This window comes from Mesorhizobium sp. M1D.F.Ca.ET.043.01.1.1, from assembly GCF_003952385.1.
Lineage (GTDB): Bacteria > Pseudomonadota > Alphaproteobacteria > Rhizobiales > Rhizobiaceae > Mesorhizobium.
In genome coordinates, this window is the sequence record NZ_CP034444.1 from 4,239,648 (window position 1) to 4,351,238 (window position 111,591).

Here is a 111,591-nt window from a genome sequence, read left to right on the forward strand (position 1 = left end):
ACACCGGCAACAAAAAACCCGCCTCGAGGGCGGGTTTTTGATCTGCGACAAAGCGCGGGAAACTTAAAGGCCGAAACCTTCGAAGCGCTTCTTGAACTTGGAGAGGCGGCCGCCGCGGTCGAGCAGGGTCTGCTGGCCGCCGGTCCAGGCAGGGTGCGTGGTCGGGTCGATGTCGAGGTTCATCGTGTCGCCTTCCTTGCCCCAGGTGGAGCGGGTCAGGTACTCGGTGCCGTCGGTCATGACGACCTTGATGGTGTGGTAGTCGGGATGGATATCGGCCTTCATTGTCTTATTTCCTGGCTTGCCGGCGCTGGTGACGGGCCGATGGCCTGCGTCGATGCGCCCCTTTTTAAAACTCGAAGCCGCAGCTAATGAAAAGCCACGGCTTCTAAAACGGTCGGCGAGCCTATACATCAGCCGGAATTGAATCACAAGGCCGCGGCAAGCGCATATTGAAGCGCATGACCGGCAAAGCGGCCAGAGGAAACGCTCATGGCGGATATCGGTGTCAGTGGAGACGCGCGCACGCGCTCGATCCGGCCGCTCAGAAGCCTTTTTCCGTACATCACCCGCTACCGGAAACTGGCGATCGGCGCCATCATCTCGCTGATCGTGGCGGCGGCGACGACGCTCGCCCTGCCGATGGCCGTGCGGCGCATGATCGATCACGGCTTCCAGGCGTCGAGCTCCACCTTCATAGCGGAATATTTCGCCGCGCTCGTGGCGATGGCGGCGCTGCTCGCGGCGGCATCGGCCAGCCGCTACTATTTCGTCATCACGCTCGGCGAGCGGGTCGTCGCCGACATCCGCCGCGATGTGTTCGCCCATGTCACGACCCTGTCGCCGGCCTTTTTCGACAAGGCGCATTCGGGAGAGATCGTGTCGCGGCTCGCAGCCGACACGACGCAGGTGAAGTCCGCCGTCGGGGCCACGGCCTCGGTCGCGCTGCGCAATCTCATCCTCGGCCTCGGCGCCGTGGCGATGATGGTCTTCACCAGCCCGAAACTCTCCGGCCTGGTCATTGCCGCCATTCCGCTGATCGTGCTGCCGCTGGTCGCCTTCGGCCGATCGGTGCGGCGCAAGTCGCGGCTGGCGCAGGATACGCTCGCCGAAGCCACCGCCTATGCCAGCGAGCAGATCGGCGCGGTGCGCACGCTGCAGGCCTTCACCAACGAGAAGCTGGTGACGGGGCGCTTCTCGGCCGCCGTGGAGGCTGCCTTCGAGGCGGCGCGCATGTCGGTCTTTGCCCGCTCCTTCCTCACCTTCTTCGCCATCTTCATGATCTTCTCGTCGGTGGTGGCGGTGCTCTGGTTCGGCTCGCGCGACGTGCTTGCCGGCACGATGTCGGCCGGGACGCTCGGCCAGTTCCTGCTCTATTCGGTGTTCGCCGCCGGCGCGCTCGGCGCCCTGTCGGAAGTGTGGAGCGAGCTGTCGCAAGCCGCGGGCGCCGCCGAGCGGCTGACCGAGATCCTGGCGGAAAAGCCTGCCATCCAGCCGCCCGCCGATCCGCAGCCGCTGCCGGCCAAGGCGAAGGGCGCGATCAGCTTCGACGATGTTTCCTTCTCCTATCCGGCGCGGCCGGACCGGGCCGCCGTGCATGGCCTGAGCTTCCAGGTCAAGCCGGGCGAGACGGTGGCGATCGTCGGGCCGTCGGGCGCGGGAAAAAGCACGGTCTTCTCGCTGATCCTGCGCTTCTACGATCCGGAAAGCGGGCGCATCGTCATTGACGGCGTCGACGTGCGCGAGGCCGATCCGGCCGCGATCCGCGAGCGCATCGCCATCGTGCCGCAGGACGTCACCGTCTTCGCGGCAAGCATCCGCGACAATATCGGCTTCGGCCGGCCTGGCGCCGGCGACGCGGAGATCGAGGCGGCGGCAAAGGCGGCCCTTGCCGACGAATTCATCGGCAAGCTGGAACGGGGTTATGACAGCCAGGTCGGCGAGCGCGGCGTGACGCTGTCGGGTGGCCAGCGCCAGCGCATCGCGATCGCCCGCGCCATCCTGCGCGACGCGCCGATCCTGTTGCTCGACGAGGCGACCTCGGCGCTCGACGCGGAAAGCGAGACGCTGGTGCAGACGGCGCTGGAGCGGCTGATGCGCGGCCGCACCACCATCGTCATCGCCCACCGGCTGGCGACGGTGCTGAAGGCCGACCGGATCCTTGTCATGGAAGGCGGCCGCATCGTCGAGGAAGGCACGCATCAGAGCCTTGTCGCCAAGGGCGGCACCTATGCCCGGCTCGCCAAGCTGCAGTTCGAGATCGGCGCCAGCGCCTTCAAGGGCGCGGCGGAATAGCCACACTACAAAGCGGCTGGTTTTAGCTGCACGTCAGTCCGCGTAGCGCTTGCGCAAGTGCTCGGTGAAATAAGCGGCGTCGAGCCTCTCGCCGGTGGCGCGCTGGAGCAGCTCCGGCGTCGACCAGCGCGAGCCCTGCGACCAGATCCTTATGCGGCGCCAGTCGTTGATGGCGCTGAAGTCACCCTTGGCGAGGTCCTTGTCCGCCGCCGGGTGCTCCCTGGTCAAGGCGGCCCATTGCTGCGCCGCCATCATCGCGCCCAGCGTGTAGGACGGGAAGTAGCCGAAGGCAGCGCCCGGCCAGTGCACGTCCTGCATCGGCCCGTCGGCCGGGTTGTCGATGGTCGACAGGCCGAGATAGTCGCGCATCTTGGCGTCCCATGCCTCCGGCAGGTCGACGGCTTCCAGCCGGCCCGAGACGAGCTCCTGCTCGAGCTCGTAGCGCAGGATGACGTGCAGCGGATAGGTCACCTCGTCGGCGTCGACGCGGATGAAGCCGCGTTTCACATGGTGGACATGCGGCAGGATGTCGTCGAGCGACCAGGCCTCGCCAAGATGTTTTTCGACCACCGGCAGCGCCCAGCGCCAGAAGGCGGGATTGCGGCCGATCTGCTTTTCGACGAACAGGCTCTGGCTCTCGTGCACGGCCATGCCGCGCGCCTTGCCGAGCGCCCAGTGCGACCAGGTCTTCGGCAGGTTCTGCTCGTAGAGCGCATGGCCGGTCTCGTGCAGCACGCCCATCAGTGCCGATAGGAAGTCGGAGGTCTTGTAGCGGGTGGTGATGCGCACGTCGCTCGGCACGCCGCCGCAGAAGGGATGGTGCGACACCGACAGCGAGCCGTGGGTGAGGTCGAAGCCGACCGCGGCCATCATGGCAAGGCCGAGCTCGCGTTGACGGTCGATGGCGTAGCTGCCGGAGAGCGGCTTCAGCGGATGCTTGGCCAGCCGCGCATCCTGCACGGCCAGCGCGTGCGGCAGGAAATCCTTCAGGAAAGCCTTCAGCTCGGCAAACACCGGCGTGATGTCGGCGGCGCGGTTGCCGGGATCGTACTGCTCCATCAGCGCGTCGTAGGGGGCGAGGCCGAGCGCGTCGGCGCGCAGTGCCGCCTCTTCGCGAACCAGCGCCACGACGCTTTCCAGTGCCGGCAGGAAGCCCGCCCAGTCGTTCTTGGCGCGCAGGTCGCGCCACAGCTGCTCGGAGCGCATGCGCGCGACCGTCTGGCGCTCGACGAATTCGACCGGCAGGCAGGTGAGGTTGGTGTATTGCCGGCGCAGCTCCCGCACCGCCGCCTGCTGTTCGTCGTTCAGCGGCTCTTGCTCGGCGGCGGCGATCCAGTCGCCGATCTCCGGCGCAGTCGCCTGGGCGTGCAGCATGCCGGCAAGCGTCGACACCGCCTCGGCGCGCTTCTCGCCGCCGCCGACCGCCATGTGCGTCGCCTCGTCGGCGCCGAGAATGGCCAGCGCATGCTCCAGCGCTTCGAGCTTGTGGCCGAGTTGGTCGAGTTTTTGGAAGGACATGGATGGTTTCCGGCTGCAAATGGGCTGGCGCGAAAAGATACCAAGGCATCGAGCTTGGCAACCCTGTTCGATCAGCGGAAAGCAACCGCATCTTGCCTTGCAGCGGCGCCCCGTGATCAATGCCGGGAACAACAGCTGGAGGGGACAATGATCGGCAACATCGTGACCGCGCTGGTAGCGCTGATCCACTGCTACATCGTCTATCTGGAGATGGTGCTCTGGGACACGCCGCGCGGGCACAAGGCGTTCAAGCTGACGCCAGAATTCGCGAGCGCCTCAAAAGTGCTCGCTGCCAACCAGGGGCTCTATAACGGCTTTCTCGCCGCAGGCCTGATCTGGGGCCTCTATCTCGGCGCCGGCGGGTTTGCGATCAAGATGTTCTTCCTGCTTTGCGTGGCCATTGCCGGCCTTTACGGCGCGGTCACCGTCGGCCGGAAGATCCTGTTCATCCAGACCGTGCCGGCGGTGCTCGCCATCGTCGCGGTTTGGCTGGGCTGGTGATCAAAAAGGGCGCGATCGAAAAAAGGACGCCCTTGGGGCCAGGTCCCTCGGGCGCCAGGCGGTCCCTTCCTCCGAAGACCTCAACCGTTCGGGTAATGACCGCCGTCCGAGCCGTCGCCCATCAGGAAGCCGCTGCCGGTGTCGACCATGAGTTTCTGGTCGACATGGTCGAGACGGCGCAGCAGGTCGTGATACTGCGCGGCGGGAATCCTGCCATGATCCGAAGCGGCGACCTTCTCTGCGGCCTGGCTGATATGAGCGGCACGCATATGCAACTGCTCGGCCTCGGTGGCCGAGATGGTGTTGGCTTCCCGCGCATCCCTGATGCCCTGGTCCACACCCTGGACCTGCTCCATCAGGCTGGTCGCGCGCGGGCCGGTCATGTCGGTTGGAGCGGTTGCGTCGAGAGCGCCCTTATGATGCCCGGCGGCGTGGGCGCCGGCCAGCGGAGCGGCGATCAGAACCGCGGCGAGGGTTGCAGTCTTGAGAGATGTCGAAGCGCGCATGACGGCGCATCCTCCTGCTGGGAAGGGAGCGGCCATTCCGCTCCGCCTTCCGACCTTGTGGGGCCGTCCGGTTCCGTCGCGTCGCGATGGCGCCATCGCCGGCGGTTCCCGGCCCTGCGCGGCAAGCTAGGAGCGCCAATTTGCGATGTGTAATTAAAAAAAGATAATATTTTCAGGCCTTGCCGCCGGAACCCCTGCGCCCTAGAGTTGAGCCGGCGAACAAATTCGCGTGAACTTGAATCAACGTTCGGTGAGCTTCAGTTCAATGCGGCGGTTCTTGCTGCGCGCGTCGTCCGTGTCGGCGGGATCGAGTGGCTGGAATTCGCCGAAGCCGGCCGCGACCAGCCGGTTGGCGGGCACGCCGTTCTCGATCAGGAACTTCACCACCGAGGTCGCGCGCGCCGTCGACAGTTCCCAGTTGTCGCGATAGCGGCCGGCGCCGGACAGCGGCTTGTTGTCGGTGTGGCCATCGACGCGCAGCACCCAACTGATCTCGGGCGGGATTTCCTTCTGCAGCTCGATGACGGCATCGGCGAGCTTCTTCATCTCGACCTTGCCGGCATCGTTGATCTCGTCGGAGCCGGTCGGGAACAGCACCTCCGACTGGAAGACGAAGCGGTCGCCAACGATGCGGATGTTCTCGCGGTCGGCGAGGATCTCGCGCAGCCGGCCGAAGAAATCGGAGCGGTATCGGTTGAGCTCCTGGACACGCTGCGCCAGCGCCACGTTCAGGCGGCGGCCGAGATCGGCGATCTTGGTGTTGGACTCGCGGTCGCGCTGCTCCGATACGTTGAGCGCGTCCTCGAGCGCCGCGATCTGCTTGCGAAGTGCGGCGATCTGCTGGTTGAGGATCTCGACCTGGCTCAGCGCCTGCTGGCTGATCTGGCGCTGGTTGCTGAGCTCGCCGGAGAGCGCTTCCGCGCGCTTGTTGGCCGCGTCGCCGGCGCCTGCGCCCTGGTCCAGCAATTGCTGAAGCCGGCTCCTTTCGGCTTCCGCCGCCGACAGCGAGGCCTGCAGGTTGGCGAGCGTATCTTCCTTGTCCTGACTGTTCGAGCGCTCCAGCGCGAGCAACTGCGTCAGTTCGTTGATCTGCGAGTTGAGGCGGTTGAGCACGGTATCCTTGCCGGAGATCTCGCGGCTGAGCAGGAACTGCGCCAGCACGAACACCGTCAGCAGGAACATGATGGCGAGCAGCAGCGTCGACAGCGCGTCGACGAAGCCCGGCCAGTAGTCGATGCGGCGGTCGGCGCGCCGTCTTGCCAGCGCCACGTCAGTGGACCCCTTGCTTCTTCAGCGCGTCGGCGATCTTTTCCAGCGTGTTGCGCATCGCCTTCTGCTCGTCGGACTGCGCTTCGACCCAGTCGCGCATGATCTGCTGCTCGGAGCGCATGTTCTTGACCAGCCCGGAGATGCCGTCCGCCAGGTTGGCCATGGCGGTGGCGACGCGCGGGTTGGAGCCGCCGCCATTTTCCTGCAGGCTGCGCAGCCGTTCCGACAGCAGGCGGATCTCCTCCGACGGCTCGGCGCGGGCCTGGTCGGAGACCACGATGTCGGACGAGAGATCTGTGACCGAGGACAGCCAGTTTTCGAGCTCGGTGTAGAACCGGGTCTGGGCGCGGCCGGCCTGCAGGTCGAGGAAGCCGAGCACCAGCGAGCCGGAGAGACCGAACAGCGAGGACGAGAAGGCCGTGCCCATGCCGGCGAGCGGCGCCGACAGGCCCTGCTTCAGCGCGTCAAGCACGGCGGCCGCGTCGCCCGTGCCGGGGTCTAGCGCCTCGATGGTCTCGCGGATCGAGGCGATGGTGCCGAGCAGGCCCCAGAAGGTGCCGAGCAGGCCGAGGAACACCAGCAGCCCGACGAGATAGCGCGAGGTGTCGCGGCTTTCGTCGAGGCGGGTGGCGATGGAATCGAGCATGGTGCGCATCGAAGAGGTCGAGAAGGCGATCGTCGACGAACGGCCGATCATCGCCTTCATCGGCGCCAAAAGCACCGGCTCGGTGGTTTCGGAGCCGGCACGGAACGAATTGACCCAGCGCACTTCCCGGAACAGCCGCCCGACCTGGACAAAGGCGAGCAGGATGCCGACGGCGAGCACGCCGATGATCAGCCCGTTGAGGCCGGGATTGGCGGAGAAGGCTCTCGATATCTGGCGGGTGAGGATGGCGGCGATGAAGGCGACGATGACCAGGAAGATCACCATGGTGAGCAGGAAGACCTGCGGGCTCGACAGCTTGTGCGGATCGTAGACCAGGACATCCGAGCGCCTGCCGAAGGATCTGAGAAAAGCCATTCGTGCCCCGTTTCCGATGCCACCCGCCGCAGAATTGCCGCGACTCTAAACGGAATTGTGACCAAATTGAATGGCGCTTGGCAATATCGCCGTCGCCGTATTGTTTTGACGCAATCCCGGACGGAAAGGCTATGGCGAAGTCGCCGACCCCGAACGCTTCACACTTTTCCTGGAATTGCTCCAAAGCGCGTCGCGCCGAAGATTTTCAGGCGAAGCGCTTCGATCTTTTGTTTGATGCATGTCGTTGTCCCAAAACCGTTGCGCACTTTTGGGCGACATGCATTGGCATCAGAACCGGTTGATGACCAGGCAGTCGACCATCGCGGCCAGGTGCAGCCCGGCGCCGGTGACGACGAAGCCGTGCCAGACGGCATTGTGGAAGCGCAGGCCTTTCCAGGCAAAGAAGATGACGCCACAGGAATAGACGATGCCGCCGGCAATGAGCAGCACGACGGAGGTCGTCGGCAGCGTCTCCGCCAGCGGCCCGGCCAGCGCCACGCCGCTCCAGCCGATGGCGAGGTAGAAGACGATCGCCAGCCTGTCGTAGCGCCCGGGCAGGAACATCTTGATGGCGATGCCCATCGCCGCCGCGCTCCACACGATGACGATCATGGGCAAGGCAAGTGGCGACGTGTCGATCTGGGCCAGGAAAGGCGTGTAGGTGGCGGCGATCAGGAGATAGATCGCGGCATGGTCGAAGCGACGCAGGATCCACTTCGCCGGCCACGATATCGGCCACAGATTATAGGCCAGCGACACCGACAGCACGGTAAGCAGCGACACCACATAGAAGACGGCGGCCACATATTCGCCCGGACCGGAATGGAAGGCGGCCAAAGCCAGGAAGGCCGAGCCGGCGGCGATCGCCAGCACGATGCCGACGGCATGGACGATGCCGTCGGCGATCATCTCCGCGCGCGAATAATGCCAGCGACCCACAAAGGGGATCTCGATCTGGGAGATTGGGCGCGCGTCGTTCATGAGTGATCCTGCAACTCTAATCTGGGCAGTCGCGGACCAGTATTTCAAGCTACGATTGCGGATTTGCGACGACAGCCGCGCGTCCTTTCGACGCGCAAAGGACGATGCAGTACCTCGATTTGGTTCAGTGCGTCGCGCGCTTCAGCCGGGCCGACCTGTCAGCCGGACGGACCAGTCAGCGGGGCCGACTTGTCAACGGGGCGCAAACGGCTTCTTCACTGTCTTCAAGAGCGCGCGCTGGATGATCTCGTTGCCGGCGACGACGGAGCCGGCCTCCAGCATGTCCTGCCCGCCATCCATGTCCGAAACGAAGCCGCCCGCCTCGCGGATGAGCAGCGTGCCGGCGGCGATGTCCCAGGCCGAAAGGCCGGTTTCCCAGAACCCGTCCATACGGCCGGCCGCGACATAGGCGAGGTCGAGCGCGGCGGAGCCGAGGCGGCGGACGCCGGAGACTTCGGCCATGACGTTGCGCAATTCGATCAGGAAATTGCCGTGCTGGCCGCGTCCGAGATGCGGCACGCCGCAGCCGATCACGGCATCGGTGAGCTTGGCGCGCCCGGCGACCCGCAGCCGGCGGTCGTTCATGAAAGCGCCGCCGCCGCGCTCGGTGGTATAGAGCTCGTCCATGGCCGGATTATAGATGACGCCGGCGACGATCTGGCCCTGGCGCTCGAGCGCGATCGAGACCGCGAAGAGCGGTATGCCGTGCAGGAAATTGGTGGTTCCGTCGAGCGGGTCGACGATCCAGCGATGCTGGCCGTCCTCGCCTTCGACGGCGCCGCGTTCCTCCATCAGGAAGGCGTAGCCCGGCCTTGCCTTGGACAGTTCGGCAAAGACGATCTCTTCGGCCTTGCGGTCGGCCTGGCTGACATAGTCGCCAGGTCCCTTCATCGAGACCTGCAGGTTCTGCACCTCGCCGAAATCGCGCGACAGGGACCGGCCGGCCTTCATCGCGGCCTGGACCATGACATTGAGGAGTGCGGAGCGCGCCATTTTTCTTCCTGCTTCCGGCCGTTCAGTCTGCGCGGCGTACGTAAGTGATTTCGTTGGTGTCGACGATGATGCGCTCGCCGGCCGAGATGAATGGCGGCACGAGAACGCGGACGCCGTTTTCCAGAACCGCCGGCTTGTAGGAGGAGGCCGCCGTCTGGCCCTTCACCACCGGGTCGGCCTCTGTGATGGTCAGCGTCACCTGATCCGGCAGCGAGATGCCGATCGGCCGCTCCTCATAGAGCTGGACCGTCACCATCATGCCGTCCTGCAGGAAGGCGGCGCGCTCGCCGACAAAATCCTTCGCCAGCTCCAGCTGCTCGTAGCTTTCGGTGTCCATGAACACCAGCGCGTCGCCCTGCTCGTAGAGGAAGGAGAAGTCCTTCAGATCGAGCCGGATCTGCTCGACGGTCTCGGCCGAGCGGAAGCGCTCATTGAGCTTGGTGCCGTTGATCAGGTTCTTCAGCTCGACCTGGTTGTAGGCGCCGCCCTTGCCGGGCTTCACGGTGTTGGTCTTGACCGCCACCCACAGGCCGCCATCGTGCTCGATGACATAGCCGGGACGGATTTCGCTGCCACTGATCTTGGCCATGTTGAACTGGTCCGGAATGAGATTTTCTCGCGCGGAACGCGCTTTGGCGCCTCCAAGACCACAAATCGCCCGGAGAGGCAAGGGAGAGGGTGCCAAGGAGGGCGTCGCGGACGCTCGCGAATCCGGCCGCTGCCGGGGAACGTCTTTTCAGGGCAGCTCAGGGCAGCCGGTTCGCCTTCTGCAGCGCCTGTTTGGTCTGGTCGTCGTCGAGGCCTTGCAGGAAATCGTCCATCTGCGGGTCGATCAGCCCGGCGCGGCGGGCGACGATATACCAGGCCCCGGCCAGGATCAGGTCGGGGTCGGTGCCGATGCCGCCCATATAGAGCTTGGCGAGGCGGTTCTGGGCGGCGACATTGCCGCCCTCGGCCGCACGCCTCATCCAGGCGAAGCCCGATTTCAGGTCGCGCCCGCCGCCCCGCCCCTCGATCATCCAGGCGGCGAGATCAAGTTGCGCGGTATCGTAGTTCTGCCGCGCGGCCTGCGCCAAAAGGGTGCGAGCCTTGGCGTCGTCGCGCGGCTTGCCGCCGGCGCCGTTGGCGTAGATTTGCGCCATCGCATATTCGGCGTCGGCAAGGCCGGTGCCGGCGGCGCGCTCATAATACGCGGCAGCCTTGGCGATACCGGCATCGCCCGGATCCTGCTGGATGAGCAATTGCGCGAAGTTGAACTGGGCCAGGCGATTGCCGGCCTCGGCGGCGGCCTGCATCAGCGCATAGGCTTCCTTGTCGTCCTTCTTCACATAGCGGCCGTCGAGCAGCATCAGCGCATACTGGAACTGCGCCTCCGGCACGCCCTGCTCGGCGGCGAGCCCATACCATTTCGCGGCTTCGGCCGCGTTGATCGGCACGCCCAGCCCGCGCGACAGGATCTCGGCGACGAGCGTCTGGGCCGCGGGGTCGCCGTTCTTGGCCCGGACCAAGGCAAGGTTGTAGGCCGTCTTGTAGAGCCCGCGCTGGAAGGCGCCGTAGGCGGCGTCCGGCGGCTTGGCGCCGAAGCGATCGGGATTGACGGTATCGGCCGATGGCGGCTGAAGCGTCGCCGGCTGGGGCAGCGGAGTTACGATCGGCTTGTCCGTATGGACGGCACCGGCATTCGGGGCGCCAGCGTTCTGGGCGCCGGTATTCGGTGTGCTTGTAACAGGGGCGGCTGTATTGGCAGGGCTTGTGGTCGGCGCGCCCGTGGTCGGCGCGCTAGTGTCCGGCGCGCTCGTGTCTGGCCTCGGCTGCGGCACCGGCACGCTTTCCGTGCCCGCTGCCGCGGCCGCCTGGATGGTCAAGGCAGCCGCCAGGGCCGTGAAGGAAAGCCGGGACCAGCGCACGTCAGTCCTCGAAGCGCGGCGCGCTGTCGTCGAGCAGCGCATTGGCGGCGGCGACCGCCGCGCGCGGATCGAGTCCCTCGGCGAAGACCGCGCTGGAGAGCGCCACGAACTCGGCTCCGGTGGCCGCGACGGTCTCCACCGAGGCGAGCTCGGACCCGGCCATGACGATGCAGGGGATCTGGATCATCTGCGCCCACCATTCGCCGAGCGAGAGGTTGCGCGGATGCGGCTCCGGCTTGTTGTCGTAACCGAAGCGGCCGAAGAACATATAATCGGGCCGCTCCTCGCCGAGGTCCAGCGCCTCGTCACGGGTCTTGGCGCCGCCGGTGCCGACCATCATCTTGTCCGCCAGGCGCTCGATCGTCTCGGCGAGTTCCCTGCGATTTGCCTCGACATGGATGCCGTCGGCGTGGACGCGACCGGCGATGCGGCTGTCGCCGGCGATGATGACGGCGATGCCGGCGGCTTGCGCGAGGGGCACGATCTTCTCGGCGAAGGCCTGGAAGGCGGCATCGTCCATGCCGTTGCCAGGCAGGATCAGCGAGGCGATGTCGCCGCCGTCGAACGCCGCGCAGATGTGCTCGGCCGTCGCAAGCGGCGGCGCGATCAGCACGATGCGGCTGCGGTTGGGCGGCGTTGCTTCATTCATTGGTCTTCGATCCCGGTTTTCGCCTATGCCGGGCGAAGATGGTTGCATTGCGGCATAGAACAAAGCGCCCGGTTTGAACAGGGCGACGCAGGATCGTCAGAAGGCCGCGCCCAGCGCCGTCGCGAGCGGCGGTCTAGAGCGGTTCAGCTTTTCACAGAATGGCCGACCCGCTCTAAGCGTTTGTTCTTGCGCAATTCCGGACGGAAAACCGCTACGCACTTTTCCTGGAATTGCTCAAGGGGTCAACCGTCCGGTAGGCCGAAGACGGCGCACGATCTGGCGATTCCGCGCAATTGATGTTCGCCCAGCGGGACCAAGGGCGTTGATATTTCGGCTGCGACAGCCCCCGAGATCAGCACACCCCGTCCAAGCGGCCGGCACAGGCCTTCGAGCCGGCTGACGAGATTCACGGCCGGGCCGATAGCGGTGAAATCCAGCCGGTCGGCTGTGCCGATATTGCCCCACACCATGTCGCCCAGATGCAGCGCCATGCCGAACTGCAGCTCGGGCATGCCCTGCCTGGCACGGACCTGATTGAGCTGCGCCATCCCCGCCCGCGCCGCTCCGATCGCGCGCAACGCTGCCTCGCAAGCCTCTGAAGCCGAGCGTTCGCCGACAGGAAAGATAGCCAGCACCCCGTCGCCGATGAATTTCAGCACCTCGCCGCCAAATGCGTGAACGGCCCCGGCGATGCGGTCGAAGCTGGCGTTGAGCGCCGCCACGACCTGTTCGGCGGCCGTCTCCTCCGACAGGGCGGTAAAGTCGCGCAAATCGCTGTAGAACAGGACGGCGCGGATCGTCTCGCCAACCTCGCGCCGCGAGCGGCCGGCCAAAACCTGCGCCGCGCTTCGCTGCCCGAGATAGGCCTGAAGCAGGGCCGACAGGGCCGACCTGGCAGCGAGCGCGGCAAGCGGCGCGGCGGCGAAGCGCGCCACCTGGTCCAGTGTGTTCGATTCGTGCACCGCGAGAGGACGCGCCGCGACCCAATTCAGCTTTGGTTTCTCGGATTGGGCATCCTCACGCTCAGGCCCAACCGTGTAATCGTGCACAACACCGGTTCCCAGTCCCGCCAGCCACTCGCGTCCGAGATCGCCCTCGCCGGCTCCAGGCATCGTGCCGGCGCCAAAACCCAGAGCCTCCATAACGACGCCCGTCTCGGCCCGCCACAGCCAGGCGCGGCGCGTTATGATCGGATGCGGCGCGGCGAGCGTCAGGGTTCCACCGGCGAGCGGCAGCCCATCGCCAACCAGCCGCGCGCCCAGCGTGGCCAGAAAATCATCCGGTTGGACGGCGCTGCCGGCGCTGTCGACCAGCCAGGCGAGAGTTGAAGAAAGCCGCATCGACACGATCTTGCTTCGGCGTGCCATCCCTGTCACCAGCGTGAATCAACTCAACGAGATTTTTGTTGAACGGAAGGGCGATTTGGCTTCGAATCGAAAGCGCTGGTCCGGCGCCGCCTGCCGGGCAAGCCATGTTGGTGCACGTAAACTCGGGAGGTTTCGGTGGCTGAACCCTTGATCGTTCGTCGCGAGGTGCAGATCGCGGCACCGCCGGCGACAGTCTTCGCCTTCCTGACAGATCCCGACAAGATCGTGCGCTGGATGGGAACGGCGGCGACGACTGAGCCCAACCCCGGCGGTCTTTACCTGCTCAATTTGGCGGAAAGAGCCACGGCACGCGGCCAATTCACTGAGGTCGTACCCGTCCACCGCCTTGCCTACAGCTTCGGCTGGGAAGGCAACGACAAGACACCGCCCGGTTCGAGCCTTGTTGAAATCGATCTGGTCGAAGAGTCCGGCGGAACCAGGGTCAAGCTCACCCATAGCGGCCTTGCCGACCGAGAGATTTGCGACAGCCACGAGAAGGGCTGGACGCACTATCTGGGCCGGCTCGCGATCACCGCCGCCGGTGGCGACCCGGGACCGGACAAGATGTAGGGCTGCGGCCGCGATCGCGAACAGCCAACCGCTAGAGCCCGAGCTTGTAGCCGATGTGGCTCGCCTTGAAGCCGAGCCGTTCGTAGAAGCGATGCGCGTCGAGCCGGCTCTTGTTGGTGGTCAGCTGGACGATCCTGCAGCCGCGCTCGCGGCATTTCTCGATCGCCCATTCCAGCAGGCGCTGCCCGAGCCGTTCGCCGCGCCGGTTCGCCGCGACGCGCACCGCCTCGATCTGGCCGCGCCAGGCCCCCTGCAACGACAGCCCTGGGAGAAAGCTGATCTGGAGAGTGCCGATGACCTCGGCGCCGTGCGTCATCACCGCCAGGAACTGGTCCGGGTTGCCGTCGATCGCCGCGAAGGCATCCTGATAGGCTCGCGCCAAAGGCAGGCTTGCGTTCTCGCGGGCGCGGCCAAGCGCGTCGTCGGCAAGCATCGCGACGATCGCCTCGAGGTCGGCGTTCTCCGCGCGGCGGATCAGGATTTCGCTCATCGTCAAAACCTCGGCTGGACCCGCGACCTTATGCATGGTCCTGCGCCTGCCGCAAACCGGGAACGTCGGGTTACGGACAGTTGATCGCGGCGGCCGGCTGGCGGAACGCATCGGCTATCGCGGTCTTCCGCTTTGTGGTCTATAGCGGGTCTTCCGCCATCTGCCATCCGCTTCTGATCCCCGTTCCCCCATGTCAGGCCTGCTCAGCGATCCCTGGTTCTATGCCGCCGCCATTCCGGCGGTCATCCTCGTCGGCCTGTCGAAGGGCGGTTTCGGCGGCGCCGTCGGCTTCGTCGGCGTGCCGCTGATGGCGCTGGCCATCCCGCCGGTGCAGGCGGCGGCCATCCTGCTGCCGATCCTTTGCCTGATGGACATCGTCTCGGTGTGGACATGGTGGGGCGTCTATGACCGCAGGATGCTGGTCGACATGATGCCCGGTGCCGTCATCGGCATCGGCCTCGGCTGGCTGACGGCGGCCCTGGTGACCGAGGAAATGGTGCGGCTGATCGTCGGCGCGGTCGCGCTGGCCTTCGTCCTGCGCTGGATCTATCTGCAGTTCCGCCATGGCGCACACCACGCGGCGGAGCCGAACCGCATCGCCGCGGCCTTCTGGGGCACGGTCGCTGGCTTCACCAGCTTCGTTGCCCATGTCGGCGGCCCGCCCTTCCAGGTCTATGCGCTGCCGATCCGGCTCGATCCGAAAGTGCTGTCGGGGACGGCGGCGATCTTCTTCGCCGCCACGAATGCGCTGAAGCTCGTTCCTTATTTCGCGCTCGGCCAGTTCGACAGCACCAACCTCATCGCCTCTTTTGCGCTGATGCCGCTGGCGCCGCTCTCCACCATCGCCGGCGCCTGGCTGGTGCGCCGCATGCGGCCGGAAGTGTTTTATCCGTTCACCTACGCGACGGTGGCGGTGGTGGCGGTCAAGCTGCTCTGGGACGGCATCGCAGGGCTCATGTAGCGGGGGGCATGACGCCATCAGGCCGCGCTCGGCACCATCTGGCGGCCGGCGCCGAGGGCCAGCGCAGCGCCGGCCGCCATCACCAGCACCATGCCGGCGAGGATGCCGATGTCGTTCATGGTGGGCTTGAGCACCATGTCGGCAATGATCACCAGCATCACCGCATAGTCGAAACGCGCCCAGCTCATCATGCGCTGGCCGACGGCGAGAACCGCCGGCGTCACGCCTTCCTTGGCGACCATGGCGCCCATCCGCTCGCCGGTCGGCTTGAAGACCAGCATGCCGATCGAAAAGGTCGTGGCGTAGCCGGCGAGGCCGATGACGATCCACAGCTCGGAAAAGCCGACCCAGAAGCCGCACATGATGAGGCCGAAGATCAGCGTGAGCATCGACATCGGCGCGAAGAAGCGGCCACCGAGCTCACCGCTGGCGCGCAGCGCCTGCAGCTTGTCCTCGATTTTGCGGGAGCGCTCGGCAAGCACGCCGAGCAGGAACAGCACGAAGCCGCCACCCACCCACAGGATGGCCGAGACGACGTGAAGGAATTTGACGATCGAGTACCAATCCATGCTGTGCTCCTGCATATCTTCCTGATTGGCGACGGCGCGGATTTGCGCCAGCCGCTGAGAGGAGCGGCGTTTTGCGCGGGACGTGTTTCGGAACGATGTCGCAGCGGCGGCCGGCATGTTTCGGCGCCGCGATCAGCACGGGAGAATCCGGTCTTCGTACGAGCCGGCGGAGACAAACCGACCCGTCCCGTTCCGGCACAGGAAGGCCGGTTCGGTTAAAAATTCCGTCCGGCGTTAAGGCTTCATTAAGCTTTACAGGCGTTTACTACGATCATCCAGTTTTGCTGGATTCTTACCGAGTGGTTGGAGCCACTTTGTTTGACGCCTCCCTGTTAAACTCCTGAGAGCCGCCTTATCCGCGGCTCTTTTTTTGTCCGCCGGCGGAAGGCCGGCAGCGCGGGCCGGCGTTAACCGTTTGTTAAACATGCGCTTGCCTTCGTGGGCATCGAAGCGCATTTTCAAGCCTCAGTCGTTAAAGGGTGCAGGGCGTATCGGCAAGGATGCCGAATCGGCTTGCGGCAGTGCAGGGGCGTATCGATGACCGAGCCTTCGAAAGGCAGCGCGAAAACCATAAAACTCGCGGAACGCCGGGTGTTCTCCCAATCCTTCAAGCCGCTCTATCAGGAGGGCATGGGCCTGGTCGAGCAGGCGGCCGAGTATCTCGACGGCAAGGGCAGGCTCGAGGCCAAGAAGCTGTCGCGCACGGCGGCGACGCTCTATGCGGCCGAATCGATGCGGCTGACCACCAGGCTGATGCAGGTCGCCTCGTGGCTGCTTCTGCAGCGGGCGGCCAATTCCGGCGAGATGACCCGCGACCAGGTCGCCTCGGAGAAATCCAAGGTGCGGCTCGACACCGCCTCCGCGCATGACGAGGCGCTGGGCTGGAATGAGCTGCCGAAGGAATTCCTGGACCTGGTGAGCCGGTCGCTGCGGCTGCAGGCGCTGGTAAAGCGCATGGACGAGGAAATCTATGGCGGTGCCCTGAACGACGCGCCTTCCGCCGTCCGCCGCGCCAATCCGGTGTCCGACCAGATCAGCCTGTTGAACACGGCTTTCGCACGCGGCTGACGGCAGGTTCCTTATTGCGGCGGGTTGTCCGCAAAGCTGTTTCTGGTTTGTTCACATTTCGCTGGCATCGCCATGCGCCGAGGTTAGACTTGGCGCATGGGGGAAGCGATTCGCATCATCGGCATCGATCCGGGCCTTAGGCGCACCGGCTGGGGCATTATCGAGAGCCTCGGCAATTCTTTGCGCTTCGTCGCCTCGGGCACCGTGCGCTCCGACGACAAGGCGCCGCTGGCAACAAGGCTCTGCCAGTTGCATGACGGGCTGGCCGAAGTGCTGCATCAGGCCATGCCGCATGAGGCCGCGGTCGAGCAGACCTTCGTCAACAAGGATGCGACGGCGACGCTGAAGCTCGGCCAAGCCCGCGGCATCGCCATGCTGGTGCCGGCGCGCGCCGGGCTGGTGGTCGCCGAATATGCCCCCAATGCGGTCAAGAAGGCGGTGATCGGCGTCGGCCACGGCGAGAAGAAGCAGATCCATATGATGGTGAAAGTGCTGATGCCGAAGGCGGTCTTCGAGACCGACGATGCCGCCGACGCTTTAGCCATCGCCATCTGCCATGCGCATCACCGCCCGAGCGTCGCCTACCGGATGGCGGCGCTGGCGTGAGGGGACAGTCATGATCGGCAAGCTGAAGGGAACGCTGGACGAGATCGAGGAGGACTTTTGCGTCGTCGACGTGCATGGCGTCGGCTATGTCGCCCATTGCTCGGCGCGCACGCTGGCCTCCCTGCCGGCGCCTGGCGAGGCGGTGGTGCTGTTCATCGAGACCTATGTGCGCGAGGACATGATCCGGCTCTACGGCTTCCAGTCGGCCCTTGAGCGCGAATGGTTCCGCCTGTTGCTGAACAATGTGCAGGGCGTCGGCGCCAAGGTGGCGCTGGCGGTGCTGTCGACCATGGCGCCGGCCGATCTCGCCAACGCGATCGCGCTGCGCGACATCGCCATGGTGTCGCGCGCGCCAGGCGTCGGCAAGAAGGTGGCGGAGCGCATCGTCACCGAATTGCGGACCAAGGCGCCGGCCTATGCAGGCGCCGCCAGCGGCACGATCGGCCTCAAGCAGGAGCTCGGCGAAGGTGTGGCGCCGGCCCCCATCACCGACGCCGTCTCGGCGCTGGTCAATCTCGGCTATTCGCGCGACATCGCCGCCAACGCGGTTTCGGCGGCGCTGAAGTCGGCCGGCGAAGGCGCCGACGCTTCGAAGCTGATCCGTTTTGGCCTGAAGGAGCTGGCACGGTGAGGCGACGCTTGTTCGGTCCTTTGGCGTATGCGAGGAAGGCGGCATGAGCCTTTCGCCCCGCCTCATTGCCTCCGACAAGCGCGGCGAGGATGCCGACCAGACCCTGCGGCCGCAGTCGCTCGACGAGTTCGTCGGCCAGGCGGCGGTTCGCGCCAACCTCAAGGTCTTCGTCGACGCCGCCAAGAGCCGCGGCGAGGCGCTCGACCATGTGCTGTTCGTCGGCCCGCCGGGGCTCGGCAAGACGACGCTGGCGCAGATCATGGCGCGCGAGCTCGGCGTCAACTTCCGCTCGACCTCGGGGCCGGTCATCGCCAAGGCGGGCGATCTGGCCGCGCTGCTCACCAATCTCGAAGAGCGCGACGTGCTCTTCATCGACGAGATCCATCGGCTCAATCCCGCGGTGGAGGAGATCCTCTATCCGGCGATGGAGGATTTCCAGCTCGATCTCATCATCGGCGAGGGGCCTGCGGCGCGCTCGGTCAAGATCGATCTCGCCCGCTTCACGCTGGTCGCCGCGACGACCCGGCTCGGGCTTCTGACCAATCCGCTGCGCGACCGGTTCGGCATTCCGGTCAGGCTCAATTTCTACACGGTCGAGGAGCTGGAGCAGATCGTGCGCCGCGGCGCGCGCATCCTCTCGATGCCGCTCGGCGACGACGGCGCGCTGGAGATCGCCAGGCGGGCGCGCGGCACGCCGCGCATCGCCGGCCGGCTGTTGCGCCGCGTGCGCGACTTCGCCTCCGTCGCCGGGAACGGCCATGTCGACAGACGCATCGCCGATGAGGCGCTGACCAGGCTGGAGGTCGACGGGCTCGGCCTCGACGCGCTCGACCGCCGCTATCTCTCGATGATCGCCCGCAACTTCGGCGGCGGCCCGGTCGGCATCGAGACGATCGCGGCAGGCTTGTCGGAACCGCGCGACGCCATCGAGGACATCATCGAGCCCTATCTCATCCAGCAGGGCTTCATCCAGCGTACCCCGCGCGGGCGCGTGCTGACCGCCAATGCCTGGCGGCATCTCGGCCTCGAGCCGCCGAAGGACTTCGCGCAGCAGCAGATCAGCCTGTTCCAGGAAGAGTAACGGAGATTTGTTCGCCGTTGGGCAGGGACGCGGCCTTCCTGCGCAGAATCTGCTCGCCTCGGCCTAGGTAAGGGCGCAATTGCCGGCTTTAAGGCAAGCTTAATTGACGCGACCCCAGGGGCTTGGGCCGATAGATGATCAGCAGACGCGGCTTTTTGCGCCTCATTGGCGGCTCGTTCCTGTCGATGGTGTCGCTCAGTGCCTATGCGGTCGGCGTCGAGCCGATGCTGCTGACCCATGTGAAGCGCTATTCCTTTACGCCATCGCACTGGCCTGCAGGCTTCAAGCTGCGTGTTGTTGCATTGGCCGATATTCATGCCTGCCATCCCTGGATGACGCCGGAGCGGATCGCTTCGCTCGTCGAAAAGACAAATGCCTTGCAGCCGGACCTGATCGTGCTCCTTGGCGACTATGTCGACGGAATGCGCCTGGTGACTGCCGACGTGCCCGCGCCGGATTGGGCCTCCGTTCTTTCAGGGCTGAAGGCGCCGCTCGGTGTGCTCTCGATCCTCGGCAATCACGACTGGTGGCACGACTATGCCGCCCAGGTGGCCGGAGCCGGACCAACGGTCGCGCGCGAGGCGCTGGAGGGCGTCGGCATTCCGGTGCTGGAGAACGACGTCGTGCGGCTGGAGAAGGACGGCCATGGTTTCTGGATCGCGGGGCTTGCGGACCAGCTGGCGATCCGGCCAAGCAAAGCCTTGGGCCGCCACGGCTTCAAGGGCCTGGACGATCTTGACGGCACGCTCGCCAAGGTGAACGACGACGCGCCCGTCATACTGCTTGCGCATGAGCCGGACATCTTCCCGAAAGTTCCGTGGCGGGTTTCGCTGACGCTGTCCGGCCACACCCATGGCGGGCAGGTGCGGCTGTTCGGCTATTCGCCGGTCGTGCCTTCCGATTTCGGCAACCGCTATGCCTATGGCCATGTCGTCGAGAACGACCGCAACCTGATCGTCTCGGGTGGTCTCGGCTTCAGCATCGCGCCAGTCCGTTTCGGAGTGCGGCCGGAGATACTCCAAATCGATCTGGGATAGCTCCACAGCACCGGGATTTTGACCGGTCGGCTCAGTTTGCGTTGGCAGGCAGCATGCCTTGGAGATTGGCCGAAACGCCGCCCCGTCGTCATTCTAGGGCGGAGCAGGAGGCGAAGCTCCGTCGCGATGACCCTAGAATGCATGCCGTTACCTTCGCCAAGGAGTGCAACGGAGCAGAATTCTGCACCGCAGCAACGCTTCCAGGTCACGGCATGGATTCTATGGTCTGCGCCGCGTCGCTTCGCTCCTTGCTCCGCCATAGAATGACGACCTTGGGGCGGTTTCAACCAATCCCCGGCGTTGAATGGAAAATCTTGCACCAAGACAAACGGCAACCTTCAAAATCCCTGTGTCGAGGAACTGGTTCGCCCCCCAAGCGCCTCAGCGCAGCGACCTGATCGCGTCCATCACATCGGGTTCCGCTCTCTCGCCGTCGAAGGCGTCGACGATGCCGAAGGCGCCGCCATAGCCCCACACCGACCAGGAAAAGCCATGCGCCTCGGCGCGCGCGATCATGTCCCTGACATAGGCGGCGCGGTATTTTGCCGGCATCACATAGGGATTGCCATATTCCTGGCGGATCATGCCGAACTCGCCAAGCGTGATGTCTTGCGGCTTGATGCCGTTGGCCCTGGCCCAGTCGTCGACGGTCTTGAAAGGCGCATCCATCACGCCGACGAGCTTGTCGGGGCTGTCCATGCTCGCGACCTGCTCATCGAGATAGGCAAGCATGCCGCTGCGGCGCGTCCACGGCGCCTCAGCCTTGATGTGGGCGCGGATCGTGTCCAGCGCCACGTCGAGCTGCGCCTGCGGTACGGCTGTCAGCGGAAAGGGCAGGCCGGTGACATAGCGGATGAAGTCGCCGGCCCAGGTCGCGCCCTGGTGCGTCAGCAGGAACGGATCGTAGGAGTGGAAGGCCCAGATGATGTTGTCGTCGGGGATAGCCTTCGGGTCGATCTTCGCCAGCGAGGCCGCGTTCGAATAGCAGCCCCCGGTGAGGATGAGCGTCAGCCTGGTGGCGGAAGACCGCGCCGCCGCGAACAATGTCTTCTGGCGGTCCGGCCAGAGGTTGGTGCCCTTCTCGTCGCAATCGACGATCGGCTCGTTCATCAGCTCGAGGGCGACCTGGCCCGGGTCTTCCTGCGACAGCGTACGCGCCATCTTGCGCACGAGCTCGGCATAGGCGTCGAAGGTCTCCGGATCGTCCAACACCTCGCTCATGCCGATCTTGCGGCTGCCGCCGGCCGGAATGAGATGCAGGTCGACGATCACTTTCAGCCCGGCGCGGTTGATCATGCGCGCCGAGTCCCGCACGCTGGCGTAGAGGTCGTCGCGCAGCGCAAGCGTCTCGTCGGACAGGAAGGGCGCGGGGTCGACCGGCATGCGCAGGAAGTCGAAGCCGGCATCCTTCAGCGCCTTGAGGTCATCCTCCTTGAGGAACTTTCGCCATTCCGGATAGGGCAGGATGGCGTTCGGGTCGTTCCATTTCTCCTCGCCGGTCCAGGTCGTCCACTGGTCGAGATTGAGGCCGCGCTTCATCGCGAACGTCGCCGCCTCGGCCGGCAACGCCACAGCGACAAGCGTCAGCAGTGCCGCCATCGAGGTCTTGATCATCGAGCCCAACAGTGCCATCCGGTTCCAGCGCGAAAACACCTGCCTGTTTGGACCTGAAAAGGAAAGCGCGATGGACGATCATGGTGAATCGGCGGCGCTCAGCGCCGGACTTTCCGGAGCGCTGACGGCATTCGGCCATCGCCTGTTGGCCCGGGTCTACTATGCCGACACCGACTTCTCCGGCGTCGTCTATCACGCGCGCTATCTCGAATTCCTCGAGCGCGGGCGCTCGGATTACCTGCGGCTCGCCGGCGTCCATCACACCGAGCTGTTGGATGGCAAGCATGGCGAGCGCATCGTCTGGGTGGTGCGGCGCATGGAGATCGACTTCCGCTCGCCGGCGCGCATGGACGACATCGTCACCATCGACACGCGCACCGAAGACATTTCCGGCGCCCGCATCTTCATGGCGCAGCAACTGAAGCGCGGCGGCGAGGTGCTGGTCGAGGCGAAGGTCGAGGCGGCGATCGTCGGCGAGGGCGGCCGGCCGAGGCGCTTCCCCAAAGAGTGGATCGCTGCATTCATGCCGAAGGCAAGCGATTGATTTCGGGGCGTTAACGGGACGATCGCAGGCATAAAGCTTGTTGCCCAGGCGCGGCAATGCGCCGCGCTTCATATCCTAACCCATCCTTAACCATAACGGTTCATGAAGGAATTGGTGAAGATTGCCGCAATTCGTGCGCCTTCCTTTCACCAATATTTGCCCCGAAAAGGCCGCGAAACGGTGCATTTCGGGGCAAGTCCCGCAAAGCTCCAAGCTTCGCGCGATGTGACCAAAGGGATGCCCATGGGCCAGCCGCTAGCGATGCCCGGAAAATCTTAAGGACTTAAGTCATGGAAAACATCGCACTCGCCGATCCGGCTGCGCATTTGTCGATCTGGGCCTTGTTCATGCAGGCCGGCTGGGTGGTCAAACTGGTCATGATCGGCCTGCTTTGCGCCTCGATCTGGACCTGGGCGATCATCATCGACAAGCTCGTCGCCTACAGCCGTATGCGGATGGCGCTCAACCGCTTCGAGCAGGTGTTCTGGTCGGGACAGTCGCTCGAGGAGCTCTATCGCACGCTGTCCGACCGCAAGACCACCGGCATGGGCGCGATCTTCGTCGCCGCCATGCGCGAATGGAAGAAGAGCTTCGAGAAGGGCGCCAAATCGGCGCTGGCGCTGCAGACGCGCATCGACAAGGCGATGGACCTGGCGCTGACCCGCGAGATGGAAAGGCTGGAGGGCCGGCTCGGCTTCCTCGCCACCACGGGTTCGGCCGCGCCGTTCATCGGCCTGTTCGGCACCGTCATCGGCATCATGACGTCCTTCCAGGCGATCGCCGCCTCGAAGAACACCAGCCTGTCGGTCGTGGCGCCCGGCATCGCGGAAGCGCTGCTCGCGACGGCCATCGGCCTGCTCGCGGCCATTCCCGCCGTCATCGCCTACAACAAGCTGTCATCGGATGCGAACAAGCTTGCCGTGCGCATGGAAGGGTTTGCGGACGAGTTCTCCGCCATACTCTCGCGCCAAATCGATGAAAAAGTCGCGCAGAAGGCCTGAGGTACGATCATGGGGATGTCTGCTGCTAGCGCGGGTGGCATAGGGCGAGGCGGACGCGGCCACAGGCGCCGTGGCCGCCATCATGGCCTGATGTCGGAAATCAACGTCACGCCGATGGTCGACGTGATGCTGGTGCTTTTGATCATCTTCATGGTCGCGGCGCCGCTGCTGACCGTCGGCGTGCCAGTCGACCTGCCGGAAACGAAAGCCAAGGCGATGAATGCCGACACGCAGCCGATCCAAGTCTCGATCGACGCCGCCGGCAAGATTCACCTGCAGGAGACCGAAATCCCGCAGGAAGAGCTGGTCGCCAAGCTGCAGGCGATTTCCAAGACCGGCTATGACGAGCGCATCTTCATCCGCGGCGACAAAGCGACCAATTACGGCACCGCGCTGAAGGTGATGGGCCTCATCCAGGCCGCCGGCTACAAGAATATCGGCCTGATCTCGCTGCAGGAACAGGATCAATAGAAGCGAATGCGGACCGGCCTCACCTCATCGGTGATCTTGCATGCGGTGGCGCTGGCCTTCGGGCTGTTCACGCTGTCCTCGCCGCCGGCGATGCCCGCTTCAGACGTGGAGTCGGTGGCGGTCGACATCGTGCCGATGGAGGCGATCGCGCAGACGCTGCAGGGCGACAAGAAAGCCGTCATGCATGACAAGCCGGCGCCGCTGCCGACCAAGCGCCCGGATATCGTTCCCGATGCCCAGAAGGTCGGCGAGAACAGCGTCGACACCGAGAAGCCGGTGACGGACGAGGCCAAGCCGAAGCCGGTCGAAAAGACTTCGGCGCCGCCGCCGGCGCCGACGCCGACCGAAAAACCGGCCGTCGAGGACGTGCCGAAGCCGCAGGAAAAGCCGAAGCCGGTGCCCGCGACCGAAGTGGCGCCGACGCCTGCGCCCAAGGAAGAGGTCAAGCCCGAGCCGGTCAAGCAGACGGACCCCAAGCCGACGCCGGCCAAGGAGTCCACGCCGGCGCCGCCGAAGGACACGACCGCCGCCATCCAGAAGGAGGAGGTGAAGCCGGACGCCGTCGCCGAGGCGATCGCCAAGGAACAGCCGACCGAAGAGGCCAAGCTTCCGGACTCCGCTCCGGCGCCCGAGGCGCGGCCGAAGCCGCAGCCGGCCCAGGCCGAGAGCGCCAAGGCGCCGGAACGCAAGGACGCGGAAAAGCCGGTCAAGGAGGCCTCCTCGAAGCCGAAGTCGGATGAGAAGCAGTTCAACGCCGACGAGATAACGGCCCTGCTCGACAAGCAAAAGCCGTCCGGCGGCGGCGCCAAGCGCTCGACCCAGCAGGCTTCGCTCGGCGGCGAAAAGAACCAGGGCCAGAAGCTCTCCAAGTCGGAGCAGGGGGCCCTGGAGGATCAGCTCAAGGGCTGTTGGTCAATTCCAGCCGGTCTTGAGGGTGCCGAGAACTTTGTGGCAGTCATCCAGTTCAATCTGAATGCCTCCGGCAAGCTCGATGGCCGACCGAATGTCGAAAAGTCGAGCGGCAACCCCCAATTCGACGCCAGCGCGGTGCGGGCCATCCAGAAATGCGACATGGCTGGCCTACAGGTTCCTGCCGGCAAGCAGGACATCTGGAACGATGTCGAAGTCACGTTCGATCCACGAGCGATGTTTGGCCTCTAGGCCGAGTCTGAACAATCGAAGAAGAAAAGCGAGAAGACATGAGATCTTTCCTCAATCCGCTCCTGGTGATCGCAGCGATGGCACTGGGCACGACTTTGGGCTCTGCCTTGCCGGCATTGGCTAAGGTTGAACTGAAGGTCACCCAGGGCAATGTTGAGCCGCTGCCGATCGCCATCCCCGATTTTCAAGGGGGGCTTGGGCCACAGATATCGGAAATCGTAACCGCCGATCTGAAACGGTCGGGACTGTTCGCGCCGATCGACAAGGCTGCCTTTGTCGAAAAGATCACGAATCCGGACGCCGCGCCCCGCTATGAGGATTGGAAAGTCATCAACGCCCAAGCGCTGGTGACCGGCGCCGTGAGCAAGGAAGCCGATGGCCGCATCCGCGCGCAGTACCGGCTGTGGGACATTTTCGGCAACCAGCAGATGGCCGGCGAGCAGTTTTTCGCCAACGACGCCAATCAACGCCGTGTCGCGCACATCATCGCCGATGCGATCTATGAGAAGATCACCGGCGAGAAGGGTTATTTCGATACGCGCGTCGTCTTCGTCGACGAGTCCGGCGCCAAGAACGCGCGCAAGAAGCGGCTTGCCATCATGGACCAGGACGGCGCCAATGTGCGCTATCTCTCCGACGGTCGCTCGATCGTGCTGACGCCGCGCTTCTCGCCGAACCGGCAGGAAATCACCTACATGTCCTATGAGAGCGGGCAGCCGAAGGTCTATCTCTTGCAGATCGAGACCGGCCAGCGCGAGCTGGTCGGCAACTTCCCCGGCATGACGTTCGCGCCGCGCTTCTCGCCTGACGGCCAGAAGGTGATCATGAGCCTGCTGCGCGACGACGGCAACTCCAACATCTTCGCCATGGATCTGAGAAGCCGCTCGACGACGCGGTTGACCGATTCGGTCGCCATCGACACCTCGCCGTCCTATTCGCCGGACGGCTCGCAGATCGTGTTCACCTCCGACCGCGGCGGCGGCAGCGGCCGTTCGCAGATCTATGTCATGGGCGCCGACGGCTCCAACCCGCGCCGCATCTCGTTCGGCGACGGCGTCTACTCCACGCCGGTATGGTCGCCGCGCGGCGACCTCATCGCCTTCACCAAGCAGTCCGGTGGCGAGTTCCAGATCGGCGTCATGAAGACCGACGGTTCGGGCGAGCGCATCCTGTCCTCCGGCTTCCAGCAGGAAGGCCCGACCTGGGCGCCGAACGGTCGCGTTCTAATGTTCTTCCGCGACTCCGCCGGCGGACCGAAGCTCGTCTCCGTCGACCTCACCGGCCGCAACGAGCAGCAGATTCCAACCGCGAATTTTGCTTCGGACCCGGCCTGGTCGCCGCTGCTGGAATGAGCGGGCGGGGAAGAAGAGGAATTGAAGAACTGGAGAATTGAAGAACTGAAGAATGGAGAAAGAAAGCAGCTACATCAAGCGCGCGAAGGACTTGGAAGTCTATAGGCGCGCTTATGCAGTTTCCCTCGACGTTCATCGGGCCACGCTTGTCTTTCCGAAAATCGAGCAATACGCGTTGGCCGACCAAATGCGTCGATCCAGCAAGGCCATCTGCGCCAATCTGGCCGAGGGCTTCGCCAAGCAGACCCATTCCAAACCCGAATTCGCGCGGTTCATTTCGATGGCTATGGGATCCTGCAGCGAAGTTGAAACGTGGATTTCTTACGCGTTCGATCTTGGCTACATCACACAAGCGCAGCGCGACGAATGGCAGCAGTCCTATGTTCACATTTATGGAATGCTGGTGAATCTGAGGGAGAAGCTGAAGTAAGCCTTTTCTTCAATTCCTCAATTCTCCAATTCTTCAATTCCCCTTTTTCACAGCTCGTCGCGTTTTGGCCGCATTTCCGCCTACGGTCCCCGCGCATTGTGAGCCTAGCGAAATCGGCCGAGGACGGCGGCTCGAAACGAAAAATTAACTGTGTTTCTTGAATGCCGGTTAACCCAAACGTGGTTACTGGGTGATCAACGAAATCACTCGAATGCGAAGGAGAGGCGGCATGGGCCGTATCGCAGCACTTACCAGAAACCCGGCGATGATCGCGCTGGTGGCGGCGCTCGCCATCACCGGTTGCGCCTCGAAGAAGACGCCGAACAGCGCGGCCGATCTTGGCCTGAACGGCGCCGGCGCCGCCACGCCCGGCTCGGCGCAGGACTTCACCGTCAACATCGGCGACCGCATCTTCTTCGACACCGACTCCTCGTCAATCCGCGCCGACGCGCAGACGACGCTTGGCCGCCAGGCACAGTGGCTCAACCAGTACAGGCAATATGCCATCGTCATCGAGGGCCATGCCGACGAGCGCGGCACGCGTGAGTACAATCTGGCGCTGGGCGCCCGCCGCGCCGCCGCCACCCGCGACTTCCTGGTTTCCAAGGGCGTCGCGGCCAACCGCCTGAAGACCATCTCCTACGGCAAGGAACGCCCGGTCGCCGTCTGCGACGACATCTCGTGCTGGTCGCAGAACCGCCGCGCCGTCACCACGCTCTCGGGCGCCGGATCCTGACGCCTCGTCTGGCTGCAAAAATACAACATCGCGGAACGAAAGGCGGCCTCAGGGCCGCCTTTTTCATATGCGAGCGCTTGAAACAAAATTTGGCCGAAGTCTCGCGTCCTGCTAAGAGCGCGAGGGCGCTTCCTCCCATTCCGATTTGGAAAGGCGCATCAGGCCAACAGATTTCACGGCGAGAGACAGAATGCATTTCAGAACGGTCCTGAGCGGCACGCTTGCGCTGCTGCTCGTATCAAGCATCGCAGGCGTCGCCGCCCCGGCGGACAGCGGGCAATCCTCGGACAGCGGGTTCACTTTCCATCTGCCGACGCTCGGCATCTTCGGCGACAAGAAGAAGGCCGAGCCGGCGCAGATGGCGCAGCAGGACAATGCCGGCATGACCGGCCTGGAAGATCAGCTGCGCCAGATGAACGGCAAGATCGAGGAGCTCAATTTCCAGATCCTGCAAATGCAGGAGCAGATGCGCAAGCAGCAGGAAGACAACGAGTTCCGCTTCCAGCAGCTCGAAGGCGGCTCGCAGGGCGCCAAGCCCACCGGGCAGAAGAAGTCCGAGGCCGCGCCGCAGGACGGCAACACCAGCGTTGGCGACGCAAATACAGGGGACTCGAGCACCGGCGGCGGCGGTGCCGACACCGGCGTCGCCCAAGCCCCGGCGACGCAAGCCCCGTCCGACGCTGGCGCGCAGGACGGCGGCGGCAAGAGCGTCGGCGACGTCATCGTCGAATCGCAGAGCGGCGATCCGGGCAAGCTGATCACCGGCGCGCCGCCGAAGAACTTCGGCACCATCACGGTCGACAAGAACGGCAATGTCGTCAATGCCGAGTCCGACCCGCAGGCGGGCTCGCAAGCGGAAGCTCCCGCGGCCACGGCAAACGCGCCTTCCGCCGAGACCGGCGCAAAGAGCGGCAAGGGCAAGGCCGGCGGCACGGTGATGGCTTCGCTGCCGTCGACGAACAATCCGGACGAGCTCTACCGCAACTCCTACCAGTTCATCCTGTCGGGCGATTATCCCACCGCCGAGCAGGGTTTCCGCGACCATATCTCCCGCTTCCCCAAGGACGCCAAGGCGGCGGATGCGCATTACTGGCTGGGTGAATCCCTGCTCGGCCAGCAGAAATACCGCGACGCGGCGGAGGTCTTCCTGGCGGCCAGCAAGGATTATCCGAAGGCCAAGAAGGCGCCCGACATGCTGCTCAAGCTCGGCGTGTCGCTGGTCGGCCTCAAGCAGAACGACGTGGCCTGCGCCACCTTCAACGAGATCGGCAAGCGCTATCCGGATGTCTCCGGCACGCTGAAAGAACGCATCAAGCAGGAAAAGGCGCTGGCGTCGTGCTAGTGCGTTTCACCGTTTCACGGAAACGGCGAAATGCCCTATCTTCTTGTCTTTACGCAATTCCGGACGGAAAACCGCTCACACTTTTCCTGGAATTGCTCTAGCCTTGCATGTCGGTATCCTGAAACCGGGACCGCTTTTGGACGACATGCACTGATGCTCGACACCGAGCCTGATCTTTCGGACCGCCTTTTTTCAGACTTCGACTTTTCCAACGGCGCCATTGCAGCCGTGTCCGGCGGCAGCGACTCGACCGCCCTTCTCTTTCTCCTCAAGCAGCACCTCGATCGAACCCTGCCCGCGGCAAGGCTGCTTGCGGTGACGATCGATCACGACCTGCGCCCAGGTTCGGCGGCCGAAGCGCAAGCGGTGGCCCGGCTCTGCGCCGGGCACGGCATCGCGCATCGCACGCTCGTCTGGTCCGGCCGCAAGCCGTCGACCGGCCTGCCCGCCGCCGCGCGCGAGGCGCGTTACCGGCTGCTCGCCGAGGCAGCGGAAGCGGAAGGCATCCGGCTCATCCTGACCGGCCACACCGCCGACGACCAGGCGGAGACCGTGCTGATGCGGCAAGCCCGTGACGAGGGGGCAAGCGAGGACGATACGCACGACGGCCGGGGCCTGGCCGGCATGGCGCCCGCCACGCTCTACGATTGGCGTACATGGATCGCCCGGCCGCTGCTCGGCACGCGCCGCGCGGCATTGCGCGAGATGCTGAAGCGCCGCGGCATCGGCTGGGCCGAGGATCCGACCAATGTCGACCAGCGTTTCGAGCGGCCGCGCCTGCGCATGTCGCTTGCAGGCGGCGACGGCGAGGCGCGCGCTGAGCAGGCAATCGCCAAGGCCGGGCAGGCGGCCGCCGAGCGCGAGGAACTCGGCCGGCGCGCGGCCGCGCTGATCGGCGCCGTTGCCAGCAGCCCGGCCCCAGGGCTCATCCGCCTCGATCGCGCTTTCGCCGATGGCGAGGACAGCGAAGCGGCCGTCTATGCGCTGCGCATCCTGCTTGCCACGGTCGGCGGCGTCTCGTTTCTCGTCGATGAGGCGCGTTGCCGGACGCTGTTCGAGCGCCTGCGGTCCGGGGCGCTTTGCGCCACATTGTCGCGGACGGTGGTCGATGCGCGCCGGATCGGCATCTTTCTTCACCGCGAGGCCCGCGACCTGCCCGCCGTTCAGGCAGCGGACCAGGCCGTTTGGGACGGCCGGCGCAGGATCACATTGAGCGACAGATCGGACGGGTTGGTGATCGCTCCGGCGGGGTCCGCGGCGGCCAGCCGATATGCCCCGGAAGGCGATGTTCCAGCAAGCGTGCTGCGCAGGGCGCTGGCCGCGGAACCCGCGCTGTGGCGCGGCGGTGAACGCCTTGATTTTGCTGGCGGCGGCGTGACGCCGCCGGCAGCGGCGATCATCCCGGTGGTGTCACCTTTCGCGCGCTTCCTGCCGTCCTTCGATCTCAAGCCCGCGGCGGCAGTCGCCGCGCTGATCGGCGCACCGCCGCTGCTGCCCTTGCCTTGTCGCGGCCATGATCGCGACGGAGCATGGGCGAAAGCTTAACCGAGGCGTGCTGTTATGCTTGGCAAGGGGAGGCGCTCTCCCTATGTTAGGCCCAAGCCTCCATCACCATCGTGGGTCCGCGTGCGGACGCCAACAGGACAATAGATGAATCCGAATTATCGCAACCTCGCGCTCTGGGCGATCATAGCGGTCCTGCTCATCGCCCTGTTCAATCTTTTCCAGACGCCGCAGACGCGCGGCGCTTCCAGCGAGATTGCCTATTCGCAGTTCCTGCAGGATGTCGCGTCCGGCCGGGTCAAGAGCGTGACGATCGCCGGCGCCCGCATCTCGGGCAACTACACCGACAACGCCAACGGCTTCCAGACCTACTCGCCCGGGGATCCGTCGCTGGTCTCGAGGCTGCAGGACAAGAACGTCACCATCAACGCCAGGCCTGAAACCGACGGCTCCAACTCGCTGTTCGGCTACCTGATCTCGTGGCTGCCGATGATCCTGATCCTCGGTGTGTGGATTTTCTTCATGCGCCAGATGCAGTCCGGCTCCGGGCGCGCCATGGGTTTCGGCAAGTCGAAGGCAAAGCTGCTCACCGAAGCGCATGGCCGCGTCACCTTCCAGGACGTTGCCGGCGTCGACGAGGCCAAGGAAGACCTTGAGGAAATCGTCGAGTTCCTGCGCGATCCGCAGAAGTTCCAGCGCCTCGGCGGCAAGATCCCGCGCGGCGTGCTTCTGGTCGGCCCTCCCGGAACCGGCAAGACGCTGCTCGCCCGCTCGGTCGCCGGCGAAGCCAATGTGCCGTTCTTCACCATTTCCGGCTCGGACTTCGTCGAGATGTTCGTCGGCGTTGGCGCTAGTCGCGTGCGCGACATGTTCGACCAGGCCAAGAAGAACGCGCCCTGCATCATCTTCATCGACGAAATCGACGCGGTCGGACGCCATCGCGGCGCCGGCCTCGGCGGCGGCAACGATGAGCGCGAGCAGACGCTGAACCAGCTGCTGGTCGAGATGGACGGCTTCGAGTCCAACGAAAGCATCATCCTGATCGCCGCCACCAACCGGCCCGACGTGCTCGACCCGGCGCTGCTCAGGCCCGGCCGCTTCGACCGCCAGGTCGTTGTGCCGAACCCCGACATCGTCGGCCGCGAGAAGATCCTCAAGGTGCATGTGCGCAACGTGCCGCTGGCGCCCAATGTCGATCTCAAGGTGATCGCGCGGGGCACGCCGGGCTTCTCCGGCGCCGACCTGATGAACCTCGTCAATGAATCCGCGCTGATGGCGGCGCGCCGCAACAAGCGGCTCGTCACCATGGCCGAGTTCGAGGACGCCAAGGACAAGATCATGATGGGCGCCGAGCGCCGCTCGTCGGCGATGACGCAGGCCGAGAAGGAGCTGACCGCCTATCACGAGGCCGGCCACGCCATCCTGGCGCTCAACGTGCCGACGGCCGACCCGCTGCACAAGGCGACCATCATCCCGCGCGGCCGCGCGCTCGGCATGGTCATGCAGCTGCCGGAAGGCGATCGCTATTCGATGAGCTACAAGTACATGATCTCGCGCCTGGCGATCATGATGGGCGGCCGTGTCGCCGAGGAGTTCAAGTTCGGCAAGGAGAACATCACCTCCGGTGCCTCCTCCGACATCGAGCAGGCGACCAAGCTGGCGCGCGCCATGGTCACGCGCTGGGGCTTCTCCGACAAGCTCGGCCATGTCGCCTATGGCGACAACCAGGAAGAGGTCTTCCTCGGCCATTCGGTGGCGCGCACGCAGAACATCTCGGAAGAAACGGCGCAGATCATCGACGCCGAGGTGCGCCGGCTGATCGACGACGCCTATTCGACGGCCAAGGCCATCCTGACCAAGAAGAAGAAGGACTGGATCGCGCTCGCCGAAGGGCTGCTCGAATACGAGACGCTGACCGGCGACGAGATCAAGCAGCTGATCGCCGGCCACAAGCCCGCCCGCGACCTCGGCGACGACACGCCGCCCAGCCGCGGCTCGGCTGTGCCGAAGGCCGGCACCGGCGGCCGCCGCAAGAAGGGCCCCGAGCCCGAAGGCGGCATGGAACCGCAGCCGTCAAGCTGAGGTTGGTGCGCGAAAGACTGACCGAGAAACGCCGCGGCTTGGTCCGCGGCGTTTTTGTTTGGAAATTGGAGACAAGGCAAGACTTCCCTCGTCCTGGCGCCCAGATATCGCCCGACAGCAGATCCTCGGACACGCCCGAGGATGATGGCTCAACGTCTGCGGGAAAAACGGTGAACCGCCTTATCCGCCGTATTCGATTTTTATGATTCAGCTTTCAGCCGCGCATTGCAGAGGCTGTAGTAACCGCCGCCCTTCTGGATCCAGCGAAGGCCGTTCAATGTACCCGCCTCCTTGTTGTCGTGGTAACCCTGCAGGCAGGTCTTCATCCGGGCCTTCGCGGGCTTTTCGGTCTTGAACTCGGCGGCGAGGGTGGTCGGGAATGTCACGCCCGCCGGCGCTACAGTGGGGGCGACCGCCGCGCTGGTTTCCTTTTTCTGCTGCTCTGCGGTTTTGACCGTATCCGCGCTGACGCTCTCCGCGGCGGACGTCGCGCATTTCTCCTTGCGAAAAGCGGCCCAGTCCATGCCGTTCAGAGTGCCGCCTTCCTTGGCTGCACGATAGGTCTCGCCGCATTCCTTCATCGTCAGTGCGCTTGCAGGTGCGGTGCTCCAAGCGACTACTGCCGTCACAGCCAACGCCGCCAATTTCAAACTGAACATAAGACCCTCCCGATTGATAATAGGTTGATGTCTTTTTGTATACTGTTTGTTCCCGATATGTTCAACTAGAATCTTTGCGACTACCGATAAGCCTGGCGGTGGGCAGTGTGGGAGAGAATCGATGATGCCGACAGTCCCGCGATATGCAGATGCGAGCAAGGCCGCGGGCGTCTTCGCGCGCAACAAAAAGCCCGCGCATCTTGCGATGCGCGGGCCTTTTCTCTTCGAATAATTAGGCGATCAGCTCTTCAGCTTGGCGTTGCAGAGGCTGTAGAAGCCGCCGCCCTTCTGGATCCACTTCAGGCCGTTCAGCGTGTTGGCGTCCTTGTTGGCATAGTACTGCTCGAGGCAGGTATGCATGCGGCCCTTGGCCGGGGTCTCGGTGGCGAACTTGGGCGAGATGGCGGTCGGGAAGGTCACGCCCTTCGGCGCAGCTGCGGTCGGCTTCGCCGGCTCCTTGGTGAAAGTCGCCTCGGTCGGGGCCGGCACGGTGTCGTCGTCGGCGGCGTCGGCACCGCATTCGGCCTTGCGGAAGTCGTTCCACTTCATGCCGTTCAGCTTGTTGGCGGTCTTGGCTGCCTGATACTTGGTGCTGCACTCGGCCATGCTCAGGCCCTTGCCGCCTTCAGCCGCCGTCGTGGCGGTCTTGGTCGCCTTGGCAGGCTTGGTGTCGGTCGCCGCCGCGGTGGCGCCGGCCGCGCATTCGGTCTTGCGGAAGTCGTTCCATTTCATGCCGTTCAGCGTGCCCGCGGCCTTCGCGGCCTGGTACTTGGCGCTGCATTCCTTGGCGGTCAGCCCCTTGGCGGAGCTGTCGGCGGTTGCCGCGGCGGTCGACTCCTTGGCCTTCTTGGCCGGCTTGGTTTCAGCCGCCTTGGTGTCGGTCGCGGCCTTGGTGTCGGTCGCTGCGGAGGCGTCGCTGCCGCACTCGGCCTTGCGGAACTGGTTCCAGGTCTGGCCATTCAGCGTTCCGGCGTCCTTGGCCGCGTTGTACTTGGTGCTGCACTCGGCCATGGTCAGCGCGTTGGCCGGCGCCGCCACGAAAAAGGCTGCGACGGCGAGGCCCGTCAATGTTGCAAGTCTATGAATAAGCATGGCGTTTCTCCCTTGCTGCCGCCAGGTGGTGTCCCTATACCAAATCAATAGCTCTCAACTTCCGACTGCGCCAGATGCTTCCGGCACGGATGGCGTCACAAAGTGTGTTCCTCCCGACAAGGTGATGAATTGCTTGGCGTCGGCTGCGAAAACAAGGTTTTGCCCGGCGACCTTGGGCAGAAAAGCTCGCTCCGGCTGGTATATTGCCGCTACAGTCAGAGGTCGTGGTAGGCTGTCGAATCACTTGAACCGCCCGCGACAATGATTTTCTAAGGAATGGTAATATATAATCACGAAATGTGATGATCGGATGCGGCCCAATTGTGGCAATACGGACGGCTGAAAAACCGACGGGGACATTGGCAGGCATGGCAGGGCAATATTTCGGCACCGACGGCATCCGCGGACGCGCCAACAAGTTTCCGATGACGGCCGAGGTCGCCATGCGGGTGGGCATGGCAGCCGGCCTTTCATTCCAGCGCGGCAACCATCGGCACCGCGTCGTGCTCGGTAAGGACACGCGGCTTTCCGGCTACATGATCGAGAACGCGATGGTCTCGGGCCTGTGCGCTGCCGGCATGGACGTGTTCCTGCTCGGGCCTATACCGACACCGGCGGTCGCCATGCTGGTGCGTTCGCTGCGCGCCGACATCGGCGTGATGATCTCGGCCTCGCACAATCCCTATTTCGACAACGGCATCAAGCTGTTCGGCCCCGACGGCTACAAGCTCTCCGACGAGATCGAGGAGCGCATCGAAAGCATGCTCGACAAGGATATCGAGCTCGCGCTGGCCGATTCCGACGGGCTGGGCCGCGCCAAGCGCGTCGACGGCGTCCACGACCGCTATATCGAGTTCGCCAAGCGCACGCTGCCGCGCTCGATGTCGCTTTCCGGGCTTCGGATCGTTGTCGATTGCGCGAACGGCGCCTCCTACAAGGTGGCCCCCGAGGCGCTGTGGGAGCTCGGCGCCGAGGTGGTGGCCATCAATGTCGAGCCGAACGGCTTCAACATCAACAAGGAATGCGGCTCGACCCATCCGGCAGGTCTGCAGAAGAAGGTGCACGAGGTGCGCGCCGACATCGGCATCGCGCTCGACGGCGACGCCGACCGCGTGGTCATCGTCGACGAGAACGGCGCCATCGTCGACGGCGACCAGATCATGGCGCTGATCGCCGAGTCCTGGCACCAGGGCGGGCGGCTGGCCGGCGGCGGCGTCGTCTCCACCGTGATGTCCAATCTCGGCCTCGAGCGTTTCCTCGGCGATATGAAGCTGCAACTGCACCGCACCAAGGTCGGCGACCGCTATGTCGTCGAGCACATGCGGGCGCATGGCCTCAATGTCGGCGGCGAGCAGTCCGGCCATATCGTGCTCTCCGATTTCTCGACCACCGGCGACGGACTGGTTTCGGCGCTGCAGGTGCTGGCCTGCATCAAGCGGCAGAACCGGCCGGTCAGCGAGCTGTCGAAGAAGTTCGAGCCGGTGCCGCAGCTCTTGAAGAATGTTCGCATCTCCGGCGGCAAGCCGCTGGAGGAGGCGCCGGTCAAGGCGGCGATCGAGGAGGCGCGCAACCGGCTCGGCAAGTCCGGCCGCCTCGTCATCCGGCCCTCCGGCACCGAGCCGCTGATCCGGGTCATGGCCGAAGGCGACGATCCGCAATTGGTCGAGACCGTCGTCAACGACATCGTCGGCATCATCTCGGAAACCCGCAGCGCCGCCTGACGAAGGCCGAAGCAAAGCTGGTCGCCTGGAAGCCCGCCGCCCGGCGGGCTTTTTCGTGCGCGCACGCCGGCCGGACAACGGAATGCTCTCTAAAATTGTATAGATTCGTGGTTAATCGGTACGGTTAAACGGCTTTTAACCTTTGCAATTCATTATCCACGCCGAGGTTCATCTTCGGGCGGTGTCGTCCCGAGGCTTCTTAGGGGTGACAGCATGTTGAATACAGCAAGAATGGCATTGTTTGCCGCGCTGTTTGCGGGGGTGGCCGGACCGGCGCTCGCCGCCGACCTCGCGGAACCGCCTCCGGTCGAGGAGGCGCCGCCGCCCGTCGTCGAGGCTCAGCCGGTCGATGTCGGCGGCTGGTACATCCGCGGCGACATCGACTATCACTGGTCGAATTTGGGCAGCATCGACTACATCACCTACGGCCCGCCGCCCGGCACCAACGATTTCGATTTCGGCGACCTGAAGAGCGGGTTCTCGGTCGGCGCCGGCGTCGGCTACAAGATCAATGATTATCTCCGTACTGATCTGACTGCCGACTACTGGTTCAAGTCGGATTTCAACGGCCAGACCTCGGATCTCGTCACGACATCGACCGAGGTGTCGAGGATGAGCGCCTTGCTGCTGCTGGCCAATGCCTATGTGGATATCGGCACGTGGCACGGCATCACGCCTTATGTCGGCGCCGGCATCGGCGGCGCAAGGATCAAGTGGGATACGGTGCGCGATCCCAATACCACCGAAACCAACCCCGGGTCGTCCAACTGGCGCTTCGCCTACGCGCTCATGGCAGGCGCTTCCTACTGCCTCACAGACAAGATCATCCTCGATGCGGGCTATCGCTTCACTCACATCCAGGGTGGGCGCATGTTCGAATTCGATACGACCAGCTCCGGACCGGGTTTCGACCACGGCCTCAACACGCATGAAGTGCGCGGCGGTCTGCGCTATCAGTTTGGCGGCAATAATGGCTGCGCCGCGCCGGTGGTTGCCTATCAGCCTGAGCCGGAGCCGATCTACACCAAGTAGTCTCTTCCGCGTCCTGAAATTTGCGAGCCGCCCGGCGCCAGCCGGGCGGCTTCCGTTTGTGAGCCGCCGGTAAAATCTCATCGAAATCAATTCGGTAACCGCTTGTTATCCTTAACCGGCACTTAACCACTATGGTTAACAATGCTCCCTGAAACGGCAGCTGTGCTCGCGTTCGCGACTGGCGCCAACTTCAGGAGCCGGGGACCATGACATCAAAATCGCGTATCGCACTGGCGCTCGCCGCAATCGTGCTGATGCCGGCGACACAGGCGGTGTCGGCCGACTACGACCCGCCGATCTATGTCGACCAGGCGCCGGACTACCAGCCGGTCGAGGTGGGCTCGGGCTGGTACCTGCGCGGCGACGTCGGCTACGCCTTCAGCAATCCGTTCAAGCACGAGGAAGTATCGTCAGGTCCGCTCAACACATTTTCCGACGAGTCCAGCCTGTTCAGCGGCAGCATCGGCATGGGCTATCACTTCAACGACTATCTTCGGGTCGAGTTGAACGGCGGAATCCTGCCGACCGACAAATTCGCGGCGAGTGAAAAGCTCGGAGCAACCTGCGACGGGCACACGCTTGTCGACGACGGTTTCGGAACGATCAATTCCGTGCCGGCCAGCCAGGCCTGCGATCTCTCCGACAACGCCTCCAACAAGGGCTACAGCATCATGGCCAACGGCTATGTTGACCTGGGCACCTATGTCGGGCTCACGCCCTATATCGGCGGCGGCATCGGTGTCGCCTACAACAAATACTACAGAAGCATCGGCGCACGCGACTGCGTGGAAGTCCCGACCAACAACGCCGGCACGGGGGGATTCTTCTGCGACGATCCTGCCGGCTATGAAGGACAGACCGACACTGCGGCCAAGTTCAATCTCGCCTATTCGATCGGCGCGGGCCTGTCCTACCAAGTCACCAAGAATGTCTCCGTCGATCTCGGCTACGAGTATTTTTCGGTGCCGGGCGCCAAATACGTCGCCTATGACGGCGGCGCTTTCAACATCCGCAAGGGCATCGATTATCAGACGGTCAAGCTCGGGCTGCGCTACGATCTCTGGTGAGAAACGAAAGTCCGGAAATGTCGACGGCGGATCCAGCGATCCGCCGTTGTCGTTTCACCGTGTAGTGAAAAACCTGACGAATATCCTGCCAGCGACAAAAACTTTGCTCTTGACGCCGAAAGGCTGAAAGAATATCGCCGTCCGTGGGCCACCCCTCCCCAACGAGGGGCCACTATCTGGAAGGATAGACCACGATGACGACGCTTACCAAGCCCGGACTCCGTCCGGCAAATCCCAATTTCTCCTCAGGTCCCTGCGCAAAACGTCCCGGCTGGTCGGCCGAGGCGCTGAAAGACGCTGCGCTCGGACGCTCCCACCGTGCCAAGATCGGCAAGGGCAAGCTCGAGCAGGCAATCGAGCTGACGCGCGAAATCCTCAAGGTTCCCGCCGGCTACCGGATCGGCATCGTGCCAGCGTCCGATACCGGCGCGGTCGAGATGGCGCTGTGGTCGCTGCTCGGCGAGCGCGGCGTCGACATGGTCGCCTGGGAAAGTTTCGGTTCCGGCTGGGTGACCGACGTGGTCAAGCAGCTCAAGCTCGCCGACGTGCGCAGGTTCGAGGCCGGCTACGGCGTCTTGCCTGACCTGACGCAGATCGACTTCGACCGCGACGTGGTCTTCACCTGGAACGGCACGACCTCGGGCGTGCGCGTGCCGAACGGCGACTTCATCCCGGCCGATCGCCGCGGCCTGACCATTTGCGACGCCACCTCGGCTGCCTTCGCGCAACGGCTCGATTTCGAAAAACTCGATGTCGTCACCTTCTCCTGGCAGAAGGTGCTGGGCGGCGAGGGCGCGCATGGCATGCTGATCCTCTCACCGCGCGCCGTCGAGCGGCTGGAGACCTACAAGCCGGCCTGGCCGCTGCCGAAGATCTTCCGCCTGACCTCGGGCGGCAAGCTGATCGAAGGCATCTTCAAGGGCGAGACCATCAACACGCCGTCGATGCTGTGCGTCGAGGACTATCTCGATGCGCTCAACTGGGCGAAGTCGACCGGCGGCCTGGAGACGCTCATCGCCCGCGCCGACGCCAACGCCGCGGTGCTCGACCGGTTCGTGGACAAATCATCGTGGCTCGGCCATCTGGCCGTCGATTCGGCGACGCGCTCGAACACCTCGGTCTGCCTGTCCTTCACCGATCCGGATGTCGCGGCGCTCGATGCCGACGCTCAGGCGGCTTTCGCCAAGGGCATCGTGTCGTCGCTCGACAAGGAAGGCGTCGCCTACGACATCGGCTCCTATCGCGATGCGCCGCCCGGCCTGCGCATCTGGTGCGGCGCGACCGTCGAGACCTCCGACCTCGAAGCGTTGCTGCCCTGGCTCGACTGGGCCTTCGCCACGCAGAAGGCGTCGCTCAAGGCAGCGGCCTGAGTTCCGTGGCGGCCCCGCGGGCCGCCATTTCCCCGACCCATCCAATTCCATCAAGGAGGCCGCCATGGCGCCCCGCGTTCTCGTCTCGGACAAACTTTCAACCACCGCCGTGCAGATCTTCAAGGACCGTGGCATCGAGGTCGACTACTTGCCCGATCTCGGCAAGGACAAGGAAAAGCTTCTCGAAGTGATCGACCAGTACGACGGCCTCGCCATCCGCTCGGCGACCAAGGTCACTGAGAAGCTGATCAATGCCGCAACCAGGCTCAAGGTCGTCGGCCGCGCCGGAATCGGCGTCGACAATGTCGATATCCCGGCGGCAAGCCGCAGGGGTATCATCGTGATGAACACCCCCTTCGGCAATTCGATCACCACGGCCGAGCATGCCGTGGCGATGATCTTCGCGCTGGCGCGCCAGATCCCGGAGGCCAATGCCTCGACGCATGCGGGGAAATGGGAAAAGAACCGCTTCATGGGCATCGAGATCACCGGTAAGACGCTGGGTGTGGTCGGCTGTGGCAATATCGGCTCGATCGTTGCGACGCGCGGCGTCGGCTTGAAGATGCATGTGATCGCCTTCGATCCGTTCCTGTCAGACAGCCGCGCCGAAGAGCTCGGCGTCGTGAAGGTCGAGCTCGACGAGCTCTTCGCGCGCGCCGATTTCATCACCTTGCACACGCCGCTGACCGACAAGACGCGCAACATCATCGACGCGGCCGCGATCGCCAAGATGAAGGACGGCGTGCGCATCATCAATTGCGCGCGCGGCGGGCTGGTCGTCGAGGCCGATCTGGTCGCCGCGCTGAAGAGCGGCAAGGTGGCCGGCGCCGGCATCGACGTCTTCGAGGTGGAGCCGGCGGAGAACAATCCGCTGTTCGGCATGGAGAATGTCGTGGCAACCCCGCATCTCGGCGCCTCGACCACCGAGGCGCAGGAGAATGTCGCCCTGCAGGTCGCCGAGCAGATGGCCGACTATCTGATCAAAGGCGCCGTTTCCAACGCCATCAACATGCCCTCGATCACGGCGGAAGAAGCGCCGCGGCTGAAACCCTTCGTCAAGCTGGCCGAGGTGCTCGGCGCCTTTGTCGGCCAGGTCACCGAGGATCCGATCAAGGAGGTCGAGATTCTGTTCGACGGATCGACCGCGACGATGAACACGCGCGCGCTGGTGAGCGCCACCCTTGCCGGCCTGATCCGGCCGCAGGTCTCCGACGTCAACATGGTGTCGGCGCCGATCATGGTGAAGGAGCGCGGCATCATCGTCGCCGAGGTCAAGCGCGACAAGTCGGGCGTCTTCGACGGTTATATCAAGCTAACCGTCAAGACCGAGCACATGACGCGCTCGATTGCCGGCACCTGCTTCTCAGACCACAAGCCGCGCTTCATCCAGATCAAGGGCATCAACCTTGACGCCGAGGTCGGCCAGCACATGCTCTACACGACCAATGCCGACGCCCCCGGCATCATCGGCCTGCTCGGCACCGTCTGCGGCGAGAACGGCGTCAACATCGCCAACTTCCAGCTCGGCCGCAACCGGCCGGGCGGCGATGCCATCGCGCTGCTCTATCTCGACGCGCCGTTCCCGGAAAAGGTGCTCGACCAGTTGCGGGAGCACAAGTCGATCGACTCGGCCAAGCCGCTCCACTTCGACGTCGGCAGCGCCTGAGCAGGCGGGTATCGGAAACGTCCGCCTGCGCAGGCGGACGTTTCAACAAGCCAAACCTCGTCCGACCTCATCCTCATCGAGGCGGCTATCTCTGGCTGCCGCTTGACATGCCTAGAGAAGGTGGGGGCGATGCCTGCAGGATTGCCCTTCTGCCACTGTATTCGGCGAGCGCGATGCCACCCAGCACGAGCGCAAGCGCCAGGCCCTGGTAGAGCTGAAACTGCTCGCCGACGATCAGCACCGAAAGCAGCGTGCCGAAGATCGGCACCAGGTTGATGAACAGCCCGGCGCGGTTGGCGCCGATCAATTCATTGCCTCTGATGTAGAAGATCTGCGAGACGACGGACGCGCCGAGCGCGGTGTAGAACGCGACAGTCCATCCCCGAGCGTCCGGAGCGATGACGCGACCCGCCGCCACTTCCCAGACAAAGAACGGCAACGAGGTCAAAAGCGCGGCGAGCGACAAAGCCAGCATGAGGCTTTGCCAGCGGATGGCCGGCTTCAGACGCAGCCCCACCGAATAGAGGCTGTAGCAGAGAACCGCGACCAGCATGATGGCGTCGCCGAAATTGAGATCGAGCCTCAGCAACTGGCTGAGATCGCCGTGGCTCGCGATGATGGCGACACCGACAATGGTCAGCGCGACACCGACGATCTGCAGGCGCTGCACGTGCAGCCGGAACAGCGCGAAATTGGCGAGAATGATGACGATCGGTATGGCTGCCTGCAAGATCGAGACGTTGATGGCGGTGGTGTGGTTCAGCGCCGTGTAGAAGATGACGTTGAAGATCGTGAAGCCGCAGGCGCCGAGGCCGGCAATCAGCCGCCAATGCCGGCGCAGCTCCGGCCAATCCTCGCGAAAAGCCCGCCAGCCGACGGGCAGCATGATCAGCACCGCCAGCACCCAGCGCAGGAAAACCAATGTCATCGGCGACACATGGCCGACGGCAAGCTTGCCGGCCACGGAATTGCCGCCCCATAGCAGCATGGTGGCGAGAAGGAACAGATAGGCGGCTCGATGCATCGCTTGATCCGGCATGGGAGGCGCGTTCGAAGTTCGGAGCCGGCCTACGGCGACGGCCAGGCCAAGTAAATGATGCGAAAGCCGGAATTTGTTGTGCCTGGCTTGTTGCGTCTGGCTTGATGCGCCTTGGGCTGGTTTCGGCGGCAAAGAAGGGGTCGCATCGGCATGCACATGAGGTTATAGAGGCCTGTCGTTTCAAGCCGCCAAGGCGGCATCTCAAGGGAAAAGAACATGGCCAATGTGGTGGTCGTCGGCTCGCAGTGGGGCGACGAAGGCAAGGGCAAGATCGTCGACTGGCTGTCGGAACGTGCCGACGTGGTCGTGCGCTTCCAGGGCGGCCACAACGCAGGTCATACGCTGGTCGTCGACGGCAAGGTCTACAAGCTTTCGCTCCTGCCGTCAGGCGTGGTCCGGCAGGGCAAGCTGTCGATCATCGGCAACGGCGTGGTCTTCGATCCGCATGCCTTCGTCGCGGAGATGGCCAAGCTCAAGGAGCAGGGTGTGGAGGTGACGCCCGAGCGCCTGAAAATCGCCGAAAACACCGCGCTTATCCTGTCGTTGCACCGGGAACTGGACGGGTTCCGCGAAGACGCCGCCTCGAATTCCGGAACCAAGATTGGCACGACCCGCCGCGGCATCGGCCCCGCTTACGAGGACAAGGTGGGCCGGCGCGCCGTCCGGGTGATGGATTTGGCGGATTTGGAAACCCTTCCCCTGAAAGTCGACAGGCTGCTGACGCACCACAACGCGCTGCGCCGCGGGCTCGGCCATGCCGAGGCGACGCATGAGGCGATCATGCAGGAGCTGACCTCGGTGGCCGGCGAGATCCTGCCCTACATGGACCGCGTCTGGAAGGTGCTCGACGACAAGCGTCGCGCCGGCGAGCGCATCCTGTTCGAGGGCGCGCAGGGCACGCTCCTCGACATCGACCACGGCACCTATCCTTTCGTCACCTCATCCAACACGGTGGCGGGGCAGGCGGCCGCCGGCTCCGGCACCGGTCCCGGCGCGATCGGTTATGTGCTCGGCATCACCAAGGCCTATACGACGCGCGTCGGCGAAGGGCCGTTCCCGACCGAGCAGAAGAACGAGATCGGCGAATTCCTCGGCACGCGCGGCCACGAATTCGGCGTCGTCACCGGCCGCAAGCGCCGCTGCGGCTGGTTCGACGCGGTGCTGGTGCGCCAGGCGGTGGCCGTCAACGGCATCAAGGGCATCGCGCTCACCAAGCTCGACGTGCTCGACGGGCTGGACGAAATCAAGGTCTGCACCGGCTACCGCCTCGATGGCGAACTGATCGACTATCTGCCGGCCAGCCAGGGCGCCCAGGCGCGCGTCGAGCCGATCTATGAGACGCTCGAAGGCTGGAAGGGGACGACGGCCGGCGCCAGGAGTTGGAACGATCTGCCGGCGCAAGCCGTCAAATATGTCCGCTACATCGAGGAGCTGATCGGAGCGCCGGTTGCGCTGCTTTCCACCAGCCCGGAGCGGGACGACACGATACTTGTGACCGACCCGTTTCAAGACTAGTTTCACAGCCCTTCCCGGCGCTACGGCTGATTTGCGGCCAGCCGGGGAAAGAATGCAGGTCGACTGACGCATGGCAGATTTCGTTGGTGTTCTGAAGAAGCAGCTCGAGAAGCACGGCGAGCCCTCGTCCGAGCTGCGCAAGCGGATCTACGAGAATGCGCGTGCGGCACTGGCGAAGCAGCTCGCGAACTATTCTCCGCCGTTGTCCGCCGATGTCGTCAGCAGGCAGAAGCGCTCGCTGGAAGACGCGATTTCCAGCGTCGAGCGTGATTATGCCAAGCCCGCTCCGGCGCCCAAGCCGGCTCCGGCAGAAGACCCGCTGGCGGAGCTGGAGCATATCTTCTCGTCGATCGACCGCAACAAGAACCAGCCGAGCCACGTCCGGCAGCCGTCCGTGGCGAAGCCCGAACCCGCCAAGCCGGAACCGTTCAACCCGGCGCCGGCTCCGGTCAAAACGGAACCAAGCTGGCAAAGCACCCCAAAAACCGAGCCAAGCTGGCAAGGCGCGACGAAGACGGAGCCCGGTGGCTGGCACAAAGTGCCCGCGGCACCGCCGCCGATGCCCTCGCCGCGCGAGGACGATGTCGGCCTGCCCGGCATGAACGCTGCCGAACCGGACGACGGCAGCGATGTCTTCGCCAGTGACGAGCAGCCGGCGCCGGACAATTTTCAGCGGCTGCGGTCGCCGGCGCGCAAGCGCAGTTATGGCGGTTTGATCGCCGCTGTCATCGCATTGCTGGTGCTGGGCGGCGGCGGTTATGGCGTCTGGCTGAACAAGGATGCGTTCCGCTCGATGCTCGGCCTGAACGGCGGCGGCAGCAAGACTGTCTCGGTCGAGCCATTGGTGAAGCCCGCTCCGGCAAAGCCGGCTACCGAGACGGCGGCGGCGCCGCCCGCCGGGGGCGCCAACGCAGCCGGCGCCAACGAACCGGCCGAAACAAAGTTCACCCAGCGCCTGACGCCTGAAGGCAAGGAGATCGATCCCGGCCCGGCAGGCGGACAGAGCACCATCGGCGAAGGTGAATCCGTGGCCGCGCTGACCACGCCGCCGCCGGCCGCGCCTGCGACGACCGCTCCGCCGGCCGCGCCTGCGACGACGGCTCCGCCGGCCGCGCCTGCGACGACCACGCCGCCGGCCGCAGCCGCACAGACGCCGAGCGCGCCCGCCGCGGGAACAACGCCGCCGGCGCCTGCAGATGCCGCGGCCAATCCGCCTGCACCGGCAGCCGGGACCACACCGCCTGCAGCGGCTACGACCCCGCCCGCCGCCGGCACAACGCCTCCCGCCGCCGGAACTGCACCCGCCGCCGGAACCACGCCTGCGCCGGCGACGGCCCAGGCGACCGTGCCGGTCGGCCAGAAGGCGATCTTCTATGAGGAGCGCACCAGCACCCAGCAAGGCACGGCCGAGCCCGGCAGCATCGTCTGGTCGCTGGTGCAGGAATCGCCGGGCGGCGACCTGCCGCCGGAGCCGGCGATCCGCGCCGAGGCGACGATACCCGGCAAGGACATCCAGCTGCGCATGACCATCCGGCGCAACACCGACCAGACGCTGCCGGCCAGCCACATCATCGAGATGATCTTCCTGACGCCGGAAGGGTTTGACGGCGGCGGCGTCGACAATATCCTGCGCATCGCCATGAAGAGCTCCGAGCAGGACGCCGGCAGCCCGCTGATCGGCATCCCGGCCAAGATCGCCGACGGCTTCTTCCTCGTCGCGCTCAACGACACCAAGGCCGACGAGGACGCCAACCTGACGCTGCTCAGGGGGCAGGACTGGATCGACGTGCCGGTGGTCTACAAGACCGGACGTCGGGCGCTCCTCACCATGGAAAAGGGCATTCCCGGCGAGAAGGTCTTCGATGAGGCGCTGAAGGCCTGGGCGACGAAGACTTCGGGGTGAGGAACGGGACGACCCCTCGGATTTTACCGCATCAAAACAGCCGGTATTTGGCTAAGGGTAGTCCGTTGCGCCTGACGTAGTCATTCGAGCTATCGATGGCTTCTCTATTCTCTTCTTGCCATCGACGCGTCTTTTCGGCCGAGACGGCTGTCGCAATAGCCGCTTCAGAGACGGCGGAGATGTCGATACCCACTGCCTTGGCTTCTTCAATTAGTCGAGGGTCGATCGAAATTCTGATCGATTTCCGCTCAGGTCTGGAGCTGGGCCGAAACATGTTGGAGCCTCCGATCGTAGGACGCATGGAAGTTCGCAGGCAAGCCGCTACCCCTCCATCTCCTCTCGCAGCATCTCCAGCTCCAGCCATTCCTCCTCAAGCCCGGCCAGCGTCGTGCGCTCCTTGTCGAGCGCCGCAATGGTCTTCTGGAACGAGACGGGATCGCGCTCGTAGAAGGACGGATCGGCGATGTTGTTCTCCAGCCGCGAGATCGAAGCCGTCACCGCCTCGATCTTCTTCGGCAGCGATTCCAGCGCGAATTTCTGCTTGAAGGAGAGTTTCTTCGCCGGCCCTTTCGAGGTGGTCAGCTCGGCCTTGGGCGCAACGCCCGCGTCGGCGGTTTCGGCCTTGGACTTCGCCCGGCGCTCTTCAAGCCTCGAGCCGCCGCGCTGCGCCAGCATGTCGGAATAGCCGCCGGCATATTCGATCCAACGGCCGCCGCCGTCGGGCGCGATCACGCTGGTGACGGTGCGGTCGAGGAAATCGCGGTCGTGGCTGACCAGGATCACGGTTCCGGCAAAGCCGGCGACCAGTTCCTGCAACAGCTCCAGCGTCTCCATGTCGAGGTCATTGGTCGGCTCGTCGAGCACCAGGAGGTTCGCCGGCCGGGCCAGTACGCGGGCCAGCAGCAGGCGCGCCCGCTCGCCGCCGGAAAGCTCGCGCACAGGCGTGCGCGCCTGTTCCGGCTTGAACAGGAAATCCTTCATGTAGGAGACGACGTGGCGCTGCTCGCCATTGACCACGAGGTTCTCGCCACGGCCGTCGGTGAGGTAATGCGCCAGCGTCTCCTGCGGGTCGACGGCCTCGCGCTTCTGGTCGAGCGTCGCGATCTCCAGATTGACGCCGAGCCGCACTGTGCCTGCATCCGGCGTCAGCTCTCCGGTAAGCATCTTGAGCAGCGTCGTCTTGCCGGCGCCGTTGGGGCCGACCAGGCCGACACGGTCGCCGCGCTGGATGCGGGTCGAAAAACCCTTGACGACGGTGAGGTCGCCAAAGCTCTTCTCGATACTCTTGGCCTCGATCACCAGCTTGCCGGATTCGGCGGCGTCGCTCGCCACCATGGTCGCGGTGCCCTCGGCGCCGCGATGGCTACGGAAGCGCTGGCGCATGGTCTGCAGCTCGCCGAGGCGGCGCATGTTGCGCTTGCGCCTGGCGGTGACGCCATAGCGCAGCCAATGCTCCTCGCGCACGATCTGGCGGCCGAGCTTGTGCTGCTCGCGCTCTTCCTCTTCCAGCACCTGGTCGCGCCATTCCTCGAAATGCGCAAACCCCTTGTCCAGCCGCCGCGTCTGGCCGCGGTCGAGCCAGACCGTGGCGCGCGAGACGCGTTCGAGAAAGCGACGGTCGTGCGAGATCAGGATGACGGCGGACGAGGTGTGGGCAAGCTCCTCTTCCAGCCATTCGATGACCGACAGGTCGAGATGGTTGGTCGGCTCGTCGAGCAGCAGGATGTCGGGTTCGGGCGCCATGACGCGGGCAAGCGCCGCGCGGCGCGCCTCGCCGCCGGAAAGGTCGTTCGGCCGTTCCTCCCCCGTCAGGCCGAGATGATCCATCAGATAGGTGGCGCGATGCGGGTCGTCGGCCGGGCCCAGCCCTGCCTCGACATAGGCGCGCACAGAGGCAAAGCCGTCCATGTCGGGCATTTGCGGCAAATAGCGAACCGTCGCCGAAGGCTGGCGGAAGACCTCGCCATCCTGCGGCTCGATCAGCCCGGCGGCGATCTTGAGCAGCGTCGACTTGCCGGAGCCGTTGCGGCCGACAAGCGCGATCTTCTCGCCGGCGGAGGCACTGAGCGCGGCGCCGTCGAGCAGCGGCGTGCCGCCAAACGTCAGTTTTATGCCGTCGAGATTGAGAAGAGGCGGAGCCATGTCAGCTTTCGGGAAGAGGATAGGGATGGGCGAGCAGAAGCGCCCGGCCACGCTCGAGCGCGATCTCGAGCCGGCCCTTGACCTCGTTTGATATAGTGAGCGAGGAGCCGAACGCCACCTCGACACGGTCAAGCGGCCACTTGGCGCCGGAGACCGTCAGGCCGGCGAGCTCGGAAAAGCCCAGCACCGAAAACAGCGTGCCGTCGGCGTAGTCGAAGCCGGCTGTGCCGGGCAGGATGGGCACGCCTTCCTGGGCGCCGCTGGTCAGCAGCACCGTCGTGCCCGCCTCGGCCAGCCGCACGCCGAGAGCCAGATGCAGGAAGGCATGGTCGGCGCGCTTGCCGCCGAAGGCGCCGGCCAGCACCAGGCTGGTGGCGCCGCGCGCGAGCGCCTCGGCGATGGCCAGCTCGCCATCGGTCTTGTCCTTCTCGGCCGGAAAGATCTTGCGCGGCACGGCGGCGAGGTCGGCCGGAAGGTTCGCCGGCACCGAGTCGAAGTCGCCGACCCAAAGCTCAGGGATCAGCCCAAGCATGCGGGCATGGCCGATGCCGGCGTCGGCGGCGATGACGCGGGAGCCTTCGATCTGGCGATCGAGCCGAGGCGTGCGGACGAGGTCGCCGCCAAGCAGGATGGTGAATGTGCCCATGGGCGTCGCCCTTACCAGCCCCGGTCGTGAAACGGAAGCCAGGCGCATCCAAACCAAACGGCGCTGCGTTCCAGAATAGGCCGTGATGCATTGGATGCCCCGGCAAACTTCCGCTTGCGCGCCGCATCGGCCGGGCCTATGTCTCGAAACGCTCTAACGGGGTGCCGGACGCTGACTTAGCGAACCGGCTGAGAGGCGACAAAGCCAACCCGCTGAACCTGATCCGGTTTGTACCGGCGGAGGGATTAGACGTTTCGGACCATCCGACGCCTCAATTCCTTTAACGCGAACGAAGGAGGCGCCGATGCGCTCATTGTTGTCCCGGCTTATTCTCGCGATAGGCTTTGTTTCACTTCTGGCAGGCATCGCGCCCGCCGAGGCGAAGGACAAGCTCACCGTCTATACCTATGAAAGCTTCACCGCCGACTGGGGTCCGGGACCCGCGGTGAAGAAGGAATTCGAAGCCGAATGCGGCTGCGATCTGGAATTCGTCTCCGTCGCCGACGGTGTGGCGCTGCTCAATCGCGTCAAGTTGGAGGGCGCCGGCACCAAGGCCGATGTCGTGCTCGGCCTCGACACCAACCTGACGGCCGACGCCAAGGCGAGCGGACTGTTCGCGCCGCATGGCGAAGTGTCCGGCAACAATGTGCCGGGCGGCTGGAGCGATGACACGTTCGTGCCCTTCGACTACGGCTACTTCGCCGTCGTCTACGATACCGAGAAGCTGAAGAGCCCGCCGAAAAGCCTGAAGGAACTCGTCGAGGGCAACGCCGCCGACAAGATCGTCATCCAGGATCCGCGCACCTCGACGCCGGGCCTGGGGCTGCTGTTGTGGGTGAAGTCGGTCTATGGCGACAAGGCGCCGGAAGCCTGGGCGAAGCTCAAGGCAAAAGTGCTCACCGTGACGCCCGGCTGGAGCGAGGCCTACGGCCTGTTCACCAAGGGCGAGGCGCCGATGGTGCTGTCCTACACCACCTCGCCGGCCTACCACATGGTGGCCGAGAGCACCGAACGTTACCAGGCTGCGTCCTTCGAGGAGGGCGAATACCTGCAGATCGAGGTCGCCGGCATCACCACCACGGGCGCGAAGAACCCGCTGGCGGAAAAATTCATCGCTTTCATGACCGGACCGAAATTCCAGGACGTCATCCCCGAGACCAACTGGATGTTCCCGGCCGGCAAGACCGACAAGCCGCTCAACCCGGCCTTCGACAAACTGGTGAAGCCGACCAAGACCTTGCTGTTCAGCCCGGAAGAGGTCGCGGCCAACCGCAAGGCCTGGGTGGACGAGTGGCTGGCGGCGATGAGCAAGTAGGTGGTCTTGGTTATTATCCTTCCAAGATGATTGCTCTACGGCGCCCCCCTCTGTCCTGCCGGACATCTCCCCCACTTGGGGGGAGATCGGTTGTCATCGGCGATTTCGCCAATCGCCGACGGTGCAGGAAAGAGTGGGGCGCCAAAGCTGCCGATCTCCCCCCTTGTGGGGGAGATGTCCGGCAGGACAGAGGGGGGCGCGAAGGAACGCGGCGTTCGCTAGCCTTCAGCCCTGCCCACGTGGTGCAGCGTGCAGTCCGCACCGCGCCCTGACTCCCGCGTCACCGCCGGCATCGTCGCCCTTGCGGCAATCGCCGTGCTCATCGGCGGCGCCTTCGCCGGGCTCATCCTCGAAGGCGCGAACGACCTGTCCGGCGCTCTCGCCGCCTTCGATGGCTACCTGTTCCGCGTCGCCCGCTTCACGCTGTGGCAGGCGCTGCTGTCGACATTGCTGTCGGTCGCGCCGGCGCTGCTGGTGGCACGCGCCCTGTCCAGGCATCCGGGCTTTCCGGGCCGTCGGCTGATCCTGCAGCTCTTCGCCGTGCCGCTGGCGCTGCCGGCAATCGTGGCGGCGCTCGGCATACTGGCACTCTATGGCCGTGCCGGCTACTTTGCCGGCGTCCTCGGCAGTCTTGGCGCCGGGGAATGGCCTGGCATCTATGGCCTTTCCGGCATCCTCATCGCGCATGTCTTCTTCAACCTGCCTTTGGCCACGCGCCTGTTCCTGGAGGCGCTTGGCACCGTGCCGGCCGACCAGTGGCGGCTGGCGAGCCAGCTCGGCATGGGGGCTTGGCCGGCGTTGCGGCTGATCGAATGGCCGGCGCTGCGCGCGACGTTGCCGGGCGTCGCCGGGCTGGTCTTCATGCTCTGCATCACCTCCTTCACCATCGTGCTGACGCTGGGCGGCGGACCGGCCGCGACGACCCTGGAAGTCGCCATCTACCAGGCGCTGCGCTTCGATTTCGATCCCGCGCGGGCCGTGACACTAACGTTTCTCCAGATCGTCCTGACCTTTGTCGTGGTCGCCATGCTCACGCGGCTCGGCGCCAACACGGTCGGCGACGCCAATTTGCCCGTCGCGCCACGGCGCTATCTTGCGGCAGGCCAGGCTGAGACGGTGCTGAATGCCGGCCTGATCGCGCTTGCCCTGCTGTTCGTCGCCGGGCCGATGGCGGCGACCGTGCTGGCCGGCCTGAAGGCCGATCTCGGACGGTTGGCCGGCGAGGAGGCGGTGCGCCGGGCGACGCTCACCAGCGCCGGGCTTGCTTTGCTGTCGGCGCTGGCAAGCGTCGCGCTGTCCCTGGCGCTGATCGCCGCCCGGCGCGCGCTGGCCCTGCGGCGGCGCGCGGGCGGCGCCACGTCGCTGCTCGAGCATGCCACCGACACTGGCGCCGGCTTCGTGCTCGTCGTGCCGCCTATCGTGGTCGGCGCCGGCTGGTTCCTGGCCCTGCGCACCATCACCGATGTGTTCGCCATCGCGCCGGTCATGGTCGTTGCCGTCAACGCGGTGATGGCGATGCCGTTCGCCATCCGCGCCGTTCGCCCGGCCTACGATGCGGCGAGCGAGCGTCATGAGCGCCTCTGCCTGGCGCTCGGCATTTCCGGCTGCAACCGGCTGCGCCTGGTCGACTGGCCGGCGCTCAGACGGCCGCTCGCTACGGGCTTCGCCTTCGCCATGGCGCTGTCGCTCGGCGACCTCGGCGTGATCGCGCTGTTCGGCAGCGATTCGGTGCAGACCTTGCCCTATCTCCTCTTGGCGCGCATGGGCAGCTACCGGACCGCTGACGCCGCGGGGCTGGCCTTGCTGCTCGGCCTCGTCTGCCTGATGCTGGTGGTCGCCGCCGATTGGCTGGGGCGGGAAGCAACGGCATGACAGGGACGACCGACGGGATTGCGGCACAGAAGGCGCTCGCCGTCGCGCTGAAGGGCGTTTCGTTCAGCTATGGCGAGGCGTCATTCCGCTTCGACGCCGAATTCGCCGCCGGCAGGATCACCGCCGTCATGGGGCCAAGCGGTTCAGGCAAATCGACGCTGCTCAACCTGGTCGCCGGCTTCGAATCGCCCGATGCGGGCAAGGTGCTGATCGGCGGCATCGATGTCGGCACTGCTGCGCCTTGGGCGCGCCCGGTGTCGATGGTATTCCAGGAAAACAATCTGTTTGCCCATCTTTCGGTCGAGGGCAATGTCGGGCTCGGCCGCTCGCCATCGCTCAAGCTCACTGCCGCCGACCGTCATTCGGTCTCGGAGGCGCTGGGGCGCGTCGGCCTTGCCGGCAAGGAGAAGCGGCTGCCGCGCGAGCTTTCGGGCGGCGAGCGCCAGCGCGTCGCGCTGGCAAGGGTGCTGCTGCGCGACCGTCCTGTGCTTCTGCTCGACGAGCCTTTCGCCTCGCTTGGTCCTGCGCTGCGCGACGACATGCTCGACCTTGTGGCCGGCATCCATGCCGAGCGGCACATGACGGTGGTTTTCGTCACGCACCAGCCGGAGGATGCGCGCCGCATCGGTCAGGAGATCGTGTTTGTGGACGAGGGCAGGGTCGCGGCAACGGGGTCGGCCGCCGATTTCTTCGACGGCTCTGGACCGGTCGCCTTCCGGCGCTATATCGGCGATCGAGGCGGCAGCGTTGCCGGATGACAACACATTGCCCGGAAGCGGACATAATTTACGGCCAAACCGGCTGCGGGTAATCCGGCGTTTGCTTGCCTTGTCCGGGGGAGTGTGGCTAGGTCCGGCCATGCTGGTCCGGAGTGGCCGTGATTTGCCGAAAGATTTCGAAAGGAAGCCGATCTGACGACCGGCATCGAGAAAGTGTGGACGAGGCCGCTGGCGCGATTTTTCGCGATGGCCGGCTTTGCCGTGGCGCTGGCGAGCTGCCAGATGTTCACGCCGCCGGACGTGCAGGAGTCCGGCTTCCAGCCCTCTGACAAGCCGATCACGGTCGACAACGTCGTCGCCAACGCCAAGCTCGCCGAAATGGCGAAAGCGCAGCATCCGCGGATACTCGCCACCTATGGCGGCGAATATTCCGATCCGAAGCTCGAGCGCATGGTGGCCAAGGTCGTCGGCAACCTGACGGTGGTGTCGGCCAACCCGACCCAGACCTATCGCATCACCATTCTCAATTCGCCCAACGTCAATGCCTTCGCGCTGCCGGGCGGCTATCTCTACGTCACGCGCGGGCTCCTGGCGCTTGCCAACGATTCCTCGGAACTCGCGGCCGTCATCGCGCATGAGATGGGCCACGTCACCGCGAATCACGGGTTGCAGCGGCAGCAGCTCGAGGCCGAGGAAGGGCTGGCGACCAAGGTGGTCTCCGACGTGCTCGGCGACAGCCCGACCGCCAAGGCGGCGCTCATCCGCGGCAAGCTGAAACTGGCGCAGTTCTCGCGCAACCAGGAACTGCAGGCCGACGCCATCGGCATCAAGTCGATCGGCGAGGCGGGCTATGACCCCTATGCCGCCGGCCGCTTCCTGCAGTCGATGTCGGCCTATACCGATTTCCGCTCGGTCAGCGGCGCCACCGATGCCAGCCTCGACTTCCTGGCCACGCACCCCAACACGCCGCAGCGCATCGAGCTGGCGCAGCGCCTTGCCCGCAATTTCGGGCCACCGGGCGTCGGCACGCGCGACCGCGACGCCTTCCTCGCCGGCATTGACGGTCTGCTCTACGGCGACACGCCGGAAGAAGGCTATGTGCGCGGGCAGACCTTCCTGCATCCGGGCCTCGGCGTCTCGTTCTCGGTGCCGGACGGCTTCGTCATCGACAATTCGGCGGCCGCCGTGACCGCCACCGGTCCGGGCGACATTGCCATCCGATTCGACGGCGTGGCGATCGACAAGTCGGTGTCGCTGACCGACTACATCCGAAGCGGCTGGGTCGCCGGACTTGAAGACTCAAGCGTGCGCCAGGAAACGGTCAACGGCAACGAGGCGGCGATGGCGCATGCCAGCGCGCAAGGCTGGCAGTTCGACATCGCGGTCATCCGCGCCGGCGGGCAGGTCTACCGGCTGCTCACCGCCGCGCCTTCGGCCAGCAGCGCGCTGGAGCCGGTCGCGCGCTCGGTCAGCGGTTCGTTCCGCACGCTGAGCGCGGCCGAGAAGGCGGCGCTGAAGCCACTGCATATCAGGGTGGTCACCGTGCAGCCGGGCCAGAACATGGGCACGCTTGCCGCCCAGATGGTCGGCGTCGACCGCAAGCTCGACCTCTTTCGCGTGCTCAATGCAATGTCGCCCGGCGCGACCGTATCGGCCGGCGACAAGGTCAAGATCGTCACCGACAGGTAGGGCCGGCGCCCGCATTCAGGCGGTTTGCGCGAAGACGACTCGGCGCCGCCTGTTCGATTGGCGCCGCGCATGCCAACGCTGTTGGTATCCGTCAGAAGAGCCCGGAGCTGACTCCGTCAAAGCCGCCGGTGCTTCCTGTGTCGGAGCCGGTGCTGGCGCCGGTGTCAGAGCTGCCACTGCTGCTGCCTTCAGAGCTTCCGTCATCGGAGCCGCCGCTGCCGGAGTGCTCCGAGTGATCGCCGTTACTGCCGCGCCAAGGCGCCGGTCCGGTATCGTTCTGTATCGGCTTGACCGGTACCTCGACGACCGGTGGCGTCTTTGGCGTGGGTATGCGGACCACCTTTATCTTGGTGACTATTTTCCGCACGACCTTGGGCTTGCACACCGCTGCCGTCAGCGTGCTGCGCGCGGGAAGACCGAGAATGCTCATCGAATACACGCCTTGCCGTTCGATGCCGGCTCTGAGGAAAGCCAGGGCGCGGCCCGGGTCGGCGGGCACGCCATTGCGGCCTTCCTGGAAGATCAGGGCGAGATCGTTCATGGCATTGATATGCCCCATCGCCGCCGCCTTGAGCAGAAGGTCCAGCCCCTTGCCGGTATCGCGCTGGACGCCGAGGCCATTGAACAAGGCGCGTCCCCAGGCGGCCATGGCGTAGGGGTCTCCCTTGTCGGAAGCTTGCGAATAGAAGCCGCTCGCTTTCGTTGGATCCACGGCCGTCCCTATGCCGGACGAGGCGATGGAGCCGAGCTCGAAGACGGCGCGGACATGCCCCTTGTCGGCGGCATCCTGGATGGCCTTCCTGGCCTCATCGACCTTGCCGGCCGCCAGCAGCGCCCGCCCCAGCTCATAGTGGAAGCGAGCGACATCGGGGTAGGCCGTCACCGCCGCCTCGCAAGCCTCGACAGCCGCGCCGCCGATCTCGTTCGGCAACCTGCCGCCGACGACGCCTTGCAGGTCCAGCGGCGCGCCCGCGGCCTGGTCGCAGGGGTTGAGGCTTGGCGACAGCTTCATCGTCGCCGACCTGGACGCGTTGCCGGCGCGGATTTCGAAGCCAACCTCGACGGGAGTTGCCGAACCGATCTGCGGCTCGTAACGCAGATTGTCGACTTCATCGGCCGTCAGGCTCGATTGAGGCGGCAATGTGCGATCCGGCAACGACAGCATTCCGGTTGCCGGATAGCTCGCCAGCTTCAGGCTGACCGCGGGATCCCCGATCGGAAAGTCCAGCTTCAATGAAACCGGGCCAACGCCGACTGGAATGCTGATGTCGCGGCTTTCGATCGCCTCGGCGGCACCGCTGGGCAGGTTCAGCGCGCCAGGCTCGATGGCCGACGGCTGGACTTTCTCCGGCGCCGGTTGGCTCGGGCCGCGCAACAACACCACGTCGTCGATCAGCGAGGAGTTTTCCCAGGGAACCTGCTTGCCGTTGGTGGCTTTGACCACGTCGCGGCGCACGGCCGCCATCACGGCGCGGATCTCCTGGTCCGGCGCCAGCGCGCGGCGGGTGAAGGCGGATGAGAAGGGGCTGAGGCTGCCGGCGCCGTCATAGGCGACCGCTCCCGGCTCGGTGGCGAAAGCAATCAGCGTGTTCAGCGAGCTTTTCACCTGCGCCAGGCCGGTGTCGCCAGCGACGATCAGCTGGTCGCGCAGCCAATAGTCCTTGCGCGGGAACGGATTGTTGCGGCAGGCATCGAGGATGATCACCTGGATCTTCGACTTGGAGCGCAACTGCTCCAGCACGTCGTCAAGCTTGATCGCCTGGACCTCGACGTCGGCCGCGGCCTTCAGCGAAGCATCGACCGGAATGAGGAAATTCGCGCCGCCGATCTGGAAGCCGTGGCCCGAATAATAGACGACGGCGAGATCGGCGCCGTCCGCCGCGGCGAGATAGTTGCGGAACTGCTCCTCGAACTGCAGCTTGGTGAGATCCCTGGCGACGAACACGTCGAAGCCGGCCAAGCGGAACGTGTTCGCCACGTCACGAGCATCCCTGTCCGGATTCTTAAGCGCCGGGATTTGTTGGTATGCGGAATTGCCGATCACAAAGGCAACCCTGCGATCGGCGTGAGCTTCGAATGCCGTGAACCCCATGAGGATCAGGGCCGCAAGGAACGCGTAGCATCGCAGCATGGCAAATCCCCCATCCGCTATGGTCTGTTGGCTCAACAAAGACCAGTTGCGGCCCGCGGGTCTGTTAAAGAATTCACAATACGCCGATTTGGAAAAGAAGAAAGGTCGCTGCGTTCGCGATATATTTTGGGTTTGTAGATATTTATAGATATTTTGGCGTCAGCAACTTCAAGTTGCTGCTCAGGCTGCTTCCGCCAGGAATTCCGGGTTCTGCTTGACCAGCGCCACCCGCAGCTTTTCCATGGCCCGCGCTTCGATCTGGCGGACGCGTTCCTTGGAGATGCCGAGCGCTTCGCCGAGCGATTCCAGGGTGGCGCCGTCGTCGCTCAGCCGGCGCTCCTCGATGATCCGGAGCTCGCGGGCGTTGAGCGCGCCGAGCGCGCTTTTCAGCCAGATGGCGCGGCGCTCGATGTCGATCGTCTCGCCGACCACCTCGTCGGGAAGCGGATCCTCCGAGACCAGGAAATCCATCCGTTCGGCGGCGCCGTTCTCGTCGGCCAAAGGCGCGTTGAGCGAGCTGTCGGGAGCCGAAAGGCGCGAATCCATCATCGCCACGTCGGCCTCAGGCACGCCGAGCGCGGCCGAGACCTCGCGATAGAGCGAGGCGTTGGAGATTGGCTCGGCGCCATTGGCGAGCCGGGCGCGCAATCTTCTCAAATTGAAGAACAGCGCCTTCTGCGCCGAACTCGTCCCGCCACGCACGATCGACCAGTTGCGCAGGATATAGTCCTGCATAGAAGCGCGGATCCACCAGGTGGCATAGGTCGAGAAACGCACTTCGCGGGCGGGCTCGAAGCGGGCCGCGGCCTCCAGCAGGCCGACATGGCCTTCCTGGATCAGGTCGCCGAGCGGCAGGCCGTAGTGGCGAAATTTGGAAGCCATCGAAATCACCAGGCGCATATGGGCGACGGTGATCATGTGTAGCGCGTCCTGGTCGTTCTTCTCCCTCCAGCGTATGGCCAGGAGATGCTCCTCGTCGCGCTCGAGATAGGGAGCCTTCATTGCCGCCCGGACCAGTGTCCGTCCTGCCACATCCTCGATCATGCGGGCTCCTCTTGGAGGTCGTTGCGCCGATGGCGGTTGAAAAGACGCTGCCGCGCCCTACAACAGCCTGCAACGTGTCAGGCGCATGGATGGTTCCGTGCGGCGGAGGCGCGCATGCATTGCGCCTCGCACGGTTTTGTTATCGATCCCGGGCGCTTGCCTGTCGCGATTTGCATCGATTTTGAGGATCAGATTTCTGGCCGAGCCAATGTTTGAAATCTGGTTCCTTATTTCGCGGACATCTATCTGTCAGTTTGCGGCTCTCACACTGCGCCGGGGCACCGGTCAAAACGGGATCACAGAAAAATGAAATGGCTCAAATCGCTCCTCGTCGCCGGAACGCTGCACGTTCTGGCGGTTACAGCCGGTCACGCCGGCGCCAATCTCGACCAGATCAAGCAGGCAGGGGTCATCAAGGTCGGCACCGAGGGCACCTACGCGCCCTTCACCTATCATGACGAATCCGGCGCGCTGGTCGGCTTCGACGTCGAGATCGCCAAGGCGATCGCCGAGAAGCTCGGCGTCAAGGTGGAATTCCTCGAAGGCAAGTGGGACGGCCTGATCGCCGGTCTCGACGCCAACCGCTACGACGCCGTCATCAACGAGGTCGGCATCACCGACGCGCGCAAGGCCAAGTATGATTTCTCCGATCCCTACATCGCTTCCAAGGCGGTGCTGATCGTGCGCGGCGACAACAGCGACATCAAGACCTTCGCCGATCTCAAGGGCAAGAAGGCGGCGCAGTCGCTGACCTCGAATTTCGGCAAGCTCGCCGAGAAGAACGGCGCCGAGCTGGTCGGTACCGACGGCTTCGACCAGTCGATCCAGCTGCTGCTCACCGGCCGCGCCGACGCCACCATCAACGACAGCCTGTCCTTCCTCGACTTCAAGAAGCACAAGCCCGACGCCAGTGTGAAGATCGCCGCGCAGGAAGAGAACGCGGACTATTCCGGCGTCATCGTGCGCAAGGGCGATCCGGAACTGGTGGCGGCGATCAACAAGGCGCTGGCCGACATCAGGGCCGACGGCACCTACAAGAAGATCGCCGACACCTATTTCGGCCAGGACGTTTCGCAGTAAGACACCAGCTTCGTTCTTTTTGATCCCGGCGGGCCGTCTTTGACGGTCCGCCGGTTTTTGCGTGATAGTCATCCAGATAGCGGGCAGACGCTTTCGCATCCGGAAAAGAGAGGGCTCCGTGCCGCACTGGCTGCAATTGATGCTGGAATCATTGCCGACGCTGCTGTGGGCGGCATTGATCTTCACCGTGCCGCTGACGCTGCTGTCTTTCGCGCTCGGGCTCATCGCCGGGCTGGTCACGGCGCTGATCAGGCTGTTCGGCCCGAAGCCGCTGGTCGCGCTCGTCCGGTTCTATGTCTGGATCTTTCGCGGTACGCCGCTGCTGGTGCAGCTGTTTTTGATCTTCTACGGCCTGCCGTCGGTCGGCGTCCTGCTCGATGCCTTTCCCGCCGCGCTGATCGGCTTCACGCTCAACATCGGCGCCTACACCTCGGAGATCATCCGCGCCGTCATCGGCTCGGTGCCGAAAGGGCAATGGGAGGCTTCCTACTCGATCGGCATGACCTGGAGCCAGGCGATGCGGCGCACGATCCTGCCGCAAGCAGGCCGCGTCGCGGTGCCGCCGCTCTCCAACACCTTCATCTCGCTGGTCAAGGACACATCGCTCGCGGCGGCGATAACGGTGCCCGAGATGTTCCAGGCCGCGCAGCGCATCGTCGCCACCACCTACGAGCCGCTGATCCTCTATGTCGAGGCGGCCGCGCTCTACCTGGCGATGAGTTCGGTGCTGTCGGCGCTGCAGGCTCGGCTGGAGGTGCGGCTCAATCGCTATGGCGGCTTCCTGGAGGCCAATGCATGATCGGCCTCACCGATATCGAGAAGCGCTTCGGCGACAACCTTGTCCTGAAGGGCGTCACCGTCAGCATCGACGAGGGCAGCGTCACGGCGCTGGTCGGGCCGTCGGGCGGGGGAAAGAGCACGCTTTTGCGCTGCATCAACCTGCTGGAGATTCCGACCTCCGGCACCTTGCGCATCGGCGACGAGACGCTGGAATTTCACGCGGGCGCAAAGGTGCCGGCAAGGGATGTCCAGCGCGTGCGCCTGCAGACCGGCATGGTGTTCCAGAACTTCCAGCTCTTTCCGCATCGCACCGCGATCGAGAATGTCATGGAAGGGCTAGTGACGGTGCTGAAATGGCCGCAGGCCAGGGCGCGCGAGCGGGCGCTGGCGCTGCTCGAAAAGGTCGGCATGGCGCACAAGGCCGATGCCTGGCCGGCGACGCTATCCGGCGGCCAGCAGCAGCGCGTAGCGATCGCCAGAGCGCTGGCGCCGTCGCCGCGCGTGCTGCTTTGCGACGAGCCGACCTCAGCGCTCGATCCAGAACTGGCGCAGGAAGTGGTCGATGTGCTGGGACAGCTGGCCCGCGAAGGCACCACCATGGTGATGGCCACGCATGATCTGAGGCTCGCCTCCAAGATCGCGCAGGAAGTGGTGTTCCTCGATGCCGGCTCGGTCGTCGAAAAGGGCCCGGCCTCCATCGTGTTCGACAATCCGGAGCGTGAGCGGACCAAGCGCTTTATCGCCTCGCTGCGCCAGGAAGAGGCGCAGAAGGAAGCCGGCGGCGAGGGATAGGTTTGGCGCCGGACCCCAACAAAAAACCCGGCGCGAGGCCGGGTTTTTCGTGTTGATGGGGCGGAAAGCTCAGGCAGCTTCTTCCTGCTCGGCTTCCTCGTTGTCGGCCTTGGCGCCGCGCTTCGGGCCCTTGTTGAGGTTGACCTCGATGAGGCGCACCGCTTCCGTCTCCGACATGCGGTTGACGGCGGCGATCTCGCGGGCCATGCGGTCGAGCGCGGCTTCATAGAGCTGGCGCTCGGAATACGACTGCTCCGGCTGGTTGTCGGCGCGGTAGAGGTCGCGCACCACTTCCGAGATCGAGATCAGGTCGCCGGAATTGATCTTGGCGTCATATTCCTGCGCGCGGCGCGACCACATGGTGCGCTTGATGCGGGCGCGGCCCTGCACGACCTTCAGCGCGCGGTCGACGTAATCCTCTTCCGACAGCTTGCGCATGCCGATCGAGGTCGCCTTGGCGACCGGCACCTTGAGCCGCATCTTGTCCTTCTGGAAATCGATGACGAACAGCTCCAGCTTGTGACCCGCGACTTCCTGCTCGTCGATGGCCACGATCTGGCCGACGCCATGCGCCGGATAGACGATGAACTCACCGGTCTTGAACCCGTGACGGGCCGCGGTGGACTTCTTCTGCGGGGTGATCGTTGCCATTACGCCCTGAACTCCTTAGTTGTAGCGCCGGCATGGCGGCGCCGGCTGAACCCACGTGACCGGCGTTGGCCGATCGTTAGCCGCACAACAGGTGAACCCGCCGGAAAAACCGAGACCGACAACCCGCACGAATGCGACCGCCTGCCCCAGATCGCTCTGGTTGGGGTTTGAAAAGCTCACCTTTCAGTGATTTGGGGCGTTAGCGCCATAAATCGACGTTGTGTCACCGGCATGTTTGGTTGATGTAACACAAAAAGTCGGAAGAATCAAGGTTTTGCTGCGTTCGCTAACGTCAAGCGCCGTCGCTGCCTGTCAAGACAGCAATCGTATCGGCTCCGTTACGCCGCGTCATGCCGACTTGGGCGGCTGAGCCGTCAGTCGCCTTCGCCAGGCTCGGCCGAGAAATATTTCTCAAACTTTCCGGTCTCGCCGTCAAAGGTCTTGGCGTCGGCCGGCGGCTCTTTCTTGGCGGTGATGTTGGGCCATTTCTCGGCGTATTCGGAATTGACCTGCAACCATTTGTCGAGGCCCGGCTCGGTATCCGGCTTGATCGCGTCGGCCGGGCATTCCGGTTCGCAGACGCCGCAATCGATGCACTCATCCGGGTGGATGACGAGCATGTTCTCGCCTTCGTAGAAACAGTCGACCGGACAGACCTCAATGCAGTCCATGTATTTGCATTTTATGCAATTGTCGGTCACGACATAGGTCATTGCAGGCTCCGGGACGTCCCGTTTTGTCGGGCTTTTCAAGGTGAGGTAACGCCTTTGTCCGTCGCTTGCAAGGGCAGGGCTTGCCGGCTGGGGCAGCGTGGCGGAATGGAATTCCAGCCGGCTGTCGCGACGAGTTCGGATGGTTCCTTCTAGTCTTCGCCGAGCAGCCGGTCGGTTTGCCGGCGCTCCCGCTTGGTCGGGCGTCCGCTACCGGCCTCGCGCAGCGCCGGAATGGCGTCGGGAACGGCCTCGCCCTTCGGCGTCGGCAGGGGCGACATGTCCTCGTAAAGCAGGCGAGCTTCCTCGGCCGGGCCGCGCCGGGAACCGCAGCCGAGCAGCTTCCAGACCAGGATCCGGCGGTCGAGCGTGATGGTCAGCACATCGCCGGCCTTGACCAGATCGGAGGCCTGCGCTGCTTTGTCGCGATTGATGCGGACGCGTCCGGCAACCACCAGCTTCGCCGCCAGCGAGCGCGATTTCACCGCACGCGAGAAGAACAGCCATTTGTCGATGCGCTGGCGGCCTTCTCCAACCATCGCAACCGGCCTGGGCTATTTCTTCAGCTGGTCGCGCAACGCGGCGAGCTTGGCGAAGGGCGAATCCGGGTCGAAGCGCTGCGGGCGCTCGTCGCGCGGCTTGCCCTGGAAGGCCGGCTTGCCGGCATTGCCCTTGCCGTCCTGCCTGTTGCCCTTCCAGTCCGGCCGCCCCTCGCGGCGGTCGGGGCGCTCGCCTTGCGGCTTGCCGTCGCGCCGCTCGCCGTCACGTTCCGGGCGCGGCTTGAACTTCGAGCGATCGAAGCGCGGCTTGCCGGCGCCCTCGCGCTGGTCGCGGCGTCCCTCATGAGCCGGCCGATCGCTGGCCTGGCCACCCGTGGCGCCTGGCTGGCCATCGCGTGCCGCCTGGCCGTTGCGCGGACGATTGTCGCGGCGGTTGTCATGACGGTGGCGCGGCCGCTGATGGTCGAAACGGGCCTGCCGCCACAAAAGGATCGGCTTAGGCTCTTCCTGCTCGGTTGCGGTTTCGGCGGCGGCGGCTTCCGGTGCGGCGTCCGTCGGGGCTTCCGTTGCCGCGGCGGTATCGGACCGAGCAGCGCTCTCGCCACTTTCCGCCGCAGGTGCCGCTTCGGCAGTTGGCTCAGCCTCGGCAGCAACGGCAACCAGTTCATCGGTTTGTTCCGCCGCGGCCTCGTTCGCCGCCACGGTTTGGGTGTGCGCTTTTGCTTCAGCAGCGGGTTCTGCATCTGCTTCGGCAGCAGGCTCGCCTGTGGTATCGGCTTCGTTGGCGGCGTGTACTTCAGCCGCCGCCTCCGAGTCTTCGGCAGCCGCTTCGGCAACGGCATCCGTGGTCGATGCCTCAGCCTTTGCTACCCGAGCGGCCTCCTCCGCTGCGAGCTTCGCGGCGGCGGCCTCGCGGGCCGCGTTGTCCAGCGCGTCGAGCTTGGCCTTCACCTCGGCGGCCGGCTTCGGTTCGGAGCGATAGCCCAGACCTTTGAGGATCTCTTCCATGTCGTCGGCGGTGGCGCCGAGAATCGACATCATCGGCGGCGTCACCATGAAGGCGTGGCCGTCATAGGCGCCGTCCGGACGCTGGCCGAGGCCGGGCTTCCAGTTGGTCGCCGGACGGATCAGGTCGGCCAGCCGCTCGAGGATGTCGACGCGCACGGCGCGGCGGCCGAGATTGCGATAGCCGGCGAGCTTGTAGAAGGTCTTGTCGAAGGCCGGGTCGATGACCACCGACGTGCGGCCCGATGCCAGCGCATGCACCACGTCGCCGAAGCCCGGCTTGTCCTTGCCGTCGTTCTTCAGCGCCCACAGCAGCGTCACCAGCCCGGCCGGCGCCGGCTTGATCAGCGCCGGCACGAAGACATGGTAGGCGCCGAAGCGCACGCCGAGGCGTCGCAGCGCCGCGCGGCCCTCCTGGTCGAGCGACTTCATCTCCTCGGCGATGTCGCGGCGATTGATGAGGCCGAAATGCTCGACGAGCTGGAAGGCGATGCCGCGCGCGATGCCGGCGAGCTGCTCGGCATTCTTCAAATCGACCAGCGGCTTCAAAAGCGTTTCGATCTGGAAATTCACGAAACGCTCGGCGCGCGCCGCCACCTTGTCGCGGGCCGGCCCGGTAAGCTGCTCGTCGGCGAGCAGCACGAGCCGCGGCTTGAGTGCTTCGTCGCCGGCGACCAGCGTGCCGATCGGCGCGCCGATCCAGCGCAGGACGCCGTCCGAGCCCAACGCCAGATCGCCATTGGCGCAGGCGGCGAAGCGCTCGGCGCGCGCCTCGAACTCCGCGCTGAGCGCCTTCTGGGCTGCGGTGCGCACCGCCTTGGCGTCCTCGCCGCCGGCGCTCTGGTCGGCGGTGAAGCGGAATCCCTGCAACTCGCCGACGTGATGGCCTTCGACGAGGACGGTTCCGGTTGGGCTGATTTCGGCTTCAGGCATGGTATTTTCTCTAAGGCGCCGCATGAGGACGGAAGTCCTGCGGTCTACGAAGCGTTTCGTCAACCGCTCATGCAGCGCATCCGACAATCTGTCTTCGATTTCGCGCGTCTTTTCCTGCCAGTGTAGCTGATCGGCCAGCCAGCCAGGCCGGTTGGAGACGAAGGTCCAGGTGCGGATCTGGGCGATCCGGTGCGACAGCGTGTCGATATCGCCATCCGTGGTGTCGGCTCGCCGCACCTGCTCGGCCATGTAATTCTCATCGACATGGCCACGGCGTGCAAGGTCCATGTAGATCGAGGCGATGAGGTCAGCATGCTGGGCCGGCGCGATCTTGCGGTAGTCGGGCAGCGCGCAGGCTTCCCAAAGCAGCGCCACGCGCTCCTTGGCAGTGGCGAGCGCCCTGATGTCCTCGTCGCGCGACAGGTGCTCCAGCGCCTGGGCGTCGACCGCCGGCAGCGCCCGGGTCAGCCCTTCGACCGGCGCGTTGGTTTCGATCGAGCGCTTCAACGCGTCGAGGCTGGAGAAATCGAAGTCGGCGGTGCGCCACTGCAGCACCTTCACCGGGTCGAAATCGTGCCCCTCGATCTTCTTGACCAGATCCTCGTCGAACGGATCGACCTGGCCGGTGACGCCGAAGGTGCCGTCGCGCAGGTGGCGGCCGGCGCGGCCCGCGATCTGGCCGAGCTCGGCCGCAGTCAGGTTGCGGTACTGGTAGCCGTCGAACTTGCGGTTCTGGGCGAAGGCGACATGCTCGAGATCGAGGTTCAGTCCCATGCCGATGGCGTCGGTGGCGACGAGATAGTCGACGTCGCCCGACTGGAAGATCTCCACCTGGGCATTGCGGGTGCGGGGCGAGAGCGCGCCGAGCACGACGGCGGCACCGCCCTGCTGGCGGCGGATCAGCTCGGCGATCGCATAGACCTCGTCCGCCGAGAAGGCGACGATCGCCGTGCGCCGCGGCAGACGGGTGAGCTTCTTCGAGCCGGCATAGGCAAGGTGCGACAGGCGCGGCCGCGTCACCACCGAAACGCCCTTCAGCAGTTTCTGCAGGATGCCGTGCATGGTGGCGGCGCCCAGAAGCAGCGTCTCCTGGCGGCCGCGCAGATGCAGGATGCGGTCGGTGAAGATGTGGCCGCGCTCGAGGTCGCCGGCAAGCTGCACCTCGTCGATGGCGACGAAGGCGGCATCGGTCTCGCGCGGCATCGCCTCGACGGTGCAGACGGAATATTTGGCGCCCGCCGGAACGATCTTTTCCTCGCCGGTGACCAGCGCCACCTTGTGCGCGCCAACCTTCTCGCAAACGCGGGCATAGACCTCGCGGGCAAGAAGTCTCAGCGGCAGGCCGATGACGCCGGTCTCGTGCGCCACCATGCGCTCGATGGCGAGATGGGTCTTGCCGGTGTTGGTGGGGCCGAGCACGGCGGTCACGTCGCGGCCCGAAAGGATCAGCGGCTGGGAGTGTTTCGGCTGGATATTCATCGGCTCGGAAATGACGCTTTCTGCCGCTTGTTGTCGGGGACGCGGCGGTGCCGCCGCGTATGACAGCCGACACATAGGGATTTCAGACGCGAAGCGAAAGCGGAATGTTCCCATCAGGAGATGGCGCAACGACAGGCAAGATCAAAATCCGCTGCCGATTAACCGTTGGAACGAGTCTGGAACGAATCGGCGACGAATCACTGACTCGGTCTGATTCAGGTTTTGTTCACGGCTATATGTGGATTTTTTGACGATGAGTCTCACCACATGCTGAATCCGGGAACTGGCCCGTTTCATGCTTGGCTTGACGGGCCGCGAGGGCTGTTAACCTTTGCTGGTGAACGATCACCGCCGGCTAGGGCGCAGCCGCCAAGATTATGAAATGGTTGATCTTTCCTAACCGCCGTTAATCTTTTCAGCGCCATTTCCGAGCCTCGGCGTTAACTTTGCGACCAAAGCCGGAACGAATCGGCGACGAATCAGCGATCCACGCATTTTCCCGGTTTGTTCACCCCCCAGATATGGTGTTGTCCACAGCTTGCGCACCGAAAACTCACAGCTTGTGAACAAGGTTTCGCACAGGGCGCGGGGAGGCCGTTAACTTTTGCGTGCCGAATTGAGGCATACATCGCGCGGCCCGGAAAAAACAGCCGACCCGATTGCGTCGGGCCGGCTGCCGCGGCGTCAAAAGATCTCAGGCAAGATGGATCTCAGGTGAAATATTGGCCGCCATTGGCGCTGATCGTCGAGCCGGTGATGAAGCCGGCCTCGTCCGACGCCAGGAAGACGACGCAGCGCGCGACCTCTTCCGGCTCGCCGAGCCGGCCGACCGGAATTTGCGGGATGATGCGCTCGTTAAGCACCTTCTCGTCGATCGCCTTGACCATCTCGGTCGCGATATAGCCGGGACAGATGACGTTGACGGTGATGCCCGCGCGGGCCCCCTCCTGCGCCAGCGCCTTCGAGAAGCCGATGTCGCCGGCTTTGGCGGCGGAATAATTGACCTGGCCGGCCTGGCCCTTCTGGCCGTTGATCGAGGAGATGGTGATGACGCGGCCGAACTTGCGGTCGCGCATGCCGCTCCACAGCGGGTGCGTCATGTTGAAGACGCCGGAGAGGTTGGTGTCGACGACCTCCTTCCACTGCTCGCGGGTCATCTTGTGGAACATGGCGTCACGCGTGATGCCGGCATTGTTGACCAGCACCGAGACCGGTCCGAGATCGGCCTCGACCTGTTTGATGCCGGCGGCGCAGGCGTCGTAGTCGGCGACCGACCATTTGTAGACGGGAATGCCGGTCTCGGCCTTGAATTTCCCAGCCGCTTCGTCGTTGCCGGCATAGTTCGCGGCAACCGAATAACCGGCATTCTTCAAAGCCACCGATATGGCCGCGCCGATGCCGCGCGATCCGCCCGTGACGATTGCTACCTTGCTCATGTGGTCCTCCCTTTAAAATCGTCTGAGCGAATAGGGAGTAGCGAATAGCGAGTAGGGACCTGTCGTCCCGGCGCGCAGCGCTTTTCTTCCCTATTCGCTACTCCCTATTCGCTATTTGCCGAGCTCAGAGCGCCTCGACGCACATGGCGACGCCCATGCCGCCACCGATGCAGAGCGTGGCGAGACCCTTCTTGGCGCCGCGGCGGCGCATCTCATAGACCAGCGTGTTGAAGACGCGGGCGCCGGAGGCGCCGATCGGATGGCCGATGGCGATGGCGCCGCCATTGACGTTGACGATCGAGGGATCCCAGCCCATGCCCTTGTTGACGGCGCAGGCCTGCGCGGCGAAGGCTTCGTTGGCCTCGACGAGATCGAGATCCTTGACCGACCAGCCGGCCTTCTCCAGCGCCCGCTTCGAGGCCGGGATCGGGCCGGTGCCCATGATCGCCGGATCGACGCCGGCGGTCGCCCAGGAGGCGATGCGGACCAGCGGAGTGATGCCGCGCCGGGCGGCCTCGGCCTCGGTCATCAGCAGCGCGCCGGCGGCGCCGTCATTGATACCGGATGCGTTGGCTGCGGTGACCGTGCCATCCTTGTCGAAAGCCGGCTTCAGCTTGGTCATGGCGTCCAGCGTGGCGCCGAGACGGATATATTCGTCCTGGTCGACGATGGTGTCGCCCTTCCTGCCCTTGACGGTGAAGGCGACGATCTCATCCTTGAACCTGCCGGCCTTCTGCGCGGCTTCGGCCTTGTTCTGCGAAGCCAGCGCGAACTCGTCCTGGTCGTCGCGGGTGATCTGGAACTGGCGGGCGACGTTCTCGGCGGTGTTGCCCATGTGGTAGCCGTTGAAGGCATCCCACAGGCCGTCCTTGATCATGGTGTCGATCATCTTGTAGTCGCCCATCTTGACGCCGGCGCGCAGGTGCTGGGCGTGCGGCGACAGCGACATCGATTCCTGGCCGCCGGCGACGATCACCCTGGCGTCGCCGGTAACGATCTGCTGCATGCCGAGCGCGACGGCCCTGAGACCCGAGCCGCAAACCTGGTTGAGGCCCCAGGCGGTCGTCTCCTTGGGCAGGCCGGCATTGATGGAAGCCTGGCGGGCGGGGTTCTGGCCCTGAGCGGCTGTCAGCACCTGGCCGAGGATGACTTCGTCCACTTCCGCCGGATCGACCTTGGCCCGCGACAGCAATTCCTTGATGACGACGGCGCCGAGCTGGTGCGCGGGCGTTGCGGCGAAACTGCCGTTGAAGGAGCCGACCGCCGTGCGGGCGGCGCTGGCGACGACGATTGAATTGGAAGCGGACATTTTCTTCTCCAGACTTCGAGGTGTCGTGTTGCGGGCTATCCTTGAGGACTTTTCTTGCCCGTTCAAGGACCTGAGTCAAACCGGAAATGGGCATGGCCGCCATGCGCGGCAAGCAGGTCGGGCGCTAATCGTGACGGCGCAGCCGTTGCCGCGCAGCACAATTTGCTCCGCCCTTTCCGCATTAAATGATGCCGCACTGCACAAAGCACTTGGAATTATGACGCTTTTGCGCATATCCTCGACAAATGGCGCAATCGTTACCGGCCGCTTACTCTGAACGCGCCGGTATCCTGGGGAGGATACGGATGGCCGCAAAAGACGACCCAATCGTCATCAAGAAATATGCCAACCGCCGGCTCTACAACACCGGCACCAGCACCTATGTGACGCTCGAGGATCTGGCCGACATGGTCAAGAAGGGCGAGGAGTTCACGGTGCAGGACGCCAAGACCGGCGACGACATCACGCATCCGGTGCTGACCCAGATCATCTTCGAGCTGGAAAACAAGGACGGGCAGAACATGCTGCCGATCCCGTTCCTGCGCCAGCTGATCTCCTTCTACGGCGACCAGATGCAGATGATCGTGCCGAGCTTCCTCGAACAGTCGATGATCGCCTTCTCCAAGGAGCAGGAACGGTTCCGCGAGCAACTGAAGGGCGCGTTCGGCAAGACGCCGATCGACATGATGAAGACGCCGATGAAGGCGCTGGAGGAGCAGACGCGGCGGAACGTGGAGATGTTCCAGAACGCCATGCGCATGTTCACGCCGTTCCCATCGGCAGGGACCAATGCGTCTGCCTCGGCCGAGCCGCCGAAGAAGGAAGAGAAATCCGACGATCTGCAGGAACTGAAGGCGCAGATCGCCGCGATGCAGCGCAAGCTGGATACGATGTCCTGACGGGTGTGCCGATATTCAGGTGAGGCCGGCCTGCGAACGACGGCTTCCTGCGCTTCCGGTGCTCACGTACTTCAAGTACGCTCCGCTCCGGTTCTCGGAAGCCATCGTTCTCGACTCGGCGTGACCTGAATCTCAGCGCACCCTACGGCGTTCCATCGCTCACCGCTCTCTCGGCCAGCCCGTCATAGCGGGCGCGGGGCCTGATCGGCCTGTTGCTCGTCACCTGCTCGAGCGCGTGCGCCGTCCAGCCGACGCTGCGGCCGAGCGCGAACAGGCGGAAGGGCGCGTCGGCGGGCAGATGCAGGCTCCGCGTCAGTGCTGCAAGAGCGAAATCGACATTCGGATGCAGGCCGGTAGCGGCAAGGACGCTGCCGCGCAGACGCAACAGGGCGTCATCGACCCGGACATGCGGTAGCAAGACCTCAGCGCGCGGATCGCCTTCGGGGTAAAGCTGGTGACCGAAGCCAGGCAATGGCCGGTCATGGGCGAGCCAGCGGGCGACCGCCTCGTCCGAGCCCAGCCGCTCGGCGTCCTCGGCAAGCGCGATCGCCGCGGCGCCGGCACCGCCATGGCGCGGTCCGGCAAGGGTGGCGAGGCCGGCAAGCAGGCAGGCCGCGATCGGCGCGCCGGTCGAGGCCGCGACGCGCGCGGCGAATGTCGAAGCGTTGAGCTCATGATCGGCAAGCAGCACCAAAGCCCTGCGGATGAGATCGGCGCCGGCGGCGTCGACCGACCAGCCGCGCGCCAGCCGTTCATGCACCGGCTCCGCCCCAGGGCTTGCGCCGAGGGATGTCGCGAGCACGCTAGTGGCGTTGGCGCCGTCCTGCTGCAGCATGGCCGGCCGGCGGCCGAGCGAAGGCCGACCCGCGGCCGCAAGCGCCGATAGTCTTGCAAAGGCCGTTTGCGTGCCGCTCTCCCGAACGGCCGAAGGGGTCAGCGACGCGAAAGACACCAGGGCGCCCGAAGCCCAAAGCAGGCCCGCCGTCTCCTCCAGCGTCGCCGTCGCCGCAAACGTCGCGGCGTCCTTGCCGCGATAGACGAGGCGGCCGTGCAGCACGGTCGAGATGGCGGTGGTGATTGCCGGCTCGCCCCAGGCGATGGCGCTTTCGGCGATCGCCTGCGGGCTGCGTCCGCGCGCTCGGCGGGTGGCGAGCGCGGCAATGTCGTCGGCGCGATACTGGCTGCGGCGCGGGTCGACCCCGTCCGGCCGCATGCCGATGCGGCCGCGGCTGACATAGGCATAGAGCGTCTGCGGCCGGACATTGAGCAGCGCCAGCGCTTCCTCCCGCGTCAGCCATTCCGACATGCTTGCCGCCTCATATTGATTCAGTTGATCAAGATTGATGCATTGATCGCGCAGCATTAATTGCAGTGCACAAAAGGTCAAGGAGACAAGGTCATGGCAAACGGGCTCGATGATGTTGTGGCGGCGGAGACGGTGCTTTCCGATGTCGACGGCGCAGGCGGACATCTCACCATCCGAGGCCACTCATTGACCGAACTCGCCGGGCATTGGCGCTACGGTCAGGTGGTCCGCCTGCTGCTCGAGGGCTTCTTCGACGAGCTTCCCGGCGACGCCGAACTGGAGAGAGCGATCGGCAAGGCGCGCGTCGAGGTTTTCGAACGGCTGCAACCGATGCTTGGCCAAATCGCGCCGCTCGATATCTACAGCGCGATGCGCGCCGGCATCGCCCTTCTGCCGGATGGCGAGGCGCTTGCCGATGCGCTCAGGCTGGTCGCGGCGCCGGCGGTGCTGACGCCTGCCCTGCTGCGGCTCGGCCGCGGCGAGAAGCCTGTGGCGCCGGACGCTCGCGCCGATCACGCCGCCGATATGCTGAAGATGCTTGGCGGTCCGTCGTCGCCGGCGCTCTCCAAGGCGCTCGACACCTATCTGGTGGCGGTCTGCGACCACGGGCTCAACGCCTCGACCTTCGCGACGCGGGTGGTGGCGTCGACGCAGGCGGGTTTGACCTCGGCGATCCTGGCCGGGCTCGGCGCGCTCAAGGGGCCGCTGCATGGCGGCGCGCCGGGACCGGTGATCGAGATGCTCGATGCCATCGAAGCCAGCGGCGACGCCGCTGCCTGGCTGCGCGACGAGATCGCACGCGGCGAGCGCATCATGGGTTTCGGCCATCGCATCTACCGTGTGCGCGATCCGCGCGCCGACGTGCTCAAGGCGGTCGTGCGGCGGCTTGGTTCCCGCAAGGAGACCGGAAGCCGGGAGACTGGCAACCGGCTGGCCTTCGCCGAGACCGTGGAACAGACGGCGCTCGATGTGCTCAAGGTCGCCAAGCCGCAGCGCTCGATCCAGACCAACGTCGAATTCTACACGGCATTGCTGCTCGAAGCCGCCGGCTTCCCGAAAGAAGCGTTCTCCAACGTCTTTGCCGCCGGTCGCGTCGCCGGCTGGATTGCGCATGCGCGCGAGCAGCAGGCGACCGGACGGCTGATCCGGCCGCAGTCGCGCTATGTCGGACCGGTGCCCGATCTCGTCGCCTGACATTTGGCGGCCGATGCAACCTCTCCTCTCCCGGCGGGTGGAGAGGTTTTCATGACCGAAATTTCACGTGATCACGCTTGTGTGTTCGTGTTCTTGCCTTGGTCAGCCCTTATATGCTGCACTGCAACATAAGCTGACGGCGCCAGCTCCGCCTTCGTTACGCAACGGCAGGCAGGCGCATCGAGACAAGGAACGTCATGGCGAAGAACGGCAAGGCGGAGCACAACAAGAAGATCAACATCGCGCTCCAGGGCGGCGGCTCGCACGGCGCCTTCTCATGGGGCGTGCTCGACCGCCTGCTCGAGGACGGCCGGCTGGAGATCGCGGCCGTGTCCGGCACCAGCGCCGGCGCCATGAACGCGGTGGCGCTGGCCGACGGCTTCGTGCGCGGCGGCGTCGAGGGCGCGCGCAAGAAGCTCGACGATTTCTGGCGCGCTGTGGCCTCGAAAGGCCGCTTCAGCCCGGTGCAGCGCATGCCGTGGGATGTCGTGTGGGGCAACTGGTCGATCGAGAACACGCCCGGCTATCTGTTCTTCGACACCATGTCGCGGGTGTTTTCACCCTATGTCGCCAATCCGCTCGGCCTCAACCCGCTGCGCGACGTGGTCGAGAAGGAGATCAACTTCCGCAACGTGCGCGCCTGCAAGTCGATGGAGCTCTTCATCTCGGCGACCAATGTCGAGACCGGACAGTTGCGCGTCTTCTCCGACGGCGAGATCGACCTCGACACGGTGATGGCGTCGGCCTGCCTGCCGCAATTGTTCCGCGCCGTCGAGATCAAGGGCGTGCCCTATTGGGACGGCGGCTATGGCGGCAATCCGGCGCTCTATCCGTTCTTCAAGACGGCGGCGACCGAGGATGTGCTGCTGGTGCAGATCAACCCGGTGGTGCGCGAGGGCACGCCGAAGAGCGCCAACGAGATCCAGAACCGCATCGACGAGATCACCTTCAACGCCGGGCTGCTACGTGAATTCCGCTCGATCGCCTTCGTCAAGGAACTGATCGCGGCCGGCCGCCTGCCGCATGGCGAATACCGCGACATCCGCATGCACAGGATCGACGCCGACGAGGCGTTCAAGGACCTCTCGGCCTCGTCCAAGGTCAACGCCGAATGGGCCTTCCTCGCCTATCTCCGCGACCTCGGCCGAAATGCCGCCAGCGACTGGCTGGAAGAAAACTACGACGCCGTCGGCAGCCGGGCGACGCTCGACCTGTCGGGCGAGCTCGACGACGGCTTCAAGCCCCTGCGCGGCCCGGCGCCGGGGCGGCGGGTCAAGGAATTCCTTGCAGCGCGCATCAAGCCGGAGTCGGCGCGCCGGCGAGCGTAGATCGCCCTTGAGTTTCTCGATCACGTTTTAGGTGGCGCTGATACTTACCATGCGGAAACCGGCGACGCGCTGGATTCACCCTCGACGGGCGAGTAGTTTACCTCGACGTAAACGGGAGATGGCGATGCTGCAGGCCAGGCAGAATGCCCTCGGGGTCAGGTTTGAAGCGCAGTGCAGGGCCTTCGAGAAGGAGCCCTTTCCCAGCCTCGAGGTGCGCAAGGACCGGCTGAAGCGCCTGCTGGCGCTGACCGAAAGGCATGAGGCCGAGATCTGCGCGGCGATCGACAGCGACTTTTCCGGCAGGGCTCAGCAGGAAACGCGGCTTGCGGAACTGTTCGTCGTTGGCGCCGGCATCCGGCATGCCGTTCGGCATCTGCGCGGCTGGATGCGCGAGCGCCGCGTCGCCACCAGCCTGCCCTTCCTGCCGGGCCGCAACCGGTTGCTGCCGCAGCCGCTCGGGGTCGTCGGCATCGTGTCGCCCTGGAACTATCCATTCCAGCTCGCCATCGCGCCGGCTACCGCCGCCTTAGCCGCCGGCAATCGCGTGCTGCTCAAGCCGTCGGAGCTGACGCCGAAGTTTTCGGACCTGCTTGCCCGCCTGGTCGAAGAGCATTTCTCTCCCGACGAGATGAGCGTGGTGGTCGGCGACGCCGAGGTCGGCAAGACATTCGTGTCGATGCCATTCGATCACCTCCTGTTCACCGGCTCGACTGCCGTCGGCCGCCAGGTGGCGCTGGCCGCGGCCGCCAACCTGACGCCGGTCACGCTCGAGCTCGGCGGCAAGTCGCCGGCGATCTTCGATGCGTCCTGTGATCTGGATGCCGCCGTCGCAAGCGTCGCCTACGGCAAGCTGTTGAACGCGGGCCAGACCTGCATCGCGCCGGACTATCTGATGGTGCCGCAAGGGCAAGGCGCGGCGATCGCCGCAAAACTTGCCGCCGCGATGGCGCGGCTCTATCCCAGTCTGCGCGACAATCCCGACTACACGGCGATCGTCAGCGAACGGCACCGCCAGCGGCTGAGCGACATGATCGCGGAGGCGCGCGAAAGCGGCGCCGATGTCACCGAGGTCAATCCGGCAAACGAGGAGCTTGGCGTGAGCGACCGCAAGCTGGCGCCCGTCCTGGTCCGCAATGCCGGCGAGAACTTGCGGCTGATGCGCGAGGAAATCTTCGGGCCGGCGCTGCCGATCCTCGAATACGGCACGGTCGACGACGCCATCGATCACGTGAACCGCGGCGAGCGGCCGCTCGCCCTCTACTGGTTCGGCAAGGACAGCGCCAGTCGCCATAGGGTGATGCGGGAAACCGTGGCCGGCGGCGTGACGGTCAACGACTGCATGATGCATCTGGTGCAGGAGCGGCAGCCGTTTGGCGGTGTCGGCGAGAGCGGCATGGGCGCCTATCATGGCGAATGGGGCTTTCGCACCTTCAGCAAGGAAAAGCCGGTCTTCGTCCAGTCCAGGCTGAGCGCCGGCGGCCTGCTCAGACCACCCTATGGCAGGATGTTCGAGCGGCTGTTCCGGCTGCTTAACTTGATCAGCTGACAGCATTTATTTTCGAGGTGGGCGCGTCCTCCGCATTGTCCCATGCCAATGCGCGGCGTCATTTCGCAAAAAAATTCTTCATCATACTGACGCCTGCTGCCATTCAGCGTCCGAACGCGCGAAAAACCGCCCCGATTGAGAAAAGCCGGGCAGTGGCGCATGTAAAAAAATGAAAAAAACCGGCGCGCCAAGCGCCGCGGCGCAATAATCCATCAAAGTTTCTGACTATATTGCACCGCAACTTTGCGGTAGAAGCGCGCTTCGCCGATCACGGCAAATTGAACATGGCTTTGCGCGCACCCATATCGGCCGCGCGCCCGGGATCGGATACGCCGACCCCGCCAGGCCAGCAACGGAAAAACGACGATGCCGAAAATCAGGTTTCACAAGCTTGCAGCCATTGCCGTGCTCATCGGATTCGCTGCCTGGATGGCAACGGGCGAGTTCTCGTCCGTGGGCAGCGCCGCCGACCACCAGAAGGCAGGAGAAGCGGGCAAGGCCGCGCAATCCGGGACCGAGAAGCCGAAGACGGCGGAGGCCGAGCCGAAGGCGGCATTGCGCACCGTCGCGGTGGTGACGCCGCCGCGCAAGACCTTCGCGCGGGCGATACGGATCTCGGGCCTGACCGAGGCCGACAAGCGCGCGGTGCTCGCCACCCGCGTCGCCGGCGTCATCGACAAGCTGCCGGTCAAGCAGGGTGATCACGTCAAGACTGGCGACCTGGTGCTGATGCTCGCCGCGGAGGAGAAGATCTCCAATGTCGACAACGCCAGGCAGCTCCTCGTGCAGCGCCAGGCCGAACTCGACGCGGCGCTGCGGCTGATGAAGACCGGCAACCTGCCCAAGCTACAGCTCGACACCGCCCGCTCGAACCTGACGGCGGCGCAGTCGATGCTGGAGACGGCACAGGCCGAACTGGACCGCAATGAAGTAAAGGCGCCGTTCGACGGCGTCATCGACCGCGTGCCGGTCGAGCTCGGCAGCTCGGTGATGCAGGGCGGCGAGGTGGCGACCATCCTCAAGCTCGATCCGGTGATCGCGCGCGGCGAGATCAGCGAGCGCGACCTGCGCTACATCAAGATCGGCGACGAGGCCAATGTGCGCCTGGTCAACGACCAGAAGGTCACCGGCACGGTGCGCTACATCAGCCGCGATGCCTCCTCGCAGACCCGCACCTTCCGCGTCGAGGTGGCGATCCCCAATGGCGACGGCTCCATCCCCGCCGGCATGACGGCCGAGATCACGCTCAGCGCCGAGCCGACCGACGCGGTCATGCTGCCGCGTTCGGTGGTGACGCTCGGCGACAAGGGAGATCTCGGCATCCGCGCCGTCGGCAAGGACGACAAGGTGGCGTTCTTCCCGATCGACCTCGTCGACGACACGCCGCATGGCCTGGTGCTGGGCGGCATCCCGCAGGATGCGCGCATCATCGTCGCCGGCCAGGAGCTGGTGAAGGAAGGCGATCTGGTGAAGCCCGTCGAGGCCGACCAGGCGACCATCAACAAGCTGATCAGCGAAGCCACGGCCGGCACGCAGTAGCGCGATCGTCCTGGCGCGTCGGGTCGCCCGGCGCCGCCGGCCAATGTCGCGGCTTCCAGGAAAACAGCAGGCATAAGTCATGGACATCGTCAGACTCGCCATCCACAACGCCCGCCTCACGATATCGGCGCTGATGTTCCTGCTCGCCGCGGGCTGGGTCGCCTATCAATCGACGCCGAAGGAAGCGGAACCCGACGTTCCGATTCCGATGATGTATGTCAGCCTGATCTACCAGGGCATCTCGCCGGAGGACTCCGAGCGCCTGCTGCTGAGGCCGATGGAAAGCAAGCTCAAGAGCCTCAAGGGGCTCAAGGAGATGCGCTCGGCCGCCTTCCAGGGTGGCGGCTACGTGCTGGTCGAGTTCCAGCCGCAGACCAATCTGGCGACGGCGCTGCAGGATACGCGCAGCAAGGTGCAAGACGCCAAGGCCGACCTGCCGCAGGCGGCCGAGGAGCCGACCGTCAACGAGGTCAACGTCTCGGAATTTCCGGTCCTGGTCGTCACCCTTTCCGGCGACGTGCCGGAGCGCGTGCTGACGTCCGCCGCGCGCGAGCTGCGCGACCGCATCGAGGAGGTGCCGGGCGTGCTGGAAGGCTCGCTTCAGGGCGCGCGCGACGATCTGGTCGAAGTCGTCATCGATCCGGTCAAGCTCTCCTCCTACGGGCTGCAGCTCGACCAGGTGATCCAGGGCGTCGGCGCCTCCAACAGCCTGGTCGCGGCCGGCAATCTCGAAGGCTCCGAAGGCAAATACGCCGTCAAGGTGCCGTCGCTGATCGAGACGCCGGAGGACGTCGCCAACCTGCCGGTCGTCGCCACGCCCAATGCCGTGGTGCAGGCCAAGGACGTCGCCACCGTGCGCTCGACCTTCAAGGATGCCGAGACGGTGACCCGCCTCGACGGCAAGCCGGCGATCGCCATCGAGGTCAAGAAGCGCATCGGGGCCAACCTGATCGACACGCTGACCCATGTCAGGGAGGTGTCGGACAATTTCATCAAGACCATGCCCGAGGGCATGCATGTCACCTACACGCAGGACAAGTCGGTCTTCGTCAACCAGCTGCTCGGCGACCTGCAGAACCACGTGATGATCGCGGTCATCCTGGTGTTCATCGTCATCCTCTACGCGCTGTCGGGACGGGCCTCGCTGCTGATCGGCCTCGCCATCCCGTCATCCTTCCTGATCGGCATCCTGCTGCTCGCCATGATGGGCTACACGATCAACATGATCGTGCTGTTCAGCCTCATCCTGGCGGTCGGCATGCTGGTCGACGACGCCATCATCGTCACCGAATTCGCCGAGCGGCGCATGAGCGAGGGCATGCCGAAGGCGGACGCCTTCGCGCTGGCCGCCAAGCGCATGGCCGGCCCGGTCATCGCGGCGACGATGACGCGCATCGCCGCGTTCTCGCCGCTGCTGTTCTGGCCCGGCATCATCGGCGACTTCATGAAGTACATGCCGATCACGCTGATCGTGACGCTGTCGGCCTCGATGCTCTATGCGCTGGTCTTCGCGCCGACGCTCGGCGCCATCTTCGCCAAGGCGCCGGCGCATCACGAAGAGGGCAATCGCGACGGCTGGTACATGGCCTTGGTCAAGCAGGCGGTGCGCTTTCCGATCACCGTCATCCTGCTCACGGTCTGCCTGCTGGTCGGCGTCGGCTTCGCCTATTCGAAATACGGCGCCGGAGTCGAGTTCTTCCCCAGCGTCGAGCCGGACTACGGCCTGCTCTACGTGCATGCCCGCGGCAATCTTTCGCTGGCCGAAATGGACGCCGCCACCAAGACGGCGGAAAGCCGCCTGCTCGGCTGGCCCGGCGTGAAATCGGTCTACACGCGCGTCGGCAAGACCCAAGGCGGCGGCCAGGACGTCCCGGAAGATGTCGTCGGCGTGATCCAGTATGAATTCGTCGATTGGCGCGAGCGCAAGTCGGCCAACCAGATCCTCGACGATCTGCGTGGTGTCATGGCCGGCATTCCCGGCGTCGATGTCGAAGTACGCGTGCCGGAGGCCGGTCCACCGACCGGCAAGCCGATCCAGATCAGGCTTTCGGCCGCCGACCCGGCCGGGCTCGACGACAAGGCGCGCACCGTCGCCGCGCGCATCGCCAAGATACCCAACGTCATCGATATTTCGGACGGCCTGCCGCCGCCCGGCGTCGACTGGGCGCTCGAGGTCGACCGCGCCAAGGCGGCGCAATACGGCATCAGCCCGACCTCGGTCGGCACGGTGGTGCAACTGGTCACGAACGGCCTCAAGCTGTCGGAATACCGGCCGGCCGGCGCCGACGACGCCGTCGACATCCGCCTGCGCCTGCCGGAAGACCGGCGCACGCTGTCGACGCTCGACGAGCTCCGGGTGCAGACCTCGCAAGGGTCGGTGCCGATCTCGAACTTCGTCGTCAGGAAGCCGGAGCCGACGGTCGGCATCCTCAACCGCATCGACGGCGCGCGCACAGTGGTGGTGCAAGCCAATGTCAGCGCCGGCGCGCAGGTGGCGGCGGTGCAGCAGCAAGTCACTCAGGCCGTCGCCGACATGGATCTCGGCAGCGGCATCCGCTGGAAGCTCGCCGGCTCCAACGAGGACAGCGCCGAGGCCAGCGCCTTCCTGAGCAAGGCCTTCGGTGCCGCGATCTTCCTGATCTTCCTGGTGCTCCTGGCGCAGTTCAACAAGTTCACCAGCGTGTGGCTTGTTCTGTCCTGCGTGGTCATGGCGACGATCGGCGTGTTCCTGGGGCTGCTTCTGACCGGCGAGGCCTTTGGCATCGTCATGTCGGGCATCGGCGTCATCGCGCTCGCCGGCGTGGTGGTGAACAACAACATCGTGCTCATCGACACCTATGACCGGTTGCGCGAGGAGGGCTGGGACAAGATGGACGCGGTGCTGCAGACCTGCCGCGAACGCGCCCGGCCGGTGGTGCTGACGGCGGTCTCGGCCATCCTCGGCGTGCTGCCGATCGCCTTCGGCCTTGGCCTGGAGATCTTCCATCACGAGACGACGATCAACGCGCCGTCGACGCAATGGTGGATCTCGCTGTCCTCGGCGATCGTCTTCGGCCTGTCCTTCGCCACCTTGCTGACGTTGGTGGTGACGCCGTCGATGCTGATGGTGTTCACCCGCGCCAAGGTGAAGCCTGGCGCGCGGCGCGGCTGGTTCGGCCGCCTGTTCCGTCGCGGCAAGATGTCGGCCGATCAACCGGCGACCGAGCCCGGCACCGAGCCGGCGATCGCCTTCCCGAAGGCCGCGGAATAGGGGTTTTCGAAATCCAAACGCAAAAAGCCGCCCGGGAACAACCGGGCGGCTTTTTGCATTGTTCCCTTGAGGTTCAACCAACCGGCGAGGGCATTTTCATGACGATCGGCACACTTCTCGTAATAATCCTGATCCTGATCCTAATCGGCGCCGTGCCGGCATGGCCGCATTCGCGCGCCTGGGGCTACGGGCCGTCGGGGATCGTCGGCGTAATCCTGGTCATTCTGCTGATCATGTTGCTGTTGGGACGGATCTGATCAGGCGGCCTCGCGCGAAGTCGCGGCGCCAATGCCGATATCCTGCATGGCTTCCGCCACCGCTTGGTCGAGTGGGGTGTGCGGGATTTCGCCGATGACCTCTTGCAGCCGCGCCGAGACCAAACGGTGCGGCTGGAAGCGCAGATAGGACATCGAGACGATCTCGCGCCACATGGCCACGAACGGGCTGCCGGCGCGCAGCACCCACCAGGGCATGAAGGAAAGTTTGAGCCTGCGTGCCAGCGCCTTCTCGGCCGCGGCCTTGATGTCGAGGTCGGTGATGGCGTGGCCTGGGAAATTCAGGGCCTCATAGAAGCCGAGCTTGTCGAGATTGCGCGCCAGTCCGACGAAAGCCACAGCAAAATCGGGCAGATAGGCCCATTCATGCGTGAGGTCCGCCGGGCCGGGTGCGGTGTAGACGCCCTTCTTCATCTTGGCGGCGACGACGAGGTCGAACCAGCCGCCGCTGCCGGTGCCGCCGAAGAAGTCGCCGGCGCGCAGGAGGATGGTACGCACGCGGCCGGCATCGGCCTCGCGGCGGAACAGCTCTTCCATGGCGCACCGGATCCGGCCCTTCTCGGTCGTCGGATGGAAAGGCGTGTCCTCGGCGATCAGCTGCGGCATCGGCGAGCCGTAATTGTAGACGGTGCCGGGGAAGAGATGCAGCGCGTTGTTGGCGCGGCAGGCGGCCATGACGTTCTCGGCCATCGGCAGGCACTTGCCCCAATCGGTGTAGATCGGGTTCAGGCCGTTGAAGACAATGTCGACGGCTTCCGTCGCGCGGATCAGCGACTGGCGGTCCAGCGCGTCGCCGGCGACGGCGATAGCGCCCTTGAGCTCGGCCGGCACCTTGCCGCTGCGGGTGACGGCGCGGACGTCGAAGCCGGCGTCGATGAAGGCCTTGGCGACCATGCGGCCGAGCCGGCCATTGGCGCCCAGAACTGCGATCTTGGTCATTTGTCGTCTCCGTTGCTTGCGTTTGCCCCGCTAATCTGATGCCTCCATCAATGAATGAAAATTGACTAGGATTGGCGATCTGATATTCAAGAATGAATGGCAGAATTCGACTGGAACCTGATCAAGAGCTTCGTCGCGGTCGCGGAGACCGGCAGCCTTTCGGCCGCTGCCCGCAGGCTGGAGGCCAGCCAGCCGACGCTCGGCCGCCACATCGCCGAGCTGGAGCAGGCGATGGGCGTCACGCTGTTCCGGCGCGGGCGGCGCGGCTATGAGCTCACCGAAGCCGGCGGCGCGCTCCATGAGCGCGGGCGGGCGGTCAGCGAGCAGGCCAACGCCTTCTCGCTGCTGGCGCTGGGATCGGTCGAGGCGATCGAGGGCACGGTGCGCATTGCCGCCTCGGAGGTGGTCGCGGCCTGCGTGCTGCCCGAAATGACGGCGCGTCTCGGCGAGGAGGAGCCGGGCATAGAGGTCGAGATCGTCGCCTCGAACCAGGTCGAGAACCTTTTGCGCCGCGACGCCGACATCGCCATCCGCATGGTCAGGCCGGCGCAGAACGAACTGGTGGCGCGCAAGATCACCGACATCGCGCTTTGCCTGTGCGCGGCGAAATCCTATCTCGACCGGCACGGCCGCCCGCAAAAGCCCGCCGACCTCGCCGACCATGCCCTGGTCGGGTTCGACCGCAGCGACGAGATCATTCGCGGCTTCACCGCTTTTGGCATCGCGGTCGGCCGCGCCGACTTCCGCTTCAGGACCGACAACCAGATCGTGCTTTGGCAAGCGCTGCGGGCAGGAAACGGCATCGGCATCGGCCAGGAGCCGCTTGCGAACCGCGATCCGGACCTGGAGAAGCTTTTGCCGGAGGTTCCCTTGCCCGTGCTACCGGTGTGGCTTGCCATGCATCGCGATGTGCGCACCAGCATGCGCATCCGCCGGGTGGCGGATTTCCTGCATGAAGAGCTGAAGCGCTATTCGGCCGGCGCCGGCTAGAGCATGATGCCGAAAAGTGTGAAGCGGTTTTCGGACGACATCATGCTCTATTTCTCTGATCCTAGAGCCGGATGGATTTCAGGTCGATCCGACCTGAAATCCATCCGGCTCAGCGGCGAATTCGGCCCGCTGAGCGAGGCTCGCCATCAACAGCACGATGACCAGCAGGCCGGAAAGCGCGATGAAGATCGGGCCGAAGCTCGAGTGCTCCGCGACGAAGCCGATCGCCGACGGCGCCACCAGGATGCCGGAATAGCCCATCGTGGTGACCACGCTCATGCCGGTGCCCGACGACATGCCTTCCTGGTTGCCGCCGGCCGAGAACAGGATCGGCACCATGTTGGCGATGCCGAAGCCGCAGAAGGCGAATGCGGCAATGGCGAGATAAGGCGAAGGCGAGAGGCCGGCCACGAGCATGCCGGCGGCGGCGACAAGCGCCGAGCCGCGCAGCGTCGCCACCGCGCCGAAGCGGTTGCGCACGCCGTCGCCCAGGAAACGCATCATCGCCATGACACCTGAGAAGGCAGCATAGGCAAGGCCGGCAATCGCAAGGTCGGCGCCGAGCTCCTGTTGGAGATAGAGCGCCGCCCAGTCGAGCACCGCGCCCTCGGAAACCATGGTGAGCAGCGCCATCAGCCCGACCAGATAGACGATCGTGCGCCGCGGCAGCGTGAACTTCCGATGCTCGGCGGCCTGCGGCCTGTCCTCGGCGATCAAATAGCCGATCGCGAAAGCGATCAGAGCGAAGGCGATCGCCGTCACGACGATCGCATGCGCCAGGTAGCCGCAGGTCTGGATGGTGTAGCCGCCCAACGCGCCGCCGGCGAAGCCGCCCAGGCTCCAGAAGCCATGCGAGGACGACATGATCGCCCGCGACAGCCGCCGTTCGACGACCACGGCATTGGAGTTCATGGCGACGTCCATACCGCCGATCGATCCGCCGAAGATGAGCATGGCGATTGCCGCGAGCGGCACATTGGGCGCGAGCGCCACGACCAGCAGGCCGAAACTGCCGCAAAGGCCGAACCAGCGCAGCACGGCGCGCGAGCCGTGCCTGGAGATGAGATGGCCGCACCAGGTCATCGCCATCACCGCGCCGACGCCGAACAAAAGGATCAGCAGGCCGAGCGTGAATTTCGAGATGTCCAGCCTGGTGAGGAACACCGGGATCTGCGGCGCCCAGCTGCCGGTGAGGAAGCCATTGGCGAGGAAGATGCCGGCAACGGCCCAGCGGCCGCGCGTCGCGGCATGCATTGTTGTCTGCGCGCTCATGGTCTGTCCGCTACGCGAAATGGTTTGGGCGGCAAATTAGATCGATTCAATTTGGGGTCAAGCGCCTGGCCGCGAAAGCGTGTGGGCCAAGTCGAAGGGCGGCGACGGAATAAGATCTGTAGTGATCCTTAGCGCCCCCCTCTGTCCCGCCGGGGTCAAATCCCGTGCACCGCGCTGCTAATTCAATGATCCTTCGGCCGCTTCGCCTCGAACTCGGCCTTCTTGGCGTCCGACGCCTCCGTCTGGTTGAGCGCCTGCCACTCGGCATAGGGCATGCCGTAGATGATCTCGCGCGATTCATCCTTGGAGAGCGCGACGCCGTCGGCCTCGGCTGCCTCGCGATACCAGTTCGACAGGCAGTTGCGGCAGAAGCCGGCGAGGTTCATGAGGTCGATATTCTGGACGTCGCCGCGCTCGCGCAGGTGATCGACCAGCCGGCGGAAAGCGGCGGCCTCGAAATCGCGTTTCTGTTCGTCGCTGAGTTCGGTCATTTCGTAGATCCTGGCCTGACGGCCTTTTCACACCGGCCCTGTGCGCGAGCCGAACATCTTCACCTGGTGTATATCGGCACGGCGGTCGATGGCGTCAACGATCGGGGCCAGCCGTTCCGCCCATGCGAGAGCGCCGGCGCGGTCGGCGATCAGGTCCTGGCGGATCTCGATCAGCGCATGGGCGTAACCGTTGACGATGGCGTGGCGGAACATGGTGTCGCCGCGCAGCGCGCCGTCATAGGGTTCGTTGTCGCCGACGACGAGCGCCTTGTCGGCGGCCAGCATGTCGATCAGCGGCCGCGCCACGCGGTCGTCGCGGTCCCACAGGATGCCGACATGCCAGGGGCGGATGAAGCCTTGCATGCGCGGGGTGAAGGAGTGCACCGAGAAGATGAAGGGCGCTTTCCCGGAAGCGTGCGCCACCGAGGAAATCATCGCCCCGACGGCGTCGTGATAGGGCCGGTAGAAGCGGTCGAGGCGCTTCTCCCGCTCGTCTTCGGCCATGGGATAGTTTCCCGGCACGATGGTGCCGTCATAGAGCTGGCGGATCAGCGTTGGGTCGTCCTCGCCGCGGTTGGGGTCGATCAGAAGCCGGGAGAAGCCGGCAAGCAGGGCCGGCGCGTCGAGCGCCGCCGCCAGCTCGCGGGTGACCGTCTCGACGCCGATGTCATAGGCGATGTGGCGCTCGAACTCCGCCGCCGGCAGGCCGAGGCTGCCATACTCTTCCGGCAGGTCGCGGCGGGCATGATCGGCCAGAAGCACGATGCCTTTCTTGCGGTCGCCCTCGACGATGTCGAAAGGCGCGAAAGCTGTGGATCGGGTCATCGGCTGAAAACGGGTCTGTTCGCTGGCGTTCGGGCAGGGTGTTATCGTCATTCCACGAAGAGGACTGAGGCGCAATGCCGTTGTTTGGCCACGGTTTCTGCAAAAAATCCCGAATGGGACGACTGACCGCACGCCTGCAGCGCCGCGCGTCCTCTTGGACACGCAAAGGACGCTGTAGCACTTTGATTTTAGCGCATGATCCTTTCCGGAAATCGATTCCGATCTTCGGGGTCATGCGCGAGCCTTTCTAAATCGATTGGAATTGAACAAAACGGCGCGTTGACATGCGCCCGGAGTTTGCTGAAAAGGGCTTCGAGAGATGCAGATGTGGTTCGCGAAGGGATTTGGGATGGGTTTCGCCGGCAGGCCGCGCAAGCGCCTGACCCTGCCGCTCCTGATCTTTGGCGCGGTTCTCGGCGCGCTTTGCGCGACCTCGCCGGCGCGCGCCGACTTCCGCGTCTGCAACGCGACGCAGAACCTGGTCGGCGTCGGCATCGGCTATCGCGCCAAGGCCGGCTGGATCACCGAAGGCTGGTGGCATATCGAAGGATCGACCTGCAAGACGCTGATCGAGGGACCGCTGTCATCAAGGTTTTACTATCTTTATGCAGAAGACGCCGAGCGCGGCGGGCGTTGGGACGGCCCGATCAACATGTGCGTCGCCGAAAAAGAGTTCAAGATCGCCGGCGTGAATGATTGCGTCGCCCGGGGCTTCCAGCGCGCCGGATTTCAGGAATATGACACGGGCGAGCAGGCAAGCTGGATGGTCCAGCTGACCGACGAGCCCGCAACGGGAGGCGCGCCAGCGACCCCCGCCCCGGGAACGAACAGTCAATGAGACGCAATCGCAAGGTCAAGATCCTCGCCACCATCGGTCCGGCTTCCTCGTCCGAGGAGATGCTGAAGAAGCTCTTCGAGGCGGGCGCCGACGTCTTCCGCATCAACATGAGCCATACCGACCACGAGCTGATGCGCACGCTGGTCGGCCGCATCCGCGCCGTCGAGGCCGCCGTCGGCCGGCCGATCGGCATCCTGGCCGACCTGCAGGGGCCGAAGCTCAGGGTTGGCAAGTTCGCCAATGGCAAGGAAGCGCTGACCGTCGGCCAGACCTTCACGCTCGATGACAATCCGGAGCCCGGCACGTCCAGCCGTGTCTACCTGCCGCATCCTGAAATCCTGAGCTCGGTCGAGGCCGGTCACCGTCTCCTGATCGACGACGGCAAGCTGGAGCTCAAGGCTCTGAGGAGCGACGGCAAGTCGATCACCTGCACGGTCGTCGCCGGCACCGGCATTTCCGACAAGAAGGGCGTCAGCCTGCCCGACACCGACCTGCCGGTCGGGGCGCTGACCGAGAAGGACCGCGCCGATCTCGACGCGGTGCTTGCGGCAAGCGTCGACTGGGTGGCGCTGTCATTCGTGCAGCGGCCGGAGGATCTGGCCGAAGCGCGCAAGATCGCGCGCGGCCGGGCCCTGATCATGGCCAAGATCGAAAAGCCGCAGGCAGTCGCCCGTCTGGCCGAGATCATCGAGCTGTCCGACGCGTTGATGGTCGCGCGCGGCGATCTCGGCGTCGAGATGCCGCTGGAAGCCGTGCCCGGCATCCAGAAGCAGATCACACGCGCCGCGCGCCGCGCCGGCAAGCCGGTGGTGATCGCCACCCAGATGCTGGAATCGATGATCACCGCGCCCGTGCCGACCCGTGCCGAGGTATCGGACGTATCGATCGCCGTGTTCGAGGGCGCGGACGCGATCATGCTTTCCGCCGAATCCGCCGCCGGCGCCTATCCGGTCGAGGCTGTCGCCATGATGAACCGCATCGCCACCAAGGTCGAAACCGACCCGACCTATGCCGGCATCATCAACGCCCAGCGCTCGGAGCCGGAAGCGACCGGAGCGGACGCGATTTCGCTTGCCGCCCGTGAGATCGCCGAGACGCTGAAACTGTCGGCGATCATCACCTACACCGCCTCCGGCACCACTGGGCTGCGCGCCGCGCGCGAGCGGCCGCAGGTGCCGATCGTGGCGCTGTCGCCGATCGTCAACACGGCGCGGCGGCTGTCGCTCTTGTGGGGCACGCATTGCGTGGTCTCGGAGGACGCCATCGACCTAGACGACATGGTCGACCGGGCCTGCCGCATCGCGCTCGACGAAGGTTTCGGCAAGCCGGGCGACCGGATCATCATCACGGCCGGCGTGCCGCTCAGGACACCCGGCTCGACCAACATGCTGCGGATTGCCTATGTCGGGTCGGAAACGCATTAGGTATGCCGATATTCAGGTGAGGCCGGCCTGCAAGTCGCGGCTTCCTGCGTTTAGCCCGGCGCGAGTTCCACGTCCGGAACCTTGAGCTCGGGGCATCTGCCGGCGCCTTGCGTGTCGTCGGCAATCCGCTCCTCTACCATGCCGGCCATAGCCTGCAGATCGATGTCCTTGCCCGCGACCTTTTCGATGGCGCCGACGACGAGATCGGGCGCGACCCAGTCCGGTTTGTGGCCGAGGTTGCGGACCCAGACCAATTCGGCGCCGGAAACGTCGCGCTCCAGGCCGATCGAATGGATCGTCGCGTAGACCACCTTGTCGCGATCGCCCGAAATGACGACCGTCGGCACCTTGAGTTCACGGTACCCGGGCGAGGCCGCGCGCACATAGTCATATAACTGGGCCACATCGCGGGCGTTGGCGCGGAACGCCCGCGGCCTCAACACCAAGGGGATCGCGGCTTTTTCGATGTAGTCCTGCGGTGCATTGTTAGGCGAAAAGACGCAGGCCGTCGCGTCGCCGATCTGCAGCATGCCCGCCGGATAGGCAATCGTCTCGGAAAACAGCCAGCCGACCACGGGCATGGCGGTCAGCTTGTAGTACCAGGCCGTCGCGCCGCCCGGCCAGGGATGGCTGACGGGCGCCAGGAAGACGAGGCCGAGCGTCTTTTCCGGGTGTTTTCGAGCAAAGGCGGTGGTGACCGCGCCGCCGAAGGAGTGGCCGACGATGACGGCTCCGGCGATGCCGAGGCGATCCATCAGCGCGGCGATGGTGTCGGCCTGCGCGGCAAGCGTTTCGTTGTTGCCCGCCCCGCGCTCCGACCAGCCGAAACCCGGCCGGTCGAGGAAGAGCAACTCGGCGCGGCCTTCGAGCAGGGGCTGCAGCGGCAGCATCTGGTCCTTCAGATTGGCGCTGGCGCCATGGATGAAGACGACCGGCGGCAGGTCGGCGGCTGGGGCGGCTGGAATGTGAACGTAGTGGATACGGGCGCCGTCAATGTCGGCGAATTGGCCGACCGGAGGGTTGCGGCGCTCGACCAGCCAGGCACCGGTGCGGGTGACGCCGGCGAGGGCGAAGACGAGTGCGGTAAGGAAGAGGAGCGCGGCGCAGATGAGATTCATAGGGGAGTGGGGCAGCAGGGGAGTAGGGGAGTAGGGCGGTAGGCGGCGGGTGTGCTCTTTTCCCTACTGCCTTATTCCCTACTCCCCTAAAGAATCAAATGCCTTCGCCGGCCAGTTCTTCCGAAAGCGCCGATACCTGGTCCTGGGCGCTGCGCATCATCGGATAGATGGCGAGCACTTTCTGCCAGGCTTCCAGCGCCGACTGCTTGTGGCCGGTTTCGGTCATGATCTGCGCCAAGCCGGAAAGCGCGCCGAAATGGCGGGGTTCGAGATGCAGCGTATGGTCGATGTCCGACATCGACTTCCCGTAATTCTTCATCAGGAAATGCACGGTGGCGCGGCGATTCCAGCCTTCGGCATAGTCGGGCTGCAAGGTCACGACCTGGTCGAGGAAGTCGAGCGCGACGTCGAATTTCTGGTCTTCCGTCGCTTTTTGCGCCCATTGCATCATCAGGTCGATTGAGGCGCTGCCGGACTGGTTCCACTCGTTCCAGATGCGGCCGGCGATGCGTTCGGCGGCCTTTTCGTTGCGCTCGCGTTTGAGATCGCCAAAGAGCTGGTCGAGGCGCCCCTGCCTGGTCGAAGCAACGGGCGGCAGCGTGATGGCCGGCGGCGGTGGGGCGGCGGACGGCTGCGCGGCCTGATCCTCGGCCGACGCAGGCGAGGCAGCACATGCCAGGAGAACGCCGGTGAAGAATGCAAAAAGAATCCGCATCGCCGGAATCTAACGCCGGACGGCGGATCGTCAAAATGATTTTAGCGTGAGAGGGCCGGCGAACCGGCAATCGACATCAGCTCGGCGCGGCCTCTTTGTGCATGTCGTTGCCCAGAACCCGGTTCTGGGCGACATGCATCAAGCCGCGCGCAGGTCTCAGCCCTGGCGCGCCTTGTAGCGCGGAGCGGTCTTGTTGATGATGTAGATGCGTCCCTTGCGGCGAACCAGCCGGTTGTCGCGGTGACGCGCCTTGAGCGCCTTGAGCGAATTCTTGATCTTCATGGTCTTGCCTGTTCGGTCGGGGGCCCGGTCCCGGGCCGAATTTTAAAGGCGCGCCCGAAAAAAGCGCGCCTTTGAACTTGCGTGGCTCATAAACGAGGAGCCTTGCCCGTGTCAACCGCAAGCGCGCAACTCTGATACCCTCAACTGGCGCGCTCATCAAATATTCGCCATCCGGATCGCGGCGCATTGCGCGACTCGGGAGCTGCTGGGATGCTGCCCCGACGCAAAGCGATTGGAGATCCAGCATGCGCCGTCTCTTCCTGCCAGCCAGCCTCGTCCTCCTGGCAACCGCCCCGGCAGCCTGGGGACAAGAATGCGACCGCAACGACGACAGCCAGTCGATGATGACGATTTGCGCCAACACCGACTATGAAGCGGCGGATGCCAAGCTCAACGCCGCCTACAAGGATATCGTCGGCGGCAATGACGAGAACGCCAACAAGCTGCTGCAGACGGCGCAACGCGCCTGGATCGCCTTCCGGGACGCCGAATGCGCCTATTCGACCGCCGACAGCGAGGGCGGCTCCATCCATCCGATGGAGGTTTCGCAATGCCTGACGGAGCTCACTAACGAGCGCACCAAGCAGATCACCTCCGGGCCAAACTGTCGGGACGGCGACCCGAGTTGCGCCAGCCCGGACGAGGACGAAGACCAGGATATGCAGTAGACGGGATTAGCCCCGCCGAAGAATCCGGGTGAAATGGCCCATCTTGCGGCCGGGGCGGGACTCCGCCTTGCCGTAGAGATGCAGCATCAGGTCGGGCTCGGCGAGCAGCGCCGGGACCTTCAGCATGTCGTCGCCAACCAGGTTTTCCATGACGCAGTCGCAATGGCGGGCCGCTGAGCCCAGCGGCAGGCCGGCGACGGCGCGGATATGCTGCTCGAACTGCGAGACGGTTGCTGCGGCCTCGGTCCAGTGGCCGGAATTGTGGACGCGCGGCGCCAGCTCGTTGGCCAGCAGCGAGCCGTCGGCGAGGACGAAGAACTCGACGCCGATGACGCCGACATAGTCGAGCGCGGCGAGGATTTTTGCAGCCGCATCCTTGGCTGCCTCGGCCGTATCGGATCCAATGGCGGCAGGCAGGGTCGAAGTTCGCAGAATGCCTTCGCGGTGGACGTTCTCGGCCGGATCGTAGGCGGCCGTCGAACCGTCCTGTGCCCGCGCGGCGATCACCGAAATCTCGCGCTCGAAGGCGACCAGCGATTCGAGGATAAGCGGCACATTGCCCATCGCCTCGCAGGTGCCGGCAAAGCCGCCGCTTTCCATGTTGCGGAAGACGCGCTGGCCCTTGCCGTCATAGCCCAGGCGGCGCGTCTTCAAGACGCCGCTGCCGCTGAACTTCTTCAGCGCCACAGTCAGCTGGTCGTCATCATCGACGGGGCAGAACTGCGCCGTCGGAATGCCGATGCCGTTCAGGAAACTCTTCTCGGTGACGCGATCCTGCGCGACTTCGAGCGCGCGGGCCGGCGGATGGACCGGAACGCGCGCGGCGAGCGTTTCGGCCGCTTGAACCGGAACGTTCTCGAATTCGTAGGTGACGACGGCGCTGGCGCCGGCCAGCTCAGCGAGCGCCGTGGCATCGTCATAGGCGGCGACGATCTGCCGGTTGGCGACCTGTGCCGCCGGGCAATCGGGCTGCGGTTCCAGCACGATGGTGCGATAGCCGAGGCGGGCGGCGGCCATCGCCAGCATGCGGCCGAGCTGGCCGCCGCCGATGATGCCGATGGTCGATCCCGGAGCCAGGCTCACGGCGTATCCGCCGGCTCGCTGGCGACCTTGGCCGTCTGGGCGGCGCGCCAGGCGTCGAGCCGGGCGGCGAGCTTTTCATCGTTGAGCGCCAGCACCGCTGCGGCGAGAAGCGCCGCATTGGCGGCCCCGGCCTTGCCGATGGCTAAAGTGCCGACCGGAATGCCGGCCGGCATCTGCACGATGGAAAGTAGCGAATCCTGGCCGGACAGCGTCTTGGATTCGACCGGCACGCCGAAGACGGGGAGCGGCGTCATTGCCGCCGTCATGCCGGGCAAATGCGCCGCGCCGCCAGCGCCGGCGATGATCACCTTGTAGCCGGCCGCCTTGGCGCCCTTGGCGAAGTCATAGAGGCGGTCGGGCGTGCGGTGCGCCGAGACGATCAGCCTTCTGTGCGGGATGCCCAGCGCGTCCAGCGTTTCCGCCGCCTGGCGCATCGTCGCCCAGTCGGACTGGCTGCCCATGATGATGGCGACGTCGGCACTCTGGTCGGTCAAGGTGTGGCTCCGCGGCGGCAAAGGCGCGCCTTAGCGGAATTCGCCAAAAGCCGCAAGGATTGCGGCGATTTGGCAGTGTCTCAGTTTGAATTTCTGAGCCACGGGATAGTCGCACGGCATTCACTCTCAGCCGCCTCAGCGGTTTCGTAAAATCCTCCTCCGAAGCCGTTTTCGGAAGGCGCCCAATAAGCATATCTCTCGTTGAGGCCGTGTTTGCCCTCGTACCAAGCGTCCTCATGGAATGTGAAATAAGAAGCGTCACCTACTTCAAATCTGACGATATTGGCCCGTGCAAGCCGATCATCTCGATAGATCGTTTTGAATACAGTGCTCATCCTAGTCGCTTTTTGTAAGGGCCGCGCTTTCCTGGCTTCGGTGCAACGGCGTCCATCATCTCGCAAAGATCTTCCCTCGACCAGAGCGTTTGTGACACGCCAGCCGCTCTTTGTAGGCGTCATTTTCCGCGACTTGTGATGCAGGCTTAGTCCGGCCAGCGCAGCGCCCCGGCAGAATCCTTGCGGGCCGCTTTCATTGCATCTACGGGACGCTCCTTGGCCGTCAGAATGGCGCGCAGTTGCTCGGCCACGATCTCCGCTTCGCCCGGATGGAGGTTGCACGGGTCGAGGAAGAAATGGCCGCGCTCGACCTCGTGGTTGCGCACGATGACCGGCGGCGAGCCGGCGGCCAACGCCGATGCGAGGCCGGCAGCGGTGAAGCGGCTTTCCGGGCGCACGAAGACCTGCAGGCGATCGAGCGGATTGGCGGTCGGGTCGGGGATGATCTGCGCGCCGATGCCGGGAATGCCCTGGAGTGCGTCCTTCCACAGATTGAGCGCCGCCTCCTCGCGGCGACGGATCCCGGCATGGTCGCGCTTCTCCCAGGCCTCGAGCGCGGCCATGGTGCCGGCGATGCTTTCCTTGCCGACCTTCATGGCCCGCGCCACGCCGCGGTTCTGCAGATAGGCGGCGCGGACGAGATCCTTGCGGCCGGTGACGATGCCGCTGGTCGGGCCGCTCAGGAATTTGTGGCCGCTATAGACGACGATGTCGGCGCCGCGCGCGAGGAAGCTGCGCAGGTCGTATTCGGAAGCCGCATCGACGATCACCGGAATGTTTTTGGCGTGACAAATCTCGCAGAATTCCTCCAGCGAAAGCATGCCGTATTGCACGGTGTGGTGCGCGACGACGTAGAGTGCGGCCGCCGTGCGGTCGTTGATCGCCTCGCGCACGTGGTAATCCTGCGTGACGCTGACCGTGCCGGCGGGGATTGCTTTGGCGCCGGCGACGCGGATCGACTGGTCGATCGGCGCGCCGTAATTGACGATGTGGCCGAGCTGGATGACGACCTCGGACTTCAGCCCTTCGGTGTCGTCCGGCAGCCGTTCCATTGCCAAAAGGTTGGTGCCGGTCATCGCGCCGGCGATCGCCATGGTGATGCCTGAGGCACAGCAGGCGGTGATGAAGCCGGCCTCGCCGCCGGTGAGGCGCGCAATGACGGTGCTCGCGGCGCGCTGCAGATCGTCCATCTCCACCCATTGCGAGGCGATTTCGGCCATGGCGCTGATCGCCTCGGGAACGATGATCGAGGCGCCCAGCGTCGTCATCGTGCCGGACACGTTGATGATCGGGCGAAGGCCGAGACGCTCGCGGATTGTCATGTTGGAGATCGTCATCTCAAGAAAATCCCATTCTGAAAGGCCTTAGGCGGCGATCTCGACCACCGCCTCGATTTCGACCGTGATGTTGCCGGGCAGCGAGCCGACGCCGATGGCCGAGCGCGCGTGCCCGCCGATCCTATCAAAGACGTTGGCGAAAAGATCGGAGCATCCGTTGACCACTTTCGGGTGATCGCTGAAGTTGGGCGTCGCGTTGACGAAGCCGAGCAGTTTCACTACGCGCACGATGCGGCCGAGATCGCCCGCCGCCGCATGCATGACGGCAAGCAGATTGAGGCCGGTGAGGCGGGCATGCTCATAGGCCTGCTCGACGGTGACATCCTCGCCGACCTTGCCGGTGCAGAGCGTGCCGTCGGAGCGCAGCGGCCCCTGGCCGGAGAGGAAGATAAGCCGGCCGCTCTCGGCATGGGTAACGAAGTTGGCGATGGGCGTCGGCGGCTCGGGCAGCGTCAGGCCGAGTTCGGCGAGCCGGATGTAAGGCGTCATGCAAGAAGGCTCCCCAGGATGGCTTCAGCCATCCGTTGTCGACGATGAATGGCGAAGATCATCCGATTTCAGAAATGCGAGGCGCGGAAGCGCGCCAGGAAGGTACGCAATCGCTCGTTGGTCGTCTCCGAAGCGAGGACCTCCTTCGGCGGTCCGACGGCGCTGACGCCGCCATCGGCCATGAAGACGATGCGGCTGGACGCATCGCGGGCAAACGCCATTTCGTGCGTCACCATCACCATGGTCATGCCGTCTTCGGCGAGGCTCTTCACCACGGCCAGCACCTCGGCGACAAGCTCCGGGTCGAGTGCCGAAGTGATCTCGTCGAGCAGCAGGATTTTCGGTTCCATGGCGACCGCCCGGGCAATGCCGACTCGCTGCTGCTGGCCGCCCGAAAGCTCGGCAGGCAGGCTGTCGGCCTTGTGGGCGAGACCGACGCGGCCCAGCCAATGTTCGGCGATCGAGCGCGCCTCGGCATTGCTCTTGCCGCGCACCTTGGTGAGGCCGAGCATGATGTTGCCGGCCGCCGTCAGATGCGGGAAGAGGTTGAAGCCCTGGAAGACCATGCCGGTCTCGGCGCGCATGGCGGCCAGGTCGCGTTCGCTGCGCCGCTGCCGTGCGCCGCCGTCGCGAAAACCGACCTCCTTGCCGTCGATGCGGATGGAGCCGCTGTCGTAGCTTTCAAGGAAGTTGACACAGCGCAGCAGCGTGGTCTTGCCGCTGCCGGACGGCCCGATGACGGTGACCACCTCGCCCTTCGCCACCTTGAGGCTGACCGAGCCCAGCACCCCGACCGAGCCAAAGGATTTTGAGACCTCGGCTATATCGAGAAGTGCTGGGCTGTCGTTGGAGCTTATGGCCATCGTGCTATTCCCGGATGAAGGCAAAGCGCTGCTCCAGCCGCCGGCTGGCCGCCGAGAGCGCGTAGTTGACGGAGAAATAGAGGAGGGCGCCGAGGATATAGAGCGGCATCGCCTCATAGGTGCGACCGATGACCTGGTTGATGGCCTGCATGAGATCGGTGATGCCGAGCAGCGAGACCAGCGCGCTGCCTTTCACCGCGTCGGTCACGCCGTTGATCCAGGGCGGCAGGAAACGGCGGAAGGCCTGCGGGAAGATGACGTAGGCGAGGCGCTGGCGGAAGGTCAGGCCGATCGCCATCGCCGCCTCGGACTGGCCCTTCGGGATAGAGGCGACGGCGCCGCGCAGATATTCGACGACCTGGGCGGTCTTGAACAAGGTCAGCGCCAGCACGGCGGCCCAGAAGGACTGCAAGTGCACGCCGACCGCCGGCAGACCGTAATAGACGAAGAAGATCAGCACCAGGATCGGGATGCCGCGAATGGTGTCGCTGAAGATGCGCACCGCCCAGCGCAACGGCGCCGGGCCGTAGACGAGGCCGACGCCAAGGATCACGCCGGCAATCAGCGACAGCACCACGACCAGCAAAGACACCCAGAGCGTCAGCGCGAAGCCTTGGGCGAGAAAGGGCAGGGCATAGGCGATCTGGCCAAGCATCAGCGCGCCGTCCTGTACCAGCGCTCGACAAGCCGCAGCGCGAAGAGAAGTGCATAGCCGGTCACCAGATACATCGCCGTCACCACGAGATAGACCTCGACGATGCGGAAGGTGTTGAAGTTGATCCACTGGGCGCCATAGGTCAGCTCGGGCACCGAGATGACGGATGCGACGGACGTGTCCTTGAACAGCGAGATGAACGTGTTCGACAGCGCCGGCAGCGTGATGCGCATCATCGTCGGCAGACGCACATGGATAAGCCGCTGCCAGGGCGTGAGCCCGATCGCCTTGCCGGCGTCGATCTGGCCGCGAGGCACGGCCTCGAGGCCGGAGCGGAAAACCTCGACCAGATAGGCGCCGCTATAGAGCGCCAGTGTCGCCACGAAGGAGGTCTGCGCGCTGTAGGCGAGGTCGACGATGGTAGGCAGGCCGTAGAAGACCAGATAGACCAGCAGGATCAGCGGCACGTTGCGGATGAATTCGACATAGGTCGCGATGACGCCGCGTACGACGCGCCCGGCCGAGACGTACCAGACTGCCAGCACCAGCCCGATGACGATGCCGATGGCGATCGAGATCACGGCAAGCTCGAGGCTGAGCAGAAGCCCGCCCCACAGCTTGTCGAAATGCCGCCAGATCAGATTGAAATTGAGCGTATAGCCCATGCGTCCGTCTCAATGGCCCATGGTGGCGGATCCGGGATCCGACGCCGCTTGGCCTCCGTCGGGGAGAAACAGGCGAAAGGACGTTTGCCGCGCCCTTCCGCCGACACCATTAGATGAGCTGTGTCATACGGCCGGGAAGCCCGGGTGGCGGAGTGGCGGCTCCTGGCCGAAATATTCCTTGAAGGCGGCGTCGTAGAGCGCCGTCTCATGGCCGAACATGGCGATGGTGAAGGTCTGGTTGACGAAAGTCAGCCAGTCGAGATCGCCTTGGCGAAGTGCAGCGCCGTAGAGCATCGAATACCAGCTCTTGCCGGCATCGAAATATTTGTCGGGGTTGCGCGAGGCGAGCCAGCGCACGGTGGAGAGGTCGACCGCGGCGGCGTCGACGCGCTTGGATTCCAGCGCCTGCAGGACGTTGGCCTGGGTGTCGATCTGCATCACCTGCGCCTGCGGCAAGGCGTAATGCACCGAAGTTTCGGCGTCGACATTCTGCAGGATCGAGACGCGCGTGGCGGAGCCGCCGGCAAGCAATTTGTCGAAGGTTTTGTTCTCGGAGCCGGGCAGCGTCAGCAGGGCGACGCCTTCGACATAGTAGGGCCGCGAGAAGTGAATCAGCTGCGAGCGCTGCGCGTTCATGGTCATGAACTGGATGGTGATGTCGACCTTGTTGGTGGTCACATTCGGAATGCGCTGCGCCGGATCCTGGGTGACGAATTCGACCTTGGTCGGATCATCGAAAAGGCCCTTGGCGAGGATGCGGCCCATGGTGATGTCCATGCCGACCAGCTCGCCGGCATCGTTCTCGAAATGCCACGGCGCATTGGTGCTGCCGGTGCCGACGATCAGCTTACCGCGATCGAGCGCGGTGCGCAGCACGCTGTCGGACGCGGCCTGCGCCGCGGCCTTCTCGGCGCTGACCGCGGTGAGCGCGCCGGCGGTGGCAAGTCCCGCCATTCCCAGTTTCAGAAAATCACGTCTTCCGGATGTGTCGTTCACGGCGACCTCCTTTCGTGTTGTGTTCCCCTTGCGGATACACGCGCCGGTAAGCGACAAAACGGTTGTCTCTTACAAAGGACAAGTGTATCCTGTACAAGACAGATACTAGCATCAGGAATCGACAATGCAAGATGGCGAATCGCTAACCGAGTGGCCGGCCGGCGGCATGGACGAGGAGAAGCCCGCGAATTCCCGTGAAAAGGGTCTCAACCGCGTGCTGCATATCCTGGAGTTCCTGCACGCCACGCAGCGCGCGATCGGCATCGGCGAGCTGGCCAAGGGGCTCAACGCGCCGCGCTCGACGACCTACACGCTGGTGCGCGAGCTGGTCGATGCCGGGCTCCTCGAGATGACCGGCGACGGCAACCGCGTCTATTTCGGCAAGAAGCTCTACCTCTATGGAATGGCCTATATGCGCGGCAACGACCTGCTCAGGCGCGGACGGCAGGAGGTCGACACGCTGTCGCGCGAGACGGGCGAGACCTCGGAGCTGTGCATGCTGCAGAGCGGCCGCTACACGATCGTCCATTCGAGCCCCGGAACGCGACCTTTCCGCATCAGCTCGGCCACCGGCCTGCAGATCCCGCTTCCCTGGACGGCTTCCGGCCGGCTGCTGCTCGCAGGCCTCGACCGCAGTCGGATCGAAGCCATGATGTCCGAGGACGACCTCGTGCTGCCGGACGGCCGCAAGATCGAGCTCGACGACTTCATCGACGACATAGGAAGAGCCCGCGTCACCGGCTATTGCGTGACCTCGGGCCTTGTCGACGCCTACACCAAATGCCTGGCGGCGCCGGTCTTTTCGGCGCCCGGCAAGGTCGAGGCGACAATGTGCCTGGTGGTGCCGATCGACACGTCGCAAGAGCGGACAGGCGAACTGGTCGCGCTGCTGCGCGAGCGCGCCGCGCGGCTTTCGATCTCGTAGCGAAGGAAAGCGCTGCCGGTCTAGGCGATGATATCGGGGATGATGCGGTCTTCCAGCGCCATCAGCCGGTCCTTCAGCAGCAGCTTCTTCTTCTTCATGCGCTGGATCTGCAGCGGGTCGCAACCCATGGCGATCATCGCATTGATGGCGGCGTCGAAATCGGCGTGTTCCTGTTTGAGCCGGGAATATTCTAGGCGTATTTCAGCCTGTTCCTGTTCGGACATTATCTACCGTCTGCGTATGCGTCGCCCAGGATGGGCCTTTGGGCGGGGCCGGTGGGGTTTGTGACCTGTCGGTCTTGTCACCGGCGCGCCGCTGATATCACATTTCACATTGTCGTGGAATGCTACCACACGGCATTCGACATCGAGATTGGTTGGTGGCAAAGTGTCATCGTGCCGTCACAGTCGCGACCTGCGGTGGACGTGCCTGCGACGGCTGCGATCGAGGAAACCATGAAAGGGAGAACCAATCATGTCTCTTGCATCCCATCTTGATGAGCTGCAGCGGAAGCACGGCGACATCGAGCGTGAGCTTATCGACGCGATGAACCATCCTTCGGTAGACGACCTCGAGATCGCCAGTCTCAAGCGGCGCAAGTTGGCAATCAAGGACGAGATTGAAAAGCTGAAGGCGAAACCGACGGCACACTGAAGCTCCTCTAGGCAACATACGCGCCATTCGCGGCGCAATCATCCCCCCGGTGGCTCTTGTGCTGCCGGCGCCTAGGTTTTTAATTTCGATTTCTGACCAGTTTCGGCAGCGGCGGCGCGGCTTGGGCGCCTTCGAGGCCGAAGCCGGGTCTTATGGTCTCGGCGGCAGCTCAGGCAGCCGATTTGTCCGATCGACGGCTCCCCGCCATTGACAAGCCTTCTTTGCTCCTCCACCTCATGCCCGGACCCTTGAGCATCTTCCTGCTCCAAGCTAAAGGCGGCCGGCATGACCGGATATTTTTCTTCTCCTTTCCCGCGCAGGACATCCGTCGGCGTCGATGTCGGCGGCGTGACGGTCGGCGGCGGCGCGCCCGTCGTCGTGCAGTCGATGACCAATACCGACACCGCCGATGTCGACCAGACGGTCGCGCAGGTTGCGGCGCTGCATCGCGCCGGCTCGGAGATCGTGCGCATCACCGTCGACCGCGACGAGAGTGCCGCCGCCGTGCCGCGCATTCAGGAAAGGCTGTCGAGGCTCGGCGTCAACGTGCCTCTGGTCGGCGATTTCCACTATATCGGCCACCAGCTGCTCGCTGATCATCCGGCCTGCGCCGAGGCGCTGGCGAAATACCGCATCAATCCCGGCAATGTCGGCTTCAAGGAGAAGAAGGACCGCCAGTTCGCGGCGATCGTCGAGATGGCGATCAGATACGACAAGCCGGTGCGCATTGGCGTCAACTGGGGCTCGCTCGACCAGGAACTCCTGACACGGCTGATGGACGAGAACCAGGCCCAGGGCTCGCCGCGCACCGCGCAGGAAGTCACGCGCGAGGCGATCGTGCAGTCGGCGATTCTGTCGGCCGAGATGGCCGAAGAGATCGGACTTGGCCGCGACAAGATCATCCTGTCGGCCAAGGTCAGTGGCGTGCAGGACCTGATCGCCGTCTATACCGAGCTTGCGACCCGCTCCGACCATGCGCTGCATCTCGGCCTGACCGAGGCCGGCATGGGCACCAAGGGCATCGTCGCCTCTTCCGCGGCGATGGGCATCCTCCTGCAGCAGGGCATCGGCGACACGATCCGCATCTCGCTGACGCCGGAGCCGAACGGCGACCGCACGCGCGAGGTGCAGGTCTCGCAGGAACTGTTGCAAACCATGGGCTTCCGCCAGTTCGTGCCGATCGTCGCCGCCTGCCCCGGCTGCGGCCGCACGACCTCCACCGTGTTCCAGGAACTGGCCCAGAGCATCCAGGCCGACATCCGCAAGAACATGCCGGTGTGGCGCGAGAAGTATCCGGGCGTCGAAAACCTCAAGGTCGCGGTGATGGGCTGCATCGTCAACGGCCCGGGCGAATCCAAGCATGCCGATATCGGCATATCCTTGCCCGGCACTGGCGAGACGCCGACGGCGCCGGTGTTCATCGACGGCAAGAAGGCGGCTACGCTGCGCGGACCCTCGATCGCGCAGGATTTCGAGAAGATGGTCGCCGACTACATCGAGCAGCGGTACGGACACGGCAAAGCCGCCGCGGAATGAGCCCATGCGGCGTTTGTTCAGGGCGGCACTGATCCTGACTTGCGCGTTGATCCCTGCAGGCCAGGCGTTCGCCGATCCGCCGCAGTCGCAATCGGCCGCCAAACGGCTGATTTCCCGCGTCTGCGACTTGATCGAGACCCAGGCCGAGCAAAACCGCCTGCCCGAGGATTTCTTCGCCAGGCTGATCTGGAAGGAAAGCCGCTTCGATCCCAATGCGGTCAGTCCGGTCGGTGCCGAAGGCATCGCGCAATTCATGCCGGGCACCGCCAAGCTGCGCGGGCTTGCCGATCCCTTCGACATCGAGCAGGCCATCCCGGCTTCAGCGAAATATCTCGCCGAGATGAAGGCGGGCTACGGCAATCTCGGCCTGGCGGCAGCCGCCTACAATGCCGGCGAGAGCCGGGTGTCGCGCTGGCTAAGCTCCGGCGGCTTTCTGCCGATGGAGACCGAAAGCTATGTCTTCGACATCATGGGCGAACCGGTCGACAAGTTCTCGGACACAGCCTATGCCGGCGCCATCCAGCCGCTCGATCCGAAGATGAACTTCGCGGTCGCCTGCCGCCGGCTGCCGGTGATCATGTCGCAGACCGTCGCCATGGCCTCGATCAACGTCAAACCGTGGGGTGTCCAGGTGGCCGGCAATTTCCGCCGCTCCGCCGCGATCGGCCAGTGGCTGCGCGTGCGTGGCCGGTTCCCGGCCCTGCTCGCCAGCCATGATCCGGTGGTGAGCCGCGTGCGCACGCCGATCGGCCGGCGCGGCATCTATGCGGTCAGGATCGGCGCCGACTCGCGGGTCGAGGCCAACGGCATCTGCAACAAGCTGCAAAGCGTCGGCGGCGCGTGTGTGGTCATGCGCAACCGGTAACGGGGCCGCGGCAAGGTTATTTCGGGGACGCTGGCGGAACGGCGCCGCGCGAAGGAACTCGGCGACTGGAAGTCGTCGTTGTTCGCCGTGTCTAAGCCGTCTTCGCCGTCACCGTCTCGCTGAGCCAGGTGCCGATCTTGGCGCCAAGGCGGTCTGGAGAAACCGGCTTGGGCAGGTAGTCATCCATGCCGGCCTCGATGCATTTTTCGCGGTCGCCCTTCAGCGCGTGCGCTGTGACGCCGATGATCGGCGTGTGGCTGCCGGCCTGCTGCTCGATGGAGCGGATGGCTCGCGTCGCCTCGTAGCCGTTCAGCTCCGGCATGGAGACGTCCATCAGCACCAGCCGCGGCCGCAGCGAGCGGTACATCTCGACCGCGGTGCGGCCGTTGCCGGCGATGCGATAGCTGAGGCCAAGGCCGTTGAGGATCTGACCGAAGACCAGCTGGTTCACCTCATTGTCCTCGGCGATCAGGATATCGATCGGGCCGCTCGGCGCGACGGTCGATTCCGGCGCCACTGGCACCGGAACGGTCGGACCGCGGATGACGGTGAAGGCCGGCGGAGCCGGCTGGGCGACGACCGGCTCGCGCACGAAATGCGCCTTGGCGCCTTGCATACGCGCCTTCTGGATGGCGGAGATGACGGTGCCGAGCAGCACCGCCGAACGCGCCGGCTTGGTGAGATGGGCGACGATGCCGAAGTCGATCACCATCCTGCCGAAATCGACCTGGTCGACGGAGGTGAGTAGCACGACCGGAATGGACGTGAGACGGCTGTCCGCGGCTATGGCTCTCGCGACATCGGCGCCGTTCATGCCGGGCATCTGGTAGTCGAGGATGATGCAGTCGACCGAGGCGCCGAGCTGGCAGGCACGGTCGAGGAAGGCGAGGCCGACGGCGCCGCTTTCGGCCGCCGCGCAATCGAAGCTCCAGCTCCGCAGCTGTTCCAGCAGGATCTCGCGATTGACCGGATTGTCGTCGATGACCAGCACGCGGGCGCCGGTCACGTCGACCGGCACGATCTCGTCGCGCGCCTCCTGTTTGTGTACCGGCAGCGGCACGGCGAACCAGAACACCGAGCCGCGGCCGATCTCGCTTTCGACGCCGATCTTGCCGCCCATCAGGTCGACGAGGCGGGCGGAGATGGCGAGACCGAGGCCGGTGCCTTCGTGACGGCGGGTTGACGAGCCGTCGACCTGGGCGAATTTCTCGAACACGCTCTGCAGCTTCTCGGCGGGGATGCCTATGCCGGTGTCCTCGACGCGGACCTTGAGCTGGACCGCGCCGTCGACGACATCGCCGCCGACATCGATCAGCACATGCCCCTTCTCGGTGAACTTCACCGCGTTGCCGAGCAGGTTGGTGACGATCTGGCGGAAGCGCCCGGCGTCGCCGACGACGAAAGCCGGCAGGCGCGGATCGACGCGCACGATCAGCTCGAGGTTCTTTTCGGCTACACGGGCCGACACCAAAGTGGCCACGTCCTCGACGGCTTCGGCCAGGCGGAAGGGGGCAGGGTCGAGCGTCAGCTGGCCGGCGTTGATCTTCGAGAAATCGAGGATGTCGTTGATGATGGTGAGCAGCGCGTTGCCGGATTTGACGATGACGTCGGTGAAGGTCTTCTGGCGCGGCGTCAGCTCGGTCTTGGCGAGAAGCTCGGCCATGCCGAGCACGCCGTTCATCGGCGTGCGGATCTCGTGGCTCATGTTGGCGAGGAATTCGGACTTGGCGCGGTCGGCCGCCTCCGCCTTGAACAGCGATGCGGCGGTTTCGGCGAAGGCGCGGCGGATCGCGCTCTCCATCGGCCGGAAGATCAGAACCGCCGCGATGGCGAGCACCGCGAACAGCAGGCCGCTCGCCCACAAGAGCAGCCGGTCGTTGGCGGCGTCGGCGAGATGCCGCTCGTCATCGAGCGCCGTGCGCACGCGCACCAGCATGGGCTGGGCGAAAAGATCGTTCTGGTTGCGGATCTCGCGATAGCTCCATTCGTCGACCTTCTGAGCCACCGACATCAGGTTGAAGTTGCGCACCATGTCGCGCGCCGACCAGAACAGATCGCCGTTCACCGAAGCGGATTCAAGCGCGTTGAGGGTGTTGTTCGACAGGCGCGGCCTGATCGCCGCGAGCTGCGCGTTCAGGATCTCGATCTCGCCCATCAGCCGTTCGGAATGGCCGCGCGCGGCGGAGGTCAGCGCAACGCGGGTCTCGGCCCGCCAGGTTGTTCCGGTCGTCTCGGCGAAATTGGTGGCGTTGCGAAGGTCGCGGGAGAAGATGACGAAATTGGCGCTGAGGGCATCAACCTCGTGGCGGTATGAGTTCACGCGGTTGAGCGCGAACATGATCGCGGCCGAGGCCAAAGCGAAAACAAGCAATCCCGAAATGTAGCGAACCCGGATCGACCGGATGAAGGAGGAATACTCCGGCATGCGCAACCCCAACCCATACGCACAATTTTAATGGCCGGGATTACGCTTGATTTACATTAAGATTTCGTTGGTGCCGGGGTGTCATGCCCGTGAATGGTGAATAGTGAAATGGTGAATGGTCAAACTGCCGTTCACCATTGACCGGTCGCATGGATGACAGCGCCGCCAGTCCGCCGGCGACCTTGCGAGCCATCGAAGCGGCCACGGTGCGGGATCGCGACGGACGGTCGCTTCACTCGAGCCCGATCCACACAAAGCCATCCTGCTTTCGGCAGGGATAGACGATCAGCTTTGCGCGGTTTTTCGAAATGTCACCCAAATATTCCAGGCCCGCCCTGGTACCGTCCTGCTCCAACTTGGCCCACCCCCTGATTTCGCCGGTAAGCAGGTCGAAACAGCTCTGATGCCAGCGGCAGACCAAGCCAAGATCCGCGGTGATCGTGCTCTCCGTGTGCGGGAGCTTCAGCGCTTCGGCCTGAGCGGGACTTCGGCGTTCGTAGAGCGGCAGGTGAAGATGCGGGCAGGCATTGTTAAAGGCGCAATAGCTGTCGGATCCGCGGATGACGACGATGTCGTAGTTCTCGAAATCGAGAACCCGGCGTTCGTGGGGCTGAAGCTCGTCTTCGGCAAAAGCGCGGATCCACCTCCTGCCGCCTTGGCGGATGGTTTCGCGAGGCCGTTTGGCATTCAGCTCGGCGTCGATTTCCGGATTCAACCCGACGATTTCGAACAGGCTCGTGCGCTCAGCGCTACCGCGAAGGCGCACCCTGACGAAATCGGCGATTTCGACCTTGTCGGCGATCTGGTCGCGCAGGGTCTCGGATATCAGCAGTCGGGTGCCGGCATCCTTGTTGGCCGCCTCGATCCGGCTGGCCAGATTCACCACGTCGCCGACTGCCGTCAGACGTTCGTGTCCGGCCAGACCCAATGTGCCGATGACGGCTTCGCCATAGTTGAGGCCGATCCGAATATCGAAATCGATGCCATACATCGAGGCGAAGAACGGCTTCAGACGATCGACTGTGGCGAGGGTCTGAAGCGCGGCGTTCACGGCGCGGAGCGGGGCGTCGGGCTGGCCATCGATGCCGAATATTGCCATGAGCCCATCGCCGATGAGCTTGTCGACGAAACCACCATTCTGCTCGATGATGTCGCCGACCTGGGCGAAGTAGCGATTGAGCAGATACATCACGTCGTAGGGTGAAAGCCGCTCGGACAGCGCCGTGAAATCGACGATGTCGCTGAAGAAGACCGCAACATGCTTTGCTTCGCCGCAACGCGTCGCGGCGGAACCGCCAAGCTGGCTGGTGATCATCATGTCGGTTTCGTCCAGCACCAGGCGTCGGACGCGAAGCTCGCCTTCCGGCCTGAGCTGGCAGGCCAGCCGAACCTCATCCGCCAATCGCAAGCGCTCCGCCATCGAAGCCTCGGCGGAATTCCGGTCCGGGCAGGCCTTCAGGCCGTCGAGCACCCAGACGCGGCAGGTCGAGCATTTCGCACGGCCGCCGCAGGCATGCGCGAACGGCACACCCGATCTGAGAGCCGCCTCGAGCAAGGTCTCATCGGCGGCCACGTCAAAATCGATCTGGTCAGGTAGAGCGGTTACTCTGGTCATAATCTTGAACAGGGCTCTGCGGCGTTGACCGGGTTGCCAGTGTAGCACCAATCGGCTCAGGCAATCGAATCATGCAATATTCGGCCGACGGCGAGCCGTGATGGGTTCGTTGCGAACAAGCGGAAGGCGGTGCTTCGAGGGCGCAATCGAATTGACTGCGCTCGCCAGGCGGACGTCACGGGCTCAGGTTCCAGGCATTGCGAAGGGAGTTGGCGCGCTAATCGCGGCTAGCCGCGCATAATGCGATAGACGGTCGCATCACCCTCCACGCCCCGAAGAGGCGCCTCAAATGCCACGACACGATGGCCGGCAAGCATTTCGCCGACGCCGGGCGCGGCATGGAGCGCCTCGGAAATGCAGACCTGTCCGGCCTCCGCCAGGGACTGCACGCGCGCGGCCACATTCACGGTCTGGCCGAAATAGTCGAGGTTGTCGTTGAGCGTCACGGCGATCGACGGCCCACAATGGGCGCCGATCTTGAGGATGATCCCCGGCCCGTCATGGTCGCCGTTGAAGCGATCGATTTCTTCAAAGATGTGGAGTGCGGCCGAAATCGCATCCGACGGCCGCGAGAACGCAGCCATCACCGCATCCCCGATCGTCTTGACCACCGCTCCGGCATGTTGCTGAACCGCCGCGTTGACCAGAGCGAAATGCTCGCGGACCAGAGCATAGGCGTTGAGGTCGCCCAGGCGCTCATACATGGCGGTCGAACCCTTGAGGTCGGTGAACAGGAAGGTGATCTGCCGGATGCCGAGCCCCTCCTTCTCGTCGACACGTTCGGACCGGAAGAGCTGGCGGAAGGTTTGCCGCGCTAGCAGCGCTCCACCGGAAACATAGGGGTCGAAATCGAGGGCCGGCTTGTTGGTCAGCGCGACGAGCTCGGGCGGCCAGTTGATGGCAAGCAAGGAACCTCGCACCGGCCCCCTGTTCGCCACCTCAATGACAATCGGACCCGGTGGCACGGCGGGCAACGCCGGCAAGAAGCGCTTGCCGTCATAATCGACCTTCAGAAGTGTCGGCGCCAACACCGGATCGCCTGATATAGGCACAGCGAAAGCGGCCTGCGTCTGCACGTTGACGCCCGCAAGCGCGCCCGGTCCCAGGTCGGCGCGGAGCACTGTCGTGGTGCCGGGCGGCAGAAACGTCATGCCCCGAATGAAGCCGCGCAGGACGTCGAGAAAGCGAACGTGTTGCCCCGGTAGCCGCCCGTCATGTCCGAAGTGAAGCTTCCAGTGAAAATCCTCGACAGGGAGCGTCTCGGGATCGTGATAGGGCAGGCGCCGTAACTTTGGCGAAATCGAGAAGGTGACCTCGATGAAGTCGTCGAGGTTGGTGTCGCCCGATACGTCGCACAGGCCACAGACATAGTGGGTCTTCAGCGTGCGCAGGGCGCCGAAACTGTCGAGCACCATCCCGGACTGGGGACAGATCACATCCCAGCTCATGTCGAACAGGCCACAGCGGGCGGCATGAAGGAAGAGGTCGATCGCCTCCGGCTCGGCGATTGCGCGGTCGCGCGCAAAGGTCAGCGGATTGACGCGATAGAGCGACTGGTCGTCGGAACTCCTGATCAGCGTCTCGAATTTCGAGATGACGCGTGGGCTCCAGGCTCGCGACTGCTCGACCTTGGTCATCCTGCTTTCGAGAAGACGATCGTCGACTACCGTCACGTCGGATCCTCAACTTCCTCCTGACAGCCTACTAAAAAACCGGCGCGATGCGAATAGGCTCAGAACGGAACGCGGCGCAATGGAGCAGGCGCGCCGCCGACCATGCCGCCGCTGCCCGTGGCGCGGGCGAGCGCCGGCGCCAGCGCCGCCCGGCGCTCGGCCGGCAGCGTCGTCGCCTCGTCGTTCAATCAGACAGTATCTTTCGCCCGGTAGGCGTCGGGAAGTATGAAGACTTCGTCGGCGCGGCCGTAGCCTCCATCCGGAACTTCTTCGATCAGCACCATGGTGTAGGGGCGCACAGCCTCGCCGAAATAGTCGACGAACATCTGCGTGGTCTTGTGGACGAGTTCTTCCTTCTGCGCCCTTGTCAGGGCGGCTTCGGGCGTCTTGAAGTTGGCAAAGGGCATTTCGGGGTCCTTTCGGGTTTGTTGTCTTACAGCGACGGATGGAGAAGGTCGGCGAGACCGATGCGCTCAAGAAGCTGCGCCCGGACGCGGTCGGCGACGCCGTTGACGATGGTCGCGCCGTCGTCCGACGGATCGACATGGACGCGGAACGGCCGGCGGCCATGCGGCATCGCGACGAGATCGACGATGGCCTGGGCGACTTTCGAGGGATCGGCATCGGCCGGTTCCAGCCCGGCAAGGCCCTTCAGCGCCTGCTCGTCCACGCCGGCATAGGGTCCCGACCAATAGGCGTCGGCGCGTTCGGTGTCGGCCGGCTTGCCGGAATGGGCGAAGTGCTCCGTGCCTTTCGTGAACGCGCCCGGCACCACGATGCTCGTCTCGATGCCGAAACGGGCAAGCTCCAGCGCATAGCTTTGCGCCAGCGCGTCCATGCCCGCCTTGGCGGCGAAGTAGGGCGCGAGGAAGGGCGGCGTGCCGCCGCGCGTGCTGCTCGACCCGACCCAGATCATCAGAGCCCGGCCGAACCCGCGCAGATGCGGAAGCACCGCCCGGTTGACACGCTGGGTGCCGAGCACGTTGACGTCATAGAGCGCCGCCAACTGCTCCGGCGTGAAGGCTTCGGTCGGTCCGAACACCATGTGGCCGGCATTGTGGATGACGACGTCGATGCGGCCGGCGTCCTCGATGATGGTTCTGACGGCCGCCTCGATCGATGGTTCGGACAGCACGTCGAGCGCGATGGCGCGGATCGGCAGTTTCTCGTCGCGCGCCAGCCTTTCGACTTCGGCCGCTGCGGCGCCTCCGCGTGCCTGCGGATCGCGCATCGAGGCATAGACGCGGTGACCGGCCCTGGCGAGAACCTTGGCCGTCATCGCGCCGAAGCCGCTCGACGCGCCGGTGATAAGTATCGTCTGCTGCATGATCGTGCCCTTAAATGGCGCCGCCATTGGCGCGGATGATCTGGCCGTTGACCCACTGGCTGTCCGGACCGGCGAGGAAGGCGACAAGCCCGGCGATATCGTCAGGCTGGCCAAGGCGGCCAAGCGGAACAAGCTTGGTGATCGCCTCGATCTGCGCGGCGCTTTTGCCGTCGGTGAAGAGTTCGGTGTCGATCGGCCCGGGCGCTACGGCATTGACCGTGATGCGGCGCGGGCCGAGCTCCTTGGCCAGGATATGCGTCATGGCTTCGACGCCGGCCTTGGTTGCGGCGTAGACGCCATAGGCCGGCTGGTAGAAGCCCACCACGCTCGAGGAAAAGTTGATGATGCGTCCGCCATCATTCAGGCGCCGGGCGGCTTCGCGCATGCCGCGGAACGGGCCGCCGAGATTGACGGCAAGCTGGCGTTCGAATTGGGCCTCGTCGGTCTCCGCGATCGGCGAGAGCTTCATCATGCCGGCGTTGTTGACGAGAATGTCGACCCCGCCAAATGCCTTTTCCGCCGCGTCGAACAAAGCGGCCATGCCGGCCGGATCGCCGATGTCGGCCTGGACCGCGAGAGCAGTGCCGCCGGCCGCCTCGATGGCCGAAACGACCTCGTCGGCGGCGTCCTTTCCGCGCGCATAGTTTACGATGACGGCAATGCCCTCTTGGGCTAGTCGCTTGGCGATCGCCGCGCCAATGCCTCTTGACGCGCCTGTCACGATCGCTGTCCTTGTCTTCTGCATGATCGATCTCCGTTTGTTTGTTGCAGAACGGATATAGACGGTATCTCCTGCCGGATAATCGGCCGGCTATTGACAGCAGTATTCGGATAGAGCGAACAATCCGACATGGATCGACTCGACAGGATGCGGCTGTTCGTGCGGGTGGTGGAGCGGCGCAACTTCAGCGCCGCGGCGGCCGATCTTAGCCTGCCGCGTTCGACCGCCACCGAAGCGATCAAGCAGCTGGAGGATCATCTGGGGACAAGGCTGCTGGACAGGACCACGCGCCATGTCGCCACGACGCTCGACGGGCAGGCCTATTACGAGCGCTGCCTGTCGATCCTGGGTGAAGTGGAGGATGCCGAGGCCGGGTTCCGCAGCGCCGAACCGCGCGGCCTGCTGCGCATCGACGCGCATCCGCTGCTCACGCAGCGGTTCCTGCTGCCGGAATTGCCGGCCTTCCTCGAACGCTATCCTGAGATCGATCTGCATATTGGCCAGGGCGACAGGCTGGTCGACCTGGTGCGCGAAGGCGTCGACTGCGTCATTCGCGCCGGCGAGCCGCAGGACAGCGGCATGATCATGCGGCGGTTGGCGATGATCGGCGAAATCACCTGTGCGAGCCCGGGCTATCTGGAGCGTCATGGGGTGCCGGCGTCGCCCGACACACTGGGCGGCCATCAGGCCATCGGTTTCGTCTCCTCGCGCACAGGAGAAATCCTGCCGCTGGAGTTCACCATCGGAGCAAGGGTGCACCGGCTTGCGCTGCCGGGTCGGGTAAGGGTCAACAATTCAGACACTGCGGCCGCGCTGGCGCGCCTGGGTTTCGGGCTTATCCAAGCGCCACGCTATCGGCTCGAAAAGGATCTGGCGGACGGGACGCTGGTCGAAGTGCTTCAGGATTTCCCGCCGACGCCAACGCCGCTATCGGCGCTCTATCCGCAGAACCGGCAGCTCGCTCCGCGGCTGCGCGCCTTCCTGGAATGGGCATCCCGCATTTTCGCGGAGGCAAGGCTGTGAAGATCGGATTGGTGCGATGCCGGCACGACCGTCGCCTGCCCGTAACCCGTCTCAGCTGTTGCGCGTCGCCACGAAAGTCGCGGCGGCTTTGAGCATATCCGCCTGCCCGCCATAGGGCTCCAGCAGCGCATGCGCCTGGTCGATCAGGCCGTGGAGCTGCTCGCGCGCCCAGTCGGCGCCGTGCAGCGCGGCGAGCGTCGCCTTGCCGGCGGCGGCATCCTTCTTCGTCGCCTTGCCCATCTGCTCGGCATCCGCGGTGAGGTCGAGCAGGTCGTCGGCGAGCTGGAAGGCAAGGCCGATCGCCGAGCCGAATTCCGCCAGCCTTTCGCGATCGGCGGCGGGCGCGCCGGCGACGATGGCGCCGGCCTCGCAGGCGAAGCGGATCAAGGCGCCGGTCTTCATCGCCTGCAGGCGGATGATGCCGGCCTCGTCCGCCCGCTTGCGCTCGGCCTCCAGGTCCAGCATCTGGCCGCCGACCATGCCGCCGCTGCCCGCGGCGCGGGCGAGCGCCAGCACCAGCGCCGCCCGGCGCTCGGCCGGCAACGCGGTCGCCTCGTCGGCGAGGATGTCGAAGGCCAAAGTCAGCAGCGCGTCGCCGGCAAGGATGGCGGTCGCCTCATCGAAGGCCTTGTGCACGGTCGGCTGGCCGCGGCGCAGATCGTCGTCGTCCATGGCCGGCAGATCGTCATGGATCAGCGAATAGCAATGCACGCATTCGAGCGCCGCCGCGACCCGCCGCGCCGCCTCGTTGTCCGCCGAAAACAGCGCCGCACTTTCCATGACCAGAAAAGGGCGGAGCCGCTTGCCGCCGTTGAGCACGCCATGGCGCATCGCCGCCATCAGGCGTTCCGGCCGGGCGATCTCACCGGAAAGCGGGCGCGGATCGAGGACCTGCCGCAGCAGCGCCTCGACCGTCGCGGCGTACGCCAAAAGCGCGGACTCGAAGGCCGTCTGGTCGTCTTTCATCATGGCCGGGACCGGTAGCCGACACTCAGACATTGCGCAAGAAGCCTCGCGCCATTATGCCGGGGTAGCGAGTGGCACGGGTGGGGCGGCTTGACGGAACCGATCGTCGAACATGAAAGCGAAGGGCTGGACATGGCGCGGCCGCGGCGCCTGAACCGCGCCGGTCTCAAGCGCCTTGGCCGGCGCTGTCTGGCCGCGGCGATCGTGCTGGCGACGATCCCGGTCGTGCTCACCTTCCTCTATCTGCCGCCCTTCGTGCATCCGGTTTCGACGCTGATGCTGAAGGACCTAGCCACCTTCTCAGGATACGACCGGCGCTGGGTGTCGATCGACGACGTGGCGCCAGTGCTGGCACATTCGGTGATCATGTCGGAGGACGGGCAGTTCTGCTTCCACCGCGGCGTCGATCTCGGCGAATTGCGCGGCGTGGTCGACGATGCGCTCGCCGGCGAGGCGACGCGCGGCGCCTCCACCATCACCATGCAGACGGTGAAGAACCTTTTCCTGTGGTCGCGGCCGCTGGGCAGCGTGCGCAAGGTGGTCGAACTGCCTTTGGCCGTCTATTTCGATGCGGTGATGTCGAAGCGGCGGATCATGGAGATCTATCTCAACATCGCCGAATGGGGACCTGGCATCTATGGCATCGAGGCCGCCGCGCGGCATCATTTCGGCGTCTCGGCCAAGCAATTGTCGCGCCGGCAGGCAGCACTTCTTGCCGTCAGCCTGCCCAACCCGATCGCGCGCAATCCGGCGAAGCCGGGGCCTGGTCTGAGGCGTCTCGCCAACCTGATCGAGCGCCGCGCGGGACGCTCGGGCGCCTATGTCGGTTGTCTCGATTGAGGCGGACCGGCGTCGGCTTAAAAAATTTCGCGAGCGGCGCTGGCCAAAACAGCGCAAGGCGTGTATAGGCACCCGACTTTCTCAGATTATGGCCTCGATGCGGCCCTTTCGCGAGGGTTGCCGGGGCATTTTGACCATCTAGTGGAGCATATCCATGGCCGTTCCAAAAAGAAAAACCTCTCCGTCGAAGCGCGGCATGCGCCGCTCGGCCGACGCCCTCAAGGCCCCGACCTATGTCGAGGACAAGAATTCCGGCGAAATGCGCCGCCCGCATCACATCGACCTGAAGACCGGCATGTATCGCGGCCGCCAGGTGCTGGAGCCGAAGGAAAGCTGAGAAGCTTCCACGGTTTGCGACGTGTCGAAGGACCGGCCTCTGGCCGGTCTTTTTGCGTTTGCGCCGGTTTAAGCCCCAGAGGCATCGTGTTGCCTATGCCAAAGAACCCGGCGCCGGTGGCAATATCCGCCGCGGCCGAGGTGCTGTATCTCCTCAACGTGAGACGCCATGTCTCTCCACATCCGGCGTCAGCACCCGACGGCATCGAGGCGGAGGAACCACATGTCTAAGCTCACCACCGCGCCGCGCGATGTCTTCCGGACATTCATGAACTTTCCGCTGGTCGATGACCTCGACGCGCTGAAGGCCGATGTCGCGATCATCGGCATGCCCTATGGCGATCCCTATACGATCGACGAACTGGTCAATGACCAGACCAACGCGCCGACCGCGGTGCGGCGGGCCTCGCAACGCGTCAGCCTCGGGCTCGACCGCTACGATTTCGACATCGGCGGCACCTTGTTCGATGGCCAGGACATAAGAGTGGCCGACGTCGGCGACGTGCCCGCAAGCGTGGCCGATCCCAGAGGCCACTACGGGCTGGCCGAGGCTACGATCCGCAAGATCCGCACGGCCGGCGCGCTGCCGATCGCCATTGGCGGCGATCACGGCATTCCGATCCCGATCTTGCGCGCGCTGGATGGCGAGGGTCCGGTCACGCTGGTGCAGGTCGATGCCCATCTGGACTGGCGCGACAACGTCAACGGCGTCAGGGAAGGCTATTCAAGCCCCATTCGCCGCGCCTCGGAGATGGCGCATATCGACAAGATCTTCCAGCTCGGCATTCGCGGCCAGGGCAGCGCCCGCGGCGAGGAGGTGGAAGCAGCACGCGCCTATGGTTCCAACATCATCACCGCCAACGAATGGCAGGATATCGGCACCGCGGCGCTGCTGAAGCGCATTCCCGACCGCGGCCGCTATTATCTCACCATCGACGCCGACGGCCTGGATCCCGCGGTGATGCCCGCGGTTGAAGGTCCGTCACCCGGCGGCGTCAGCTACCGGCAGACCATCGAATTGATCAAGGGGCTGATCGCCAAGGGCAAGCTGGTCGGCATGGATATCGTCGAGATCGCGCCGTCGCGCGATGTCAACGAGATAACCGCGATCACGGCCGGCAACATCATCCTCAACGTCATTGGCGCCGCTGTGCGCGCCGGCTACTTCAAGCGCTAGACCTTCGCTGAATTGCCAGAGCATGATCCGCCGCGAAAACCGGTTCCCACTTTCGCAAGACATGCTCCGTGCCGTAGGCCGGTGACGCGAGCGACGGCATGTCGGCCGGGCAACCGGCTGACATCGTTATTTCATTAGG

At 64.9% G+C, this 111,591-nt stretch carries 106 protein-coding genes and 1 riboswitch; of the genes, 52 read left to right on the forward strand and 54 right to left on the reverse strand.

Annotated features, from left to right (window positions below; all coding sequences use genetic code 11):
• Nucleotides 1–63: 63 nt before the first annotated feature.
• Nucleotides 64–285: a 50S ribosomal protein L31 gene (gene rpmE / locus EJ067_RS20560; protein WP_040974396.1), complete on the reverse strand. Its 222-nt coding sequence runs from the start codon at nt 283–285 to the stop codon at nt 64–66.
• A gap of 207 nt (nt 286–492) precedes the next feature.
• Between rpmE and EJ067_RS20565 the strand changes: the two genes are divergently transcribed.
• A complete protein-coding gene (locus tag EJ067_RS20565; RefSeq protein WP_126087096.1) occupies nt 493–2,295 on the forward strand; it encodes an ABC transporter transmembrane domain-containing protein in 1,803 nt (600 codons plus the stop codon).
• 33 nt (nt 2,296–2,328) lie between these two features.
• Here the strand turns inward: EJ067_RS20565 and EJ067_RS20570 are convergent, their stop codons facing one another.
• Entirely contained in the window at nt 2,329–3,813 is a 1,485-nt protein-coding gene (locus EJ067_RS20570; RefSeq protein WP_126087097.1) for a carboxypeptidase M32, read from the reverse strand.
• A gap of 147 nt (nt 3,814–3,960) precedes the next feature.
• On the opposite strand from EJ067_RS20570, the gene EJ067_RS20575 reads away from it, so the two are divergent.
• Complete coding sequence (locus tag EJ067_RS20575; protein ID WP_126087098.1) at nt 3,961–4,314, forward strand: DUF1304 domain-containing protein; 354 nt, start codon at nt 3,961–3,963, stop codon at nt 4,312–4,314.
• An 80-nt stretch (nt 4,315–4,394) separates the two neighbouring features.
• Here the strand turns inward: EJ067_RS20575 and EJ067_RS20580 are convergent, their stop codons facing one another.
• The 9 genes from EJ067_RS20580 to EJ067_RS20620 all read right to left on the reverse strand — a co-directional run bounded on the left by EJ067_RS20580 (nt 4,395) and on the right by EJ067_RS20620 (nt 12,980).
• Complete coding sequence (locus EJ067_RS20580) at nt 4,395–4,820, reverse strand: hypothetical protein (protein WP_126087099.1); 426 nt, start codon at nt 4,818–4,820, stop codon at nt 4,395–4,397.
• 240 nt (nt 4,821–5,060) lie between these two features.
• Nucleotides 5,061–6,089 (reverse strand): peptidoglycan -binding protein, encoded by a 1,029-nt coding sequence (locus EJ067_RS20585; protein ID WP_126087100.1) that lies wholly within the window; start codon nt 6,087–6,089, stop codon nt 5,061–5,063.
• Nucleotide 6,090: 1 nt separating this feature from the next.
• Nucleotides 6,091–7,110 (reverse strand): MotA/TolQ/ExbB proton channel family protein, encoded by a 1,020-nt coding sequence (locus EJ067_RS20590; RefSeq protein ID WP_126087101.1) that lies wholly within the window; start codon nt 7,108–7,110, stop codon nt 6,091–6,093.
• Between the two features lie 288 nt (nt 7,111–7,398).
• Nucleotides 7,399–8,091: a hemolysin III family protein gene (locus EJ067_RS20595; RefSeq protein WP_126087102.1), complete on the reverse strand. Its 693-nt coding sequence runs from the start codon at nt 8,089–8,091 to the stop codon at nt 7,399–7,401.
• A gap of 192 nt (nt 8,092–8,283) precedes the next feature.
• A complete protein-coding gene (locus EJ067_RS20600; protein WP_126087103.1) occupies nt 8,284–9,084 on the reverse strand; it encodes an inositol monophosphatase family protein in 801 nt (266 codons plus the stop codon).
• Between the two features lie 22 nt (nt 9,085–9,106).
• Nucleotides 9,107–9,673: an elongation factor P gene (gene efp, locus EJ067_RS20605; RefSeq protein ID WP_059190016.1), complete on the reverse strand. Its 567-nt coding sequence runs from the start codon at nt 9,671–9,673 to the stop codon at nt 9,107–9,109.
• A gap of 157 nt (nt 9,674–9,830) precedes the next feature.
• Nucleotides 9,831–10,991, reverse strand: a complete 1,161-nt coding sequence (locus tag EJ067_RS20610; protein WP_245467992.1) for a tetratricopeptide repeat protein — start codon at nt 10,989–10,991, stop codon at nt 9,831–9,833.
• Nucleotide 10,992: 1 nt separating this feature from the next.
• Nucleotides 10,993–11,640 carry a thiamine phosphate synthase gene (locus EJ067_RS20615; protein ID WP_126087104.1) on the reverse strand — a complete coding sequence of 216 codons (648 nt, stop codon included), beginning with the start codon at nt 11,638–11,640 and terminating at the stop codon, nt 10,993–10,995.
• Between the two features lie 242 nt (nt 11,641–11,882).
• On the reverse strand, nt 11,883–12,980 hold the full coding sequence (locus EJ067_RS20620; protein ID WP_126089676.1) for an adenylate/guanylate cyclase domain-containing protein: 1,098 nt from the start codon (nt 12,978–12,980) through the stop codon (nt 11,883–11,885).
• A gap of 162 nt (nt 12,981–13,142) precedes the next feature.
• Between EJ067_RS20620 and EJ067_RS20625 the strand changes: the two genes are divergently transcribed.
• A complete protein-coding gene (locus tag EJ067_RS20625; RefSeq protein WP_126087105.1) occupies nt 13,143–13,577 on the forward strand; it encodes an SRPBCC domain-containing protein in 435 nt (144 codons plus the stop codon).
• A 31-nt stretch (nt 13,578–13,608) separates the two neighbouring features.
• On the opposite strand, the gene EJ067_RS20630 is transcribed toward EJ067_RS20625, so the two are convergent.
• Nucleotides 13,609–14,067, reverse strand: a complete 459-nt coding sequence (locus tag EJ067_RS20630) for a GNAT family N-acetyltransferase (protein ID WP_126089677.1) — start codon at nt 14,065–14,067, stop codon at nt 13,609–13,611.
• A gap of 190 nt (nt 14,068–14,257) precedes the next feature.
• Here EJ067_RS20630 and EJ067_RS20635 point away from each other — a divergent pair, with 190 nt between their 5' ends.
• Nucleotides 14,258–15,028, forward strand: a complete 771-nt coding sequence (locus EJ067_RS20635) for a sulfite exporter TauE/SafE family protein (RefSeq protein ID WP_126087106.1) — start codon at nt 14,258–14,260, stop codon at nt 15,026–15,028.
• 17 nt (nt 15,029–15,045) lie between these two features.
• Here EJ067_RS20635 and EJ067_RS20640 read toward each other — a convergent pair whose 3' ends face one another.
• Nucleotides 15,046–15,597, reverse strand: a complete 552-nt coding sequence (locus EJ067_RS20640; RefSeq protein WP_126087107.1) for a DUF2269 family protein — start codon at nt 15,595–15,597, stop codon at nt 15,046–15,048.
• 537 nt (nt 15,598–16,134) lie between these two features.
• On the opposite strand from EJ067_RS20640, the gene EJ067_RS20645 reads away from it, so the two are divergent.
• From EJ067_RS20645 to EJ067_RS20665, 5 genes are all read left to right on the forward strand, one after another.
• The gene (locus EJ067_RS20645; protein ID WP_126087108.1) at nt 16,135–16,665 is read left to right on the forward strand and encodes a DUF1465 family protein; all 531 of its coding nucleotides are present in this window, start codon (nt 16,135–16,137) and stop codon (nt 16,663–16,665) included.
• 96 nt (nt 16,666–16,761) lie between these two features.
• On the forward strand, nt 16,762–17,271 hold the full coding sequence (ruvC, locus tag EJ067_RS20650) for a crossover junction endodeoxyribonuclease RuvC (protein WP_126087109.1): 510 nt from the start codon (nt 16,762–16,764) through the stop codon (nt 17,269–17,271).
• Nucleotides 17,272–17,281: 10 nt separating this feature from the next.
• Entirely contained in the window at nt 17,282–17,902 is a 621-nt protein-coding gene (gene ruvA, locus EJ067_RS20655) for a Holliday junction branch migration protein RuvA (RefSeq protein WP_126087110.1), read from the forward strand.
• Nucleotides 17,903–17,945: 43 nt separating this feature from the next.
• Nucleotides 17,946–18,983: a Holliday junction branch migration DNA helicase RuvB gene (gene ruvB / locus EJ067_RS20660; protein ID WP_126087111.1), complete on the forward strand. Its 1,038-nt coding sequence runs from the start codon at nt 17,946–17,948 to the stop codon at nt 18,981–18,983.
• 134 nt (nt 18,984–19,117) lie between these two features.
• A complete protein-coding gene (locus EJ067_RS20665) occupies nt 19,118–20,020 on the forward strand; it encodes a metallophosphoesterase (protein WP_126087112.1) in 903 nt (300 codons plus the stop codon).
• Nucleotides 20,021–20,401: 381 nt separating this feature from the next.
• On the opposite strand, the gene EJ067_RS20670 is transcribed toward EJ067_RS20665, so the two are convergent.
• Nucleotides 20,402–21,652, reverse strand: coding sequence for a cellulase family glycosylhydrolase (locus tag EJ067_RS20670; RefSeq protein ID WP_126087113.1), 1,251 nt, complete (start codon nt 21,650–21,652; stop codon nt 20,402–20,404).
• 52 nt (nt 21,653–21,704) lie between these two features.
• Between EJ067_RS20670 and ybgC the strand changes: the two genes are divergently transcribed.
• The 10 genes from ybgC to ftsH all read left to right on the forward strand — a co-directional run bounded on the left by ybgC (nt 21,705) and on the right by ftsH (nt 32,256).
• The gene (gene ybgC, locus EJ067_RS20675) at nt 21,705–22,178 is read left to right on the forward strand and encodes a tol-pal system-associated acyl-CoA thioesterase (RefSeq protein ID WP_126087114.1); all 474 of its coding nucleotides are present in this window, start codon (nt 21,705–21,707) and stop codon (nt 22,176–22,178) included.
• Nucleotides 22,179–22,468: 290 nt separating this feature from the next.
• Nucleotides 22,469–23,179, forward strand: coding sequence for a protein TolQ (gene tolQ / locus EJ067_RS20680; protein WP_126087115.1), 711 nt, complete (start codon nt 22,469–22,471; stop codon nt 23,177–23,179).
• Between the two features lie 9 nt (nt 23,180–23,188).
• The gene (gene tolR, locus EJ067_RS20685) at nt 23,189–23,650 is read left to right on the forward strand and encodes a protein TolR (RefSeq protein ID WP_168247413.1); all 462 of its coding nucleotides are present in this window, start codon (nt 23,189–23,191) and stop codon (nt 23,648–23,650) included.
• 6 nt (nt 23,651–23,656) lie between these two features.
• On the forward strand, nt 23,657–24,811 hold the full coding sequence (locus EJ067_RS20690) for an energy transducer TonB (protein WP_126087117.1): 1,155 nt from the start codon (nt 23,657–23,659) through the stop codon (nt 24,809–24,811).
• Nucleotides 24,812–24,888: 77 nt separating this feature from the next.
• Nucleotides 24,889–26,163 carry a Tol-Pal system beta propeller repeat protein TolB gene (gene tolB, locus EJ067_RS20695; RefSeq protein ID WP_245468331.1) on the forward strand — a complete coding sequence of 425 codons (1,275 nt, stop codon included), beginning with the start codon at nt 24,889–24,891 and terminating at the stop codon, nt 26,161–26,163.
• A 52-nt stretch (nt 26,164–26,215) separates the two neighbouring features.
• Complete coding sequence (locus EJ067_RS20700; protein ID WP_126087119.1) at nt 26,216–26,593, forward strand: four helix bundle protein; 378 nt, start codon at nt 26,216–26,218, stop codon at nt 26,591–26,593.
• 229 nt (nt 26,594–26,822) lie between these two features.
• Nucleotides 26,823–27,329 (forward strand): peptidoglycan-associated lipoprotein Pal, encoded by a 507-nt coding sequence (gene pal / locus EJ067_RS20705; protein ID WP_095816681.1) that lies wholly within the window; start codon nt 26,823–26,825, stop codon nt 27,327–27,329.
• A gap of 190 nt (nt 27,330–27,519) precedes the next feature.
• The gene (gene ybgF, locus EJ067_RS20710; protein WP_126087120.1) at nt 27,520–28,671 is read left to right on the forward strand and encodes a tol-pal system protein YbgF; all 1,152 of its coding nucleotides are present in this window, start codon (nt 27,520–27,522) and stop codon (nt 28,669–28,671) included.
• A 153-nt stretch (nt 28,672–28,824) separates the two neighbouring features.
• Nucleotides 28,825–30,216, forward strand: a complete 1,392-nt coding sequence (gene tilS, locus EJ067_RS20715) for a tRNA lysidine(34) synthetase TilS (RefSeq protein WP_126087121.1) — start codon at nt 28,825–28,827, stop codon at nt 30,214–30,216.
• Between the two features lie 105 nt (nt 30,217–30,321).
• Nucleotides 30,322–32,256, forward strand: a complete 1,935-nt coding sequence (gene ftsH, locus EJ067_RS20720) for an ATP-dependent zinc metalloprotease FtsH (protein ID WP_126087122.1) — start codon at nt 30,322–30,324, stop codon at nt 32,254–32,256.
• A 200-nt stretch (nt 32,257–32,456) separates the two neighbouring features.
• Here ftsH and EJ067_RS20725 read toward each other — a convergent pair whose 3' ends face one another.
• Both EJ067_RS20725 and EJ067_RS20730 read right to left on the reverse strand, forming a co-directional pair.
• Nucleotides 32,457–32,915, reverse strand: coding sequence for a hypothetical protein (locus EJ067_RS20725; RefSeq protein WP_126087123.1), 459 nt, complete (start codon nt 32,913–32,915; stop codon nt 32,457–32,459).
• A 240-nt stretch (nt 32,916–33,155) separates the two neighbouring features.
• Complete coding sequence (locus tag EJ067_RS20730) at nt 33,156–34,007, reverse strand: hypothetical protein (RefSeq protein WP_126087124.1); 852 nt, start codon at nt 34,005–34,007, stop codon at nt 33,156–33,158.
• A 368-nt stretch (nt 34,008–34,375) separates the two neighbouring features.
• On the opposite strand from EJ067_RS20730, the gene glmM reads away from it, so the two are divergent.
• The 5 genes from glmM (at nt 34,376) to serA (ending at nt 40,863) form a co-directional block, all read left to right on the forward strand.
• A complete protein-coding gene (gene glmM / locus EJ067_RS20735) occupies nt 34,376–35,728 on the forward strand; it encodes a phosphoglucosamine mutase (protein ID WP_126087125.1) in 1,353 nt (450 codons plus the stop codon).
• Between the two features lie 213 nt (nt 35,729–35,941).
• Nucleotides 35,942–36,760 carry an outer membrane protein gene (locus EJ067_RS20740; protein WP_126087126.1) on the forward strand — a complete coding sequence of 273 codons (819 nt, stop codon included), beginning with the start codon at nt 35,942–35,944 and terminating at the stop codon, nt 36,758–36,760.
• A 206-nt stretch (nt 36,761–36,966) separates the two neighbouring features.
• Nucleotides 36,967–37,827, forward strand: coding sequence for an outer membrane beta-barrel protein (locus tag EJ067_RS20745; RefSeq protein ID WP_126087127.1), 861 nt, complete (start codon nt 36,967–36,969; stop codon nt 37,825–37,827).
• 194 nt (nt 37,828–38,021) lie between these two features.
• Nucleotides 38,022–39,197 (forward strand): phosphoserine transaminase, encoded by a 1,176-nt coding sequence (locus EJ067_RS20750; protein ID WP_126087128.1) that lies wholly within the window; start codon nt 38,022–38,024, stop codon nt 39,195–39,197.
• 64 nt (nt 39,198–39,261) lie between these two features.
• The gene (gene serA, locus EJ067_RS20755; RefSeq protein ID WP_126087129.1) at nt 39,262–40,863 is read left to right on the forward strand and encodes a phosphoglycerate dehydrogenase; all 1,602 of its coding nucleotides are present in this window, start codon (nt 39,262–39,264) and stop codon (nt 40,861–40,863) included.
• Between the two features lie 85 nt (nt 40,864–40,948).
• Here the strand turns inward: serA and EJ067_RS20760 are convergent, their stop codons facing one another.
• Nucleotides 40,949–41,887: a DMT family transporter gene (locus EJ067_RS20760; RefSeq protein WP_126087130.1), complete on the reverse strand. Its 939-nt coding sequence runs from the start codon at nt 41,885–41,887 to the stop codon at nt 40,949–40,951.
• Between the two features lie 231 nt (nt 41,888–42,118).
• On the opposite strand from EJ067_RS20760, the gene EJ067_RS20765 reads away from it, so the two are divergent.
• Both EJ067_RS20765 and EJ067_RS20770 read left to right on the forward strand, forming a co-directional pair.
• The gene (locus EJ067_RS20765; RefSeq protein WP_126087131.1) at nt 42,119–43,417 is read left to right on the forward strand and encodes an adenylosuccinate synthase; all 1,299 of its coding nucleotides are present in this window, start codon (nt 42,119–42,121) and stop codon (nt 43,415–43,417) included.
• A 70-nt stretch (nt 43,418–43,487) separates the two neighbouring features.
• Nucleotides 43,488–45,320: a hypothetical protein gene (locus tag EJ067_RS20770; protein WP_126087132.1), complete on the forward strand. Its 1,833-nt coding sequence runs from the start codon at nt 43,488–43,490 to the stop codon at nt 45,318–45,320.
• A gap of 31 nt (nt 45,321–45,351) precedes the next feature.
• Here the strand turns inward: EJ067_RS20770 and EJ067_RS20775 are convergent, their stop codons facing one another.
• The 3 genes from EJ067_RS20775 to EJ067_RS20785 are packed head-to-tail and all read right to left on the reverse strand — an operon-like array spanning nt 45,352 to nt 48,108.
• On the reverse strand, nt 45,352–45,594 hold the full coding sequence (locus EJ067_RS20775; protein WP_126087133.1) for a type II toxin-antitoxin system CcdA family antitoxin: 243 nt from the start codon (nt 45,592–45,594) through the stop codon (nt 45,352–45,354).
• A gap of 47 nt (nt 45,595–45,641) precedes the next feature.
• Nucleotides 45,642–47,462 carry an ABC-F family ATP-binding cassette domain-containing protein gene (locus EJ067_RS20780; protein ID WP_126087134.1) on the reverse strand — a complete coding sequence of 607 codons (1,821 nt, stop codon included), beginning with the start codon at nt 47,460–47,462 and terminating at the stop codon, nt 45,642–45,644.
• A 1-nt stretch (nt 47,463) separates the two neighbouring features.
• On the reverse strand, nt 47,464–48,108 hold the full coding sequence (locus tag EJ067_RS20785; RefSeq protein ID WP_126087135.1) for a thiamine diphosphokinase: 645 nt from the start codon (nt 48,106–48,108) through the stop codon (nt 47,464–47,466).
• Nucleotides 48,109–48,255: 147 nt separating this feature from the next.
• Nucleotides 48,256–48,370, forward strand: a riboswitch (TPP riboswitch).
• Between the two features lie 42 nt (nt 48,371–48,412).
• On the opposite strand from EJ067_RS20785, the gene thiB reads away from it, so the two are divergent.
• From thiB to EJ067_RS20810, 4 genes are all read left to right on the forward strand, one after another.
• The gene (gene thiB, locus EJ067_RS20790) at nt 48,413–49,423 is read left to right on the forward strand and encodes a thiamine ABC transporter substrate binding subunit (RefSeq protein WP_126087136.1); all 1,011 of its coding nucleotides are present in this window, start codon (nt 48,413–48,415) and stop codon (nt 49,421–49,423) included.
• A gap of 249 nt (nt 49,424–49,672) precedes the next feature.
• A complete protein-coding gene (thiP, locus tag EJ067_RS20800; RefSeq protein WP_126087138.1) occupies nt 49,673–51,295 on the forward strand; it encodes a thiamine/thiamine pyrophosphate ABC transporter permease in 1,623 nt (540 codons plus the stop codon).
• The gene (gene thiQ, locus EJ067_RS20805) at nt 51,292–52,053 is read left to right on the forward strand and encodes a thiamine ABC transporter ATP-binding protein (RefSeq protein WP_126087139.1); all 762 of its coding nucleotides are present in this window, start codon (nt 51,292–51,294) and stop codon (nt 52,051–52,053) included. Before thiP ends, thiQ begins: the two co-directional genes overlap by 4 nt.
• A 207-nt stretch (nt 52,054–52,260) precedes the next feature.
• Nucleotides 52,261–53,703, forward strand: a complete 1,443-nt coding sequence (locus EJ067_RS20810; RefSeq protein WP_126087140.1) for a M48 family metalloprotease — start codon at nt 52,261–52,263, stop codon at nt 53,701–53,703.
• Between the two features lie 91 nt (nt 53,704–53,794).
• Here the strand turns inward: EJ067_RS20810 and EJ067_RS20815 are convergent, their stop codons facing one another.
• Together EJ067_RS20815 and EJ067_RS20820 are read right to left on the reverse strand one after the other, a co-directional pair.
• Nucleotides 53,795–55,834 carry a caspase family protein gene (locus EJ067_RS20815; RefSeq protein WP_245467993.1) on the reverse strand — a complete coding sequence of 680 codons (2,040 nt, stop codon included), beginning with the start codon at nt 55,832–55,834 and terminating at the stop codon, nt 53,795–53,797.
• A gap of 180 nt (nt 55,835–56,014) precedes the next feature.
• Nucleotides 56,015–56,878, reverse strand: coding sequence for an RNA polymerase factor sigma-32 (locus EJ067_RS20820; protein ID WP_126087141.1), 864 nt, complete (start codon nt 56,876–56,878; stop codon nt 56,015–56,017).
• A gap of 306 nt (nt 56,879–57,184) precedes the next feature.
• On the opposite strand from EJ067_RS20820, the gene EJ067_RS20825 reads away from it, so the two are divergent.
• The 3 genes from EJ067_RS20825 (at nt 57,185) to EJ067_RS20835 (ending at nt 59,530) form a co-directional block, all read left to right on the forward strand.
• Nucleotides 57,185–57,958: an amino acid ABC transporter substrate-binding protein gene (locus tag EJ067_RS20825; protein WP_126087142.1), complete on the forward strand. Its 774-nt coding sequence runs from the start codon at nt 57,185–57,187 to the stop codon at nt 57,956–57,958.
• Between the two features lie 118 nt (nt 57,959–58,076).
• A complete protein-coding gene (locus EJ067_RS20830; protein WP_126087143.1) occupies nt 58,077–58,757 on the forward strand; it encodes an ABC transporter permease subunit in 681 nt (226 codons plus the stop codon).
• Nucleotides 58,754–59,530 carry an amino acid ABC transporter ATP-binding protein gene (locus tag EJ067_RS20835; protein WP_126087144.1) on the forward strand — a complete coding sequence of 259 codons (777 nt, stop codon included), beginning with the start codon at nt 58,754–58,756 and terminating at the stop codon, nt 59,528–59,530. Before EJ067_RS20830 ends, EJ067_RS20835 begins: the two co-directional genes overlap by 4 nt.
• Before the next feature lie 69 nt (nt 59,531–59,599).
• On the opposite strand, the gene EJ067_RS20840 is transcribed toward EJ067_RS20835, so the two are convergent.
• The 6 genes from EJ067_RS20840 to EJ067_RS20865 all read right to left on the reverse strand — a co-directional run bounded on the left by EJ067_RS20840 (nt 59,600) and on the right by EJ067_RS20865 (nt 67,553).
• Nucleotides 59,600–60,181: a CarD family transcriptional regulator gene (locus EJ067_RS20840; protein WP_040974338.1), complete on the reverse strand. Its 582-nt coding sequence runs from the start codon at nt 60,179–60,181 to the stop codon at nt 59,600–59,602.
• A gap of 374 nt (nt 60,182–60,555) precedes the next feature.
• Nucleotides 60,556–60,894: a ferredoxin FdxA gene (gene fdxA / locus EJ067_RS20845; protein ID WP_126087145.1), complete on the reverse strand. Its 339-nt coding sequence runs from the start codon at nt 60,892–60,894 to the stop codon at nt 60,556–60,558.
• A 149-nt stretch (nt 60,895–61,043) separates the two neighbouring features.
• A complete protein-coding gene (locus EJ067_RS20850; protein ID WP_126087146.1) occupies nt 61,044–61,430 on the reverse strand; it encodes an RNA-binding S4 domain-containing protein in 387 nt (128 codons plus the stop codon).
• Between the two features lie 15 nt (nt 61,431–61,445).
• Nucleotides 61,446–64,808: a helicase-related protein gene (locus EJ067_RS20855; RefSeq protein ID WP_126087147.1), complete on the reverse strand. Its 3,363-nt coding sequence runs from the start codon at nt 64,806–64,808 to the stop codon at nt 61,446–61,448.
• A 710-nt stretch (nt 64,809–65,518) separates the two neighbouring features.
• Nucleotides 65,519–66,244 (reverse strand): acetoacetyl-CoA reductase, encoded by a 726-nt coding sequence (phbB, locus tag EJ067_RS20860; RefSeq protein WP_126087148.1) that lies wholly within the window; start codon nt 66,242–66,244, stop codon nt 65,519–65,521.
• A gap of 124 nt (nt 66,245–66,368) precedes the next feature.
• Complete coding sequence (locus EJ067_RS20865) at nt 66,369–67,553, reverse strand: acetyl-CoA C-acetyltransferase (protein WP_126087149.1); 1,185 nt, start codon at nt 67,551–67,553, stop codon at nt 66,369–66,371.
• Nucleotides 67,554–67,858: 305 nt separating this feature from the next.
• On the opposite strand from EJ067_RS20865, the gene phaR reads away from it, so the two are divergent.
• Nucleotides 67,859–68,452: a polyhydroxyalkanoate synthesis repressor PhaR gene (gene phaR / locus EJ067_RS20870; protein ID WP_126087150.1), complete on the forward strand. Its 594-nt coding sequence runs from the start codon at nt 67,859–67,861 to the stop codon at nt 68,450–68,452.
• Nucleotides 68,453–68,594: 142 nt separating this feature from the next.
• Here the strand turns inward: phaR and EJ067_RS20875 are convergent, their stop codons facing one another.
• Complete coding sequence (locus EJ067_RS20875) at nt 68,595–69,758, reverse strand: citrate synthase family protein (RefSeq protein WP_126087151.1); 1,164 nt, start codon at nt 69,756–69,758, stop codon at nt 68,595–68,597.
• 93 nt (nt 69,759–69,851) lie between these two features.
• On the opposite strand from EJ067_RS20875, the gene EJ067_RS20880 reads away from it, so the two are divergent.
• The 6 genes from EJ067_RS20880 (at nt 69,852) to EJ067_RS20905 (ending at nt 78,872) form a co-directional block, all read left to right on the forward strand.
• Nucleotides 69,852–70,952 (forward strand): citrate synthase/methylcitrate synthase, encoded by a 1,101-nt coding sequence (locus EJ067_RS20880; RefSeq protein WP_126087152.1) that lies wholly within the window; start codon nt 69,852–69,854, stop codon nt 70,950–70,952.
• 197 nt (nt 70,953–71,149) lie between these two features.
• Nucleotides 71,150–72,280 (forward strand): patatin-like phospholipase family protein, encoded by a 1,131-nt coding sequence (locus tag EJ067_RS20885; RefSeq protein WP_126087153.1) that lies wholly within the window; start codon nt 71,150–71,152, stop codon nt 72,278–72,280.
• Between the two features lie 124 nt (nt 72,281–72,404).
• On the forward strand, nt 72,405–73,826 hold the full coding sequence (locus EJ067_RS20890; protein ID WP_126087154.1) for a coniferyl aldehyde dehydrogenase: 1,422 nt from the start codon (nt 72,405–72,407) through the stop codon (nt 73,824–73,826).
• Nucleotides 73,827–74,192: 366 nt separating this feature from the next.
• Nucleotides 74,193–75,365, forward strand: a complete 1,173-nt coding sequence (locus EJ067_RS20895) for an efflux RND transporter periplasmic adaptor subunit (protein ID WP_126087155.1) — start codon at nt 74,193–74,195, stop codon at nt 75,363–75,365.
• 79 nt (nt 75,366–75,444) lie between these two features.
• A complete protein-coding gene (locus EJ067_RS20900; protein ID WP_126087156.1) occupies nt 75,445–78,615 on the forward strand; it encodes an efflux RND transporter permease subunit in 3,171 nt (1,056 codons plus the stop codon).
• A 98-nt stretch (nt 78,616–78,713) separates the two neighbouring features.
• Entirely contained in the window at nt 78,714–78,872 is a 159-nt protein-coding gene (locus tag EJ067_RS20905) for a DUF3309 family protein (RefSeq protein WP_126087157.1), read from the forward strand.
• On the opposite strand, the gene EJ067_RS20910 is transcribed toward EJ067_RS20905, so the two are convergent.
• Nucleotides 78,873–79,829, reverse strand: a complete 957-nt coding sequence (locus tag EJ067_RS20910; protein ID WP_126087158.1) for an SDR family oxidoreductase — start codon at nt 79,827–79,829, stop codon at nt 78,873–78,875.
• Nucleotides 79,830–79,925: 96 nt separating this feature from the next.
• Between EJ067_RS20910 and EJ067_RS20915 the strand changes: the two genes are divergently transcribed.
• On the forward strand, nt 79,926–80,819 hold the full coding sequence (locus tag EJ067_RS20915) for a LysR family transcriptional regulator (protein WP_126087159.1): 894 nt from the start codon (nt 79,926–79,928) through the stop codon (nt 80,817–80,819).
• Between the two features lie 78 nt (nt 80,820–80,897).
• Here EJ067_RS20915 and EJ067_RS20920 read toward each other — a convergent pair whose 3' ends face one another.
• The 3 genes from EJ067_RS20920 to EJ067_RS20930 all read right to left on the reverse strand — a co-directional run bounded on the left by EJ067_RS20920 (nt 80,898) and on the right by EJ067_RS20930 (nt 83,407).
• Complete coding sequence (locus EJ067_RS20920; protein ID WP_126087160.1) at nt 80,898–82,091, reverse strand: MFS transporter; 1,194 nt, start codon at nt 82,089–82,091, stop codon at nt 80,898–80,900.
• 182 nt (nt 82,092–82,273) lie between these two features.
• Nucleotides 82,274–82,582, reverse strand: a complete 309-nt coding sequence (locus tag EJ067_RS20925; protein ID WP_126087161.1) for a DUF1244 domain-containing protein — start codon at nt 82,580–82,582, stop codon at nt 82,274–82,276.
• A gap of 27 nt (nt 82,583–82,609) precedes the next feature.
• Entirely contained in the window at nt 82,610–83,407 is a 798-nt protein-coding gene (locus EJ067_RS20930) for an N-formylglutamate amidohydrolase (RefSeq protein WP_126087162.1), read from the reverse strand.
• 349 nt (nt 83,408–83,756) lie between these two features.
• Here EJ067_RS20930 and EJ067_RS20935 point away from each other — a divergent pair, with 349 nt between their 5' ends.
• Complete coding sequence (locus EJ067_RS20935) at nt 83,757–84,245, forward strand: DUF1036 domain-containing protein (RefSeq protein WP_126089678.1); 489 nt, start codon at nt 83,757–83,759, stop codon at nt 84,243–84,245.
• Nucleotides 84,242–85,669 (forward strand): pyruvate kinase, encoded by a 1,428-nt coding sequence (pyk, locus tag EJ067_RS20940; protein ID WP_126087163.1) that lies wholly within the window; start codon nt 84,242–84,244, stop codon nt 85,667–85,669. Before EJ067_RS20935 ends, pyk begins: the two co-directional genes overlap by 4 nt.
• Before the next feature lie 50 nt (nt 85,670–85,719).
• Here pyk and EJ067_RS20945 read toward each other — a convergent pair whose 3' ends face one another.
• From EJ067_RS20945 to ykgO, 3 genes are all read right to left on the reverse strand, one after another.
• On the reverse strand, nt 85,720–86,787 hold the full coding sequence (locus tag EJ067_RS20945) for an alpha/beta hydrolase (RefSeq protein WP_126087164.1): 1,068 nt from the start codon (nt 86,785–86,787) through the stop codon (nt 85,720–85,722).
• Between the two features lie 94 nt (nt 86,788–86,881).
• The gene (locus EJ067_RS20950; protein WP_126087165.1) at nt 86,882–87,502 is read right to left on the reverse strand and encodes a hypothetical protein; all 621 of its coding nucleotides are present in this window, start codon (nt 87,500–87,502) and stop codon (nt 86,882–86,884) included.
• Nucleotides 87,503–87,658: 156 nt separating this feature from the next.
• Nucleotides 87,659–87,784 carry a type B 50S ribosomal protein L36 gene (ykgO, locus tag EJ067_RS20955; protein ID WP_040974291.1) on the reverse strand — a complete coding sequence of 42 codons (126 nt, stop codon included), beginning with the start codon at nt 87,782–87,784 and terminating at the stop codon, nt 87,659–87,661.
• A gap of 245 nt (nt 87,785–88,029) precedes the next feature.
• On the opposite strand from ykgO, the gene EJ067_RS20960 reads away from it, so the two are divergent.
• Nucleotides 88,030–88,452, forward strand: coding sequence for a lysozyme inhibitor LprI family protein (locus EJ067_RS20960; protein WP_126087166.1), 423 nt, complete (start codon nt 88,030–88,032; stop codon nt 88,450–88,452).
• Nucleotides 88,453–88,458: 6 nt separating this feature from the next.
• Here the strand turns inward: EJ067_RS20960 and EJ067_RS20965 are convergent, their stop codons facing one another.
• The 9 genes from EJ067_RS20965 to EJ067_RS21005 form a co-directional block, all read right to left on the reverse strand.
• Complete coding sequence (locus EJ067_RS20965; RefSeq protein ID WP_126087167.1) at nt 88,459–89,535, reverse strand: 5-(carboxyamino)imidazole ribonucleotide synthase; 1,077 nt, start codon at nt 89,533–89,535, stop codon at nt 88,459–88,461.
• A complete protein-coding gene (purE, locus tag EJ067_RS20970) occupies nt 89,532–90,029 on the reverse strand; it encodes a 5-(carboxyamino)imidazole ribonucleotide mutase (RefSeq protein WP_126087168.1) in 498 nt (165 codons plus the stop codon). The genes EJ067_RS20965 and purE overlap by 4 nt, the downstream gene beginning before the upstream one ends.
• Nucleotides 90,030–90,109: 80 nt before the next feature.
• Nucleotides 90,110–90,364 (reverse strand): hypothetical protein, encoded by a 255-nt coding sequence (locus EJ067_RS20975; RefSeq protein ID WP_126087169.1) that lies wholly within the window; start codon nt 90,362–90,364, stop codon nt 90,110–90,112.
• Between the two features lie 146 nt (nt 90,365–90,510).
• Nucleotides 90,511–91,701, reverse strand: coding sequence for an aminotransferase class V-fold PLP-dependent enzyme (locus tag EJ067_RS20980; protein ID WP_126087170.1), 1,191 nt, complete (start codon nt 91,699–91,701; stop codon nt 90,511–90,513).
• Nucleotides 91,702–91,728: 27 nt separating this feature from the next.
• Nucleotides 91,729–92,190, reverse strand: coding sequence for a RidA family protein (locus EJ067_RS20985; protein ID WP_126087171.1), 462 nt, complete (start codon nt 92,188–92,190; stop codon nt 91,729–91,731).
• Between the two features lie 68 nt (nt 92,191–92,258).
• On the reverse strand, nt 92,259–93,053 hold the full coding sequence (locus tag EJ067_RS20990; RefSeq protein WP_126087172.1) for an amino acid ABC transporter ATP-binding protein: 795 nt from the start codon (nt 93,051–93,053) through the stop codon (nt 92,259–92,261).
• 4 nt (nt 93,054–93,057) lie between these two features.
• Entirely contained in the window at nt 93,058–93,708 is a 651-nt protein-coding gene (locus EJ067_RS20995) for an amino acid ABC transporter permease (RefSeq protein ID WP_126087173.1), read from the reverse strand.
• Nucleotides 93,708–94,373, reverse strand: coding sequence for an amino acid ABC transporter permease (locus tag EJ067_RS21000; protein ID WP_126087174.1), 666 nt, complete (start codon nt 94,371–94,373; stop codon nt 93,708–93,710). The genes EJ067_RS20995 and EJ067_RS21000 overlap by 1 nt, the downstream gene beginning before the upstream one ends.
• A 123-nt stretch (nt 94,374–94,496) precedes the next feature.
• Nucleotides 94,497–95,327 (reverse strand): transporter substrate-binding domain-containing protein, encoded by an 831-nt coding sequence (locus tag EJ067_RS21005; protein WP_210211710.1) that lies wholly within the window; start codon nt 95,325–95,327, stop codon nt 94,497–94,499.
• A 166-nt stretch (nt 95,328–95,493) separates the two neighbouring features.
• Between EJ067_RS21005 and EJ067_RS21010 the strand changes: the two genes are divergently transcribed.
• The gene (locus EJ067_RS21010; RefSeq protein ID WP_126087176.1) at nt 95,494–96,294 is read left to right on the forward strand and encodes an IclR family transcriptional regulator; all 801 of its coding nucleotides are present in this window, start codon (nt 95,494–95,496) and stop codon (nt 96,292–96,294) included.
• Between the two features lie 20 nt (nt 96,295–96,314).
• On the opposite strand, the gene EJ067_RS21015 is transcribed toward EJ067_RS21010, so the two are convergent.
• Nucleotides 96,315–96,518: a DUF465 domain-containing protein gene (locus EJ067_RS21015; protein WP_027166663.1), complete on the reverse strand. Its 204-nt coding sequence runs from the start codon at nt 96,516–96,518 to the stop codon at nt 96,315–96,317.
• Nucleotides 96,519–96,768: 250 nt separating this feature from the next.
• On the opposite strand from EJ067_RS21015, the gene EJ067_RS21020 reads away from it, so the two are divergent.
• The 3 genes from EJ067_RS21020 to EJ067_RS21030 all read left to right on the forward strand — a co-directional run bounded on the left by EJ067_RS21020 (nt 96,769) and on the right by EJ067_RS21030 (nt 99,349).
• Nucleotides 96,769–96,948, forward strand: a complete 180-nt coding sequence (locus tag EJ067_RS21020; RefSeq protein WP_126087177.1) for a YdcH family protein — start codon at nt 96,769–96,771, stop codon at nt 96,946–96,948.
• A gap of 285 nt (nt 96,949–97,233) precedes the next feature.
• Entirely contained in the window at nt 97,234–98,484 is a 1,251-nt protein-coding gene (gene ispG / locus EJ067_RS21025) for a flavodoxin-dependent (E)-4-hydroxy-3-methylbut-2-enyl-diphosphate synthase (protein ID WP_126087178.1), read from the forward strand.
• A 4-nt stretch (nt 98,485–98,488) separates the two neighbouring features.
• A complete protein-coding gene (locus EJ067_RS21030; RefSeq protein WP_126087179.1) occupies nt 98,489–99,349 on the forward strand; it encodes a lytic transglycosylase domain-containing protein in 861 nt (286 codons plus the stop codon).
• Nucleotides 99,350–99,440: 91 nt separating this feature from the next.
• On the opposite strand, the gene EJ067_RS21035 is transcribed toward EJ067_RS21030, so the two are convergent.
• The 7 genes from EJ067_RS21035 to EJ067_RS21065 all read right to left on the reverse strand — a co-directional run bounded on the left by EJ067_RS21035 (nt 99,441) and on the right by EJ067_RS21065 (nt 107,134).
• Nucleotides 99,441–101,774, reverse strand: coding sequence for a response regulator (locus EJ067_RS21035; protein WP_126087180.1), 2,334 nt, complete (start codon nt 101,772–101,774; stop codon nt 99,441–99,443).
• Between the two features lie 232 nt (nt 101,775–102,006).
• Nucleotides 102,007–103,389, reverse strand: coding sequence for an adenylate/guanylate cyclase domain-containing protein (locus tag EJ067_RS21040; RefSeq protein WP_126087181.1), 1,383 nt, complete (start codon nt 103,387–103,389; stop codon nt 102,007–102,009).
• A 227-nt stretch (nt 103,390–103,616) separates the two neighbouring features.
• A complete protein-coding gene (locus EJ067_RS21045; protein WP_126087182.1) occupies nt 103,617–105,062 on the reverse strand; it encodes an adenylate/guanylate cyclase domain-containing protein in 1,446 nt (481 codons plus the stop codon).
• A 59-nt stretch (nt 105,063–105,121) separates the two neighbouring features.
• The gene (locus EJ067_RS35705; RefSeq protein WP_281058927.1) at nt 105,122–105,250 is read right to left on the reverse strand and encodes a hypothetical protein; all 129 of its coding nucleotides are present in this window, start codon (nt 105,248–105,250) and stop codon (nt 105,122–105,124) included.
• Nucleotides 105,251–105,469: a 4-oxalocrotonate tautomerase family protein gene (locus EJ067_RS21055; protein ID WP_126087183.1), complete on the reverse strand. Its 219-nt coding sequence runs from the start codon at nt 105,467–105,469 to the stop codon at nt 105,251–105,253.
• A 26-nt stretch (nt 105,470–105,495) separates the two neighbouring features.
• A complete protein-coding gene (locus EJ067_RS21060) occupies nt 105,496–106,392 on the reverse strand; it encodes an SDR family oxidoreductase (protein WP_126089679.1) in 897 nt (298 codons plus the stop codon).
• Between the two features lie 7 nt (nt 106,393–106,399).
• On the reverse strand, nt 106,400–107,134 hold the full coding sequence (locus EJ067_RS21065) for an SDR family oxidoreductase (protein WP_189510045.1): 735 nt from the start codon (nt 107,132–107,134) through the stop codon (nt 106,400–106,402).
• A gap of 105 nt (nt 107,135–107,239) precedes the next feature.
• Between EJ067_RS21065 and EJ067_RS21070 the strand changes: the two genes are divergently transcribed.
• Nucleotides 107,240–108,133 carry a LysR family transcriptional regulator gene (locus EJ067_RS21070; RefSeq protein WP_126087185.1) on the forward strand — a complete coding sequence of 298 codons (894 nt, stop codon included), beginning with the start codon at nt 107,240–107,242 and terminating at the stop codon, nt 108,131–108,133.
• A 51-nt stretch (nt 108,134–108,184) separates the two neighbouring features.
• On the opposite strand, the gene EJ067_RS21075 is transcribed toward EJ067_RS21070, so the two are convergent.
• Nucleotides 108,185–109,102: a polyprenyl synthetase family protein gene (locus EJ067_RS21075; RefSeq protein WP_126087186.1), complete on the reverse strand. Its 918-nt coding sequence runs from the start codon at nt 109,100–109,102 to the stop codon at nt 108,185–108,187.
• Between the two features lie 129 nt (nt 109,103–109,231).
• Here EJ067_RS21075 and EJ067_RS21080 point away from each other — a divergent pair, with 129 nt between their 5' ends.
• The 3 genes from EJ067_RS21080 (at nt 109,232) to EJ067_RS21090 (ending at nt 111,452) form a co-directional block, all read left to right on the forward strand.
• A complete protein-coding gene (locus EJ067_RS21080) occupies nt 109,232–109,939 on the forward strand; it encodes a transglycosylase domain-containing protein (protein ID WP_126089680.1) in 708 nt (235 codons plus the stop codon).
• A 154-nt stretch (nt 109,940–110,093) separates the two neighbouring features.
• Nucleotides 110,094–110,276: a 50S ribosomal protein L32 gene (gene rpmF, locus EJ067_RS21085; RefSeq protein ID WP_006203806.1), complete on the forward strand. Its 183-nt coding sequence runs from the start codon at nt 110,094–110,096 to the stop codon at nt 110,274–110,276.
• A gap of 222 nt (nt 110,277–110,498) precedes the next feature.
• Nucleotides 110,499–111,452 (forward strand): agmatinase, encoded by a 954-nt coding sequence (locus EJ067_RS21090; RefSeq protein ID WP_126087187.1) that lies wholly within the window; start codon nt 110,499–110,501, stop codon nt 111,450–111,452.
• Nucleotides 111,453–111,591 lie beyond the last annotated feature (139 nt).

Coding starts and splice junctions, on each gene's coding strand:
- rpmE (WP_040974396.1), bottom strand. CDS start 285: ATGAAGGCCGATATCCATCCCGACTACCACACCATCAAGGTCGTCATG.
- EJ067_RS20565 (WP_126087096.1), top strand. CDS start 493: ATGGCGGATATCGGTGTCAGTGGAGACGCGCGCACGCGCTCGATCCGG.
- EJ067_RS20570 (WP_126087097.1), bottom strand. CDS start 3,813: ATGTCCTTCCAAAAACTCGACCAACTCGGCCACAAGCTCGAAGCGCTG.
- EJ067_RS20575 (WP_126087098.1), top strand. CDS start 3,961: ATGATCGGCAACATCGTGACCGCGCTGGTAGCGCTGATCCACTGCTAC.
- EJ067_RS20580 (WP_126087099.1), bottom strand. CDS start 4,820: ATGCGCGCTTCGACATCTCTCAAGACTGCAACCCTCGCCGCGGTTCTG.
- EJ067_RS20590 (WP_126087101.1), bottom strand. CDS start 7,110: ATGGCTTTTCTCAGATCCTTCGGCAGGCGCTCGGATGTCCTGGTCTAC.
- EJ067_RS20595 (WP_126087102.1), bottom strand. CDS start 8,091: ATGAACGACGCGCGCCCAATCTCCCAGATCGAGATCCCCTTTGTGGGT.
- EJ067_RS20600 (WP_126087103.1), bottom strand. CDS start 9,084: ATGGCGCGCTCCGCACTCCTCAATGTCATGGTCCAGGCCGCGATGAAG.
- efp (WP_059190016.1), bottom strand. CDS start 9,673: ATGGCCAAGATCAGTGGCAGCGAAATCCGTCCCGGCTATGTCATCGAG.
- EJ067_RS20615 (WP_126087104.1), bottom strand. CDS start 11,640: ATGAATGAAGCAACGCCGCCCAACCGCAGCCGCATCGTGCTGATCGCG.
- EJ067_RS20620 (WP_126089676.1), bottom strand. CDS start 12,980: ATGCGGCTTTCTTCAACTCTCGCCTGGCTGGTCGACAGCGCCGGCAGC.
- EJ067_RS20630 (WP_126089677.1), bottom strand. CDS start 14,067: ATGAGCGAAATCCTGATCCGCCGCGCGGAGAACGCCGACCTCGAGGCG.
- EJ067_RS20635 (WP_126087106.1), top strand. CDS start 14,258: ATGTCAGGCCTGCTCAGCGATCCCTGGTTCTATGCCGCCGCCATTCCG.
- EJ067_RS20640 (WP_126087107.1), bottom strand. CDS start 15,597: ATGGATTGGTACTCGATCGTCAAATTCCTTCACGTCGTCTCGGCCATC.
- EJ067_RS20645 (WP_126087108.1), top strand. CDS start 16,135: ATGACCGAGCCTTCGAAAGGCAGCGCGAAAACCATAAAACTCGCGGAA.
- ruvC (WP_126087109.1), top strand. CDS start 16,762: ATGGGGGAAGCGATTCGCATCATCGGCATCGATCCGGGCCTTAGGCGC.
- ruvA (WP_126087110.1), top strand. CDS start 17,282: ATGATCGGCAAGCTGAAGGGAACGCTGGACGAGATCGAGGAGGACTTT.
- ruvB (WP_126087111.1), top strand. CDS start 17,946: ATGAGCCTTTCGCCCCGCCTCATTGCCTCCGACAAGCGCGGCGAGGAT.
- EJ067_RS20665 (WP_126087112.1), top strand. CDS start 19,118: ATGATCAGCAGACGCGGCTTTTTGCGCCTCATTGGCGGCTCGTTCCTG.
- EJ067_RS20670 (WP_126087113.1), bottom strand. CDS start 21,652: ATGGCACTGTTGGGCTCGATGATCAAGACCTCGATGGCGGCACTGCTG.
- ybgC (WP_126087114.1), top strand. CDS start 21,705: ATGGACGATCATGGTGAATCGGCGGCGCTCAGCGCCGGACTTTCCGGA.
- tolQ (WP_126087115.1), top strand. CDS start 22,469: ATGGAAAACATCGCACTCGCCGATCCGGCTGCGCATTTGTCGATCTGG.
- tolR (WP_168247413.1), top strand. CDS start 23,189: ATGGGGATGTCTGCTGCTAGCGCGGGTGGCATAGGGCGAGGCGGACGC.
- EJ067_RS20690 (WP_126087117.1), top strand. CDS start 23,657: ATGCGGACCGGCCTCACCTCATCGGTGATCTTGCATGCGGTGGCGCTG.
- tolB (WP_245468331.1), top strand. CDS start 24,889: ATGGCACTGGGCACGACTTTGGGCTCTGCCTTGCCGGCATTGGCTAAG.
- EJ067_RS20700 (WP_126087119.1), top strand. CDS start 26,216: ATGGAGAAAGAAAGCAGCTACATCAAGCGCGCGAAGGACTTGGAAGTC.
- pal (WP_095816681.1), top strand. CDS start 26,823: ATGGGCCGTATCGCAGCACTTACCAGAAACCCGGCGATGATCGCGCTG.
- ybgF (WP_126087120.1), top strand. CDS start 27,520: ATGCATTTCAGAACGGTCCTGAGCGGCACGCTTGCGCTGCTGCTCGTA.
- tilS (WP_126087121.1), top strand. CDS start 28,825: ATGCTCGACACCGAGCCTGATCTTTCGGACCGCCTTTTTTCAGACTTC.
- ftsH (WP_126087122.1), top strand. CDS start 30,322: ATGAATCCGAATTATCGCAACCTCGCGCTCTGGGCGATCATAGCGGTC.
- EJ067_RS20725 (WP_126087123.1), bottom strand. CDS start 32,915: ATGTTCAGTTTGAAATTGGCGGCGTTGGCTGTGACGGCAGTAGTCGCT.
- EJ067_RS20730 (WP_126087124.1), bottom strand. CDS start 34,007: ATGCTTATTCATAGACTTGCAACATTGACGGGCCTCGCCGTCGCAGCC.
- glmM (WP_126087125.1), top strand. CDS start 34,376: ATGGCAGGGCAATATTTCGGCACCGACGGCATCCGCGGACGCGCCAAC.
- EJ067_RS20740 (WP_126087126.1), top strand. CDS start 35,942: ATGTTGAATACAGCAAGAATGGCATTGTTTGCCGCGCTGTTTGCGGGG.
- EJ067_RS20745 (WP_126087127.1), top strand. CDS start 36,967: ATGACATCAAAATCGCGTATCGCACTGGCGCTCGCCGCAATCGTGCTG.
- EJ067_RS20750 (WP_126087128.1), top strand. CDS start 38,022: ATGACGACGCTTACCAAGCCCGGACTCCGTCCGGCAAATCCCAATTTC.
- serA (WP_126087129.1), top strand. CDS start 39,262: ATGGCGCCCCGCGTTCTCGTCTCGGACAAACTTTCAACCACCGCCGTG.
- EJ067_RS20760 (WP_126087130.1), bottom strand. CDS start 41,887: ATGCATCGAGCCGCCTATCTGTTCCTTCTCGCCACCATGCTGCTATGG.
- EJ067_RS20765 (WP_126087131.1), top strand. CDS start 42,119: ATGGCCAATGTGGTGGTCGTCGGCTCGCAGTGGGGCGACGAAGGCAAG.
- EJ067_RS20770 (WP_126087132.1), top strand. CDS start 43,488: ATGGCAGATTTCGTTGGTGTTCTGAAGAAGCAGCTCGAGAAGCACGGC.
- EJ067_RS20775 (WP_126087133.1), bottom strand. CDS start 45,594: ATGTTTCGGCCCAGCTCCAGACCTGAGCGGAAATCGATCAGAATTTCG.
- EJ067_RS20780 (WP_126087134.1), bottom strand. CDS start 47,462: ATGGCTCCGCCTCTTCTCAATCTCGACGGCATAAAACTGACGTTTGGC.
- EJ067_RS20785 (WP_126087135.1), bottom strand. CDS start 48,108: ATGGGCACATTCACCATCCTGCTTGGCGGCGACCTCGTCCGCACGCCT.
- thiB (WP_126087136.1), top strand. CDS start 48,413: ATGCGCTCATTGTTGTCCCGGCTTATTCTCGCGATAGGCTTTGTTTCA.
- thiQ (WP_126087139.1), top strand. CDS start 51,292: ATGACAGGGACGACCGACGGGATTGCGGCACAGAAGGCGCTCGCCGTC.
- EJ067_RS20810 (WP_126087140.1), top strand. CDS start 52,261: ATGGCCGGCTTTGCCGTGGCGCTGGCGAGCTGCCAGATGTTCACGCCG.
- EJ067_RS20815 (WP_245467993.1), bottom strand. CDS start 55,834: ATGCTGCGATGCTACGCGTTCCTTGCGGCCCTGATCCTCATGGGGTTC.
- EJ067_RS20820 (WP_126087141.1), bottom strand. CDS start 56,878: ATGATCGAGGATGTGGCAGGACGGACACTGGTCCGGGCGGCAATGAAG.
- EJ067_RS20825 (WP_126087142.1), top strand. CDS start 57,185: ATGAAATGGCTCAAATCGCTCCTCGTCGCCGGAACGCTGCACGTTCTG.
- EJ067_RS20835 (WP_126087144.1), top strand. CDS start 58,754: ATGATCGGCCTCACCGATATCGAGAAGCGCTTCGGCGACAACCTTGTC.
- EJ067_RS20840 (WP_040974338.1), bottom strand. CDS start 60,181: ATGGCAACGATCACCCCGCAGAAGAAGTCCACCGCGGCCCGTCACGGG.
- fdxA (WP_126087145.1), bottom strand. CDS start 60,894: ATGACCTATGTCGTGACCGACAATTGCATAAAATGCAAATACATGGAC.
- EJ067_RS20850 (WP_126087146.1), bottom strand. CDS start 61,430: ATGGTTGGAGAAGGCCGCCAGCGCATCGACAAATGGCTGTTCTTCTCG.
- EJ067_RS20855 (WP_126087147.1), bottom strand. CDS start 64,808: ATGAATATCCAGCCGAAACACTCCCAGCCGCTGATCCTTTCGGGCCGC.
- phbB (WP_126087148.1), bottom strand. CDS start 66,244: ATGAGCAAGGTAGCAATCGTCACGGGCGGATCGCGCGGCATCGGCGCG.
- EJ067_RS20865 (WP_126087149.1), bottom strand. CDS start 67,553: ATGTCCGCTTCCAATTCAATCGTCGTCGCCAGCGCCGCCCGCACGGCG.
- phaR (WP_126087150.1), top strand. CDS start 67,859: ATGGCCGCAAAAGACGACCCAATCGTCATCAAGAAATATGCCAACCGC.
- EJ067_RS20875 (WP_126087151.1), bottom strand. CDS start 69,758: ATGTCGGAATGGCTGACGCGGGAGGAAGCGCTGGCGCTGCTCAATGTC.
- EJ067_RS20880 (WP_126087152.1), top strand. CDS start 69,852: ATGGCAAACGGGCTCGATGATGTTGTGGCGGCGGAGACGGTGCTTTCC.
- EJ067_RS20885 (WP_126087153.1), top strand. CDS start 71,150: ATGGCGAAGAACGGCAAGGCGGAGCACAACAAGAAGATCAACATCGCG.
- EJ067_RS20890 (WP_126087154.1), top strand. CDS start 72,405: ATGCTGCAGGCCAGGCAGAATGCCCTCGGGGTCAGGTTTGAAGCGCAG.
- EJ067_RS20895 (WP_126087155.1), top strand. CDS start 74,193: ATGCCGAAAATCAGGTTTCACAAGCTTGCAGCCATTGCCGTGCTCATC.
- EJ067_RS20900 (WP_126087156.1), top strand. CDS start 75,445: ATGGACATCGTCAGACTCGCCATCCACAACGCCCGCCTCACGATATCG.
- EJ067_RS20905 (WP_126087157.1), top strand. CDS start 78,714: ATGACGATCGGCACACTTCTCGTAATAATCCTGATCCTGATCCTAATC.
- EJ067_RS20910 (WP_126087158.1), bottom strand. CDS start 79,829: ATGACCAAGATCGCAGTTCTGGGCGCCAATGGCCGGCTCGGCCGCATG.
- EJ067_RS20915 (WP_126087159.1), top strand. CDS start 79,926: ATGGCAGAATTCGACTGGAACCTGATCAAGAGCTTCGTCGCGGTCGCG.
- EJ067_RS20920 (WP_126087160.1), bottom strand. CDS start 82,091: ATGAGCGCGCAGACAACAATGCATGCCGCGACGCGCGGCCGCTGGGCC.
- EJ067_RS20925 (WP_126087161.1), bottom strand. CDS start 82,582: ATGACCGAACTCAGCGACGAACAGAAACGCGATTTCGAGGCCGCCGCT.
- EJ067_RS20930 (WP_126087162.1), bottom strand. CDS start 83,407: ATGACCCGATCCACAGCTTTCGCGCCTTTCGACATCGTCGAGGGCGAC.
- EJ067_RS20935 (WP_126089678.1), top strand. CDS start 83,757: ATGGGTTTCGCCGGCAGGCCGCGCAAGCGCCTGACCCTGCCGCTCCTG.
- pyk (WP_126087163.1), top strand. CDS start 84,242: ATGAGACGCAATCGCAAGGTCAAGATCCTCGCCACCATCGGTCCGGCT.
- EJ067_RS20945 (WP_126087164.1), bottom strand. CDS start 86,787: ATGAATCTCATCTGCGCCGCGCTCCTCTTCCTTACCGCACTCGTCTTC.
- EJ067_RS20950 (WP_126087165.1), bottom strand. CDS start 87,502: ATGCGGATTCTTTTTGCATTCTTCACCGGCGTTCTCCTGGCATGTGCT.
- ykgO (WP_040974291.1), bottom strand. CDS start 87,784: ATGAAGATCAAGAATTCGCTCAAGGCGCTCAAGGCGCGTCACCGCGAC.
- EJ067_RS20960 (WP_126087166.1), top strand. CDS start 88,030: ATGCGCCGTCTCTTCCTGCCAGCCAGCCTCGTCCTCCTGGCAACCGCC.
- EJ067_RS20975 (WP_126087169.1), bottom strand. CDS start 90,364: ATGAGCACTGTATTCAAAACGATCTATCGAGATGATCGGCTTGCACGG.
- EJ067_RS20980 (WP_126087170.1), bottom strand. CDS start 91,701: ATGACGATCTCCAACATGACAATCCGCGAGCGTCTCGGCCTTCGCCCG.
- EJ067_RS20985 (WP_126087171.1), bottom strand. CDS start 92,190: ATGACGCCTTACATCCGGCTCGCCGAACTCGGCCTGACGCTGCCCGAG.
- EJ067_RS20990 (WP_126087172.1), bottom strand. CDS start 93,053: ATGGCCATAAGCTCCAACGACAGCCCAGCACTTCTCGATATAGCCGAG.
- EJ067_RS20995 (WP_126087173.1), bottom strand. CDS start 93,708: ATGCTTGGCCAGATCGCCTATGCCCTGCCCTTTCTCGCCCAAGGCTTC.
- EJ067_RS21000 (WP_126087174.1), bottom strand. CDS start 94,373: ATGGGCTATACGCTCAATTTCAATCTGATCTGGCGGCATTTCGACAAG.
- EJ067_RS21005 (WP_210211710.1), bottom strand. CDS start 95,327: ATGGCGGGACTTGCCACCGCCGGCGCGCTCACCGCGGTCAGCGCCGAG.
- EJ067_RS21010 (WP_126087176.1), top strand. CDS start 95,494: ATGCAAGATGGCGAATCGCTAACCGAGTGGCCGGCCGGCGGCATGGAC.
- EJ067_RS21015 (WP_027166663.1), bottom strand. CDS start 96,518: ATGTCCGAACAGGAACAGGCTGAAATACGCCTAGAATATTCCCGGCTC.
- EJ067_RS21020 (WP_126087177.1), top strand. CDS start 96,769: ATGTCTCTTGCATCCCATCTTGATGAGCTGCAGCGGAAGCACGGCGAC.
- ispG (WP_126087178.1), top strand. CDS start 97,234: ATGACCGGATATTTTTCTTCTCCTTTCCCGCGCAGGACATCCGTCGGC.
- EJ067_RS21030 (WP_126087179.1), top strand. CDS start 98,489: ATGCGGCGTTTGTTCAGGGCGGCACTGATCCTGACTTGCGCGTTGATC.
- EJ067_RS21035 (WP_126087180.1), bottom strand. CDS start 101,774: ATGCCGGAGTATTCCTCCTTCATCCGGTCGATCCGGGTTCGCTACATT.
- EJ067_RS21040 (WP_126087181.1), bottom strand. CDS start 103,389: ATGACCAGAGTAACCGCTCTACCTGACCAGATCGATTTTGACGTGGCC.
- EJ067_RS21055 (WP_126087183.1), bottom strand. CDS start 105,469: ATGCCCTTTGCCAACTTCAAGACGCCCGAAGCCGCCCTGACAAGGGCG.
- EJ067_RS21065 (WP_189510045.1), bottom strand. CDS start 107,134: ATGCAGAAGACAAGGACAGCGATCGTGACAGGCGCGTCAAGAGGCATT.
- EJ067_RS21070 (WP_126087185.1), top strand. CDS start 107,240: ATGGATCGACTCGACAGGATGCGGCTGTTCGTGCGGGTGGTGGAGCGG.
- EJ067_RS21075 (WP_126087186.1), bottom strand. CDS start 109,102: ATGATGAAAGACGACCAGACGGCCTTCGAGTCCGCGCTTTTGGCGTAC.
- EJ067_RS21080 (WP_126089680.1), top strand. CDS start 109,232: ATGGCGCGGCCGCGGCGCCTGAACCGCGCCGGTCTCAAGCGCCTTGGC.
- rpmF (WP_006203806.1), top strand. CDS start 110,094: ATGGCCGTTCCAAAAAGAAAAACCTCTCCGTCGAAGCGCGGCATGCGC.
- EJ067_RS21090 (WP_126087187.1), top strand. CDS start 110,499: ATGTCTAAGCTCACCACCGCGCCGCGCGATGTCTTCCGGACATTCATG.